The sequence below is a fragment of the Xanthomonas sp. NCPPB 901 genome, assembly GCF_056725085.1.
This window is the reverse complement of sequence record NZ_CM161511.1, coordinates 1,433,697-1,549,039: the sequence shown is the minus strand read 5'-3', so window position 1 is coordinate 1,549,039 and position 115,343 is coordinate 1,433,697. Positions and strand designations below refer to the sequence as shown.

Sequence of the window (115,343 nt, the reverse complement as noted above, 5' to 3'; positions counted from 1 at the left end):
CTGCTTGAACGCGTTGAGCACGGTCAGCAGGCTGGTGAGGTTGTCGGAGACACCGGTCTGCGCGACCTTCTCGGTGGCGCCGGCGGCGGCGGTGGTGTCCAGGCTGTAGATCTGCATGACGCCCTGGTTGGCCGCCGCCTGCGCCAGGGTGTTCTGCTGCTGCTGCGCGGAGACGGCGTTCTCGAACAGGATGCCGGTCGAGTGCGCCATGCTCTGGTAGATCGACGCCATCGCGAAGGCCGGCGCTTCGCCGATGACCTTGACGTTGGACTGGGTGACCGCATCGGTGATCTGGTCGTTGACCGCGGTGGGAAATGCCATGTGTTCGCTCCTGGGTTGGGGTACGGCCCACGCCGTACGATCTATGGAAACGGGACAGTGCAAAAACTGTGAAACCCTACGCGGCGTTTGTCTCGCCAGCATCGCCGCGATGCGCCCGCGACGAAGCAACATCGACCACGATGCCCCGCGACGTCAGCCGATGCGTGTTGCAGCCGCTGCGGCGCGTGGCACGTGGCACCCCCTGCTGTCATGCAACGCGATCCGCCAGCAGGGCAGTCGAACGAGCGACCGCTTGCGACTCGGCACCAGGCTGGATCGCTGATGGCACACCGCCACCTTCGCTGCATGGGCATGGGCATGGCGCAAGCCGCAAGGCACGCCATGCGCGTGCGAAACGCGCCGTGCACACGCTCGAGCGCCACGACCGCAGTCCTGCGCCACGCTCGTACACATGCACTAAATACGCTTGCACGACGTAGCGCCTCCGCATGCACACGCGAAGGCGCCACCATGCAGCGGAATCGCTCAGGCCCCGGAGGACGGCGATGGCGCTTGCGGCGCCGCGGCCTGCGCGTCCGCGATGAGTCCCTGCGCGCGCGCCGCATCGATCACGGCCTGCATCTGCTGGGCCAGGTTGGCGAATTCGCGATCGAAGCACGCACGCACTTCGGCCTGCACGAGGTTGGCCAGGCGGTCGGCGATCTGCGACATCACCATGTGGTTCATGCCGCCTTCGCCGTTCTGCGGCGGACGCAATTGGCCCGGTCGCAACTGGTCCAACGAATTGGCCGACTGCACCGCCTTGAGCACCGCCGCTTCGCTGGCCGCGGTGGCGCCGTTCAGCTCGCCGCGGGTGTTCTGCATCTTCTGCATCATTTGCTGGATCAGGCCCTGCACCCGCTGGCGCTCGGTGTCGATCAGCGACGGCGAGGCCCCATCGACTTCGGCGGCAGGCACCGCTGGCGGTGCAGACGTTTCTGACGCGAAGCGCCGCAGTTGCTCTTCCTCGATGGGCGACAGCGCGCGGCCCAGCCACCTCTGGGCGAACTGTTGCAGCGTGGCGGAATCGGATGCTTGGTTGTCTTGCATGGTGTTCCCCTGTGAGTGTGGTGGAATCGGTGGTGCAAACGGCCTACGTGGACGCGGACTTGCGGCCGCGCATCAGGTCCGCGTACTTGGCGATGCTCTGGTCGATCTTGTCGATGGCGAAGCCGGCGGATTCGGCCTCCAGCGCGCCGGCGGCCGCCGCGACTGCCGCTGCGGCACCGACCAGCACGTCGGTGGCCAGCACACCCAGCGCATCCTCGGCGGCTTGCTCCATCTTGTTCTCGGCCAGGTTCGCGGTCATCTGCTTGAGCAGCACGCCCTGGCTGGCCAGCGCCATCTTGCTGACGCCGTCGAAGTACACCGCCGCCGATTGCGCGATCAGGCCCGATGCCTGGCTGATCAGCATGTTCGAGCCAACCACGATCTGCGACGGCGCGTAGGCCATGGTCTCGGCATTGCTGAGCTGCACGGCCTGCACGATCTTGCTGTTGAGCGCGTCGCTGGCCGGCCGTTCCGCGGAGGCCTGCGCCAGCATGTGGGTGTTGAGCGTCTTCAGCATGGACGGCGGCGGTGGAGGCGACGGCGAGACCGGAGCGGCTGGCGGCGCCGCGGGCGGCGATGCGCCATCGCCACCTGCCGCTGCCGCAGGCGCGGCGTCGGCGGCGGGCGCGACCGCGGGGGGCACCGCGGCTGCAGTGCCGCTGGCCGCCTCCGGCGCGGGCGCGGGCGCGGGCGCATCCGGAGTCTGTGCCGCCCCCATGGTGGATGACGGCACTGTTGCCGTACCGGCCGGCGCCGCCGCGGCGGCCGGCGGGGAGGCGGAAGTCTTCTTGCTTGCGAAAGGCCACATGCCACTCTCCTGATGGATGGATCGGTACCGGTCTCAGCCGTCCCGGCGCTGCATCACTTCTCGCCGATCGCCATGATCAGCGCCACCGCCTTGGACACCACCGCATTGGAGACCTGGTTCAGCGCCTGCTGGCTGTGCACCGCGTTCTGCAACGCCAGCCCGGTGGAGTGGCTGGAGACCTGATACAGCGAGGCGATCGCCTGGGCGGGCGCCTCAGCCACCACCTTGACGTTGGTCTGGGTGACCGCATCGGTGATCTGCGAATTGACGAACGTGTTGTCTGCCATGAGCCTGATTCCTTGGTGAGTCGCCTGCCGGGGAGGCGCCGCGACGGGGATGGCCTGTGCCGCGCCCCGCCGCGGCGCCCGCGATGCCGCGGCCTACGCGGCCCGGCGTGGAGGGAAAACGCCGCCGTGGGCGGCTTGTGAAGCCGCTGCGGCCAACACGCTCATTCGGCCACTAGCGCCAGGCGCAGCCGCTTGCGCAGCAGCTCCACGCGCTTGCGCGCCAGCGGCTGGTTGATACGCAGTAGGTTGGCGATGGCCGGATAGGGCAACTCCTCGACGAAGCGGTAGGCGAACAGGCGGCGCTGCTCCCGACTCAGCGCCGCCACCGCCGTCACCACGCGCTCCATCTGCTCCTCCAGTTCGGCGCGTTGCAGGGCGGTCATTCCTTGATCGGCCACGGCGTCCACTTCCTTAGCCTCGGAAGAGCGATCCAGCGGTTCGCCACCGCCGCGGCGCCGCCGCGCCAGGTCCAGGAACACGTGGCGCAACACCACGAACAAGAACCCCTGCGGGTCGGTCATCGCATCCGGCGAGCGGCGCATGAACAGCAACGCCTTGACCGCGGTGTCCGACAGTAGGTCCTCCGCCGCATCCGCACGCCCGTTGGCCAACCGCAACGCGCGCCGCCGCAGATCCGGCAGCATGGCGCGCCAGGCGCGGGTGAACATCTCGTCGGCCTCGGCGAATCGCAAGGCGTCCACGCCTGACTTTTCCATTGCCCTCTCCATCGCATGCTCCGAAATCCCCTTGTGCGACGAGTCTCTGTGGGGGCCGGCAGCAATAGCTGTTCCCTGGGTGACAACCGCGGGGGCGATGCCCGCGCAGCCGCACGGGAGGTGGCGTGTGTGCACGCTTTGTCTACGCATGCATACGGCGAAGGCAGCTTCTCCGTGATTCTGTGGGCCATTCGCGCAAAAAAACGGGCACACTGCACAGACAGCGGGCCCGGATCGTGCTTTCGCGATCAGCTCAGCGCAGCAGCTTGACCAAGGCCTCCAGTACCTTCTGATCGCGGAGCGCATGCAGCAACTGCTGGATGTCCGGCTTTGCATCCGCCGCTGGCAGCACTGGCTCCTGTCTCTGCGCCGAGGTTGGAGTCGGTGGCTGCGGTGCCTGCGGCGGCGAGCCGGGGGGAGGTGTCGCCTCGCCCGACGCTGGCGCGGGTGTCGGCGTGGCGATGGCCGCCTCCACGCACGCCAGTTCCGTCTGCCATAGATAGATGGCGACCTCGTCCAGCGCCGTCGTGGCCCAGGCGCCGATCATGACGAGGCCGGCGGCGCACGCCGCACCACGACCACCGAGGCCGGGCCCTTGAAGCCGTCCAGCGATTCCAGCCGGAGCAGGCTGCCGGTGACTTCCAGCGCGCTGGTCGGCCCTACCGTGGCGCGCCAGTAGCTCAAGGCCAGCCTGCGCAGCAGCGTGGCCAGGGTCTGCAGCAGATCCACCTGCAGTTCGTTCTGGTTGTTCGGCAGCAGCTTGTAGATCAGCAGCACCAGCATGCGCAGGTATTCGCGCTGCACGCCGGTATGCTCCACGCCCTGACCGTCGGCGCCCAGCAGATAGGAGCGCCAGTTCTGCACGACCAGCAACGCGCGCACCATGGCCTGGTAACGCAGCGCCGCGGCCGGGGCGTCGCCGGCGCAATACAGGACCAGCTTGCAATAGGTGCCGAACAGGAACTCGGCCTGTGCCGGGTCGTAGATCGGCTGCAGCGCCGCCTGCAGCTGTCTCTGCAGATAGGCTTGGTTGTCGCGCAGTGTGATCGCCAGATCGCCGCTCTGTTGGCTGAGAGCGACGAACTTGGCGATCTGCGCCCGATCCAGGCCCTGCGTTTCCATGCTCAGCACCGCATTGCCGACGGCCTCGAGCACGTCGGTGTCGATGTAGCCGTCCAGTTGCCGATAGCCGCGGTTGAGCCGGTAGCCCTGCACGGAATCGAACAATGCGGAGGCACCGGTGATCGCATTGCTGCCGAGGTTGGTGTCGAAGGCCAGCCACGGATAACGCGCGGCCATGTAGTTGCGGTAGTAGTAGTCGTGTCCCAGGCGGAATGCGTACAGCGGATTTTTCTCCACCAACGCGTGGTAGACGTCGCGATTGACATCGAGCGACCGCTGATCCAGCGCCTCGCTCAGCGCCATCACGTTGCGCTTGGCGTTGTAGCCGGCCAGTTCGCGCGACAGCGGCGCATTGATGTCGAAGCGGCGCAGTACATGCCCGTCGTGACTGAAGGCGGTGTTGGCGAACAACTCCTCGAACAGCCCCTGCGGAACCGCGGTCCCGCGCGTGCCGCGCGGCGTGGCGCCGCGCTTGCCATTGGCGGCGTTCCAGGCATCGAGCACATGCGCGGACAGTGCTGCGTAGAACCGGGCATCCGGGTCGCCGACCTGATGCAGATAGTAGCCGGTCACCGACCGGTTCTCCGCGCCGAAACCACTGCCTTCGCCGCAGTGGATGTGCACCATCGCACGCAGCGCGCGCTTGCCTGCGCCGCTGCCGAAATTTGCGCTCAGCACGTTGGCGTTCTGCTGCAGCCAGGTGAACAGTTCGGCGTAGTTGCCGACCTTGTTCTCCGCGCCGAGCAGGTCCAGCCCGACGATGATCGAATCTCCTTTCCCCTGGCCGGTCAGCAGCGGCGCGACCTTGTCGTCCAGGTATTTTTTCAAGGCACCATCAGGCATGTAGTGATGCGGCGAATGCACCAGAAGCCGATAATCGGTGCCGTACTGGACGTTGTAGTCCTGCGCCAGCCCCGCCAGTTGCGGGATCTCGTCCTCGGTGGCGGCAGCCTGGATCAGCAGCACGCCGTCCTCGCGCAGGTAGTTGAAGATCGCCCATACCCACAGGCGGTAGTCGGCCTTCTGCGACTCGCTCCAGTTTTTGTAGTCGGCCGGATCCCCCTGGCACAGCTGCTTCACGAAATGGCCGCGCAGCTTGTAGGCATCGTCGAACGGGGTGTACTTGCTGGCGCTGTAGAACTTGTTGTTGAAGTAGCGCACCAGCGTGCGAAGGCTGGGGTGGGGGCCATCCGCCGAGGCCAGAGCCGGGGTGACGATCTCGGTGTCGACCAGCGTGTAGAGCATGGGCGATTGCGGCGGCAGCGCCAACTCGCTGCGCACGTAGCCGTACTCGGCCGCGATCACCTGACAGGCGATGTAGATGTTCTCCGCCACGCATTCGGCCCGTTCGTACTCGGTGCGGTTGCGCTTGCCCAGCAACCGGGCGAAGGGATTGCTTGTGCGCTCGGTCATCAATGTCAGTGCGTAGCGGAACAGCAACAGTTCGCCCTTGGCCGTTGCATGCCGATCGTTGGCGTAGAAGCGCTGCGCCAGCAACTGCGCCAGCGACGACCGCGTGTCGTCCAGTTCCTTGCGCTGGGTCGGCAGGATGCCGGTGAAGTGACTATGGAAGTCGCAGACGTAGCGATTCAGCTGTGCCTGCTCGGCAAGCTTGAAATAGGCCATGTCGGATCCTTGAAGGGAAGAGAACGGCAGCGGGGTCCGCCGCCCGGGAACTGGGCCGCAGCCCGGTTTGCTGGGGCCTTGCGTGCGCCGACGCTGCTCCCCGGAGGCAGGCAACGGCACGCACCGCGCACTGGCGAAGATCGAGCACGGAAGGTGGACCGGTCGTGCACCGGCCATCGCTCGGCCCAGCCACGGGCACTACGCGGGGCAGTGGCTGCGGGGCCGACGGCGCGCTACGCGCATCCCACGATGGCGCCAAGGCCACCGCGATGCACGCCAGTGTCACGCACAGGCCATGGCGCAGCCGCGTCCATCGTCGTAGCCGCCTTCGCCGTTCGAACGACACCGAGCGGAACCCGGATACACCTGCGCTGTCGGGCATGGCGTTACTCCACGAGGACGGGACCACCCCGGCACCATGGCCACGCCGCGTCGGCGACTTGGCAGCGCCACGGATGGAGGGCGACCTCCCTCTAAACGCGGCGGCGGCGGCGCCGTGAATGCGGCGATCGCCGCGCGCGCCTGCGCATGCGGTCTGACCGGTTTGTCCTCATATCGGCCGAGCGCGCCTCAAAGGCTTCCGCAACGGCATGTGCGCCAGCGATGGCAAGCAATGCCTACCATCGGACGACACTGCGCATCGCAGGCGATGATCGGGCAGACGCGCATCGGCCGTCTGCTTGCGGATTTGCTGTGCGCCACGTGATTCCATGTATCGCACAGGCCTCCGCGCAGCATTACTGTGTGGGACCTGCGCCCCCCCCTGCGCAACTCGGGCTAAGCGCGGTTGTCGCGACCACGAACAACGCACACGTAATGCAGGCCTGAGCGCGCGGCGCATCTAACTCCGTCGCGCATAGGAGTGGCTTCAACCGTTGCGAGATGTAGCTGTAGAACCCCATCGCGGCTGAAGCCAGTTCTGCAAAGGTAACGAAGTGCCCCTCTGCGGCGCAGTTAAAGGCGCCCTCCGTCTGCTGCTCCTGCGCCATCGCATGCCGTGCACGCGTAGCGTGCACCTCGCCCGCACCAAGCGGCCGTGGCGCAACGCCACGGCTGGGTCGCCGCGGACGCAGCTACTGCGCTGAGCGACTGCGCTGAGCGACTGCGCTCGCGCCGTCCCTCACCCCCCCCTCTCCCGGGGGGAAAGGGGAGTGCGTCTTGCGGCGCGTGCGCTCTTCTTCGCAGCGATGTTGGAAGCACCGCGCCTTCACACCGCCGCCCTCGCCGCAGACGCAGCGCACAGCTCCAACGAAAAAGCCGCACCCGGCGTCGCGCCGGGTACGGCTTCGGTCGTACGCCGCGGCAGGCTTCAGCGCGTCGCGCTGGCACCCACGTTGAACAACTGGAACTCGCGGATATGCGCGGCATCGACGCTGGACAGGATGTTCAAGCGCACGCGCGAAGCGGTGACCGCGGGGAAGTGGTCGATCTTCATGTGGCCGATCGCCTGCGCCTGCGCCACCTTGACCCAGGCGCCGTCGCGGAACACTTCCACCGCGTACTTCTGCACCAACTGGCCGTCGTTGAGCCATTCCATCGACAGCGCGGTGTCAAAGGTCACCGGCTGCTTGAACTGCAGCTCCAGCGTGGCATGGTGCGAACCGTCCGGCGCGCTCCAGAAGGTGTCGCGGTCGCCGTCCACCGCCGCGGCGATGCCGTCGTCGCTCTTGAGCCGGCCGCGCACCAGGTTGCGGTCGGTGCCGTAGCGCGCCTGCAGCGCCTGGCCCATTTCCTCCAGCCGCTTGACGTCGGCCTCGGGCAGCAGGCCGCGCTTGTCCGGGGCGATGCCCAGCACCAGCTGGCCACCACGGCCGACGCTGTCTTCCCAGATCTGCACCAGCTCGTCGACGCTCTTCAGCGTCTGGTCGCTGTTCGGGTGCCAGAACCACTGCAGCTTGTGCAGCGGCGTGTCCACCTCGACCGGGCGCCAGCGCAGGTAGCCGTGGCGATCGATGGTGTTCCAGTTTTCGCCTTCGATCACCCCGGCCTCGTTGCCGACCCAGCGCACGTCGCCGTACTCGAACAGCGCGGTGTCGGCGAAGACCATGGCGTTGGGCTGGTAGGTGCGCAGCTCTTCCATGTACTTGTCGAAGTTGTACACGTGGCCGGCGCTGCCGGCGCCGTCCAGCCACCACTCGGTGAGCGGGCCGTAGTGCGAGGCCAGGTCCACCAGCTGTGCGGCGTAGAACTTGTCGTAGGCCTTGGGGTCGGCGTACTTGGGTTCATGGCGGTCCCACGGCGACAGATAGATGCCGAAGCCCATGCCCTCCTTGCGCACGGCCTCACCGGTCATCTTCACCAGGTCGCCCTTGCCGCCGAGCCACGGGCTGTTCTTCACCGAATAGGCGCTGTCCTCGGTGGGCCACAGCGCGAAGCCGTCATGGTGCTTGGCGACCAGGATCAGGTACTTGGCGCCGGCCGCCTTGGAGGCACGCGCCCACTGCGCCGGGTCCACCTGGTCCGGTGCGAACACCTTCGGGCTGGCGGTGCCGTCGCCCCACTCGCGATCCAGGAAGGTGTTGGTGCCGAAATGCACGATCACCCCGAATTCCAGGTCCTGCCAGGCCACCTGCTGCGGCGAGGGTTTGACCTCGGCGAAGTTCTGGGCGAGCAGCGGTGGCGCGGTCAGGGCGGTCAGGCCGAGCGCGGCCAGCCAGCGGAGCGGAGAGAGCGGGCGGTTCGGCATGGCGGATCCTCGCAATCGTCGTCGGTTGGCAGGCGGCGCTGCCGGTGGTGTCAGCATATGGTATTTAATTGATGATAAATAGGTATCCCCTTTTGCGGGACAGGACCGGACCACATGATGTCGCCTTCGTTGTTTCCCCTGTTGTCGCTGTTCGCGGTGCGCGCCCTCGCCGGACCGGCCGCCGTCGCCCCGCCACAGGCGCCGCTCTCGCCCATCGTCTACAGCGAATTCGTCAACGCGCAGGCGCCAACCGCGCAGTGCCACGCCTCCACCCTGGTGGAAACCCGCGACGGCCTGCTCGCGGCCTGGTTCGGCGGCCGCCATGAAGGCGCCGACGATGTCGCGATCTGGGTGGCGCGCCGCGACGCGCAGGGCTGGCAACCGGCACAGCGCGTGGCCGACGGCGCGCAGGCGCAGGGCGCGGCGCTGCCGACCTGGAACCCGGTGCTGTTCCAGCCCGCGCAGGGGCCGCTGCGGCTGTTCTACAAGGTCGGCCCGGATCCCAAGCGCTGGTGGGGCATGCAGACCACCTCCAGCGACGGCGGCCATCACTGGTCCACGCCCGAGCGCCTGCCCGCCGGCATCCTCGGCCCGATCAAGAACAAGCCGGTACAGCTGCCCAGCGGCCGCATCCTCAGCCCCAGCAGCAGCGAGGACGCCGGCTGGGTCGCGCACATGGAATGGTCCGACGACAACGGCGCGCACTGGACCCGCGGCCCGGCGATGAACGACCCGGCCAGGATCGGCGCGATCCAGCCCAGCGTGCTGCTGCACAAGGACGGCCGCCTGCAGGCGGTGGGCCGCAGCCAGCAGAACCACGTGTTCAGCACCTGGTCGCGCGACCAAGGCCGCACCTGGGAACCGATGACCCTGCTCGACCTGGCCAATCCCAATTCCGGCACCGACGCGGTGGTCTTGGCCGACGGCCGCTCGCTGCTGGTCTACAACCCGACCGAGGCCGGCAAGGACTGGTGGGACGGCCGCGGCGTGCTCGCCGTCGCCCTGTCCGACGACGGCCTGCACTGGACCCGCGTGCTGACCCTGGAAGACAGCCCCAAGGACGAGTTCTCCTACCCGGCGGTGATCCAGACCCGCGACGGCAAGGTGCACATCAGCTACACCTGGAAGCGCACCCGCATCAAGCATGTGGTGCTGGATCCGAAGCGGTTGACCGGCACGCTCGCAGCGGGCGAGCCACGCTGACCGCAATGCGTGGCGCGCCGCGCGTCACCCATCAGCGGTGGTCTGCGCGGTGCAGCCTCCATCCAACCCGCCACCCCTCGTAGGAGCGGCTTCAGCCGCGACCGAAACGACCCCATCAGCGCCCAACGACGCAACCGCTGAAACACGCGGCCCGACAGCCACCACCGCAGTCTCCTGTGGGAGCGGCTTCACCCACGACGAACGAATCTCGTCACCATCCGACGCACCACTGCGATCCGATCCCCACTACGCATCGGCGACACCCTACTCCCCCAACAACGCCACCATCCGCCGCACGCGCGCCACATCGGTCTGCATGCGGTCGCCGCCCAGGCTACGCACATGCGGATGCGGCACCAGCGCCCGCGACGCCAACGGCCCGCGCGCCGAGCCATGGAACTCCCGCGCCCCGGTGCGCGCACGCAACTGCGCCAGGTTGGCCTCGGTGACGCCAGAGCCGGGCATCACGCTCAGGCGCGTGCCGGCCTGCTGCACCAGCTCGGCGATCCGTTCGGCGCCCTCTTCCGCGGTCTCGCGCGCACCGGAGGTCAGCACACGCTCGCAGCCCAGCGCGATCACATCCTCCAACGCACGCCGCGGATCGGCACTGACATCGAAGGCGCGATGGAAGGTGACGCCAAGCGAACCGGCCGCAGCGATCAGCTCGCGCATCGTCGCCATGTCGACCTCGCCGGCCGCGGTCAGCGCGCCCAGCACCACGCCGTCGCAACCAAGCCGCACGCACTGCTCCACGTCGCGGCGCATCGCCTCCACTTCCGCGGCGTCGAACACGAAATCGCCCACCCGCGGACGGATCAGCACGTACAGCGGAATGTGCAGCCGATCGCGCACCACCGCCAGCGTGCCGAACGACGGCGTCAACCCGCCGCCATCCAGGCCGCCGCACAGTTCCACCCGCATCGCCCCGCCCTCCTGCGCGGCCAGCGCCGAGCCGATCGCATCGGCGGCCACTTCCAGCCCCATCGCCACCGTTCCGCTCATGCCGCCGGCGCCGGAAAATGGCTCTGCCCGGGCAGCAGCAAATCCTGCCGCTGCGCATCGCAGACCGCGTAACTGAAACCGGGCTGGATCGCGAACGCGCCGACCTCGCCACGCTTGTTCATCGCCAGGAACCCGACCTGCAGGTCGCGGGTGAGTTCCGGCTTGCGCCGCACGATGCGCATCACCACCTCGCGGCAGGCCTCGGCCGGGCTCTTGCCCTGCCGCATCATCTCCACCACCGCGAAACTGCCGACGTTGCGGATCACCTCCTCGCCGACGCCGGTGGAGGTCGCCCCGCCCACCTCGTTGTCCACGTACAACCCCGCGCCGATGATCGGGCTATCGCCGACCCGCCCGTGCATCTTCCAGGCCATGCCGCTGGTGGTGCAGGCGCCGGACAGATTGCCGTGCGCATCCAGCGCCAGCATGCCGATGGTGTCGTGGTTGTCCTTGCCGCCTGGCAGCGTGCCGCGGCGATAGGCACGGTTCTCGATATTGGCTTCCGGCGCGTAGTGCGACGTCTTCAACCACTCCTTCCATGCTTGTTCCGACTCCGGCGTGAGCAGCTTGGTGCGCTCGAAGCCCTGCGCCAGCGCGAACTGCAGCGCACCATCGCCAACCAGCATCACATGCGGCGTCTTCTCCATCACCCGCCGCGCCACCGAGATCGCATGCACGATGTCCTCCAGTGCCGCGACCGACCCGCAGCCACCGGTGTGATCCATGATGCAGGCATCCAGCGTGACCCGCCCATCCCGGTCCGGATACCCGCCCAGCCCCACCGTGTGATTGTCCGGATCCGCCTCCGGCACCCGCACCCCGGCCTCCACCGCATCCAGCGCCGCGCCACCGCGCGACAGCACCTGCCAGGCCGCCTGGTTGGCGGCGACGCCGAAGTCCCAGGTGGAGACCACCCGTGCTGCGCCGTTTGGCAAGGGGCCGACGCCGGCCTTGGCTTGCGCCTTGACCACGGCGGCGCGTGCGCCCGGAAGCACACCGCCCAACCCGGCGGCCAGGGCGCTGAAGGCGGCGGTTTTCAGGAAGTGACGGCGTTGCGGCATGGGAAGGCTCCTGAGTTGGGAGAACGCGCGGGATGGCATGCGCATGGCCTTACATCATGCGGCACGGAGGGCAGACATGCGCCCCGTCACTGGTGGAAGGAAGCATCTCCGACAATGTGCCAACCCACACAAAAGCCCACGTCGCTATTAATTAGTCGTAAGCTCATGAAGCTTTTCAAGAATCAACTTGAGTCACATTTACTCGCGACAGACGCACTTCGCGGCAGCAATTTTATTATCAACCTCACACCTAAACGCACTCAAATTAGAATTAATTCACCAAAACTCAAGATTCAACAATGAACTTTATATTCTTAGCCTTAACATGCAAAAACCCATCCACAAAATATATGTATGTAGTTTCGCCAGCTAGAGATGGAGACCAGTAATTAATGTTCCCCGACCTTGAATTATTTATCAAGCTCAGGTAGTCAAGAACACAAGATGAAAACTCAACATCTTTGAATAATATCTTTGCTGCGACTCTTTCTTTATCAAAAGCATCGCCATAATAGCGCAAGCAAATCTCCAAAGAGCCATCGGAAAATCCAAAAAGAATTTTCTCCATTATGGCATCATGCAGGTCAACCTCCAAAGGATTAATACCCATTAACTCCCGGCTCCTGTTAAGGCGGAAAAAATAACTATAATTGCACCACCAATATAGATAACAGCCTTTGTACCAGCGCTAAGTTCCGGAATTTTAACTCTGTAAGACTGGTCCTGCTCTTCGAAAGAACGTCCAGCGAAGCCATTCCGCAAAGCGCATTCCTTAATTGAGCTTGGAGCATCATCCCATGTTCCGCCATGAGATTCCCCACCAAACTCACCACACTCTCCCTCTTTACCTTTGCACTCCCAATGCAAATGCCTTACTTTCCGACCAGTCAGTTCGTCATATGTGAAGTCAATTCGTATCCTGCAACCCTTTCCACACTCTATCCAGCGACCAGACGTGTGCTTTACCAAGCCCAAGCTATCGCTATAGCGAAGTGGCGCAGCCTCTACATATGAGTAAGTGCTAATGCCTCCTTCTAACCCAATCGGATCACTCTGCACATATCGCCCTGTACCGGGCTCATAGTCACGGAAGTAGTTCTGGTTGAGCCCGCTCAGCGCGTCATAGCGCTGCCCAGGAAAACGCATGTCAAACACGAAGGCAGTGCCGTCCTTGTCCGGATCCTGGTCCGGAGCGGTGTTGCCGAAGGCCTCGCCCTTCATGTCCCAGCGCCAGATCGCCACGTCGCGGACCGGGTCGATCACGGCGCGTGGCGTGCCCAGGTGGTCCGGCTGCACGTAGCGCAGCGTGGTCTTGGCCAGCACGCCGACCGGCAGATCGTCCAGCCAGATCGCCTGCTGCACGACCGCGCCGTTGTTGTCGTAGTCGCCCAGCCAGTGGCCACTCTCGTCGTACAGCGTGTAGACGTTGGTCTTGCCCACCCGCCGTACCTGTTCGCCGCGGCCGTTGTAGGCGTAGTTCGCCACGGTGGTGCCGCTGCGCTTGACCTGCGTCAGTCGGCCATTGGCGCCGTATACGTACTGCACGGCCGTGCCACCGATCGCGGTGGTGTTGCCCGCCGCGTCATAGCTGCGTGCTGTGCCAGCCACACTGATGAGGCGGTGACTGGTGGTCGGATAGCTGTAGGTTTGCGTGGCGGTATTAACCTTGGCGCTGAGGCGGTTGCCCGTGGCGTCGTAGGTGTAGCCGTCGATCACCGTATCGGTCGGGCCATCCTTGAACGCGGTCAGCCGGCCCAACGGGTCGTAGTCCAGTTTGACCACCGGCGCGGTGTTGCCCGGCGCGGTCAGCGCGTTGAGATTGCCGACCGGGTCGAAGGCGAAACCCACCGCCAATCCATCGCTGCGGGTGTCGTTGACCGCCAGCGGGCGGTAGTCCTGATCCAGCACGCGCTGCATGGGACGGCCATTGCCGTAGGTCCAGCCGGCCACCGGGCCGAATGGGTAGTAGGTCGCCTGGTTCAGCAGCACATGGCGGGTACCACCGGCTGGGGTCACCCCGACCTCGGTGGTCTGGCCCTGGGCGTTGCGCACGTAGTCCACCACCGCCCCGTCCGGATAGGTCAGCCGGCTCAGTTGTCCGGCCCTGGTGTAGGCATAGCGGACCACGAACACCTTGCCGTTGGTCGTCTGCACCTTGCGGACCAGATCGCCGAAGCGGTCGTAGCAGTAGTCAGTGCTGCCGCTGCCGTCCTTCATCCGGGTCAGGCGGCCAACACCATAGGTCTCGCCGCTGGCGCAGGTGGTCTGGCTGACATCGTAGGTGTAGCTGACGTTGAGGCTGGTGGTCGGATAGGTGACCTGGGTCAGCCGGTTCAGCGCGTCGTAGCCGTAGCTGGTCTTGATGTTGCGCGCGTCGGTCTGGGTGGCGCGGTTGCCGGCACTGTCGTAGGTGTACGTGGTGCTGCCGGTGTCCGGGCTGGTGAGCTTGGTCAGGTCGCCCAGGCCGTTGTAGGCATAGATGGTGTCCAGGCCCTTGGGGTCGGTGACCTTGGTCAGGTTGTCCAGGGCGTCGTAGCCGAAGGTGGTCTCGGCGGCGATGCCGCCCACATCCTGCAGCGTCCGCGCCAAGCGGTTGAGCGGGTCGTAGTCGTTCTGGGTGACATGACCGAGCGCATCGGTAACGGTCTTGGCGTTGCCGTTGCCGTCGTAGCCGAAGTCGGTCGGATCGCCCTGCGCGGTGGCCTGCGTCGCCAGTTGGCCGAGCTGGTTGTACACGCGCGAAAGCGTGCGCTTGAGCGCGCCCGATGCGTCCTTGGTGTCTTCCTTGGAACGATTACCGGCATTGTCCAGGGTGTAGTGGATGGTGTTGCCGGCGTTGTCGGCGATATCGGTCAACCGGTGTGCGGCATCGTAGGTGAAGCGGGTGAACGCGCCATCGGGTTGCGTCACCTGCTTGACCAGCCCGGTCGGCCAATAGTCGATCACGGTGATGCGATCGTCGCTCTCGCTGCTGTCGTCGGCCCCACGCACCTTGCTGGCGGTCAGCCAGCCGCGCGGATGGTAAGTGAAGTCAGTGACCACGCCATTGGCGTCCTTCGCCGACAGCACGCGGCCGGCGCCGTCGTAGGCCAGGTACTCGGTGATCTGACCCAACGCGTTGGTGACCTTCCACAGGTCGCCCTTGCGGTGTGGGCAGGTGGTCGGGGACGTGGCGCAGGTGCTGTCGTCGCTGGGGTAGTAGAAAAAAGCGGTAGCGTCGTTGACGTCTGTACGCGGACCGCTCTTTTGCTTCAGCAGCCCTGTCATTGGGCAAGCAGTGTTCCCAGCGACGTCGTCCGCCGAGCAGTATGTAAGCAACTGCTGACGAACACCGGTTTGCGGTGCAGATGCGGAACCACAGTTGTAAGCAAGTGCGCTCGCGCTACTTGGATCAATAGTGCACTGAGCGGTCAAGACACCATTTGCTGAGTAGACATAGCTGGCGATTGAGCTGATGCCCTGCGACGTGGAAGACTGCAATTTAACAAGCTGATTATCGGCATCACGTATGCGCGTGAGCGTGCGCTGCTGCGCACTGCCCTCTGCCTCCACTTCCGTGATAGACGAACCGCCATTGCTCAAGGATTCGTCATAGGACCAAATGTTACGCACGCCATTTCCATTGACGGATGCCGCCAAACGTCCATCATCAGTAAAAGTCCGCGAAATGGATAAATTTGGCCCTGCAATACCAGTGACTTGCCTAAACGCTCCCGCGCCGATCGTGTACTGATAGTTAGTTCCATTAGGCTGAGTAACCAACACAGTACTGTTGTCGACGTAGTTCAACGTCGTCTTCTCCACCATGCCAGCATCGATATGCAAGCCGCTCGAAGCCACCTTGCCGTCATCGACATAAGTGAAGGAGGCATAACGTACGCCATCCTCCACTATTCCTGTCAACAAATGGCGTATCGACGCCGGTGAAGCGCCGGACTCGTTGTAAACGTACTCACGGCGACTGCCATCCTGTCGCACGACAGCAGCCAGGTTACGCTCTGCATCGTATTCATAGTGCACCATGCTCCCGTCGCTCAATGCAATGACGGAAAGCAAGCCGTTTTCGTAATAGAACGACAAAGTGCGCCCCAAACCATCCACCACTTGAAGCAAGCGCCCCTTCTGGTAGGACAAAGTCACGCTCCGGCTGGGCGCCGCCGGGAAAAAGATGCTCGTCAACAGGCCATCTGCATTGTAGGTCCGTTGCTCTCCACCAGCCCGCTTGAGCAACCAGGCATTACCCTGACGGATCAATAGGTCGGCCTCATTACGAGAACCGCGATAGGTATTATCGGACAACAGCACGAATTTTTCGAAGTAGCCCTCTGCCGACATCAGATAAGGCAATCCGTCGTAACCAACTTTTTCCAAATAGGAATGACCCCAGCCCTGGGCCATAGCGTCAGAGATCTGAATCTGTTGCAGAGAATGGTAATAACGCGCAAATGGACGACCCGCAAACTCGAAATCTTCTTCCACACGCAACTTGTCACCTGTCGCCGGAAAGCACGGATGCAAATTTGCAGCGCACGATGATGTCTGCGTGATACCCAGAGGCGACCTCACCTCGATATAAGCATAAACTTGGCCTGCGGTGCATAAATTTGGCCAAATTGCGATATAGTCGGGATTCCCAGTATTATTATATTTTGGATTATATCCCCACACCGGCCAAAATCCAGCCTCACAATCAAAATTCTGAAATTTCAGCAATTGATTCTTGCGCGGATCACTAGTTGGCCAGCTTGGACATTGCGTATCGTAATGAAACCATCTTCCTTGCGGAGTGTTGAATGATATCTGACCATGCCCACCCTCTGCACCACTAGAAACAAAAGGCTCACCGTAGACTCCCTCGTAACTTTCGTTACTAAATGAGCAGTCCGGATAGGACTGACGCATATTGGCAATGAAAATTTCATTCATTTCCTCTTCGTTCGCGCACCGACCTCCATATCCAAAATAAGGATCGTCCGCCTTTGAACAGGACGGAGTACCGCCCGGCCTACTGGACCCATTGCTATACCCTGGCGCGTAAAAACGGATGGGAGGACGATCGTTAACCGTATAAGAGATAACAATAGAAGGAGAATCACTACCAGGATTTTTTATGCTCGAACCCGAACGTTCCAGATAGGCCCCATGGTCTGCATGACTGCGCATGTAAGACTCGGCCTCAGGAAGGCTGGCAAAACATGATCCCCCGTAACAGTATTGCGATGCTTGCGCATGCAGATCAACTGAAGGAATAAACCATAGGCCCAACACCCCAAAAAACAAAGCCACATTGAAAATATTAGACCTCATAGTCACGATTCCTTTCATCCAATGAGAGCAGCATGCACCGATAAGATTAAAGCAGAAAACTTTCCCCACGGAGCTCCAGGCTTCGCAGTCTTGGATTAAATCCAATTTTCCGCCTGGTATTTTATTAAGAACACAGAGTCATCCCGCCACCGCAAACCGCTCCACCACCATCCCCTCGATCGCCTCCAGATCCGGCAGCAACGCGCTCTGCTCGCCCAGCAGCACGCGCATGTGCACGCCGGGCGGGAGGGTTTCTTCGGAGGCGTCGGCGAGTAGGCCGTCGCGGGGGACGGAGATCAGCTGCGGGAAGGATTGGGTCAGCAGGGCGACGTACGGCAGGTCGGGGTTGCCGCCCAGAGCCTTGAGCACGACGATCTTGTTGTTGGCGGCGACGATCTCGGCGCCCAGCCCGGTCAGGCGGGCAAAAGAGACCAGGGGGACTTTCCAGCCGTACCAGGCGATCTGGCCGAGCAGCCAGTGCGGGGCGTCGGGCAGCGGTTCGACCGGCACGCGCGACATCACTTCGGCGATGGTGGCGTTGGGCAGCAGCACGCGCTCGCTGCCGGCCAGGATGAGGACACCGCGGATTTCGTCGTTGCTGGCGTAGCTGCTCATGGATTGACTTCGTCCTGAAACCGGAAAAAACGCGCGATAAAGCTCAACGGGAAATGGCGTGGATTATCGCGCTTAGCCGCTCCAACGCGCGGTCAAGGCCTGGGCCAGCTGCGCCGGATCGCCGCCGGGATGGCCCTGCAGGATCAGTTGCGCGCCGGCGGCGGGGTCGTAGCAGCCGTCGCCGGATTGCCCGGCCACCCAGGCGCCCTGCGCGGCGAGCGCCAGCACGGCTTCCACCTGCTGCGGGTCGCTGCCACTGAGCAGCAGCACCGCGCTGTGCGCGGCCGGCAGGCCGGCGACCACGGAGGCGCCGGCGTCCTGGGCGACGAAGCGCAGGCCAGCCGTGCCCTGCACGCCGACGTCGTCGGGCAGGATGTAGACGTTGCCGGGGGTGACCGGCTCGCCGGCCTCGGCCAGCAACACCGGCAGCGCGGACACGCGGGCGATCTGCTTGACCAGGTTGCCGTAGCGGCCGCCGTCCAGGCGCAACTGCACCAGCAGCGGCAGCGGGAAGCTTTCCGGCAGCGCGGCCAGCAGGCGGCGGATCGCGTCGGGGCCGCCGATGCCGGCCATCACCAGCACCGCACCGCGCGCGACGTCGGCGCGGGCGCCGGTACTGCTTGTGGATGCGGGCTCTTCCGACTCCAGTGCGACCAGCGACAGGCCTTCGGTGGAGAACTGCGGGGCCTGTTGCGGCGCACGCGGCGCAGCGGCAAGCAAGGGGGCGTCGTCGTCGACCAGCGACCAGGCGCTGGCCGGCAGCGCAGCCGGTGCGGCATCGGCATCGGCATGCGGTGCAGCGGGCATCGCGGGTGCTTCGCTGGCCGCGGCTTCGGCGCGCGCGAACTGCAGTTCCTCGAAACCGGGCGCGACGTTGGCGGGCGGCTGCCAGGTGTACATGCCGTCTTGCGGGGCGGCCTCGGCGAAGCTGGTGGCCTCGTCGACGTGCAGGCCGATCGGCGCGTCGTCGTGCAACTGCGCCGGCGTCGCCGGCAGGCCCGGCTCCGGCTGCAGGCCGGTCTCGGTTTCGCGGCCGGGCGGCAGCACGTCCTGGTGGCCTTGCAGCTTGGCCGCCAGATGCCGGGCCCAGCGCTGCGCTTCCCAGCCTTCGCGGCGCGCGGCCAGTTCGGCCTCGTCGAAGATCATGGTGACGCCGGGCAGCGCCAGCGCCGCATCCAGGCGCTCCAGCGCGTCCTCGATCGCCGGCTCCAGCGCGATCAGCACCGCGCTGGGCGCGGCATCGGCCAGGGTCTGCGCGTCGATCGCGCCGGGGTCGTCCTCCAGCACGATCGCCGCCCCGACCAGGTGCAGCGCTTCGCGCAGGCGCTCGCGCGCCTTGCCGGGACGGGCCAGCAAGGCGACCGGCGTGGAAGCGGCATCGCCGTCATTCGCGAACACGGGCGATCCCCAGCAGGTCGTAGACGTTGCGCATCAGATCCAACTCTTGGTAAGGCTTGCCGAGGTAGCGCTGCACGCCCAGTTCGAAGGCGCGCTGGCGGTGCTTTTCGCCGCTGCGCGAGGTGATCATCACGATCGGCACGGCGGCATAGCGCGGATCGGCGCGCATCGCGGTCGCCAGTTCGTAGCCGTCCATGCGCGGCATCTCGATGTCCAGCAGCATCAGGTCGGGCACGCGCTCTTCCAGGCGCTCCAGCGCCTCGACGCCGTCGCGCGCCGACACCACGTCGAAGTTGTGCCGTTCCAGCACGCGGCCGGTGACCTTGCGCATGGTCAGCGAGTCGTCGACCACCATCACCAGCGGCACGCGGCGCTGTTCGGCCGGCACCGCCTCCACCACCGGCCGCAGCGGCTGCGCCAGGTAGCGGCGCACCAGCGGGGCGATGTCGAGGATCACCACCACGCGGCCGTCGCCGGTGATGGTGGCGCCGTAGATGCCGGGCACCGAGGCGATCTGCAGGCCGACCGGCTTGACCACGATTTCGCGGTTGCCGAGCACCTGGTCGATCGCCACCGCCGCACGCAGGTCGCCTGCGCGCACCAGCAGCAGCGGCACCTGCATCTGGCCTTCGGCCCGCGCCGGCGCCTGCCCGACCAGCGAGCCGAGGTCGTACAGCGCGTACTCCTCGCCGCTGTAGCGGTAGCCGCCGGTGCCGGCCTCGAAGCGTTCGCGGCCGATGCGGCCGATGCCGCTGACCGACGCCACCGGCACCGCGAAGGTGGTGTCGCCGATCTGCACGAACACCGCCTGGGTCACCGCCAGGGTCTGCGGCAGGCGCAGGGTGAAGGTGACGCCCTGGCCGCGCACCGAGTGGATGTCCACCGAGCCGCCGAGCTGGCGCACTTCGTTGCGCACCACGTCCATGCCCACGCCGCGGCCGGCCAGCTGGCTGACCTGGTCGTAGGTGCTGAACCCAGGCGCGAAGATCAGCGCATCCAGTTCGTCGTCGGACAGCGCCGCGTCGGCGGCGATCAGCCCGCGTTGCTCGGCGCGGCGGCGGATCGCCTCGCGGTCGAGCCCGGCGCCGTCGTCGGCCACTTCCAGCACGATTTCCGACCCCTCGCGGCGCAGGCGGATGGCGATGTTGCCCTCCTCCGCCTTGCCTGCGGCGCGGCGCTGCTCCGGCGCTTCCAATCCGTGCGCGACCGAGTTGCGCAGCATGTGTTCCAGCGGCGCGACCATGCGGTCGAGCACGTTGCGGTCGAGTTCGCCATGGGTGCCTTCCAGGCTCAGGTGCACCTGCTTGCCGGTTTCGCTGGCCGCCTGGCGCACCACGCGCCGCAGTCGCGGCACCAGGCCGTCGAACGGCACCATGCGCGCGCGCATCAGCCCGTCCTGCAGCTCAGAGCTGACGCGCGACTGCTGCTGCAACAGGCCGTCGTACTGGCGCGCCAGGTCGTCGAGCACGCCCTGCAGGCCGCCCAGGTCGGCCGCGGACTCGTTGAGCGCGCGGCTGAGCTGCTGCAGCGTGGAGAAGCGGTCCAGCTCCAGCGGATCGAAGCTCTGCTCGGCCTGATCCTGTTCGCGCTGGTAGCGGGCGACGATCTGCGCCTCGGTTTCCAGATCCAAGCGCCGCAGCTGGTCGCGCAGACGCGCATTGGTGCGGTCCAGTTCGGCCATCGCGCCGCGGAACGCGCCCAACTGCTGCTCCAGCCGCGAGCGGTAGATCGCCACTTCGCCGGCGTGGTTGACCAGGCGGTCGAGCAGGTCGGCGCGCACGCGCACCTGCTCCTGCATCGGCCGCGCGATCGTCGACTCTTCGTCCAGCGCGCCGTCCACCGGCAGCGGTGCCGACAGCGGTGCCGCCACGGCCGCCAGCGCTGCAGCAGCCTGGGTGTCCTCGGCCTCGGGCGCGGCGGCCGCGGTCCCGGTCTCGGCATCGCCGACGGCGGCGAACGCCTGCCCACGCGTGCGCGCGTCGAACGCGCCGATCAGGTCCTGCGGCATCGCCAGCGCGCGGTGGTTGCCGGTCAGGGTCAACAGCTGGTGCAGGCGATCGAAGCCGCGCTCGAGCAACTGCACGTCCTGGCGGTCGAGCTCGGTGCGATGGGCGGCCACCGCCTCCAGCAAGGACTCGATGCCATGGCCGAGATCGCCGATGGCGTTGATGCCGGCCATGCGCGCGCCGCCCTTGAGCGTGTGCAGGTCGCGCTGCAGGCCGCCGAGCACCTCGCGGTCCTGCGGCGCGGCGCGCAGCTCGGCGATCAGACGATCGCAATGGTCGAGCAGGTCCTTGCCTTCGTCGACGAAGATATCGACCAGTTCGCGATCGAGATCGGCGAAGTCCAGCGGGCCGAGATCGGCAGCCGACAGGTCGGGACGCGCGACGTCGGCGTCGGAATCGGAGTGCGCGGGTTCGGCTGCCTCCGGCGCGTGGTGATGCGCGTCATCGGCGGCACCGTCGGCAGAGATCACCGCATCGGCGTCTGCCGCCGCGGTCGTGTCGTCCTGATCGGCATCGCCCCGGGGCGCGGCGTGTGCCTCCTCGAACGCCGCGTGCTGCGGGTCCGTCGCCTCTGCCACGTCGGACGGCAGCGCGTGCGCGGCATCGTCCGCTTCGGCGCCGGCATCCTGCGTGGAGGCAGCGTCGGCCACGTCGAGCGGCTCGACGTGGTCCGCATTCGCTTCGGCCTCGGCGTGCTCGCCCATCGCATCGGCGGCGCCGGCAGCGGCGGCGCCCTGCGCGGCGGCGGCCTCGGTATCGTCGTTGGCCGAAGCGGCGCCATCGTGGTGCCAGCCGCCCGACGGCGCCGACGGCTGCTGGCGCAAGCCGATCGCGGGGGCGTCCTCGTTGAATTGCTGCTCGTGCGCTTCGGCGGTGTCGTCGCTGGACGCTTCGGCGTCGCGGTGCGCGACGTCGTGATCGGACGCCGGCACGTCCTGTGGGGGTGCGGGCGCATCCTGCGTGTCGATCGCCTGCGTGTCGGTCGCCTGGCCCTCGGCATCGTGGTCCGCTGCCGCGTGATCCGATGGCGGCGACTCCTACGCGTGCATGGATGCGTCCTGGGTCTCCCCGGCCTGCGCGTCGGTCGTCTGGCCCTCGGTATCGTGATCCGCTACCGCGTACTCCGACGCCTGCGCATCCTGGGCGTGCACGGACGCATCCTGGGTCTCCCCGGCCTGCGCGTCGGTCGCGCGATGCCCGGCATCGTGATCCGCTGCCGCGTGATCCGATGCCTGCGAATCTTGCGCGTGCATGGACGCATCCTGGGCTTCCCCGGCCTGCGCGTCGGACTGGTGATCCTCGGAACCATGCGCTTCGCCAGCGTGCTCCAGCGTCTGCGGCGCCTGTACGTCCACCGACGTGTCGGTCGCGGCGGTATCGACGGCGACTGCGTCCACCGCCGCGTCCTGTTCCGCATCCGACTGCAACGCTTCCGGCGCCGGATCGTCCAACAGCTGCTCCGCGCTCAGCGGCGCCTCGACCGTCAGCTCGTCGAGCTGGCCGTCCTGCGCCAATGCCGCCTGTTCCTCGGCTTCGCGCTCATCGTGCGGTACCGCCAGCGCGTCGACCGGTGCCGCGTCTTGGCTCGGCGCATGCTCCTGCACGGACGTTTGCTCGGCCGCAAGCGTGGTGTCTTCGCTCGCCGAAGCCGGCGTGGCAGCCTCCGTGTCGATGGTGGCGTCGGCTTCTGCCGACGTGGACTCCGGTGCCGCGTCCGAGGACGGCGCGGACGATTCGTCCGCGTGGACGGCGGCGGCATGCTGGTCCGCGTCGGCCTCGTCGGCCTGCCTGCCGGTGTCGTCCGCCGGCAGCGTCTCGTGCAACTGCGCGGCGTCGCCCACGAACGCCGACAGGTCGTCGGCCGCAGTGAGTTCCACCGCCTGCACGGCCTGCGAATCCAGCCCGGTATCGCCCGGTGCAGACGCCGACAGGTCTTCGTCGTCCTCGTCGTGCGCGATCGGCGGCCACTGCACTTCCGGCAGGGTCTCCACCAGCGCGCGCAGGCGCTGCGCCAGGTCGGTGAACGGCGGAATCACCGGCGACGGCGCCTGCAGTTCCGCGATGGTCGCGGCGACGGCGCGCGCCGCATCCTCGAGCGCACGCACACCCTCGGCGCTGGGCACGCTGCCGGCAGCCAGGGCGCGCTTGACGTAGCTCTCGGCCGGGCCGGTGACCGCGGTGATCTCCGGCACGTCGGTCATCGCGAACGCGCCGCTCATGGTGTGCACCGCGCGCAGCAGCGCTTCGGTCGCCGGCTGCGGCGCATGCTGCAGCCAGGCGTGCACGGTCTCCAGATGGGTGGCGACCTCGGCTTCGAGGATCTCGCGCAGCACGCTGTCCACCGACGCCGGGGTGCCCGCGCGCGGCGCGGCAGTGGCCTGCGGGGTGGCGAAATAGAAAGCGTCCTCGCCGGCGGCGATGCGTTCGGCCACGGCCTGGATCGCATCCAGATCGGCCTGCACCGCGCCGCTGCCGCGCAGCGCGGCATTGAGCTGCGGCAGCACCGCGTAGGCCTGCTCGACCATGGCCACCACCGCCGGGCTGGCGGGGCGCGAGCCGTCGAGCACGCGGTTGAGCATGCTCTCGATCTTCCAACTGAACTCGCCGAGCACGCGTGCACCGACCAGGCGGCCGCTGCCCTTCAAGGTATGGAACACGCGGCGGATCGGCCGCAGGCTCTCCAGGTGGCTGGGCGCGGCGCGCCAGGCCGGCAGCAGCGCACCGAGATTGACCAGCTCCTCGTCGAACTCCTCCAGGAACACCGCGCGGATTTCGTCGTCGATCTCGCCATCGCCGTCGATGAAACCGGCCTCGGCGGCGGGAGCGGAGGCCACCGGCGCAGCGCTGGGCGTGGGATGCTGCGCTTCGGCGGGCGCGGCGGCGGCAGGCGCGCCACTGTTGGTGGCGGTGGCCACGTCGAACTGCGCAGCCGCCGCCTCAAGATCGGCGAGGAACGCGGCTTCGGCATCCGACACCGGTGCAGCGGGAGCGGCGGTCGCCACGTGTTCCGACGCCGGGTCGGGCGTCGCATGCTCCTCGAACACCGGCTCGGCATGCTCCGGCGCCGATGGCACGTCCGCCACGGCGTCGGTGTGCGCTTCTTCGCCGATGGGGGCAAGGCCAGGATCGGCATGCGTCTGGCCATCGAGGGGCGCGTGCGGATCGGTCCCGCGTGCGGCGTCGGTGGCGGCGACCTCCGCGGTCTCGATCGGAATCGCATGCGCGGCGTGTTCGGCTTCGGCAGCGACATCGGAGGGCTCAGCCTCCCCTGCCGCGTCGAGGCGCTCGCCGTGCGCGATGTCGGCGTCCACATCGGCCAGCGCGGACCCTGCCTCCTCGGCCTGCGCCGCCGGGGCGGCATGCCAATCGAACGCATGTCCCTCGTCGGCAGCCATGCTCGGCGCATCGGCGAACGCCGGCGCGTCGTCCAGTTCGATCACCAGCGGCGGCGTGGACGCGGCGGCGTCTTCTGCAGCGGCCGGCGCGTCGACGATGACCAGGCTGGGATCGTCGTGTTCGCCCAGGTCGGCGAACGCGGCCGGCGCACCGGTGTGCGCCTGATCCGAGTACTCGGCCGCCACCGGATCGAAGCCGGCGACACCCGACGAGAACGCCGCGGGAGCGTCGGCAGCAGCGTCGTGCTGCGTGAACGCCGGCGGCGTCTCCGGCCGCAACGCATCCTGTTCCAGCACCAGGGAATCGAGGCTGATGTGCAGCGGCTCGCTGGTGCCGGTCCAACTGTCCTGTTCGGCGGCGACCGGATCGAAGCTGAGCGCCTGCGACGGCGGCGCACTCGCCTGCTCGCGCGGGTCCTGCGCGGTGCCATCGTCGGCGGGTGCGGACGTGTGTTCGGCCGCGGTGTCGTGCTCGTCCGTCGCCAAGGTCCACTGCGGCGCCTGCGGTGCAGATGGCGTGGCGGCCTGCGTGCGCGACGGCGTGTCCGGTGTGTCCTCCGTCGGCGCCAGGTCCCAGGCCGGCACGGCCGGCGCGGCGAACGATGCGGGCGCGGGCTCCACGACCGGGGCGGCGGCCACCGGCGGCGCGGGCGCGACCGGGTCGGCTGTCTCGCTCCCGCTCGGCAACACGCCCGGCGCGGCCGGCGCGGTCTCGGGCAACGGCCAGTAGCGCAGCGCTTCCAGGCTGCTGCGGGTGATGTCGAGGATCTCCTCGCGCCCGGGGCGGCGCTCGCGCAGCGCCTCCAGGTAGTACTCGAGACTGGCCATCGCATCGGCCAGGGTGTCGAGCTGGCGGCCGCTGGGCACGCGGCGCTTGCCGATCAGCTCGGTGGCGACATAGCGGCGCACGCCTTCCAGGTAATCGGCCGGCTGCGGCAGTTCCAGCATGCGCAGGGCGCCGGCGACCTCGCCGAGCAGGCGCGGCACCTCGTCCAGGCGCGCATGGTCCCAGTTGGTCTCGATGAAGGCGACGAAATGCTCGCGGGCGCTGCCGAAGTTGGCGATCGCCTCGTGCGCCAGCACTTCCACCGTGCGCCGCGCCTCGGCGGCGCTGGCCTCGTCGTGCACATCGCCGCCGGCGCCCAGGTAGGCGACCTGGTCGTCGAGCGAGGCGTCCACGTACAGCAGCGCGCCGGCGATATCCAGCAACAGGCCTTCGTCGGCCTCGCGCGCGCCATCGACGATGCTGCGCAACGCATCGCGCTGCTGCACCACCACGCTGCGCGCCACACCCAGGCCCATCACGCCCAGGGTGTCGGCGACGCTGCCCAGCTCGTCGACCTGGGTCTGCAGCGCGGCGACGTCGCCGCCGGTGCGCAGGTGCAGGTCCAGCGCGTCCTTGACCCGCAGCAGCTCTTCCTTGATCGCGGTGCCGACGGTGTCGAGCAGTTCGCGGTTGCGGCCGCTGAGACTGCCGCGCGCGTGGTCCAGCTCGGCCTCGGTGGCGGCGGCGGCATCGGGGGCCAGCGCGAACAGCGCGCCCTCGTTGAGGCCGGCTTCGCCGCGCGCGGCGCGGATCTCGTTGAGCAGGGGCAGCAGCACGATCGGAATGTCGCGGTGGCCGTCCTGCAGGCGCTCCAGGTAGTCCGGCAGCAGCACGGTGCCGCGCATCAGCGTCGCGCAGGCCTCGTCGCGGTCGGCCGCCTGGCCGTTCTGCACCGCGGTCGCCAGCAGTTCCAGTTCCTCGGCCACCATCGCCGGCGCATACAGCTCGACCATGCGCAAGGTGCCCTGCACCTGGTGCAGGTAGCCGGCGCAGAAGCGCATGCGACCGGTGTCGGCCGGTTCCTCGACGAAGGCTTCGATCTCGCCGCGAACCTGGCGCAGGGTCTCGTCCAGTTCCGGCTTGACCCAGCCGAGCGCGGCATGGCTCATCGCATCGCGCAGCGCGCTCATCGCCGCATCTCCACGGCCGGGCACGCGCCGCGCCGCGTGGGCGCGGCGACGGCATGCGGGAGTTGTTCACGGTACGTCATGTGCGCTTCCTTCCACCCGGTTCCGGCCCGCTTACGCCGGCAGCTTGAAGTCGGCGACCGAGCGCCGCAGGTCCGCCGCCAGTTGCGCCAGGCGGCCGATCGATTCGGCGGTCTGTCCCGCGCCTTGCGAGGTCTGTCCGGTGATCTGCCGGATCACGTCCATCGTCTGGGTGATGTCGATCGCCGCCGCCGACTGCTGGTGCGCGGCGATGGAGATGTTCTTGATGAGGGTGTTGAGCGCGTTGGACACGCGCTCGATCTCGGTCAGCGCGGTGCCGGCGTCCTCGGCCAGGCGCGCGCCGGACACCACCTCGGAGGTGGTCTGCTCCATCGAGCTGACCGCTTCGTTGGTATCGGCCTGAATGGTCTGCACCAGGCCTTCGATGCGGCGGGTGGCGCCGGAGGTGCGTTCGGCCAGGCGCTGCACTTCGTCGGCGACCAGGGCGAAACCGCGGCCGGCCTCGCCGGCCGAGGCGGCCTGCACCGCGGCGTTGAGCGCCAGGATGTTGGTCTGCTCGGAAATGTCGTTGATCAGTTCCACGATCGAGCCGATCTCCTGGGTCGACTCGCCCAGGCGCTTGATGCGCTTGGAGGTCTCCTGGATCTGGTCGCGGATCTGGTCCATGCCCTGGATGGTCTCGCGGACCACGCCGGCGCCTTCGGCGGCGATCACCACCGAGCGCTGCGCCACGTCCGCCGACTCGGTGGAGTTGCGCGAGACCTGCTCGATGCTGGCGGCGATTTCGTTGATGCGCACCGAGGCCGAGCCGATCTGCTCGGCCTGGTGCCCGGCCGCCTCGGCCAGCTGCCGCGCGGTGGCCTGGGTCTCCTCGGTGGACACGGCGACCTTGGCCGAGGTGTCGTTGATCGTGGTGACCAGGTGGCGCAGCTCGTCGACGGCGTAGTTGATCGCGTCGGCGATGGCGCCGGTCATGTCCTCGGTGACCGAGGCCTTGACCGTCAGGTCGCCTTCGCCGAGCGAGCTGATTTCGTCGAGCAGGCGCATGATCGCCTGCTGGTTGCGGCTGTTGTATTCGACCTGGGTCTGCAGGCGGATTTCCTGCTCGCGGCTGCGGCTGCGCACCGTGGTCCAGACGAAGCCGATGATCGACAGCAGCGCCAGCAGGCCGGAGATCACGCCCAGCCAGAAGTTCGGAAACAGGCGGGTGTCGCGGATGGAGCCGAACGCGGAGAACGCATCGAACAGCTTCTTGCTGTCCTCCAGCATCTTGCCCGAGCCGGCGGTCAGCGCCGCGGCGGCGTTCTGCGCGGCGAACAGGCTGCGCGAACTGGCCTGCAACGCGTCCAGGTCCTTCTTCATCTCCGCCCATTGCGCCTGCGACTGCTCCAGCGCGGCCAATGCGGCAGCGTTGCGCACCGGGGCAATGCCCAGTTCCTCGTTGCCGTTGCGCAGCCCCTCGAGCATCTGCCCGAACACCACCGCATCGCGCGCCAGCGCATCGCCGGCACTGGCCGCGCCACGGCCGCCGGCGCGCATTTCGGTGACGCGGCGGGCCATGGTGCCGGCCACCACCACCTGCTGCAGGGTGTTGTAGATCTGCGCGGCGGGGGCGCCGCCGACGGTCATCGCGCGCACCACCTCGTTCAACTGCGCCTGCAGCTGCGGCACGCCGCCGACGAAGCGGTCGGCATTGCCGGCCAGCGCCAGCACCGCCGGTTCGCTGTCCACCACCTGCTGCGCGCTCTTGGCCAGCGGCGCCCAGGTACTGTTGAGGGTCCGCAGCGGTCCGGACACGCCGGCCTCGTTGGCGTAGCGCGCGTTGAGCTCGGCGACGGTGCTCTCCACCTTCGCCTTGGTCTGCCTGAACTGCTTGAAGGTCTCGGCGTTGCCGGACACCGCGTCGCGGGCCTGGTTGGCCAGCTGTTGCGACAGCACCTGCAGGTCGGCCGCGCCGGTGCTGGCGCCGGCCAGGCGGTTGCCCTGCCAGGTGGCCACGCCGGTGTTGGCGCCGAACACGACCAGCGACAGCGCCAGCAGGCCCAGCCAGAAACTCGTGCCCACGCTGCCGAGCTTGCTGGCCTTGCGGGCGTCCGGAGCAGTACTCATGATGCGACCTCGGTCTTCGATGCGGAGGCAGCGCGCGCGCTCAGGCGGCGGCTTGCCGGAATTCGGGAGTGCGCGACAGCAGCGACAGCGAGAACACGCCCCAGTCCTGGGCGTCGCCGCGGAACGCGCGGTCGATGAAATGCGCGTAGCGGCCCTGCGCCAGATCGCCCGGCTCCACCGCCTGCGCCTCGGTGAAACTGCGCTGGCCAAACAATTCGTCGATGGTCAGCGCCACGTCGCCGCCGCTCTGGCGCATGATCAGCACGCGCTGGCCTTCCTGCAGCGCGGTGCGCTCGCCTTCCAGAAACTGCTTCAGGTCGACCACCGGAAACAGGTTGCCGCGCAGGTTGCCCACGCCCAGCAGCCACGGCTGCGCGCCCGGCACCGGCGTGACCGGCGGCATGCGCACGATCTCCACCACTTCGCGGAAGTCCGACACCAGGTGGCGCTTGCCGACGCGGTAGCCGACCCCGCGCCAGACGTCGTCGTCGAAGGCGCGTTCGGGCATCTGCACGGCGTGCGCCAGGCTGCGTCGCTCGTAGGCTTCGAGGATGTCGAAGGGCGAGCGCATGTCAGCCCACCAGTTGGTTGATGCGGGCGATCAGTTCGTCTTCCCGCGGCGGCTTGACGATGTAGTCGGTGGCGCCCTGGCGCATGCCCCAGACCTTGTCGGTCTCCATGCTCTTGGTGCTGATGATCAGCACCGGGATGTGCCGGGTGGCCTCGTCGCGCGACAGCGCGCGGGTGGCCTGGAAGCCGCTCATGCCCGGCAGCACCACGTCCATCAGCACCAGGCTCGGCGCCTGCTCGCGGACCAGCTTGAGCCCGTCCTCGGCGTTGTCGGTGGACAGCACCTGGTGCCCGGCCTTTTCCAGCCACTGCGTGAACACCGCCCGGTCGGTCGGTGAGTCCTCGATCAACAAGATACGGGCCATGCTGCCTTTCCCCCTGGTCAGGCGTTGACGTATGTACGGATCGCGCCCAGCAGCTCTTCGCGTGTAAAGGGTTTGGTGAGGTAGTGCTCGGAACCGACGATACGCCCGCGCGCCTTGTCGAACAGGCCGTCCTTGGAGGACAGCATGATCACCGGCGTGGCCTTGAACAGCTGGTTGCCCTTGATCAGCGCGCAGGTCTGATAGCCGTCCAGCCGCGGCATCATGATGTCCACGAAGATGATCTGCGGCTGCTGATCGGCGATCTTGGCCAGGGCCTCGAAGCCGTCGGTCGCCGTCACCACTTCGCACCCTTCGCGCTTCAGCAACGTTTCGGCGGTACGACGGATCGTTTTCGAATCGTCGATCACCATCACCCGCAAGCCTGCGAGCTCCCCACCCGCAGTCGTGTTTTCACTCATCACCTGCCCCCAAGCGCGCGACGCTTCATCGGATCCGGCTTCGCTGCGAAACGCCATGTATCCCAAGACCCGCTGCGACTGTCAAGGCCGCCGCCGCGGGTCCGCATTGAACCACGTAACCGCACAAACTATGTCACAGTTTGGCCCATGGCGTGCGACACCGCGCAGCCGCGCCCGCCCTCCGGTGCGCAGCGCCCCCCGCCGACCCGCTACCATCTTCCGCTCAGTCTCTCAGGTGCCCCCATGCCGTTCGATGTCATCGTGGTGATGGATCCCATCGCCAGCATCAAGATCGCCAAAGACACGACCTTCGCGATGCTGCTGGAAGCGCAGCGCCGCGGGCACCGGCTGCACTACGTGCGCCCCGGCGGGCTGACCCTGCGCGATGGCCACGCGCTGGCCCAGGCCGCGCCGCTGCGGGTGCGCGACGACAAGACCGGCTGGTTCGAGCTGGACGCCTTTGCCGAACTGACCTTCGGCCCCGGGCAGGTGGTGCTGATGCGCAAGGATCCGCCGTTCGATGCCGAGTTCCTGTACGACACCCACGTGCTCAGCGTGGCCCAGCGCGCCGGCGCGCAGGTGGTCAACGACCCGCAGGGCCTGCGCGACTTCAACGAGAAGCTGGCCGCGCTGCTGTTCCCGCAATGTTGCCCGCCGACCCTGGTCAGCCGCGACGCCGCCGCGCTGAAGGCGTTCGTGCTGGAACACGGCCAGGCGGTGCTGAAGCCGCTGGACGGCATGGGCGGGCGCTCGATCTTCCGCAGCGGCACCGGCGACCCCAACCTCAACGTGATCCTGGAGACGCTGACCGACGGCGGCCGCAAGCTGGCCCTGGCGCAACGCTTCATCCCGGACATCAGCGCCGGCGACAAGCGCATCCTGCTGGTCGACGGCGTGGCCGTGGACTATTGCCTGGCGCGGATTCCGCAGGGCGACGAGTTCCGCGGCAACCTGGCCGCCGGCGGCCGCGGCGAAGGCCGCCCGCTGAGCGAGCGCGACCGCTGGATCGCCACGCAGGTCGGCCCGGAGATGAAGCGGCGCGGCATGCGCTTCGTCGGCCTGGACGTGATCGGCGACTACCTCACCGAGGTCAACGTCACCAGCCCCACCTGCGTGCGCGAGCTCGACGCGCAGTTCGGGCTCAACATCGCCGGGCTGCTGTTCGACGCCATCGAGGCCTACCCGGCGCGATGAGCGCGGCGGCCGCGACGCCCGCGCCGCGCATCGGCGAGCGCGAACGGCTCAGCGCCACCCTGGTGCTGTCGCTGATCGTGCACGGCCTGCTGATCCTCGGCGTGGGTTTCGCGATCGACGACGATGCGCCGCTGGTGCCGACCCTGGACGTGATCTTCAGCCAGACCAGCACCCCGCTGACCCCGAAGCAGGCCGACTTCCTGGCCCAGGCCAACCAGCAGGGCGGTGGCGACCACGACACACCCCAGCGTCCGCGCGACAGCCAGCCGGGCGTGGTACCGCAGCGCCAGGACGGCCTGGCGCCGCAGGCGCTGCGCGCGCAGACCGCGGCGGCCGCGCCGGAACCGACCCCGCGTGTGGTCAGCAGCGCGCGCGGCGAACAGCCGCTGCCGGCGGCGCAGACCCAGCCGCGCACCGACGACCCGCTGCGGCCGGTGGACGCGCAGCGCGAACAGCGCGATGCCGAGATGGCGCGACTGGCCGCCGAAGTACACCTGCGCTCGGAGCAGTACGCCAAGCGCCCCAACCGCAAGTTCGTCTCCGCCAGCACCCGAGAATACGCCTACGCCAACTACCTGCGCGCCTGGGTCGACCGCGCCGAGCGCGTCGGCAACCTCAACTATCCCGACGAAGCGCGGCGGCGCCGGCTCGGCGGCCAGGTGGTGATCAGCGTCGGCGTGCGCCGCGACGGCAGCCTGGAAAGCAGCCGCATCCTGCGCTCCAGCGGCGTGCCGATGCTCGACGCCGCCGCATTGCGGATCGTGCAACTGGCGCAGCCGTTCCCGCCGCTGCCCCGCACCGACGACAACATCGACATCCTGCAGGTCACCCGCACCTGGGTGTTCCTGCCCGGCGGCAGCCTGGTCGACGACCGCTGAGCGGCGAGCAGATCGGCGGCCCCTCTCCCACCGGGAGAGGAGCTGGGGTGAGGGTCCGGCGCGCAGCGACTCGCGGTGCTTGGGTGTACGAGGCTGCGCCCGGACCCTCACATCCGCCCCTGCGGGGCACCTTCTCCCGGTGGGAGAAGGAACCGCGCTAGCCCCTCTCCCGCCGGGAGAGGGGTTGGGGTGAGGGTACGGCGCGCAGCGTCTCGCCGTGTTTGGGTGTACGAGGCTGCGCCCGTACCCTCATCCGCCCCTGCGGGGCACCTTCTCCCGGCGGGAGAAGGAACCGCGCTAGCCCCTCTCCCGCACGCAAGCCCCCGGCGGCGAAGGACATAACCATTGCTGCCGCGGACATAACGACGCGGCATTTCTGTGATGGCGTCGCATTAAGGTTAATGGAGCAGGGGAACGTTACCGCGCACACCGCATCATCCAGGACGGGCAGATTCGAGTCGGCGCGGCGGCCCCCGCCCCCACCACCCGAGTCGCCTTCCGCATGCACAACCATCGTTCCATCCGCAGGCCCGCCCTGCTCGCCCTGGCACTGAGTGCCGCCCTCGCCCTGCCCCCGGCCCAGGCCCAGTCCACCACCGGCACCGTTGCCGGGCAGGCGCCAGCCGATACCCAACGCATCCTGGTCCGCAGCGACAGCGGCCTCAGCCGCGAGGTCGCCGTGGACGCGCGCGGCCGCTACAGCGTCGGCCAGTTGCCGCTGGGCACCTACACCATCATCGCCAAGGGCGCCGACGGCCGCGTGCTGGGCAGTCGCGACGGCGTCGGCCTCACCGTCGGTGCCGTCACCGACGTGTCCTTCGCCCCGGTCACCAGCCTGGCCGGGGTCCAGGTCAGTGCCGACCGCGCCGCCGCCGCGATCGACGTGAGCAGCGTGGATTCGCGTACCGTGATCAATGCCGAACAGCTACAGCGCCTGCCGCTGGGCCGCTCGGCCGAGGCCATCGCGCAACTGGCGCCCGGCGTGGCCGGCAACAGCGGCAGCGGCACCTACATCGGCCCCACCGGCGCGCAGTTGCTCAGCTTCGGCGGCGCCTCCGCGGCGGAGAACGCGTACTACATCAATGGCTTCAACACCACCGACCCGCTGCGCGGCCTCGGCGGGCTGACCCTGCCCTACGGCAGCATCGACCAGTTGGAGGTCTACACCGGCGGCTACAGCGCCAAGTACGGCCGTTCCGACGGCGGCGTGATCAACGCGGTCGGCAAGCGCGGCAGCAACGAATGGCATTTCGGTGGCCAGGCGACCTGGGAGCCGGACGGCTTGCGCTCGGCGCCGAAGGACGTGTACGCGCCCGGCAACGGCGCGCTGTACCGCCCGGACAGCAAGAGCGGCTCCACCCTCAGCACCCAGAGCGTCTACGCCGGCGGCCCGCTGATCCAGGACCGGCTGTTCTTCTTCGGCGCCTACGAACTGCAGCGCCAGGACGGCGACCGCTTCTACGGCGCACGCGAGACCACGCCGGGGCCGTACTACTACGACTACCAGTACCGTCGGCCGAGCTGGTACGCCAAGCTGGACTGGAACATCAGCGACAGCCAGCTACTGGAAATCACCGGCGCCTCCAGCCGCTACGTCACCCGCGGCAAGTACTACCAGTACAGCGGCCGCGACATCGGCGCCCTGCGCGGCGCTGCCGACACCACCAAGACCGGCGGCGACCTGTGGAGCGCCAAGTACACCGGCTACCTCACCGACCGCCTGACCTTCAGCGCCCTGTACGGCCAACAGCGTACCGACGACTACAGCCGCAATCCCAACTACAACGGAACGCTGACCTATGTGTCCAGCCCCGCGTTCCAGAATCCGGCCTACACCGGCGGCACCCCGATCACCAATGCGCAGACCACCTCGCTGCTGATCGACCCCGCGCGCGGCAACCGCACCGACAATCTGCGCCTGGACCTGAACTACGCCATCGGCGCGCACAGCATCACCATCGGCATCGACAACCAGAACGCGCGCGCGCTCAACCGCGGCTCGGTGGCCTCGGGCGACGGCTACTACTGGATCTACGGCCAGGCCAACCCCAACGTGCCGATCAATACCGGCCTCGGCGTGCCGGCCACCGGCGGCTATCCCAACGGCCAGGACGGCTACTACGTGCGCAAGTACATCTACAGCGCGCTGGCCTCGGTGCGCGCGGCGCAGCGCGCGCAGTACGTGGAGGACAACTGGCAGGTCACCGACCGGTTGCTGCTCAACCTCGGCCTGCGCCTGGACCAGTTCACCAACTACAACCGCGACGGCGCGCCCTACATCAAGCAGACCAGCGGGCAATGGGCGCCGCGGCTGGGTTTCAGCTGGGACGTCGACGGCGATGCGCGCTTCAAGGTCTACGGCAACGCCGGCCGCTACTACCTGGCGCTGCCGCTGAATCCGGCGTTCAACGCCGCCGGCGCCACCCTGGCCACCTCCACCTACTACACCTACGGCGGCATCGACGCCAACGGCTATCCCACCGGCCTGACCCAGATCTCCGGCGCGGTCTCGGCCAACAACAACTACGGCATCCTGCCCGATCCCAAGACCGTCGCCACACAGGGCATCAAGCCCTCGTTCCAGGACGAGTTCATCCTCGGCTTCACCAAGGCCTGGGGCGACAGCTGGGTCTACGGCGCCAAGGGCACCTACCGCGTCCTGCGCAGCGGCGTGGACGACTACTGCGACAGCGATACGGTGTTCGCCGCCGCCGCGGCGCAAGGGCACACGGTGACCCTGGCCAGCAACCCGGTCAGCTGCTGGCTGATCAACCCGGGCCGGGCCAACACCTTCACCCTGGTCGACACCTCCGGCAACTACGTCAAGGTGCCGCTGACCAATGCGCAGTTCGGCTTCCCCGCGTTCAAGCGCAACTACTACGGGCTCAACCTGTCGCTGGAGCACCCGTTCGACCAGCGCTGGTACGGCCGCCTCGACTACACCTGGTCGCGCAGCTACGGCACCACCGAGGGCCAGTTGCTGTCGGGCATCGGCCAGACCGCGGTGTCCACCACCCAGGCCTGGGACTTCGCGCAGTTGATGGAGCACACCAACGGCCCGCAGAGCAACGACCACACCCACCAGGTCAAGTTCTACGGCTACTACCAGATCAACCCGGCGTGGCTGGTGTCGGCCAATCTCAAGCTGATCTCCGGTTCGCCGTTCAGCGCGTTGGGCTCCTACGGCCCGGACCACAGCGACCCCTCCGGCTACGGCATCGCCTATCACTACTACCAGGGCCAGCCGGCGCCTCCGGGCAGCCAGGGCCGTCTGCCGTGGCTGCAGCAGCTCGATCTCGGGGTCTCGTGGCGGCCGGCCTACGCCGACCGCAAACTGGCCTTCACCCTGGACGTGTTCAACGTCTTCAACGGCCAGGCCACGCTGTGGAAGTACCCGTACTCGGAGTCGGACCCGGGTAACGCGGACCCGGTATACGGCGCGGCCCTGCTGCGCCAGGCGCCGCGTTCGCTGCGCCTGAGCGTCAGCTACGACTACTGATCCGCTGCGCGGCAGTCCCAAGGACGCCGGCCATGGAAGGCCGGCGCCTGCGGCAAAGGTCAGCCGGCGACCGTAGCGGCGTGCAACCGGTCGGCGAGCGCCACGATCTCCGCCGCGTCCTGGACCCGTTCGCGCCAGGCCGCGGGAATCCCGTCGACGCCGTAGAAGGCGCCGGCCAACTGCCCGCAGATCGCCGCGGTGGTATCGGCATCGTCGCCAAGATTGGCCGCGCGCAATACCGCCGCGGCGAAACTGTCGGTGGTGGCGAAGCACCACAGCGCCGCCGACAGCGCATCGACCACATAACCGGTGCCGCGGATCTGCGCCGCCGGCACCGCCGCGTGGTCGCGCACGGCCAGCGCACGCAGCGCCGGGGTCTGCATCGGCGGCGCGCCGGGCGCCCGCAGCACCTGCGCGCGGTCCTCGCCCAGCAACGCGGCACGCAACTGGAACGCGAACAACCGGCTGGCATCCAGCGCCTCGGCCGCGGCATGGGTGGTGCGCGAGCTGTCGGCGGCGCGCTCGGCCAGTTCGTCCTGACGCTGCGCATAGAACATCGCCACCGGCGCCAGCCGCATCAACGCGCCGTTGCCGGCCGCGCGCGGATCGTCGCTGCCGCTGAACGCCGGCCCGCCCTGCAGGTAACGCTCCAGCGCGGCGCGCACGGTGTTGCCGATGTCGAAGCACACCCCGGTGCTGCTCAGGTAGCCGTGCCGGTACCAGTTGCAATAGCGGTTCATCTGGTCGGCCGCGTCGAAGCCCTGCCGGTACAGCAGGCTGTGGGCCAGGCACAACGCCATCGAGGTGTCGTCGGTCCACTGCCCCGGCTGCAGCTCGAACGGGCCGCCGCCGATCATGTCGTCGATCGGCGCGAAACTGCCGGGCGCCTTGAATTCCAGGGTCGTCCCCAACGCATCGCCGACCGCCAGCCCCAGCAGGCACCCGCGGAAACGGGCGCCGGGCGCCACGCCACCGCTCATCGTGCGGCCCGCTGTGCCTGCTGCTCGGCCAGGGTCAGGGCGACGTTGTCGCGCAGGTAGGCCGGCTCGGCGCGTTCCGGCGCGATCGCCTCGCCGCGCGCGTACGCGGCCGCGGCCAGGGTCAGCACGTCGGCGGCATGCGGCAGCGCCTGCGCGTCGGCGCTGCGCCAGTGCGCGCCGAAGCGGCGTTGCAAGGTGCCATCGACCGCGGCCAGGCCGGTGCCGACCGCACTCCAGGCCGCATCCGGCTCCGGCAACACGAAGGCCTCCGGGCTCAACACCTGCTCCGCGGTCAGCGCCAACAGACGGCCGTCGGCCTGCCGCGCGTACGCGGCGGTGTAGACCTCGCCCATGCGCGCATCGATCGCCGCCAGCACCCGCGGCGCGTCGGCCGGCGCGCGCTGCGCCAACACCTGCAACGTGGACACCGGCAGCACCGGCAGGTCCAGGGCCAGGGCGATGCCCTGCGCCACCGCGATCGCCAGGCGCACCCCGGTGAACGCGCCGGGGCCGCGGCCGAAGGCCACCGCATCGAGCTGGCGGCGGCCGATCCCGGCCTCGGCCAGCAGTTGCTCGGCCCACGGCAGCGCCAGCTCGGCATGCCGCCGCGGCGCCAGTTCGAAGCGCTCCAGCACGCGGTCGCCGACCTGGACGGCGACGGAACAGGCTTCGGTGGAGGTTTCGAAGGCGAGGAGGTTCATGGGAAGCCGGGATTCGGGAATCGGGATTGGGGAATCGGGATTGGGGAATCGAAAGAGCAACGGCCGTGCGTCGGCTAGTCGGACGCGGCCGGTGGCGGCGCCGCTTCGGGATTATCGCCTAGCGCTGGGGCCTCGGTAGCGAAGAACTGGCGCACGTCCTCCACGTCGCGGGTACGCGCGAACGGCGGCAGCGACTCCAGGAAGGTGCGGCCGTAGGACTTGGACAGCAGGCGCGGGTCGCACAGCACCAGCACGCCGCGGTCGCGCTCGCTGCGGATCAGGCGGCCCACGCCCTGCTTGAGGGCGATCACCGCCTGCGGCAATTGCTCGTCGCGGAACGGGTTGCCGCCGTCGCGGCGGATCGCGTCCAGGCGCGCCTCGAACACCGGATCGTCGGGCGCGGCGAACGGCAGCTTGTCGATCACCACCACGCTCAGCGCATCGCCGACCACGTCCACGCCCTCGCGAAAACTGGCCGAGCCGAGCAGCACGCCGTTGCCGGAGGCGCGGAAGCGTTGCAGCAGGGTCGCGCGCGGCGCCTCGCCCTGCACGAACAGCGGCCAGGGACTGTCGCGCAGCGCCTCGGCCGCCTCGCGCAGCGCGCGGTGCGAGGCGAACAGCAGGAAGGCGCGGCCCTGCGAGGCCTCCAGCACCGGCTGCAGCGCGGCGATCAGCGCGGTGCCGAAGCCGCGCGCCGCAGGATCCGGTAGCGCCGGCAGGTAGCACAGCGCCTGCCGCGCCCAGTCGAACGGGCTGGGCTGCAGCAGGGTCATCGGGTCGCTCAGGCCCAGGCGGGTGGCGATGTGTTCGAACTCGCCCTTCACCGCCAGCGTCGCCGAGGTGAACACCCAGGCCGCGTGCGAGGCCTCGCGGTGCGCGCGTAGCGGCGCGGACACGTCCAGCGGCGTGCGCTGGCAGCGAAAGCCGCGCGGGGTCAGCTCGTACCACAGCACATCGTTCGACGGCGCATCCGGTTCCGGCTCGGCCTCGAAATCCGGAATCGGCGCATCCTCGCCGAGCCAGCGGCCCAACCGCGTGCGCAGTTCGCGCGCACGCGCCGCGCAGGCGTCGAACCCGGGCGAGGCCTCGCGCAGCACCGCCAGCGGCTCCTGCAGCCGTGCCAGATCGGCCAGCAACGCATCGAAGCCGTCGCGCACCTGCGGCTTGGCCAGCAGCCGCCACTGCGTGCCGCGCGCCGGCAGCCCCTCCATCGCCGCGCGCAGTTCGCGCAGGGTCTGCTCCAGCGCCTGCGCCGGCGCCTGCAGGCTGGCCAGCGCGCCGGCGACCTGGCGGCTCTCGGCCAGGCAGTCGCGCGCCAGTTCCTGCAGCGGGCGCATGCCGAAGCCTTCGCCGAAGAAGTTCGCCGCCAGCTCCGGCAACTGGTGCGCCTCGTCGATCACGAAGGCCTGCGCGCCGGGCAGTATCTCGCCGAAGCCCTCCTGCTTCAGCGCCAGGTCGGCCAGCAGCAGGTGGTGGTTGACCACCACCAGGTCGGCGGCCTGCGCGCGCTGCCGCGCCTGCACCACGAAGCACTCGCCCCAGAACGGACACTCGGTGCCCAGGCAGTTGTCCACCGTGGAGGTGACCAGCGGCAGCAGCGGCGAATCGTCGGCCAGCGCGTCCAGCTCGGCGATGTCGCCGAAGCGGGTGCGCCCGCTCCAGGCGACGATGCGCTGGAACTGCGCGACCTGCTCGCGCGCGGTGAAGCGCGGCTCGCCGCGGGCCTGCTGCAGGCGGTACTTGCACAGGTAGTTGGCGCGCCCCTTCAGCAGCGCGCTGCTCAGGCCCACGCCCAGCGCCGCCCGCACCCGCGGCAGATCGCGGTGGTAGAGCTGGTCCTGCAGCGCGCGGGTGCCGGTGGAGACGATGGTCTTCAGCCCCGACAGCAACGCCGGGACCAGATACGCATAGGTCTTGCCGGTGCCGGTCCCGGCCTCGGCAAGCAGCACGTCGCGCTGCTCGAATGCCTCGGCGATCGCCGCGGTCAACCGCAACTGCGCCGGCCGCGGCACGAACGCATCGAGCTGGCGCGCAAGCGCACCGCCTTCGCTGAGCGCTTCGGTGCTTGCATGGGCTAAAGACATTGGGAATGGGGAATCGGGAATGGGGAATGGTCAGAGCAGCGCTACTACCCGCTCACTGTCCCGGCCGCCGGCGGAGCGGAAATATGGAATATCGCCAGGATGGCAAACCACCAGAAATGCAGGCTTTCACCCATTCCCCATTCCCGACTCCCCATTCCCGGCCGTCAGTACCGCTTGATCCCCGGCACCGTGCACCCGGCGATCTGCGCATGCGCCGAGGCGGCGTTTTCCTTCTGTCCGCGGGCCAGGCGCGCCTGTTCGATGGTCGCCCAGTGGCGGCGGCACAGCGGGCCGGTCTGCGAGCCCAGGTCGATGGCGCGCTTGGCGAAGGCTTCGGCCTGCGCATCGTCCTTCTGCAGCAGCGCCACCTCGGCGCGGTCCTGCAGCAGCGCCGGGTCGTCCGGCACCAGCTTCAGCGCCTGGTCCAGGGCCGCGGCGGCGCCGGCCAGGTCGCCGGCGGCGCGCTTGCGCTTGGCGCTCTCGCGCAGGTCCTCGACTTCCGGATCGCGCAGCGGCTGCACGCTCAGTTCGGTGTCGTCGGCGCCGCCGCTGGCGTCGATCGCGGCAATGCGCTGCGCCGGCGTGGTGGTGTCCACCGGCGCGGCCGGGGGCGGCGGCGGCGGCGCGCTGACGCAGGAAGCGAGCAGCAGGCTGAGGGCGGCGATGGCGGGGGTACGTGGGGTCATGAGCGGTATCCGGGATCAGTGCGCCGGCGGCGGCGCAGCCGCATCGGCAGGCGGGTCTTTCTTCTTGTCCAGGCCGAACCAGCTGCGCCAGCCGCCGCCCTGGTGTTCGCCCTCGGCGGGCGCGGCGTCTTCCGGCAGCGCCTGCGGCGGCGTGCACGCGGCATACGCCGGCACGAAGCCGACCACGAACGGGAACTGGCGCGCGCCGGGGCAGTTCGGGTCGGTGCTGTTGTACCCCACCGGGTCCATCCACTGCCAGTCGATGCCCTTGCCCTGCACCTGCAGCGGCGCGCTCGGCAGCCGCGAGAAGATGCCCGACCACACCCGCATCGCGCCGGTGGCGCCGTACAGGCCGGTCTGCTTGTTCTGGTCGTTGCCGATCCAGATCACCGCCAGGTGATCGCCGGTGTAGCCGGCATACCAGCTGTCCACGCCGTCGTTGCTGGTGCCGGTCTTGCCGGCCGGCGACAGCTTGCCCAGGCCATCGTTGAGCAGCTGCCGCGCGGTGCCGTTGCTGACCACCTGCTGCAGCGCCATCCCGACCAGGTTGGCGGCGATGGAGTCGCCCTCCTGCGCCGGCGCCGGGGTCTTGTCGTAGCGCTTGAGCAGCTTGCCCTGCGGATCGAGCACGCCGCGCACCGCATGCAGCGGCTGGATCTCGCCGCCGGAGGCGAGGAACTGGTACAGCTGCGCCATCGCGTACGGACTCTGGTCGGTCGCGCCGAGGATCAGCGAGGGATTGACCTCGGCCTCGATGCCGGCCAGCACCTTCACCAACTGCGCGACCCGTTCCGGCCCGACCTGCATGCCGATGCGCACCGTGGCCTGGTTGTAGGAATGCGCCAACGCATCGACCACGCGCACCGTGCCATGGCTGCGGCCATCGGCATTGCTCGGGCTCCAGCTGCGGCCGCGGCCCAACTGCACGGTGACCGGCGTGTCGTCGACCCAACTGGCCAGCGAATAGCGATCCGGCTGCGCCAGCGCCAGCAGGTACACGAACGGCTTGAGCAGCGAACCGACCTGGCGCTGCGCCTCGATGGCGCGGTTGAAGCCCGGCTGGGCCACGTCGCGGCTGCCGACCACCGCCAGCACCTCGCCGTTGTGGGTGTCGGTGAGCACCAGCCCGGCCTGCAGCGGCGGGCGCTTCTTGTTGGTCTCCAGCGAGGTGATGGTGCGCGTCACCGCGCCCTCGGCATAGGCCTGCGCAGACGGCGACATGCCGGTGAGCACGCTCAGGCCGGCGCCCTGCAGCGCGCTTTCCGGGTAATCGCGCGCCAGTTGGCGCCGCACCAGGTCGACATAGGCCGGGAAGCGGTTGGCCGCGACCAGGCCGGGTTCGGCCGGCACGCCCAGCGGCGCGGCCAGTGCCTTGCGGTAGGTGGGTTCGTCGATCAGCTCGCTCTCGCGCAGCTTGCCGAGCACGAAGTTGCGCCGGTCCAGCGCACGCTCGGGATAGCGGCGCGGATCGTAGTAGGACGGCCCCTTGACCAGGCCGATCAGCAGCGCCACCTGTTCCGGCGCCAACGCATCGAGTTCGCGGCCGAACCAGAACTCCGCGCCCGAGGCCACGCCATGCACCGCCTGGCTGCCGCGCTGGCCCAGGTACACCTGGTTCAGATACGCCTCCAGGATGGTGCGCTTGTCGTAGCGCGCCTCCATGATCAGCGCGTACAGGATCTCGTTGAACTTGCGGGTGACGGTCTGTTCCTTGCCGATGCCGAGCAGGCCGCTGCGCGCCAGCTGCTGGGTCAGGGTGCTGGCGCCCTGCCGGCTCTTGCCGCCGGAGCGCACCATCACCCAGGCCGCGCGGACCATGCCGCTGAGGTCGATGCCGTGGTGCGAATTGAAGTCGCGGTCCTCGACCGCCTGCAGGCCGGTGACCAGCAGTTCCGGCACCTCGTCCACGCGCACCAGGCGCCGCTCTTCCTGCTTCTGCCCGTACAGCGTGGCGATGCGCGCCGGATCCAGCCGCGCGGCCTTGAGCGCCTTGCGCGTCTGCGCATCGCGCAGCGCCACCACGCGGCCGCCGGACAGGGCGACCTCGATGCGGCGCGGCGCGACCCGCCCGTCGACGTCGACGTAGCCGCGGCTGGCGATGACGAAGCGGCTGCCGTCCTGTTGATAGCTGCCGGGACGCTCGGCGACGGGGTCGGCGCGATAGCTGGCCGCATCCAGTTCGGTCTTCAGCGTCTGCGGATCCATCGCCGTGTCCGGCGCCAGGGTCAGCGGCCGCGCGTACACGCGGGTGGGGATCTGCCAGCGCAATTCGCCGAAACGCTGGGTGACCTGCTTGTTCAGATAGACCGTGTACGGGATCAGGAAGCCAAGGCCAAGTGCGGCGGCGGCCAGTCCCCAGGTGAGCAGACGCCGGCGCCATACGGCGGCGGGGCTGTCCAGGGTGTCGTCCTGATCGTCGGTGTCGTGATCGTCGTAGCGTCGGGGCACGGGAATGCGAGAATGTAAATTCCGCCGAGTCTAGCGCAGCCCAGCGGGCAGCGCGGCGCGGCGGCCTCTTCGTTTAAGTTGGAGTGGTCCCGGATGTCGATGTCGTGGGCGAATGCGCGCTACGTCCTGAACCGCCTGGCCGGCCTGGTCCGGCGCGGCCTGACCAGCCTGCGCACGCGCGGCTGGCGCAGCACCTGGCAACGCCTGCGCGTGCATGCGCAACCGCTGCCGCCGCCGCAGCGTGCGCTGTTCCTGGTGGCGCCGGCGCCGTTCGCGCCGTTCGCGGTGCCGAACAGCCCCGCGCCGCTGGTCAGCATCGTGATCCCGGTCTACAACCACATCGCCCATACCCTGGCCTGCCTGCGCGCGCTGGCCGCGCATCCGCCGGCCGCGCCCTGCGAGATCCTGGTGATCGACGACAGCAGCAGCGACGCCACCGCGCAGTGGCTGCCGCAGGTGGTGGGGCTGCATTACCACGTGCGTGAGCGCAACGGCGGCTTCATCGCCACCTGCAACGACGGCGCCGCGCGCGCGCAGGGCCGCTACCTGGTGTTCCTCAACAACGACACGGTGCCGCAACCGGGCTGGCTGGACGCGCTGCTGGACACCTTCGCGCAGCTGCCGCAGGCCGGCCTGGTCAGCGCGCAACTGCTGTATCCCGACGGCCGCCTGCAGGATGCCGGCGGCGTGGTCTTCGCCGACGGCAGCGCCTGGAGCTACGGCCGCTTCGAGTCGCCCGACGATCCGCGCTACGCCTACCTGCGCGACGTCGACTACGGCAGCGGCGCGGCGCTGGCGATCGAACGCGCGCGCTTCCTGGCGCTGGGCGGTTTCGATACGCGCTACAGGCCCGCGTACTACGAGGACACCGACCTGGCCTTCGCGGTGCGCGCCGCGGGCTTGCGCACGCTGGTGCAGCCGGCCAGCCGCGTGGTGCACGACGAGGGCACCAGCAACGGCACCGACACCGGCAGCGGGATCAAGGCCTACCAGGTGCGCAACCGGGCGATCTTCGCCGCCAAGTGGGCCGAGGTGTTGCCGCGGCACCTGCCGTCCGGCGCAGTGCCGACGCCGGCCCGGCTGCACCGCCAGCAGCGCCAGGTGTTGATCCTGGACGAGGCGCTGCCGCAGCCGGACCGCGACTCCGCCTCGCTGCGCCAGCTCAACCTGATCCGCCTGCTGCTGGAGGAAGGCGCGCACGTGGTGTTCGTGCCCAGCGAGCGCAGCTACGCCAGCCGCCACAGCGAGGCCCTGCAGCGGCTCGGCGTGGAGGTATGGCACGCGCCGTACCTGAAGAACCTCACCTGGTTCCTGCAGCAGCACGGCGCGCGTTTCCACAGCGTGCTGCTGGTGCGCCACCACGTCGCCCACGCCTGCCTGCCGCTGCTGCGCCGCTTCGCGCCGCAGGCGCGGCGGCTGTTCGACACCGTGGACCTGCACTACCTGCGCGAGCGCCGCGGTGCCGAACTCGCCGGCGACGCGCGGCTGCTGCGCGAGGCCGAGCGCACGCGTGCGCGCGAACTGGAGGTGATGGCGCAGGTGGACGTGACCGTGCTGGTCAGCGCGGTCGAGCGCGAACAACTGCAGCGCGAGGCGCCGCAGGTGCGCACGGCGCTGATCTCGAACCTGCACGAGGTCGCCGGGCCCGGCCTGCCGTGGGCGCAGCGCCGCGACCTGGTGTTCGTCGGCGGCTTCCGCCATGCGCCCAACGTGGACGCGGTGCGCTGGTTCCTGCAGGAGGTCTTCCCGGCGGTGCGCACGCGCCTGCCGGAGCTGCGCTTCCACTGCATCGGTGCGGACATGCCGGAGGACATCCGCCGCCTCGGCGAGGCCACGGCCGGCGTCGAACTCCTGGGCCACGTTCCCGACATCGCGGCCTACATGGACGGCATGCGCATCGCCGTGGCGCCGCTGCGATTCGGCGCGGGCGTCAAGGGCAAGGTCAACCTGAGCATGGCCCATGGCCAGCCGGTGGTGGCCACCGCGTGCGCCGTGGAAGGCATGCACCTGCGCGACGGCGAGGACGTGCTGATCGCCGACGACCCCGCGGCGTTCGCCGACGCCATCGTGCAGCTGTACGCCGATCCGGCGCTATGGCAGCGGCTGGCCGACAACGGCCTGCGCAACATCGAAACCCACTTCTCGCTGGACGCCGCGCGCGCCACGGTGCGCGAGGCGTTTCTGGATTGAGCGCCGGTGGCGCGCCGATGTCCAGCGCGTCGGGACTGAAGTCCCTCCCACACCCGTGCTGCGGGCATCGCCCCTGACGCGGGCCGTCCTGCGCAGAGGCAAACGCGCGTCGTACACGACGTAAGCACGGTCTGATCTGTACATGCCGGAGAGGCTTCAGCTCCGACGTATCTTCCGGCCACCTCGGGACTGGAGTCCTTCTCTCTCGCCGCGTCCTGGCGGAACGCACCGTCGCTGCGTAGGAGCGGTTTCACCGATGGCGCGCTGTTGTCTATCGCGTCGGGACTGAAGTCCCTCCCACACCCGTGCTGCGGGCATCGCCGCTGACGCGGGCCGTCCTGCGCAGAGGCAAGCGCGCGTCGTACACGACGTAAGCACGGTCTGATCTGCACATGCCGGAGAGGCTTCGGCCTCGACGCATCTTCCAGCCACCTCGGCAATGGAGCCGTTCTCTCTCGCCGCATCTTGGCGAACGCACCGTCGCCGCGTAGGAGCGGCTTCAGCCGCGATAGGCTTCACCGGCGACGCCTGTCGCGGCTGAAGCCGCTCCTGCGTGCGCACCTGCCATCACGATTCGCAGGCGCCCCCACAGGCCTCGCATGGCATTGCGGCAGGCGCTGTCGCGCACCGATGCTGCCAAGGCGATGCAAACCAGGACGCACGCAACCACGGCACACAGCGATCGCCGGAACCCCGCAGCGCCCCCTGTGGGAGGGACTTCAGTCCCGACGCGCCGCACCACCAGCCGAGGGAAAGCCCCCAAACGTCCCGCTCCCGCTAGCGCCCCGGACTGAGGCTGCGCAGACGGCGCTCGAAAGCGGCCAGTTCCGGAGTGGCCGGATCGATCGCGCGGGCGCGCTGCAGCGCCTGCTGCGCGAACGCGGCATCGCCGCCGCTCAGGCGCTCGTCGCCGACCGCCAGCCAGCGCTGCGCCAGGCGGCGGCGGGCGGTGGCCAGGCCGTTGCCGCCCGGCGCCAAGGCGCGCCAGGCGTCGTAGCAGGTGCTCGCCGCCAGCACCCGGTTGCCGCGCAGAGCATCGTCGAAGCAGCGTCGCAGCGCCGCCAGCACACGCTGCTCGGCCGCACGCACGCGCGCATCGCGCGGCGCCAGGGTCTGCGCCGCCAGCAAGGTGTCGTAGGCGCTGGCGCCGGGCGGGGTCAGCCAGTCGCCGCGTGTCTCGGCGGCCTGCAGATCGGCCAGCAGACGCTGCAGGCGGCGCTCGCGCTCGGCCGGCGACAGCCGCGACGGCGGCGTCGCCTGGCTCTGCCGGGCGCGCTGCAAGGCCTGCTTCGCATCGGCCAGCGCGCGGCTGTCGGGCGCCAGCGCCTGGCCCTTGCGCAGCGCGCGCTCGGCCTCGCCGAAACGGAAATCGGCGGCGGCGCGGCTGGCCTGCACGGCATAGGCCGCCGCCACCCGCTCCAACCCGTCGCTGGCGCCGGCCGCCTCCGGCACCGCCGCACGCCATTGCGCGAAGGCGCGCGCCGCCGCGTCCAGGCGCTGCCGGCGCAAGGCCTGCTCGGCCTCGCGCTGCAGGCGCTCCAGCGCCCGGTTCAGTTCGGCCTGGGTCTCCGGCAGATCCACGTGGCCGGGGTCGTAGCCCCGCGCGCGCTGCACCAGCGCCGCCGCCGCGGCCAGGTCGCCGCGCGCCAACGCGCCGCGCGCGTGCTGCAGCAGTTCCGACAGCGCATCCTCGCGGCCCTCCAACGCCGCGGTGCGCTCCGGTGCGAACTCGAGGACGCGCTGGTACAGCGGCAGGGCCGCGTCCGGGCCATCGTCCAGATGCCCGTCGCGGCGCGCCTGCGCCGCCCGCTGCAACAGCTGATCGATCCCGGCATGCGCGGCCTCCCGCGCGCGCAAGGCCGCCTCGATGCGATCGGCGTCGGCGCGCGGCACCTGCAGCGCGCGCGCCAGCGCCAGCGCCGCGTGCGCCTGCGGGTAGCGGCCGGCCGCCAATGCCGCGCGCGCCTGGCCCAGCGCCGCACGCCCGGTCGCGGCCAGCCCGACACGCGCCTGCATGCGGTCGCCGTCCAGCGCCAGCGCGGCCTCGAAGCGCTCGCGCGCGCCGCTGCCGTCGGCGGCGCTGAGCCGGCCGGCACGCAGCGCCGCATGGCCCTGATCGAGCAATTGCTGGATGCGCGTCTCCGGCCAGAGCAGATCGGCCAACGGACGGCGGAACACCACCAGGGTCAGCGCCAGCACCAGCAACGCCGCCAGCGCCCAGCGCCAGACACGCCGATCCCGCCACAGCGGCACCGGCCGCTGCCTGCGCTGGGGTTCGTCCCTGACCTGATCGGGCGGCATGCTCACCGCGCCAGCTTAGCGCCGGCCCGATGACGAACAGCTGTGCGCGGGTAGCTGGCATGCCGGCGGCGGGCCGTTCCGCGGTGGACCCGGCCTCGGCCCGGCACGCAAGCGGAACTCAGCCCAGCCGCCGCGCCTCGTGCACGCCGGGCAGCGCATCGAGCTTGCCGAGCAGCGTGGACAGCTGCCCGTAGTCGCCGACCTTCAGGCGCAGCCGCAGTTGCGCCAGGCCGCTGTCGCGCACGTTGTCGCTGTTGATCTCCAGCACGTGCGCCTCCTCCTGCGCGATCAGGTTGGTGATGTCCTTCAGCAACCAGCGCCGGTCCACCGCGCGCACCAGCACGTCGACCTCGTAGCCGCCGCCGGCCTGGCCCCACTCCACCGGCAGCACCCGCTGCGGATGGCTGGCGGCCAGCCGCGCGAACGCGGCGCAGTCGCTGCGGTGCACGGTGACGCCGCGGGTGCGGGTGAGATACCCGGCGATCGGCTCGCCGGCCACCGGCTGGCAGCAGCGCGCCAATTGCACCAGCAGATTGCCGACGCCCTGCACGGTGAACTTGGACTTGCCCAAACCATCGCGCCGTGCAGTCGGCCGCGGCATGGCCGGCGCCGCCGGCTGCGCCGCGGCGCGCTCGGCCTCGTGCAGCGCGCGCCCGACCTGGCTGGGGCCGACGTCGCCCAGCGCGACCTGGATGTACAGCTCGTCGATGCCGTCGGCATGGAACTTCTTCGCCGCCGGCAGCAGATCGGCCTGCTGCAGGCCCAGGCGCTTGAGTTCGCGCTCCAGCAGTTCCTTGCCGGCCTGCACGTTGCGCGCGCGGTCCAGCTTGTGGAACCAGGCGCGCACCTTGTCGCGCGAGCGCCCGCTGGCCAGGTAACCGTTGGCCGGCAGCAGCCAGTCGCGGCGCGGCTCGGCCTCCTTGCCGGTGAGGATTTCCACGCGGTCGCCGCTGCGCAGCTTGTGGGTCAGCGGCACGATGCGGTTGTTGACCTTGGCGCCGCGGCAGCGGTGCCCGACCATGGTGTGCACGTGGTAGGCGAAATCCAGCGGCGTGGCGCCCTGCGGCAGGTCGATCACCTCGCCCATCGGGGTCAGCGCATAGACCCGGTCCTCGACCAGCTCGGCGTCCAGCGCCCCGGCCAGCCCGCCCTGCTCGCCGTCCTGCGACTGCTCCAGCAGTTGCCGCATCCAGGTGATCTTGCGGTCGAAGGCCTTCTCCGCGCCCTTGCCGCCCTCCTTGTACTTCCAATGCGCGGCCACGCCCAGTTCGGCCTGCGCATGCATGTCGTGGGTGCGGATCTGCACCTCGATCGTGCGCCCTTCCGGGCCGATCACCGCGGTGTGCAGCGAGCGGTAGTCGTTGGCCTTGGGCCGGGCGATGTAGTCGTCGAACTCGCTGGGCACCGGCGCCCACAGCGCGTGCACCACGCCGAGCGCGGCATAGCAGGCGGCGACGTCGTCGACCATCACCCGCACCGCGCGCAGGTCGTACAACTGGTCGAAGGCCAGGCGCTTCTTCTGCATCTTCCGCCAGATGCTGTAGATGTGCTTGGGCCGCCCGCTGATGTCCGCGTGCAGGCCCTGCTCGGCCAGCGCCTTGGACAGGATCTTCTTGACCGCCTCGATGTAGCGCTCGCGCGCCACCCGGCTCTCGTCGACCTCGCGGGCGATGCGCCGGTAGGTGTCCGGCTCCAGGTGCCGGAACGCCAGGTCCTCCAGCTCCCATTTCAATTGCCAGATGCCCAGGCGGTTGGCCAGCGGCGCGTGGATGTCGCGGGTCAGCTGCGCCAGCGCGCGGCGCTGCGCCTCCGGCGCCTTGTCGGCCACGCGCATCTGCGCCAGTTGCCGCGCCAGCAGGATCGGCACCACCCGCAGGTCCTGCACGATCGACAGCAGCAGCCGGCGCAGGCCCTCGCTGTTGCGCCCGGCCTCGCGCCCGGCATGCAGCGCCCACACCGGGTCGGCGGCATCCTGCGCCTCCAGCAGCCCGGCCACCGCCTGCGCCCGCGCCGGCGGCGCCACCGGCAACTGCGGCAACGCCGCGCGCAGTTCCGGCAGGTCGAACAGCAGCGCGGCCAGCAGCGAGGCCTCGTCGGCGGACAGCAGCGCCAGCGCGTCCAGGGTGTCGGCCAGCACCGGCCACGGCAGCCGCGGCGCCGGCGCGGCCTGCGCCTGCCAGGCCTGCAGCAGCGCCGCGCGCAGGGCGGGCGCCAGGGTCGCGGCCGCCGGGCGTTGCAGCAGCGCCTCCAGGCCGGAGTGATCGGTGTGGTTCAAGGACGGACGCGGTCGACGAAACGGGTGCCGCCTACACTAACGCGCTTGTGCGCGTTCTCACAATTGCGCCGGCGTCGCGCCTGCGTGGCGCCCCGCAGACACGCACCGCCAGCTCACTGTGATCCGGTTGCGACTTGCGGCGTGTTTACCGGAATTTCACAACCGCACCCACCCTCGCGCCTATCCTCGACCGCGACGGCGACCCGCTGCATGCCCTGCATGCGCTGTCGCCGTCGTCCCCTAGACCGACTCGAAGAGGAACGCATATGAAGAAGTGGAACAAGCCTGTGATCCGCGAGATCTGCGTCGGCGCGGAAATCAACTGCTACGCCTCCGGCGAGCTCTGAGCCGCGCACTCCCCCGTTCCCGCGACCGAAGCGCGACCGGCCAGGATGTGTCTCCCATCCCCGAACATGCCGCGCCATGGTGGCGCGTGTGCGTGGCAAGCAAGCGCGCGGACGAGGACGTCGGTCCACGCCCGCGCGATGACGCGGCCACAGGCGCGCGCCACCGCGGCCCTGCCGGTTGAGCCTGACAGGCTAGACACGGCGTGTTCGGGGATGGGGGGCACACCCTTGCGCGACTGACGGAGACCGGATGCACCTCATCGTATTGGGATCGGCGGCAGGCGGAGGGCACCCCCAGTGGAACTGCCACACGCCCGCGAGCCAACGCGCGTGGCGGCAACATCCAGGTGCCCAACGCCGTACCCAGGCCAGCATCGCGGTCAGCGTCGACCGCCAGCGCTGGCTGCTGATCAACGCCTCGCCCGATTTTCGCCAGCAGGTGCTGGCGACCCCGGCGCTGTGGCCACAACGCGAGCAGCGTCATTCGCCGATCGAGGCGGTGCTGCTCACCAGCGGCGAGATCGACCACATCGCCGGGCTGCTGTCGATGCGCGAGAGCCAGCGCTTCGACCTGTACGCCAGCGGCCGCGTGCTCGAGTTGCTGGCGCAGAACCCGGTGTTCGACGCGCTGCACCCGGCCTACGTGCATCGCCATCCGTTCGCCCTGGACACGCCGCTGTCGCTGCTCGGCCTGCAGGTCACGCCGTTCGCGGTGCCGGGCAAGGTGCCGCTGTTCATGGAATGCCGGCACAGCGGCGACCTGGCCGGCTCCGCCGAGGAGACGCTGGGCCTGACCATCGACGACGGCCAACACCGCCTGCACTACATCCCGGGCTGCGCGGCGCTGACCGATGCGCTGCGCGCGCGGCTGCGCGGTGCCGAACTGGTCTTCTTCGACGGCACCCTGTGGCGCGACGACGAACTGGTGCAGCTCGGCGTCAGCGCCAAGACCGGCCAGCGCATGGGCCACATGAGCATCGACGGCGAGGCCGGCACCCTGCGCGCCTTCGCCGACCTGCAGGTGGCGCGCAAGGTCTTCATCCATATCAACACCACCAACCCGATCCTCGACGCCGGCTCCGCCGAGCGCGCCACGGTCGCCGCGCATGGCTGGGACGTGGCCCACGACGGCATGGAGATCACCCTGTGACCCGCCCCTTCGTTCCCTCCCCGAGACAGCACCCGTGAGCGCCTTGCTGAGTCCCGAGCAACTGGAAACCGCGCTGCGCACGATCGGCGCGCGGTTGTACCACGACCAGCATCCGTTCCATTCCCTGCTGCACAGCGGGCGCCTGAACCGCGGCCAGGTCCAGGCCTGGGCGCTGAACCGCTACGAGTACCAGCGCTGCATCCCGCTCAAGGACGCGGCGATCCTGGCGCGGATGGACGACCCGGCGCTGCGCCGGATCTGGCGCCAGCGCATCGTCGACCACGACGGCAATGCCGATGGCGACGGCGGCATCGCCCGCTGGCTGCACCTGACCGACGCGCTCGGGCTGGACCGCGACCTGGTGCAGTCCGGCCGCGGCCTGCTGCCCGGCACCCGCTTCGCGGTGCAGGCCTACCTGCACTTCGTGCGCGAGAAGAGCCTGCTGGAGGCGATCGCCTCGTCGCTGACCGAGCTGTTCGCGCCGGGCATCATCAGCCACCGCGTCGCCGGCATGCTGCAGCACTACGACTTCGTCTCGCGCGAGGCGCTGGCGTACTTCGAGCATCGCCTGCACGAGGCCCCGCGCGATTCGGACTTCGCCCTGGACTACGTCAAGCGCCACGCCGACACCGTGGAGAAGCAGCGGCTGGTGCAGGACGCGCTGCGTTTCAAGTGCGGCGTGCTGTGGTCGCAACTGGACGCGCTGCACTTCGCCTACGTGCAGCCGGGCGTGGCCTGGCCGGACGCGTTCGCTCCCGACGCGGCGCAGGCCGCGGCATGAGCGCGCTGGACGCCAGCAGCCAGCCACGGCTCGCCGCCGGCGTGCGCCTGCAGCACGACCGCGCCCGCGGGCAATGGGTGCTGCTGGCGCCGGAGCGGGTGATCGAACTGGATGACATCGCCCACGCCATCGTCTCGCGCTGCGACGGCGCCCGCAGCCTGGGGGCGATCGCCGCGGAACTGGCCGCCGAATTCGAGGCCGACCCGGACGAGGTCGAACGCGACGTGCGCGAGCTGGCGCAGCAACTGCACGCCAAGCGGCTGCTGCGCGCATGAACATGCCGGTGCCGCCGCCGCTGTCGATCCTGCTGGAGTTGACCCACCGCTGCCCGCTGGCCTGCCCGTATTGCTCCAACCCAATCGCCCTGGCCGGCCTGCGCGAGGAACTGGACACCGCCGGCTGGCGCTCGGCGCTGGACCAGGCCGCGGCGATGGGCGTGCTGCAGGCGCACTTCTCCGGCGGCGAACCGATGCTGCGCAAGGACCTGCCCGAGCTGGTCGCGCATGCGCGCGCGCTGGGCCTGTACAGCAACCTGATCACCTCCGGCGTGGCCGGCGGCGCGCCGATGCTGGCCGCCCTAGCCGCGGCCGGGCTGGAGCACGTCCAGCTGAGCATCCAGGATGCCGACGCCGCCGGCGCCGACCGCATCGCCGGCTACCGCGACAGCCTGGCGAAGAAGCGCGCGTTCGCCGCGGCGGTCCGCGCCCTCGACCTGCCGCTGACCATCAATGCGGTGATCCATCGGCACAATGCCGAACGCGTCCCGGCGATGATCGAACTGGCGCTGGACCTGGGCGCCGAGCGCCTGGAAGTGGCGCACACCCAGTACTACGGCTGGGGCCTGCGCAATCGCGCCGCGCTGATGCCCAGCCGTGCGCAGATCGACGCCACCGTCGCCGCGGTGGAAGCCGCCCGCCTGCGGCTGCAGGACCACCTGCAGATCGATTTCGTCACCCCCGACTATTACGCGCACCGGCCCAAGGCCTGCATGGGCGGCTGGGGCCAGCGTTTCGTCAATATCTCCCCGCGCGGCGACGTGCTGCCCTGCCACGCCGCCGAGACCCTGCCGGACATGCGCTTCGAGAACCTGCGCACGCGGCCGCTGGCGGCGATCTGGGAAGACGGCGAGGCGTTCGTGCGCTTCCGCGGCAGCGCCTGGATGCCGCAGGTGTGCCAGGAATGCCCGAAACGCGAGATCGACTGGGGCGGCTGCCGCTGCCAGGCGCTGGCGCTGAGCGGCGATGCCGCGACCCTGGACCCGGTCTGCGAACGCGCCCCGGCGCACGCGGCGCTGCAGGCGCTGGCGCAACGCGAAGCCGCCGCGCCGGCACCGGCCTTCGTGTACCGGCGGCCGCCGCGCGCGGCGGCCGCACCCGCCTGCGCCGAGGACTGAAACAGACGCCGACGCGGCCCCCGGCACGCCCGCCAGGCCGTGCGCCCGCACCGCTTGCGACTACACTACCGCGCATCCCACTGCCCGGATTGCCGCCATGTCCCTTGCGCGTCTCGCTCCCCTGGTTCTGTGTGCGGCGCTCGCCGTGTCCGCCGCCCCGGCGCTCGCCCAGCGCACCGTCTCCGGCGACCTGCAGACGCAGATGTCGCCGCAGGAATTCAAGGCCGCCGGGCTGGACAAGCTGTCGCCGCAGGAGTTGGCCGCACTGAACGACTGGCTGCAGGGCAAGGTCGCCAAGGAGACCGCGGTGGCGCTGGAAAAGGCCAAGGAGGAAGGCCGCCGCGAAGTGATCACCAAGAACCGCGGCTTCTTCGACTTCGGCAGCGCCGAGCCGATCGAGAGCACCCTGGTCGGCGAGTTCACCGGGTTCGGCAAGGGCCGCCACTACGTGCTGGCCAACGGACAGGAGTGGGAACAGACCGAGGCGGCGAGCCTGTCCAGCGTGCGCCTGACTGCGCCCAAGGTGAAGATCACCCCCGGCATCGTCGGCGTCTGGTACATGCAGGTCGGCAACTACAACACCCGCGTCAAGGTCCGCCGCGTCAAATAGGATCGAATGCCGTGAACCTGCGTCCGCGGCCGGGCCTGGCCGATGCCTCGCACAGCCTCGCCGATGCGCTGCGCCGGCGCCTGCGCGCCAGCGATGTGTGGTTCATCGCCCTGGCCCTGCTGGTCGGCGTGATCGCCGGCCTGCTGACCCTGCTGCAGGGCAGCCTGGCGCATGGCGCGCAGGCCTGGCTGTACGGCCTGGAGGCCGACGAACGGCTCAGTGCGATGTCGGAGCTGAGCGTGCGGCAGTTGCTGGTGCTGCCGCTGGGCGGGCTGCTGGTCGGCCTGCTGGGCATGGCCGCGCGCGCGCGCAAGCGCCAGCTGATCGACGCCGTCGAAGCCAACGCGCTGTACGGCGGACGCATGTCGATGCGCGACAACCTGATCGTCTCCGCGCAGACCCTGCTGTCCAACGGCGTCGGCGCCTCGGTCGGCCTGGAGGCGGCCTACACGCAGATGGGCGCGGGCAGCGGCTCGCACCTGGGCCGGATCCTGCGCCTGCGCCGCGCCGACATCCGCACCCTGGTCGGCGCCGGTGCCGGCGCGGCCATCGCCGCCGCCTTCGGCGCGCCGCTGGCCGGCGCGTTCTACGCGTTCGAGATCGTGATCGGCGCGTATTCGCCGTCGGCGCTGGCGCCGGTGGCGGTGGCCTCGCTGGGCGCGGTGTTCGTGTCGCAGCTGGCCGGGGTGCAGCCGTACCTGCTGCCGGCCTCGGCGGCTTCGGCACTGGAGGCGCGCGACTACCTGCTGTACGCGCTGCTGGGCGTGCTCTGCGCCCTGCTGGCGGTGGCGGTGATGCGCCTGATCGGCGCGATCGAACAGGTCATCAACCGCAGCCCGTTGCCGCGCTGGGCGCGCCCGGTGGCCGGCGGCCTGCTGCTGATCCCGCTGGCGCTGATCACCCCGCAGGTGCTGTCCTCCGGACACGGCGCGCTGCACCTGGACCTGACCAGCCCGACCTCGCTGCGCTGGCTGGGCATCCTGTTGCTGCTCAAGTGCCTGGGCTCGGCCATCTCGCTGGGCTTCGGCTTCCGCGGCGGCCTGTTCTTCGCCTCGCTGTTCATGGGCTCGCTGGTCGGCGGGCTGTTCGCCGGCGTGCTGAATCTCGGCAGCGGCATGGCCCTGGTCGACGGCACCGCCGCGTCGCTGGCCGGCATGGCGGCGATGGCCGCGGCGGTGGTCGGCGCGCCGATGACGATGGCGATGCTGGTCCTGGAAGGCACCCACGATTTCGTGCTGGCCAGCGCGGTGATGGTGGCGGTGCTGGTGGCCAACACCATCGTCCGCCAGATCTTCGGCTACTCCTTCTCCACCTGGCGCCTGCACCTGCGTGGCGAGACCATCAAGAGCGCGCGCGACGTGGGCTGGGTCAAGCATCTCAGCGCCGGGCAGATGATGCGCAAGGACGTGCATCCGCTGGCCGCCACCACCAGCGTGGCCGAATTCCGCCGCCGCTTCCCGCTCGGCTCGGGCACCCGCGTGGTGCTGGAGGACGAGAGCGGCCACTACGCCGGCGTGGTCCCCCTGGCCGCCGCCTATGCCGACGGCGTCGACGCCAACGCGGCCATCGTCGACTACGCCGGCAACCGCGACGTGGCCCTGCCCGCCGACACCGACGTGGTCACCGCCATGCGTCAATTCGACCTGACCCAGAGCGACGAACTGGCGGTGGTGGACGAGCAGGGCAAGGTGCTGGGCGTACTCAGCGAAAGCTTCGTGCGCAAGCGCTACGCCGAGGAACTGGACAAGCGCCAGCGCGAGCTGATGGGCGAGCGGGTGGATGATTGAGGGGCGGGGATTGGAGAGTGGGGAGTGGGGATTCGGCGGATTGCCGCTGGCTGAAATGTCGAGGGTGGCGACAGCATGTCGTAGGAGCGGCTCCAGCCGCGACGCATGGCACCACGACGGTCGCGGCTGAAGCCGCTCCTACGACATCAGAAAGACGCGACAGCATCGGTGCTTGGCACCAAACACCACGCGCCGTTGCAGAGCAAATCGCTTGACCGTCCACACGGCGCCTCGCTTTTGTGGGAGGGGCTTCAGCCCCGCCGCCTGCCGCTGAAGGCGTCGGGACTGAAGTCCCTCCCACAAGAATGCTGCCCACTGGGATAGCGCGGGAACAGCCTCGGGACAGGAGCTTTTCCCACAAGGATGCTGCCCACGCGGATAGTGCGGGAACAGCGCGGGAATCCCACCACCAATCCCGAATCCCCAATCCCGAATCACCGCAGTTGAGCCACCCGCTGCGCCAGCTTCTTGGCCGAGATGCCGGCGCGGGCACCCAGTTCCTGGGCGAACAGCGACACCCGCAGCTCTTCCAGGTCCCAGCGCAACGCCTGCCACTCCGGCGTGTCTCCGCGCCCGGCCGCGGCCGCCTCGGCCAGCGCATCGACGAACGGCTTCAGCTCCAGCATGCGTGCCTGGTCGCGGGCCGGATCGCGCTTGGCGCGCTCGGCACGCAACAGCATCGCCCGCAGGTAGCGCGGGAACTGCGCCAGCGCGGTGGCCGGGGTCTCGCGCAGGAAGCCCGGATGCAGCAGCGCCGCCAGTTGCGCGCGCAGGTCGTCGAGATTGCCGCTGGCCCAGCCCATCAACGGCGACTCCAGCTGCGGCTTCAGTTCCGCGGCCGCGCCCATGATCGCCTCGGCCAGCTTCAGCCGCTCCATCGCCTCGCCGAACAACTGCTTGGCGGCGGCATCGCGGCGCTGCGCGAAGCGGTCCGCGTCGCGGATCGCCTCCAGCCCCTGCTCCAGCAGCGCGTTCAACGCCGCCTCCACCAGGTCGCCGCGCAGGCGCTCCTGCGACTCGATCGCCGCATACAGCAGCCCGGTCTTGGGCGACACCGGCAACTGCTTGCGCGCCTGCTTGACCTTGTCGGCCAGGGCGATCTCCAGCAGCCGGCGCACCCCACGCGGATGCGCGGCCTCGGCCTGCGCACGGTCGGCGAAGATCCGCAGCGCGGCGCTGTCGCCCTCGTCCACCAGCGCCGGATACGCCGGCACCCCGGCTTCGCCCGGCACCTGCAGCGGAATCGGCGTCGCCGGGAACTCGCGCAGCCCGGTGGCGGCCATGGCGCGGCCGGCGCGCGCGGCGAAGGCCTGTCCGGCGCGCTCGCCGAAGCGCGCGCGCAGCGCGTCCAGGTCGCGCGATTCGGCCAGCACCTTGCCGGCGTCGTCGCGCAGGCGCAGGTTCATGCGCAGATGCGGCTCCAGCGTGCTCTCGTCGAACTCCAGCGCGCTCAAGGGCGCACCGGTGGCGCGCTGCAGGAAGCGCGCCAGTTCGCCGCGGAGGTCGTCGGCGCTGGGCTGCGGGAACGCCTCGTAGAACGCGCGAGCGAAGTCCGGCGCCGGCACGTAGTTGCGGCGCAGCGCCTTGGGCAGGCTGCGGATCAGCGCCGCGGCCTTGTCGGCGACGAAGCCCGGCGCCAGCCACGACAGCCGCGCCGGGTCCAGCGCGTTGAGCAGGTGCACCGGCACTTCCAGGGTCACGCCATCGTCGGCCGCGCCCGGCTCGAAGCGGTAGTGCAGCGCCAACCGCGCATCGCCCAGCGGGAAGTACGTGGGGTAGCGCTCGGCGGCGCTGCCCTCGCCCGGCAGCAGGTCGGCCAGCGACCAGTGCAGCGCGCGCCGCTGTTCCGGCGCCAGCGCCTTCCACCAGGCGTCCAGGCCGGCGGCGGAGTGGATCTCGCCGGGGATCCGGTCCAGGTACCAGCGCGCCTGCCAGTCCTCGTCGGCGACGATGCCGGCGCGGCGCAGCTTGGCCTCTTCCTCGTGCGCCTGCGCCAGCACCTTCTGGTTGTCGGCGACGAAGCTGGCACGGGTGTTGATCTCGCCCGGCACCAAGCCCTGGCGCACGAACAGCTCGTGCGCGCCGGGGGGATCGATGCGGCCGTAGTGCACCGGCTTCTTCGGCGCCAGCACCAGCCCGAACAGGCTGATCTGCTCGGAGGCCAGCACCTGCCCCTGCGCGCGCGACCAGTGCGGATCGAAATGCTTGCGCGCCAGCAGGTGCGGCAACTCGGCGATCACCCAGTCCGGCTCGATCGCCGCATTGGTCAGGCCCCACACCTTCTGCGTGTCCAGCAGCGTCGCCGGCAGCACCCACGGCGGCGGCTTGCGCGCCAGCGCCGAGCCGGGGAACAGCAGGAAACGGCGCTGCCGCGGCGCCAGGAAATCGCCCTTCTCGGTGCGGTGGCCGACCTGGGTCGGCAGGCCCGCCAGCAGCGCGCGGTGCAGCGCCTGGTAGGCGGCGGCACGCTCGCGTTCGCTGGCGCGCGGCGCCTCGGCGGCCTCGGCGGGTGCCGGTGGTGGCGGCGTCTGCGCCGCCGGCACCGGCGTGGCCGGCGGCGCGCCGGCGGCGCGCCCTTCGCGGGCCAGGCGCGCGGCACGGTGCATTTGCCCGCGGGTCGCGCGCGCCGCAGTCTCGGCATCGCGTGCCGGTGCGGGCGCCGCGGCGCCGGCCAGCAACGGCCGCATGGAGGCCTCCGCCGGCTCCTCGGTCCAGCCCAGCTCCGCGCACAGCAGATGCAGCTGGCGGTGCAGTTCGCGCCACTCGCGCATGCGCAGGAAGCCGAGGAAATGCCGTCCGCACCAGTCACGCAGCTTGGACTGGGTCAGGTCCTCGTGCGCCTGCCGGTAGCCGTCCCACAGGCGCAGGATGCCGACGAACTCCGAGCGCGCATCGGCAAACTTGGCATGCGCGTTGTCGGCGGCCTCGCGCGCCTCCGGCGGACGCTCGCGCGGGTCCTGGATGCCCAGGAACGCGGCGATCACCAGCATCGGCCGCAGGCAGCCGTGCTGCTGCGCCGCCACCAGCATCCGCGCCAGCTTCACGTCCACCGGCAGCCGCGCCATCTTGCGGCCGATCTCGGTGAGCTTGCGCACGCCATGGCGGTCCGGCTCGCCGACCGCGCCCAGTTCCACCAGCTGCTGCCAGCCATCGGCCACCGCGCGCTCGTCCGGCGGCTCCAGGAACGGGAAATCCTCGATCCGTCCCAGCCCCAGCTGCAGCATGCGCAGGATCACCCCGGCCAGGCTGGAGCGGCGGATCTCCGGATCGGTGAACTGCGGCCGTGCCTGGAAGTCCGCCTCGGCGTACAGCCGGTAGCAGATGCCTTCGGCGATGCGGCCGCAACGGCCCTTGCGCTGGTTGGCGCTGGCCTGCGAGATCGGCTCGATGTGCAGGCGGTCGAGCTTCTGCCGCGGGCTGTAGCGCTTGACCCGCGCGTAGCCGGGATCGACCACGTAGCGGATCCGCGGCACCGTCAGCGAGGTTTCGGCGACATTGGTGGCCAGCACCAGGCGCCGCCGCGGACCGGGGTTGAACACCCGGTCCTGGTCGGCGTTGGAGAGCCGCGCGTACAGCGGCAGCACCTCGGTCTCGCGGTACTTGCGCCGTTCCAGCGCATGGTGCGCATCGCGGATCTCGCGCTCGCCGGGCAGGAACACCAGCACGTCGCCGCGCGGATCCAGCCGGGTGATTTCGTCCACCGCCGCCACGATCGCATCGTTGACCGAGAGGCCGGCAGTGGGGATTCGGGATTCGGGATTCGAAACGGCGGTTGGCCGCGCGCGTTCGGCGTCACGGGCTTCTGCCAATCCCGCGCGCTCCTCGACAGCCGCAGGCTGGCCATCCCCACTCTCCACTCCCGGCTCTTCCAGCGGCCGATAGCGCACCTCCACCGGATAGGTCCGGCCTTCCACGCTGATCACCGGCGCATCGTCGAAATGCGCGGCGAAGCGCGCGGTGTCGATCGTCGCCGAGGTCACGATGACCTTCAGGTCCGGGCGCTTGCGCAGCAGTTGCTTGAGGTAGCCGAGCAGGAAATCGATGTTGAGGCTGCGCTCGTGCGCCTCGTCGACGATGATCGTGTCGTAGCTGGACAGCCAGCGGTCGCTGGCGATCTCGGCCAGCAGGATGCCGTCGGTCATGAACTTGATCCGGGTCTGTTCGCCGACCCGGTCGTTGAAGCGCACCTGGAAGCCCACCGTCTCGCCCACCGGCGTGCGCAGTTCCTCGGCCACGCGGCTGGCCACCGCGCGCGCGGCGATGCGCCGCGGCTGGGTGCAGCCGATCATGCCGGCGGCGCCGCGTCCGGCGGCCAAGCACAGCTTCGGCAACTGCGTGGTCTTGCCCGAGCCGGTCTCGCCGGCGATCACCACCACCTGGTGGTCGCGGATCAGCGCCACGATGCGCTCGGCCTCGCGCGCGATCGGCAACTGCGGGTCCAGGGTGATCGCCGGCTGCTGCGCCGCGCGCGCGGCGCAACGCGCCTGCGACGCCTGCAGCGCCTGCTCGAACGCGGTCTCCAGCGCGGCATTGCCCGGTGCGCCCTGCCAGCGCGACCATAGGCCCAGCAGGCGGCCGCGGTCGCGGGTCAGCGCGCCGTCGATCGCGGCGCGGCGTTCGCGCAGGCGTGCCGGCACGGAAGATTTCTCGATAGCATTCATCAATCAGGTGCCATTGAACGTTGAATCACAGCGCATGCTTTAGTCTGTCTATTGTGACGCCATCTTGTCTGTTACCCCCAAGAGGAATTCCCATGGCCAAGAGCAAGACCCCCGGCAAGACCAAGAACTCCGCCAGCAAGGCCGTCGCCGGCCAGCCGCTGGCCGCGCTGGCGCCGTCCGCGCCCAACATCGATATCGGGATCGGCGGCGGCGATCGCAAGAAGATCGCCGACGGCCTGTCGCACTTCATGGCCGACGCCTTCACCCTGTACCTGAAGACCCACAACTTCCACTGGAACGTGACCGGGTCGATGTTCAACTCGCTGCACCTGATGTTCGAGACGCAGTACACCGAGCAGTGGGCGGCGCTGGACGACGTCGCCGAGCGCATCCGCGCCCTGGGCTTCAACGCCCCGGGCTCGTACAAGGAGTACGCCGCGCTGACCTCGATCCCGGAAGAGGAAGGCCTCGGCGACAGCGCCGACTGGCGCGAGATGGTGCGCCAGCTGGTGGTCGGCAACGAAGCGGTGTGCCGCACCGCGCGCAAGGTACTCAAGACCGCCGACGACGCCGGCGACGACCCGTCGGTGGACCTGCTGACCCAGCGCCTGCAGACCCACGAGAAGTACGCCTGGATGCTGCGCTCGCTGCTGCAGTAAGGGGTGCCGCCCTGCCTGCTTCGCAGGCAGGGCGCGCCGCGCGCCGTCGCCGGGAGCGATACGTTGGCTGGGACCACTGCGGGAGGGACTTCCGTCCCGACGCAGTTCTAATGTCGGCCCCCACCGCAGGACAGCCGCCTCCTACAGACCGGCGCGCGTTTGCCTGATACGCGTTTGCGGACTTCCGGAAGGCAACCGCGCCGGCGCGGCACGGTATCCTACGCACATGTCTTCCCCCGCCCACGCCTTGCTCAGCCGCGTCTTCGGCTACGACCAGTTCCGCGGCCTGCAACAGGACATCGTCGAGCACGTCGCCGCCGGTCACGACGCGCTGGTGCTGATGCCCACCGGTGGCGGCAAGTCGCTGTGTTACCAGATTCCCTCGCTGCTGCGCGACGGCACCGGCATCGTGATCTCGCCGCTGATCGCGCTGATGCAGGACCAGGTCGAGGCGCTGCGCCAGCTCGGCGTGCGCGCCGAGTACCTGAACTCCACCCTGGACGGCGAGACCGCGCAGCGGGTCGAACGCGCCCTGCTGGCCGGCGAGCTCGACCTGCTGTACGTCGCCCCGGAACGGCTGCTGACCCCGCGCTTCCTGTCCCTGATCGAGCGCAGCCGCATCGCCCTGTTCGCGATCGACGAGGCGCACTGCGTGTCGCAGTGGGGCCACGACTTCCGTCCCGAGTACCGGCAGCTCACCGTCCTGCACGAGCGCTGGCCGCAGATCCCGCGCATCGCCCTCACCGCCACCGCCGATCCGCCGACCCAGCGCGAGATCGCCGAGCGCCTGGACCTGGCGCAGGCCCGCCATTTCGTCAGTTCCTTCGACCGCCCCAATATCCGCTACACCGTGGTGCAGAAGGACAATGCGCGGCGCCAGCTGCTGGACTTCCTGCGCGCACACCGCGGCAGCGCCGGCATCGTCTACTGCATGTCGCGGCGCAAGGTCGAGGAGACCGCCGAGTTCCTGGCCCGCGAGGGATTGAACGCCCTGCCCTACCACGCCGGCCTGCCGGCCGAGGTGCGCGCCGACAACCAGCGCCGCTTCCTGCGCGAGGACGGCATCGTGATGTGCGCCACCATCGCCTTCGGCATGGGCATCGACAAGCCCGACGTGCGTTTCGTCGCCCACACCGACCTGCCCAAGTCGCTGGAGGGCTACTACCAGGAGACCGGCCGCGCCGGCCGCGACGGCGAGGCCGCCGAGGCCTGGCTGTGCTATGGCCTGGGCGACGTGGTGCTGCTCAAGCAGATGATCGAGCAGGGCGAGGCCGGCGAGGAGCGCAAGCGCGTGGAGCGGCGCAAGCTCGACCAGCTGCTGGGCTACTGCGAATCGATGCAATGCCGCCGCCAGGTGCTGCTGGCCGGCTTCGGCGAGACCTACCCGCAGCCCTGCGGCAACTGCGACAACTGCCTGCAGCCGGCCGCCGCCTGGGACGCCACGGTGGCCGTGCAGAAGGCGCTGAGCTGCGTATACCGCAGCGGCCAGCGCTTCGGCGTCGGCCACCTGATCGACATCCTGCGCGGCAACGAGGGCGAGAAGATCAAGCAGTTCGGTCACGACCAGCTCAGCACCTACGGCATCGGCAAGGACCTGGACGCGCGCGCGTGGCGCGGCGTGTTCCGGCAACTGGTCGCCACCGGCCTGCTGGAAGTGGACAGCGACGCCTATGGCGGCCTGCGCCTCACCGACGCCAGCCGCCAGGTGCTCAAGGGCGAACGCACGATCATGATGCGCCGCGAACTGCCCAGCCGCGGCCGCGAGCGCGGCGACCGCAGCGGCAGCCCGCGCACCGGCGTGCCGGTACAGGCCCAGGACCTGCCCCTGTTCAACGCGCTGCGCGACCTGCGCGCCGGCCTGGCCAAGGAGCAGAACGTGCCGGCCTTCGTGATCTTCCACGACAGCACCCTGCGCAACATCGCCGAGCAGCGCCCGGCCAGTCTGGACGAACTGGCGCGGGTCGGCGGGATCGGCGGCAGCAAGCTGGCCCGCTACGGCCAGCAATTGCTTGAGGTCGTGCACGCGCAGGGCTGAGTGGCGGGCACCGGCGCCCGCCTCGCCCGCGCGCCGCGGCGAGGCCCGCGGCACCGACAGGCCGGGTTCAACGTGGTATTGATAGCGTCAGCGTCACGGCAGAGCGTCTACCTGGCTCCGCCGGGCCCCTCTCTCCTGGCGGATGCCCGATGAACCGCAGCCTCCTTCTCCTCGCCTGCGCCCTGCTTGCCGGCCCGGCCCTGGCCCAGACCGCCGACGCCACCAGCGACAGCGAGGCGGCCAAGCGCAAGCTCGACCTGAGCGTGCCGCAGCAGCCGATCACCTATGCCGATCCCGGCACCAAGGCCGATCCGCCGGGCGCCTACTACGGCGACACCAGCGGCACCTCGGCCTCGGCCCAGAAGGCCGCGGCGGCGCAGGCGCGCGCCGAAGCGCTGCAGGCGCAGGCCGAGCGCTGCAATGGCGACGTGCACGGCAGCGTCGCCACCGGCATCGGCTACTCCTCGCACGGCGGCAACAGCAACTACCAGGCCGCCAACCTGAACCTGTGCAAGACCTCCTACACCGACGACGGCAAGCCCCGACAGATGGGCATCAGCATCAGTGTCGGCCGCGGCGACGGCCCGGTGTTCGGCCGTGGCTACTACCCCGGCGCCTACGGCCCGCCGCCGTTCGGCTGGTAACCACGGCGAACGCCCGACCACGCACCGCCACGCAGGCGGTGCGCCAATCGAAATCGCGTACCGCCCGGCTCCGCCGCCGGCGTCTGCGCGCCTTCCGCCGATCCGGCGACTGCTCCCCCCCCCTGCGTTTCGGCCACCCCAGGTCCACCTTCGCCCGCCTGACTGGGCGCCGTCAGACCACGGCGGCGCACGCCCCCGGTCCTGCCTGCAGCGAAACGCGACGCAGCCCCATCGTGCAGCGTTGCCGGCGTCACGGTCGTGGCGATCGCATCAGCCGCGTGCGCGACGCTCGCGCCATATCGCGACTACAATCGCGCAGCAGGACATTCGCCTGTGGCGGCGCGACCTGGCAGCACGCTCCCCGCGAGGCGCTCCCCGACGCCCCCTTCCTGTGGCACCGCTTTCCCCCGAGCCCACGCCATGTCCAACGTAGTCCGGCTGCACAGCGCCCGCGAACGCGAGCAGCGCCAGCACGACGATGTCCTCGATGCGGCCGAGCGCTGCATCGCGGAGAACGGTCTCGGCGCCACCACCTTCGAACTGATCGCCGGGATTGCCGACGTCCCCTGCAGCGCGGTGCGCCGGCAGTTCGACGACAAGCGCGGCCTGGTCCAGGCACTGATGGAACGCGGCTACGAGCGCGCCATCCGCACGATGTGGCTGCTGCAGCCGCCACCGCACCAGGACGCCACGGCGTTCATCGCCGGTGCGCTGGAAGAGTGGCTGGTGGCCGATGCCAACCAGCGGCGGCGGCGCCTGGACCTGGAAATGGACCTGGCCGCCGCGCGCGACCCCGACCTGGCGCAGTACGCGCGCCGGCTCAACGTGTCCCTGGTGCAGAACCTCGGCGACCTGCTGCGGCGCATGCTGCGCGACCACGGCTGGAGCGGCAGCGAGGCGGAGTTCCAGGCCCGCGTCTACGCGGTCGCGGCGATGTGCGGCGGCCTGCACATGATGATGACCACCGGCGTGGAGCTCAACCGCATGCACCTGCAGTTGATCCTGAGCGAAAGCCTGGCCGGGATCTTCAGCACGGCGCGCAGCTGACGCCGTGGTCCGCCGCCGCCTTCGGCCCGCGGATCGTCCACGCACATCGCCGGCGCATTGAGTGGGATCCTGATGCGTCCCGCGGCAACGGCGCTCGGCGCCGTCGCAGTACTGCGTGCCTGTACGCAACGGTATGCAATCGCTGCGGCGCCATCCACCAACAGCCACGTCCAGCGCCAGCGCAACGCTCGACGTCGAGGCCTCGTCGCTGTCGCGAGAAAGGGCCGCGTGGACGATCGTCAGCGCCCGCTCAGGCCGGCGCCGCTGGCGCGCGCATGCGCCCCGCTGCGGTACGCAGTGCCTGACCGATCTGCTGCAGCGTCCTGGAGCGGACCGCCACGTGCTGCCAGTACAGCGGCACATCGAGCCAGCGCTGCGGGTCGACGACCACGATCTGCTGCTGTCGCAGCGCAGCCCCCAGCATCTGCTCCGGCGCCAGGCACCAACCCAGGCCGCGCGCGGCTGCGTCGACGAAGCCGATGGAGGTCGGCAGGTAGTGGATCGGCGGGCTCAGGCGCGAGCGGGTGATGCGGCGCACGAAGCGCGCCTGCAGCGCGTCCTTGCGGTTGTAGACGATCATCGGGGCGCGCGCCAGCGCCGCCGCATCCAGGCCCTGGGCGAAGTAACGGGCGACAAAGGCCGGCGAGGCGATCGCGCGGTAGCGCATCGCCCCCAGCGGCAGCACATTGCAGCCCTGCAACGCCTTGCCGACGGAGGTGACGGCGCCGAGGACCGCACCGCTGCGCAGCAGTTCCAGCGTGTGATCCTGGTCGTCCACCTGGATGTCGAACAGATAGCCATGCGCGTCGTGCAGCACCGCCAGCGCGTCCAGGAACCAAGTCTGCAGCGAGTCGTCGTTGACCGCGATGGCGATGCTGCGCGCCGCTGCGCTGCTGGCGGGCGCGGGCAGCAGGTCGGCCACCGCCTCGGCCTCCAGCACCTGCATCGGCCGCACGCTGCGCAGCAGGCGCTCGCCCGCGGGGGTCGGCCGGCATGGGGCCTGGCGCACGATCAGCACCTGGCCGAGCCGGTCTTCCAGGGCCTTGATCCGCTGCGACACCGCCGACGGAGTCAGCGCCAGGCGGCGTGCGGCGGCCTCGAAACTGCCTTCTTCCAGGACGGCGGCGAAGGCGGACAGCTGGGGATGCAGCAGATCCATGACGGCGAGGCAGATTAGGAATGCTTCACAGCCTACAGAAAAATGAGTTTGGCTAATGGCGGTGGCGCGTGCAGCATGCTCGCCCCACCCACCAGGACCTAGCGCATGTGGCTGCACGCATTGTTGACCAGCTTCGTCGCCGGCGCCGGCCTGATCGTCGCCATCGGCGCGCAGAACGCCTTCGTGCTGCGCCAGGGACTGCAGCGTCGGCATGTCGGCCTGGTCGTGGCCGTGTGCGCCGCCAGCGACGTCGCGCTGATCGTGCTCGGCGTGTCCGGCATCGGCGCCGTGGTGGATACCTGGCCAGGCGTGCTGCAGGGATTGCGCTTCGGCGGCGCGGCCTTCCTCGGCGCGTATGCGCTGCTGGCGGCGCGGCGCGCCTGGCGCGGCAGTGGCGGCCTGCTGGCGCAAGGCCAGGATCGGCAGCGCTGGCAGCGCGCCCTGCTGACCTGCCTGGCCTTCACCTTCCTCAATCCGCACGTGTATCTGGACACCATGGTGCTGCTGGGCAGCCTCTCCACGCGCTACCCGGGACAACTGCGCTGGGCGTTCGCGCTCGGCGCCTGCCTGGCCAGCGCGACCTGGTTCTGCAGCCTGGGCTACGGCGCCCGGCTGCTGCAGCCGGTGTTCCGCAAGCCCGCCGCGTGGCGGCTGCTGGATGCGGCGGTCGCGCTGTTCATGCTGGGGTTGTGCCTCTCATTGCTCCTGAAGCCCCTGGGATGAGCGATCGGGGTGCAGTGGATGCCAACGCGGCGCGGCAGCGCACGACTCCCCATGATGGCGCAGACGCGGGCTTCCGCTTGCGCAGCTGAGCGAAAGAGGAAAAACAAAACCCCGGCGCGTGGCCGGGGTTCCGAAGATGCTGACCGTAGCGCCACTGCGGCGCCGGGTCAGTCCCAGAAGTTGCTGTAGTCGCGCGCCTGCTTGTCGGGTGCCTGGGTGCTGATCAGCTCGCAGTCGGTCGAGACTGGCGGCTTGTTGTCCATCTCGATCGAACGGCAGGCGAACCTCGCCAATTCACCAGGCTTGGCACCCTTGGCAGGTACGCGGGCGCCACCTTTCAGGGTCGTGCCTTCGGCATTGACGGCGACAACGGTCCCGACGATCTGTGGGCGCATGTCGTCGTCCGGCAGGCTCGCAATCGTCAGTTGCTTGCGCACGACCATGTAGTGGCCGGACTGGGCAGCGTGTACCGACCCGGAAAGAACCGCCAGGACCGCGGTGAGAATGAAAGCGTTCGATCGCACAAGAAAGTCCCCTGTAGACAGCATCCATCATAACAACTTCAGCGAAGCGTTCAGGCCCAGGACCGATGCGCGCGGCGCCGGCAATCTCCGCTGCGCGGTCTGCAAGCCGACGCTGCGGCCGATACGACGACGTGCATCCGCACGCAGTTACCTTGCGATCCGATGCGGCCAGCACATCGCCCACGTGTCGCGAACAAAAGCGGCGCCATGCGCCCGAAGCGCGCGTTCGACAACGCTCGGCAGCGCTTGACCCCGCGCGCGATCAAGCAAGGCGTGATCGCCGCGGGCGATCGCGTTGCACTGGACGGCCTGAAGTAGCGAAGCACCACGGATCCGAATGACCAGGCCACAGGCGGCCACAAAACCGAGTCACTGCCGCCATGCTACGAACCCACCGCCCCGACCGTGGAACCAGCGCGTCTATTGGGCACCTAGAACAACCTGCTTCTTCGACACTCAAGCCGGATGCAGCCTGCCCTGTAGGAGCGGCTTCAGCCGCGACGGACCTACCGGGACGCCCCCGTCGCGGCTGAAGCCGCTCCTACAGGAACGCGTTCCGGAGTTTTGATGGTGCCCTATCGTCGATTTCAGAAGTGACTTCAGGAGCCGGCGAAAAACCCACCGAAGGCAATGCCTGACTATCTGGAATAGTGGTGGGCCGTGATGGATTCGAACCATCGACCAAAAGATTAAAAGTCTTCTGCTCTACCGACTGAGCTAACGGCCCAAAACAAGGCCCCGGCGTTGCGCCGGGGGGCGTAGTCTACCCCAGGGCGGGGCGTTTCGCGAAATCAGGCGTAGCGGGTCGGGTCGGCGACGCCGGCATCGGCGAAGCCCGCCGCGCGCAGGCGGCAGGCGTCGCAGTGGCCGCAGGCGCGGCCGGCGTCGTCGGCGCGGTAGCAAGACACGGTCAGGCCGAAATCCACGCCCAGGCGCACGCCTTCGCGCACGATGTCGGCCTTGCTCATGTGCTGCAACGGTGCATGCACGCGCAGCCCGGCCCCCTCCACCCCGGCCTTGGTCGCCAGGTTGGCCAGGGTCTGGAACGCGTCGATGAACTCGGGGCGGCAATCGGGATAGCCCGAATAGTCCACCGCATTGACCCCGCAGAAGATGTCGGCCGCACCCAGCACCTCGGCCCAGCCCAGCGCCACCGACAGCATGATGGTGTTGCGCGCCGGCACGTAGGTCACCGGGATGCCCTCGCCGCCGGCGTCTGGCACCTCGATGTCGTCGGTCAGCGCGGAGCCGCCGATGCTGCGCAGGTCGACGTTGACGGTCTTGTGCGCCACCGCACCCAGGGCGCTGGCGACCCGCGCGGCCGCGTCCAGTTCGGAGGTATGGCGCTGGCCATAGCGCACGCTCAGGGCATGCACGGCGAAGCCCTGCGCACGGGCGATAGCGACGACGACGGCGGAGTCCATGCCACCGGAGAGAAGGACGACGGCGTTTTTCATCTGGGGGCCGGGAATGGGGAATGGAGAATCGGAAATGGGGAGAGCGTAACAGCCACGCAGGACCGGAAAGCTGGACGAGCTTCGAGAAGCGGAAGCAAAACAGGCACAAACACGCCTGCTATGCGGCGCTTTGCCGATTCCCGATTCTCCATTCCCGATTCCCGGCTGCGCACCAGCGCAGCTACCGCCCCGGCTCGTCGTTCCACAGCAGCTTGTGCAACTGCATCTGGAACCGTACCGGCAGGCGGTCGGCGACGATCCAGTCGGCCAGATCGCGCGCGGTCAGTTCGCTCTTGCTCGGGGAAAACCAGACCGTGCAGCGCGTGTCCAGCCGGTGTTCGGCGACCACGTCCCGCGCCCACTCGTAGTCGGCGCGGCCGCACAGGACGAACTTGATCTGGTCGCGCGCGGTCAGCAGCGGCAGGTTCTCCCAGCGGTTGCGGTGCGCTTCCTGCGACGCCGGGGTCTTGATGTCGAGCACCCGCGACACCCGCGGGTCGACCTCGGCGATGTCCAGCGCGCCGGAGGTCTCCAGCGACACGTCGTAGCCGGCGTCGCACAGGCGCTGCAGCAGTTGCAGGCAGCGCTTCTGCGCCAGCGGCTCGCCGCCGGTCACGCAGACATGGCGCACGCCGTGGCGCGCCACCTCTTCGAGGATCGCGTCGATGTCCCACCACTGGCCGCCATGGAAGGCGTAGGCGGTGTCGCAGTAGCTGCAGCGCAACGGGCAGCCGGTCAGGCGCACGAACACGGTGGGCCAGCCGGCGCTCTCGGCCTCGCCCTGCAGCGACAGGAAGATCTCCGTCAGCTTCAGGCGGGGCAGCGGGCTTTGGACGATATCGCTGGGAACGGCGGCCATGGCGGGAGAAGACTGCTCCCGCGACGACGGCGGCAGCGTAAGGGGCTCAGCGCAACTGCTGGCCGAGACGGATCGACTGCAGGCGGTCCTGCGCGGTCCGCGCGGCATCGGACCCAGGATACTTCGCACCGACCTGTTGCAGGGTCTGCTCGGCGTCCTGCACGCGACCCTCGCCGTACTGGGACAGGCCCAGCTTGAGCAGCGCGCCCGACGCCTTGTCGTGGGTCGGGTAGCGGCCAACCAGATCCTGGAACTGGGCCTCGGCCAACTGGAAGTTCTTGGTGGCGTAGTAGCTCTCGCCCAGCCAGTACAGCGCGTTCGGCGCATACACGCCGTTCGGGTAGGCCTGCAGGAAGCTCTGGAACAGGTTCGCCGAGTCGGCGTACTTGCCGGCCTTCAGGGCATCGAAGGCGACATTGTAGGCGGCCCGCTCGTCGCCGGCGGCGGCCAGGGTGCCGGCGTCGCCGTGCACCGACGGCGGCGGCTCGGCAACGGCGGACGGCTTGCCCGCGGGCGCGGCCGGTGCGGCAGCCGGAGCGGCGCCATTGGCCGGCGGCAACGGCGGCGTCGCCCCTGCCCCTGCACCACTCTCGAGCCGGCCCACGCGGCCATCCAGGTCCAGGTACTGGTCCTTGATCTGCTGCTTGAGCTGGTCGTTGCTGTGCTGCAGTTGTTCGATCGTGGCCTCCATCGACTGCATCTGGGTCCGCAGCTGGTTGAGCTGGTTCAGGATGTCGGTGTTGGCCTGGGTATTCATGGCCTGCTGCTCGAGCGCGGAAACGCGGTCGGCCAGGCTTGCGCGCTGCGCATGAGCCGGCGCGGCGGCCACGAGGGCCGCCGCGACGATCATCGATGTAAGGACACCGATACGCATCTTTTCTTACTGCGCCGTGTAGACGATCTCGACGCGACGGTTCTGCGACCAGCAGGACTCGTTCGACTCGGTGCAGACCGGACGCTCTTCGCCGTAGCTGACCACGGTCAGCTGCGCAGCCGAGCCACCGTTGGCCTGCAGCGCCGAGGACACGGCGTTGGCACGACGCTCGCCCAGGCCCATGTTGTACTCGCGCGAACCACGCTCGTCGGTGTTGCCCTGCAGGGTGATGCGCGAGGACGGACGGTCACGCAGGTACTTGGCGTGGCACGCCATGATCGCCTGGAATTCCGGCTTCACGGTGTCCTTGTCCAGGTCGAAGTAGACCACGCGCTGACGCAGGCAGGAATCGGTGTCCAGGTCGCCCGGGCCGTACAGGCCGGAGGTCGACGGGCCGGTCGGAACGGTGGTACCGGTGGTGCCGGTGGTGTCGGTCTGGGGCTGTTCCTTGACCTTCTTGGAGCAGCCGGCCAGAGCTGCGACGGACAACAGCGAAACAAGCAGAACGCGGGTGGTCTTGTTCATGGCGATACCTTGTGGCTCCTGGGCCGATGAGGGGTTCAACAGCGGAATATTAACACCAAACTTACATGTCAACGTGCGGTGCGATACGGCGACCAGGACGGTTCGCGCACGTCGCCATCGGCGAGCACCAGGCGCTGCCGCACGCGGGCATCGGCCGAGACCGCGTACAGCACGCCGCGGCCGCCTTCGCGCGCCGCATACAGCACCATGCTGGCGTTGGGGGCGAAGCTCGGCGATTCGTCCAGCGAACCGGTCGACAGCGTGCTCCAGCGCGGCGAACCCAGGCTGCGGTCCATCATCGCGATCTTGTAGGTGTTGCCGCTGCCCTGGGCCACGACCAGCTTGTTGCCGTCGAAGGACACGCTCGGGGTCGCGTTGTAGTTGCCCTGGAAGGTGATGCGGGTGGCGCTGCCACCGGTGGCCGGCACCTGGTAGATCTGCGGGCGGCCGCTGCGGTCGGAGGTGAAGTAGATGCTGTTGCCGTCCGGCGCCCAGGTCGGCTCGGTGTCGATGCCGAAGTGGTTGGTCAGCTGGGTCAGCTGCTTGCTGCCCAGATCCATCACGTAGATCTCCGGGTTGCCGCTGCGCGACAGGGCCAGCGCCAGCCTCTTGCCGTCCGGCGAGAACGACGGAGCGCCGTTGATGCCGCGGAAGCTGGACACCAGCTGGCGCGCGCCGGTGGCGATGTCCTGGATGTAGATCGAGGAGTTGCCGCGTTCGAAGCTCACGTAGGCCAGCTTCTTGCCGTCCGGGCTCCAGTTCGGCGACAGCAGCGGCTCGGCCGAGCGGACGATGGTCTGCGGGTTGTAGCCGTCGGAGTCGGCGACCATCAGCGCATAGCGCATCGCCCCGCCCTTGCCGCTGGCGGTGACGTAGGCGATGCGGGTCCAGAACGCGCCGCGCACGCCGGTGATCTTCTCGTAGATGGCGTCGGCCATCTGGTGGGCGACGTCGCGCATGGCGTTGGCGCGGGCGGTCATGGCCAGGCCGAGCATGCGCTCGCCCTTGCCCACGTCGAACAGCTCGTATTCGACGCGGTAGGCGCCTTCGCCGGCGTCCATCACCCGGCCGACGACCAGGTAGCTCTGCTTGAGCGCGCGCCAGGTGGCGAACTGCACCTCGCTGCCGCGGGTCGGACGCTCGACGATCTGCGACTCGGGCAGGTTGCGGAACTGGCCGGAGCGATCCAGGTCGGCGCGGACCACCGCGGCGACGTCGGTGCTCGGCGGGGTCGCCGATCCCTGGTACGGCATCGGCACCACGGTGATCGGGGTCGCCGAGGCATTGCCGCCGACGATGTCGATTTCCAGGCCCTTGTCCTGCGCGGACGCGGCGAGAGGCAGCAACAGGGCGGTGAGAACGGCAAGCCAGCGCGGCAGTTTCTTCATGGGTCGCTCAGCGGGATCGGAAAGGCGCAAGAGATAGCAATGCGCGGGTGAACGTATTCGCAATCATGAACCATCGCCATGTGAAGCCGATGGCAGGACGCGGCACATTATCGCCCATCGCCTGTCGGGTGGACGGCCGGCCGCGCGCGAACGCAGCGGCGGCGGCCGGGGGTCATTGGTCCTGGGCGGTGAAGTTGAACGTCAGATTGCGCGAGAAAACGCTCTCGAAGCCACGGTAGGGCAACGGCTGGGCGCGCAGCACGGCGGCCTCGATCGAGCGCCGGCCGGCCTCGTCGTAGGGACAGTCGGGACTGACCTTGGCGTCCATCACCTGGCCGCCGGGAATCTGCGTGATCGAGATCTTGCACTTCTGCCCCAGCGGCACCGAATCCGGGCGCACCCACTGGCTCAGCACAGCCTGCTGGATCGCCGCGGCGTACTTGGCCTGCAGGTCGGTATTGGTGCCGTTCTGGCCCGGCGTCGGCTGCGCGGTGGTCGCCGCCGCGGCCGAGGCCTGCTTGGCGCGCACGTCGGCCAGCTGCTGCAGCTTCTGCTGGGCCAGCTTGGCCTCGCGTTCGGCCTGTTCGCGCTGCTTGCGGATCTCGGCGATCTTCTTCTGCCGCTCCTCTTCCTGCTGCGCGGCCAGGCGCTGCTTCTGCTCGGCCTCCTGCTGGCGCTTCTGCTCGGTCAGGTCGATCTGTTCCTGGCGGCGCTTGGCCTCCTGCTCCTGCTTCTCCTTTTCCTGGGAGATCGCGGTGCGGGTGGCGCGGTCCTGGTCGACCTTGTCGGGGACCGGCACGAAGTCCTGCGCCTTCTGCTGCTGCGGGGTCGGCGCCTGCTGCGGCTTGGGCGTGGGGAGCGGCTGCGGCGGCGGCACCGTGTCTTCCTCGGCGACGTCCTTGACCGGCTCGGGCAGCGGCTCGGGCAAGGGCTTGGGCGCGTCCTTCACCGCCTTCTGCGCCGAGCGCACGTCGGCGGCCGAGACCACCAACGAGGCCTCGACCATCGGCGAACCGGCAGCGGGTTCGACCTGGCGCACCGGCGACCACCACCAGGCCAGGAAGAACAGCAGCGCGATCAGCACGTGCACGGCCACCGCCAGCGCGATGCCGTACATCAGGCCGTCATTGTCGCCCCTGGCCAGGGGCGGTCGGTTTTCGGCGTCAGCGTGCATTGTTTCCGGGCTGACTCATCAGGCCGACCTTGGGAACGCCGGCCTGCTGCAGCATGACCATGGTGTCCATGACCAGTTGATAGTTGGAACTGCCGGGCGCGGCGACGAACACCGGCACGTCCTTGTTCTGGCCGACGAAGGCCTGGATCTTCGCCTTCAGCTCGGGCGCGGCGATCTTCTCCGGCTTGCCGTCCTGCAGGGTCAGGGTGTAGCGGCCCTGGGCATCGACGGTGACGATCACCGGATCCTTCTTGCTCTCCACCGAGCGCGCGGTGGAATCGGGCAGGTCCACGTCCACGCTCAGGCTGAGCAAGGGCGCGGTGACCATGAAGATGATCAGCAGCACCAGCATCACGTCGATGTACGGCACGACGTTGATCTCGGACTTGAGCTTGCGGCGCTTGCGGCGGGAAATGGCGGCAGTCATGCGGGAATCCTGGGAGTCGTGGGCAGGCGGGCGACGCTCAGTCGCCGCTGGCCTGGCGCTGCAGGATGGAGCTGAACTCTTCGGAGAAGGTCTCGAAGCGCACGGCCAGGCGCTCGACCCGGGTGGTGAAGCGGTTGTAGGCCCACACCGCCGGGATCGCCACGAACAGGCCGATGGCGGTGGCGAACAGCGCCTCGGAGATGCCCGGCGCGACCGCGGCGATGCCCGCCTGCTGGCCGCTGCTGATCATGTCGTGCATGGTCACCATGATGCCGAACACGGTGCCGACCAGGCCCACGTAGGGCGCGGTGGAGCCGATGTTGGCGAGCAGTTCCAGGTTGCGCTCCAGGCGGTCCACCTCGCGCGCGTAGGTGGCGCGCATCGCCCGCTGCGCGCCTTCCAGCTGGATGCGCGCATCGAGCCGGCGCTTGTCGCGCAGGCGGGTGAATTCGCGGAAGCCGGCCTCGAAGATCGCCTCCAGCCCGCCGACCACGCGGTTGCGGTCGGTGGCACCGGCGTAGAGCTTGCTCAGGTCGGTGCCGGACCAGAAGCGGTTCTCGAAGTCGTCGGCCTCGCGGTTGGCGTCCTTGAACACCTTGCCCTTGCGGAAGATGATCACCCAGCTGATCAGCGAGCCGAGCAGCAGCAGCAGCACGATCACCTTGACCGGCAGGCTGGCCTTGACCATCAGGTCCAGGTAGTTGATGCCGCCATGGGCGGCGGTGCTGGCGACGGCCTGGGTGGCGGTCTGGGTCACGTCCTGCGGCAGCGCCTCCACCACCGTGTCCTGCAGGGCCAGGAGCAATGCGATCATCCGTCGTTCCTCAGTAATTCGGCTTCAGTGATTTCAAGAACTTTCAATGCGTCGTACAGCGCGTCGTCCATGCCGCGTGGGCGGAAGCTGCCGGCGCCGATGGCCGCCAGCCGCACCTGCGCGCGCAGCAGCAACTCGCCGTCGCGATGGATCGACTGCGTGAACACCAGGCTGGCGCGCTTGCACTGCGACAGCGCGGCGCCGACCTGCAGGGAATCGTCCAGGCGTGCCGGGCGCAGGAAGTCGAGCTGCATCGAACGCACCACGAACATCAGATCGTGCTGCAGGCGCAGACGCTCCTGGCCATGGCCCAGCGCCCGCAGCCACTCCGTGCGCGCCCGCTCCAGAAAGGCCACGTAGCGCGCGTGGTAGACCACGCCACTGGCGTCGGTATCTTCCCAGTAGACGCGTGTCGGCCAACTGAATAGACGCGGGGATTGGGGAATAGGGACTGGGGAATCGGAGGTCAAGAGCGGCGCTCCTGTCGATAGCTGGGTAACCACAACATCCTAGAACAATGCCCCCGATTCCCCAGTTCCGATTCCCAATTCCCGGTTCTTGGGCTGCAAGCCCAAGTGCAGATACGCCTTGTTGGTCGCCATGCGCCCGCGGGCGGTGCGGATCAGGTAGCCCTGCTGGATCAGGTAGGGCTCGATCACGTCCTCCAGGGTGCCGCGCTCCTCCGACAGCGAGGCGGCCAGCGACTCGACGCCGACCGGGCCGCCGTCGAAGTACTCGATGATGGTGCGCAGCATGCGCCGGTCCAGCTCGTCGAAGCCCTCGGCGTCGACCTTGAGCATCTGCGTGGCCGCCTGCGCCACCGCCAGGTCGATCTGCCCGCCGGCGCGCACCTGGGCGAAGTCGCGGACCCGCCGCAGCAGGCGGTTGGCGATGCGCGGGGTGCCGCGCGCGCGCCGGGCGATCTCGGCGCAGCCGTCGGCGTCGCAGGCGATGCCGAGGATGCCGGCGGAGCGGCGCACGATCCGCGCCAGCTCGTCCGGGGTGTAGAACGCCAGACGCTGGACGATGCCGAAGCGGTCGCGCAGCGGCGCGGTCAGCAGGCCGGCGCGGGTGGTGGCGCCGATCAGGGTGAACGGCGGCAGGTCGATCTTGATCGAGCGCGCGGCCGGGCCCTCGCCGATCATGATGTCGATCTGGAAGTCTTCCATCGCCGGGTACAGCACTTCCTCGACCACCGGCGACAGCCGATGGATCTCGTCGACGAACAGCACGTCGTGCGGCTGCAGGTTGGTCAGCAGCGCGGCCAGGTCGCCGGCCTTCTCGATCACCGGGCCGGAGGTGACCCGCAGGTTGACCCCCAGCTCGTTGGCGATGACATGGCTGAGCGTGGTCTTGCCCAGGCCCGGCGGCCCGAAGATCAGCACATGGTCCATCGCCTCCCCGCGCGCCTTGGCCGCCTCGATGTAGATCGACAGCTGCTCGCGCACCGGCTGCTGGCCGAGGTAGTCGTCCAGCCGCTTGGGGCGGATGCTGGCCTCGGCCGCCTCATCCTCGCGGGTGGCGCTGCTGGCGATGATGCGGTCCATGGAAAGCCGGGAATGGGGAATCGGGATTGGGGAATCGAGCGGACAATAGTAGCGGTTGGCGCCGCTGCTGGCGCCTACTTTTGCGGCGCCGCTGCGTTTTCAGGCCGAACGCCGTTGCCGTTGCTTCACCCTATTCCCCATTCCCGCTTCCCCATTCCCAAGGCCGCGACCCCGTCGCGGCCTCAGATCTCCACCTGCGCCCCCAGCTCCACCAGGCGGTTGCCGGGGATGCGGAAGAAGCCGGTGGCGGGGGCGGCGTTGCGGTGCATGACCGCGAACAGCTTGTCGCGCCAGATCGGCATGCCGCGGTTGGCGCTGGCGACGATGGTCTCGCGGCTGGCGAAATAGGTGGTGTCCATCGGGTCGAAATAGATCCCGCCCTGGTCGCAGGAGCGCATCAGCGCCAGCGGCACGTCCGGGGTCTCCATGAAGCCGAAGCGCACGTAGACCCGATAGAACTCGTCGCCGATCGCGTCGATCTTCAACCGCTGCCCGGCCGCCGCGTACGGCACCTGCAGGGTCTCCACGGTCAGGAACACGTTGCGCTCGTGCAGCACCTTGTTGTGCTTGAGGTTGTGCATCAGCGCGTGCGGCACCACCATCGGGTCGGCGGTCAGGAACACCGCGGTGCCGGGCACGCGCACCGGCGGCGCCAGCATCAGCCCGGGCAGGAAGGTGTCGAGCTTGATGCCGTCCTTGCGGATCTCGTCGTGCAGCAGCTTGCGGCCGCGGCGCCAGGTGCGCATCAGGGTGAACAGGATCAGGCCCAGCAGCAGCGGGAACCAGGCGCCGTCCAGGAACTTGATGATGTTGGCGTAGAAGAACGCACCGTCCACGGCCAGGAATACCAGCGCGAACAGCCACAGCAGCGGCGTCGGCACGCGCGGGTTGGCGCGCGCGTAGATGATCATCAGCACGGTGGTGATCAGCATGGTGCCGGTCACCGAGACGCCGTAGGCGGTGGCCAGCGAGGTCGAGTCGCCGAAGCCGATCACCGCCACCACCACCAGCGCCAGCAGGCACCAGTTCACCGCCGGCACGTAGATCTGACCGATCGTGGAGTGCGAGGTGTGGCGGATGTGCATGCGCGGGATGTAGCCCAGCTGCATGGCCTGGCTGGCCACCGAATAGGCGCCGGTGATCAGCGCCTGCGAGGCGATCACCGTGGCCGCGGTGGCCAGCACGATCATCGGGTACAGCGCCCACTCGGGCACCGCCTCGTAGAACGGGTTGCTGACCGCCGCCGGGTCGCGCAGCACCAGCGCACCCTGCCCCAGGTAGGTCAGGGTCAGCATCGGCAGCACCAGGAAATTCCACGAGCGGCGGATCGCCTTGGCGCCGAAATGGCCCATGTCCGCGTACAGCGCCTCGCCGCCGGTGACCGCCAGCACCACCGCGCCGAGCACGAATACCGCGTGCCAGTTGTGTTCGGCGAAGAAGCGCACGCCCCACCAGGGGTTCAGCGCGTGCAGCACTTCCGGCGCCCGCGTCATGTTGTAGACGCCGATCGCGCCCAGCGCCACGAACCAGACCAGGGTGATCGGCCCGAACGCCTTGCCCACCCGCTCGGTGCCGTAGCGCTGGGCCATGAACAGCATGCCCAGCACCACCAGGGTGATCGGCACCACGAACGGCTCCAGCTTGGGCGCGGCCACCTCCAGGCCTTCCACCGCCGACAGCACCGAGATGGCCGGGGTGATCACGCCGTCGCCGAAGAACAGCGAAGCGCCGAAGATGCCGAGGATGCCGACCACGTACATCGAGCGCGAGCCGCTGGGCAGGGTGCGCTGCGCCAGCGCGGTCAGCGCCATGATGCCGCCCTCGCCGTCGTTGTCGGCGCGCATGATCACGGTGACGTACTTGACCGTGACCACCAGCATCAGCGCCCAGAACACCAGCGACAGGATGCCCAGCACGGTGTCGTGGTCCGGGGTCAGCCCGTAGTGCGGCGAGAACGCCTCCTTGAGCGTGTACAGCGGACTGGTGCCGATGTCGCCGAAGACCACGCCAATGGCGGTCAGCATCACCCCAAAGCCCGTTTTGGCGTGCGGATCGTGGCTGCCCGGGCGGGCGGCGGAACTGGTGGGGCTGGACATGGTGGGAAGAGTAGCGCCAGAACGTGAAGAAGGAGCGGAGAGTTGGGCCAACCGACCGGTCAGCGCAGCGCCGCCTGCAGGGCCTTGCGGATCACCGTGGCGACCTCGTCGCCGTCGGCGGCGGCGTCGCGCGCCATCTTCGCCGCCTCGGCGGGCTTGTAGCCGAGCTGCTGCAGGGCCACCGTGGCCTCGGACACCGCGTCGGTGCCCAGTTGCCCGGTGACCGGCGCGCCGCCGCTGAAGTCGGCCGCGCGGTCGCGCAACTCCACCACCATGCGCTCGGCGGTCTTCTTGCCGATGCCGGGAATGCGGGTCAGCGCGGTGACGTCGGCGGCGGTGATCAGCCGCGCGAACTCGTCGACGCTGACCCCGGACAGCACCGCCAGCGCGATCTTCGCGCCGATCCCGCTGACCCGCTGCACGTCGCGGAACAGGCGCCGCTCGCCCTCGCGCAGGAAGCCGTACAGCGACACGCTGTCCTCCTTCTGCGCATAGTGGGTGAACAGGATCACGTCACGCCCGACATCGGGCAGGTCGTAGAAGGTGCTCATCGGCGCCTCCAGCTCGTACCCCACCCCGCCCACGTCGATCACCAGCCACGGCGGCTGCTTGTAGGCCAGGATGCCGCGCAGACGGCCGATCATTGGGCGCCTCCCTGGAGGCGCCGGGAATGGGGAAACGGGAATGGGGAATGGGCAAAGCGGACGCCCGCTTCATCGCTTCTGCTGTTCCCATTCCCGATTCCCGACTCCCGATTCCCAGCCTTTCTCATTTTCTGCTCCACGCCTGCTGCGTGCTGACGCCCAGGCGCTGCGCGGTGGCGCGCACGTGGGCATGGGTGATGGCGACCGCCAGCGCGTCGGCGGCGTCGGCCTGAAGTTTGCCGGTCAGGCTCAGCATGAGACCAACCATGTGTTGCACCTGCTGCTTTTCCGCCGCGCCCTTGCCGACGATGGCGAGCTTGATCTCCTTGGCCGCGTACTCGTGTACCGGCAGATCGCGCAGCACCGCCGCGCAGATCGCCGCGCCACGGGCATGGCCGAGCTTCAGCGCCGCGTCGGCGCTCTTGCCCATGAACACCCGCTCGATCGCCACTTCCTGCGGCCGGTACTCCTCGATCAGCGCATCCAGCCCGTGCAGCAGGCGCTTGAGCCGCAGCGCGAAGTCGCCCTCGCCCAGCAGCAGCAGCGGCGTGTGGTGCACGTGCCGGGTACGGCCGGCCGCGTCCACGTCGATGATGCCGACGCCGGTGCGTTGCGAGCCGGGGTCGATGCCGAGGATGCGGGTGGTGGTGGAGCCGGGATTGGGGATTCGGGAATCGGGATTCGGGAAAGCGCCGGTCACCCGAGCATCGCTGCTCGCTGCCGCCATTGATGTCGGCAATGCCTCCGGCACCGGCACGGCGCCGCTCCGGGTTCCGGGTCTTGGGCCCCGGGTCCCGGTCGTCATGGCTTCAGCCCCCGTCACTCAGCGCGGCCTGGTCCACGTTGGAATAGACGTTCTGCACGTCGTCCAGGTCTTCCAGCATGTCCAGCAGCTTGCGTACCTGCACCGCGGTGTCGCCGTCCACGGCGATGTCGTTGTCGGCGCGGAAAGTGATTTCGGCGTGGTCGGCGGCCAGGCCGGCCGCGTCCATGGCGTCCTTGACCGCCTGGAACGCCTCAGGCGCGGTCAGCACGTCGATCGCGCCGTCCTCGGGGTAGACCACGATGTCGTCGGCACCGGCCTCGATCGCCGCTTCGGTGATCTTCTCCTCGTCGGCGCCGGCGGCGAAGCTGAGCACGCCCAGGCGCTTGAACATGAAGGCCACCGAGCCATCGGTGCCCATGTTGCCGCCGCACTTGCTGAAGGCATGGCGCACGTCGGCCACGGTGCGCACGCGGTTGTCGGTCAGGCAATCCACGATCACCGCCACGCCGCCCGGGGCGTAGCCCTCGTAGCGCACTTCCTCGTACTCCACGCCTTCCAGTTCGCCGGTGGCCTTCTTGATCGCGCGCTCGATCACGTCCTTGGACATGTTCGAGGCCAGCCCCTTGTCCATCGCCACGCGCAGCCGCGGGTTGTTGGACGGATCGCCGCCGCCGGCGCGCGCGGCGACGCCGATCTCGCGGATGATCTTGGTGAAAATCTTGCCGCGCTTCGCATCGGATGCGTTCTTGCGGGCTTCGATCGAGGGGCCTCTACCCATGGGGCGTTCCGGACAGTTGTAAGGACAGGGCGCAGATTTTACCTGATGCCGCGCACATCCCGCGGTCCAGCCGCGCCGACGACCGACCGCGCGTGCGACCGGCGCATGCAGCCGTTCCCCGGGCGGCGCCCGCTCCGGCGCGCGCCAGCCCGTGCTGCCAGTCAAACATTGGCGGACTGTCTACCCATGCGCGCCGCATCGCTGCCAGAACTGTCATGCCCCACCGGGAGGCTGAACGCGTCAGTCGCGCCCGCCTTCCATCGCACCAAAAGGAGACCCCCCATGTCCCGCACCACCCCCGCACCCACCCCCTTCCTGTCGCTGGCCCTGCGCTGCCTGGGCCTGCTCGCCCTCGCCGCCCCGGGCCTGGCCAGCGCCCAGACCGATGCCTTCAGGGGCCGCTACAGCGCCGGCTACACCACCTATTCGATCAGCGGCCAGGAACCCCGCGCGACAGGCAAGTACCCGGTCTACGTGCATATCGGCGGGACCGGCGAGAACTACCAGAGCAATTGGGCGATGGCCGCGGTGAATGCCGCGGCGGCCAAGGGCTTCGTGGCGGCCTCGGTGGAGTACGACAACACCAGCTTCGGCAGCTGCGGCGTGATCGGCAACCGCGCCAAGGCCATCTTCGATGCGCAGAATCTCAACAGCGCCATCGCCCAACTATGCGCCCGCGACAAGGCCGACTGTTCCAAGGGCGTGGTGACCGGCGGGCTCAGCCAGGGCTCGATCATCTCGGTGCTGGCGCATGACTACGATCCCCGGGTCGCCGCCTCGTTCGGCCAGGGCACCGGCGCGACCTACACCGCCTACTACAACCTGGCGTCCTGCATCGCCGACGGCAACCACTCGCTGCCGTCCGATCGCCTGCGCATCATCAACGGCGAGCGCGACATGTTCGTCGGCGGCACCGAGAACATCGCCCGCACGCAGGCACAACTGGTCACCGGCCTGCGCTGCGACGGGCAGCAGTCGTGCTTCCGCAGCAACGGCAGCGGCTGGTACATCGTCAAGGACCGGGAGGTGCAGGACCTCTACGCCGACCATTGCTTCATGGGCTTCGGCGGCTACCCCGGCACCCAGTGCGCAGGCATTCTGGTCGACGGCAACTACCGCAGCGGCACCGCCGCCTGGGCGCTCAACCCCACCCTGGACTGGCTGAAGACCTTCGTGACGCCCTGAGGGACGTCGCCGCCCGGTGCCGGCGCCAAGGCGCTCGCGATACGGCGCCGGCCGGCACCGCGGGATGCCCGGTTCCGGCGGCGGGGCTCAGACGCCGAACCGACCGTCGCGCAGGAAGGCGGCGGTCTGCCGCGCGGCCTGCGCCGAGAACAGCAGGCCGCTGTGACTGGCGCGCACCTGGCAGTGGTCGCCCAGGCCGGGCACGCGGGTCTCGGCCAGGGCCACGCTGCCGTCGGACTGCGGCCCCAGCGCCGCGAAGCGCGCGCCCAGCCCGCGCGCCACCGTGCCGGCGATCATGCCGACCTCGGCCGCGCCTTCCCAACGCGCCACGCCCTGCTGCAGCAGCGTCGCGCTGCGGCCCAGCGCCCGTCCGAGCCGCCGTTGCGCCAAGGCGCGTGCAACGGCGCTGCCCGCCAACGGACTGCCCAGGCAGACCACCCGGGTCACCGGCAGCGACGGCGCCTGGCGCAAGGCCTGCAACGCGATCAGGCCGCCGAGGCTGTGGCCGACCAGCGCCACCGGACCGGCGGCAGCCAGACGCTCGATGCGCGCGTGCAGCCGTGGCAGCGCGGCCTCGGCGCCGCCGAACGCGGTGGAATAGCCGAAGCTGGCGACACGCCAGCCATCGCGGCGCAGGCGCAATGCCAGCGGCAGCAGCCACGGCCGCGCGTTCCAGATGCCGTGCAGCAGCAGCACCTGCGGCGCGGCGGCCATGTCCGGCTCAACCGCAGGTGGTGCGGAGGATGCGATTGTTGCCATCCAGGTACACGTTGAGCCGGTCCAGGCGCAGATCGCGGGTCACCGCCTGACCCGGCGCGATCGGCCGCACCACGCCGGCCCCGCTCTCCTTCCAGACCCGGCTCATGGTCGCCTGGGTGGCTTCCTGGCCTACGGCCCAGGCCACCGCCTCGACATTGCAGCGGCCATCGCCCTGCACGCTCGGCCCTGCGCTGGCCGGCTGCAACGAGGCTGGTGGCGCGCATGCGGCCAGCAGCGGCACCACGGCGGCGATTCCCATCCACGGTCGGAACATGGCGCTCTCCTCAAAGCTGGACAGGGCTGCACTCTAGCGCGCCGCCGTTGCCGCGGTGTCGACGCGGCACTCGCGTGCGGCGCCCCCTAATCACGCCAGCACACGTCACGTAGGAGCGGCGTCAGCCGCGACGACGCGTTCCCGATACAGCCCGTCGCGGCTGAAGCCGCTCCTGCAGGTCACACTGCATCCGGCTTGCGTGTCGCGGAGGCAGCTGATTCGAGATGCCCTGCGGGCGTCAGGCCGCGCGCGGCGGACGCCGCAGGATGAATTCGAGATCGCGCACCTGCCCCACCGGGAATTCGTAGGTGCCGACCTTCTCGAAGCCGTAACGCGCGTAGAAGCGCTGCGCGCCGAGGTTCTCCGACCACACGCCGATCCACAGCGTACGCGGGCCATCGCGCTCCAGCCAGGCCAGGGCGGTGTCGAACAAACGGCCGCCCCAGCCGCCGTTCTGGTGCGCGCGCAGCAGGTACAGCCGCTTCAGTTCGCCGTCGCCGGGACGCACCTCGGCGTGCGGCAGGCCGCAGGGGCCGGCCGCGGCGTGCCCGACCACGGCGCCGTCGTGCTCGACCAGCCAGATCGCGTAGTCCGGATGCGCCAGCACCACCTGGGCGCGCTCCAGCGAATAGGCCTCGTCGAGAAAGGCCTGCAGGTCCTGCGCGGGATACAGATGGCCGAAGGTTTCGCAGAAGGTGGCCGCGGCGATGCGGGTCACCGCCGCGGCATCGTCCGGCGTGGCACGGCGGATATGCACGGCTCAGCGCACCGGGTGCGCAGCGTCGGCGCCGTCGCCCTCGTCGTCGCCTTCTTCCTCGTCCTCGTCCTCTTCTTCCTCTTCGTCTTCGTCTTCCTCGTACTCGTAATCGTCCTCGCCGAAGTCCTCGCCGTCCCAACGGCCTTCCGGATCCGGCACGAACGCCAGCGGCGCGTTGGCGCCGCTGCCGGCGCGCACCAGCCAGCCGCCGAACACGCGCGCGCGCTGGGTGACGATGGTCTCCACGGCGCCCTCGTTGCCGAGGGTTTCCCACTCCAGGTTGAATGCGGTCTCGCTCATGTGCTGGCCTGCGCTACGGTTGGAAGAAAGGGATCACTGCGCCTGCCGGCGCACCTGCACGTGCACTTCCGCCAGCTGCGCGTCGGCGATCGGCGACGGCGCATCGGTCATCAGGTCCTGCGCGCCGGTGGTCTTGGGGAACGGGATCACGTCGCGGATCGACTCGGTGCCGGCCATCAGCGCGGCGATGCGGTCGATGCCGAAGGCGATGCCGCCGTGCGGCGGCGCGCCGTAGTTCAGCGCATCGAGCAGGAAGCCGAACTTGGCGCGCGCTTCCTCGGCGCCGATGCCGAGCAACTCGAACACCGCGCTCTGCATGTCCGGGCGGTGGATGCGGATCGAACCGCCACCGATCTCGTTGCCGTTGAGCACCATGTCGTAACCGCGCGACACCGCGGTCTTGGCGTGCGTGCGCAGCTCGGCGATGTCGTCCACCGCCGGCGCGGTGAACGGGTGATGCAGGGCGACGTAGCGCTGCGCCTCCTCGTCCCACTCGAACATCGGGAAGTCGGTGACCCACAGCGGACGCCAGCCGTCGGCAATGAGGTTGAAGTCCTTGCCGGCCTTCAGGCGCAGCGCGCCCATGAAGTCGGAGACCTTGCCGTAGGCGCCGGCGCCGAAGAACACGATGTCGCCGTTGCCGGCGCCGACGTGGGCGAGCAGCGCGGCGAACGCGGCCTCGCCGAAGAACTTCTGGATCGGCGAGCTGATCTCGCCGCTGTCGGCGATCTTGACGTAGGCCAGGCCCTTGGCGCCGTACTTGGCGGCATGCGCGGCGTACTCGTCGATCTGCTTGCGCGAGAGGCTGGCGCCGCCGGGGATGCGCAGCGCGGCGACGCGGCCGTCCGGGTCGCCGGCGGCGGCGCTGAACACCGCGAAGTCGCTGTCCTTGACCAGTTCGGCCACGTCGGTCAGCTCCAGGGCGATGCGCAGGTCCGGCTTGTCCGAGCCGTAGCGGCGCATGGCCTCGGCCCAGGTCATGCGCGGGAAGCTGGCGTCCAGCTCGACGTCGACCACTTCCTTGAAGATGGCGCGGACCATGGCCTCGACGAAGTCCTGCACGTCGCGCTCGCGGACGAAGGCGAACTCCATGTCCAGCTGGGTGAACTCGAGCTGGCGGTCGGCGCGCAGGGCCTCGTCGCGGAAGCAGCGCGCGATCTGGTAGTAGCGGTCGAAGCCGGCCACCATCAGGATCTGCTTGAACAGCTGCGGCGACTGCGGCAACGCGTAGAACTCGCCCGGGTGCATGCGCGCCGGCACCAGGAAGTCGCGCGCGCCTTCGGGGGTGGCCTTGGTCAGGATCGGCGTCTCGATGTCCTGGAAGCCGCGCTCGTCCAGGTAGCGGCGCAGCGCCTGCACCAGCTTGATGCGGGTGCGCTGCATGCGCTGCATCTCCGGGCGGCGCAGGTCCAGATACCGGTACTTCAGGCGGGTCTCCTCGCCCGGGTTCTCGTGCGCATGGAACGGCAGCGGCGCGGCCTTGTTGAGCACGCTGATGGACGTGGCGATCACCTCGACCTTGCCGCTGCGCAGTTTGTCGTTGACCGCATGCCGCGCGCGCACCACGCCCTCGACCTGCAGCACGTCCTCGTAGCCGAGGCTGGCGGCGACCTTGAACACGTCCGCGTTCTCCGGCTCCACCATCACCTGCACGATGCCTTCGTGGTCGCGCAAGTCTATGAAGCACACGCCGCCGAGGTTGCGGGCCACGTCGGTCCAGCCGGCCAGGGTGACGGTTTGGCCGATCAGGGTCTCGTCGACCAGGCCGCAGAAGTGGGTACGCATCGCTAGCTCCAAACAGGGGGCGGCCGGCGCAGAAGGCGCCGGCAAGCCCGGTATTCTGCGGCGGCGCGTCGGCCCGGGCAAATCGCGCATGACTCATCCTGGCTTAAGTTGGCCTGCGGCTATAGTCCGCGCACCATTCACGGGGAGGAGAGAACCCATGTTGAAGCCCCTTGGCACCTGGCTGGTGATCGCCGCGCTGGCCCTGGCCAGCGCCCCGGCCGCGGCCCAGAGCGCCCGCGCCTACGCCCCGCAGGACCTGCGGCAACTGTCGATCCCCGGCCGGGTCCGGGTGATCGAGCGCGAATACGCCGATCAGTCGCGCGGCCGGCAGATTCCCGACGACCAGCTCGAGTTCTACCTGGACCAGATCGACCGTGGCTGGGGCTTCGGCAACATCCAGCAGGACATCGCCACCTCGCTGCGCGGCAGCGGCGGCGGCTGGCGGCAGGAACCGGGCTTCGACGGCCGCACTGTCGCCTGCTCCAGCAACGATCGCCGGCGCCAGCAGTGCGCAACCCCGTTCCGCGGGCCTGCCCGGCTGGTCGGCACCCTCTCCGATTCGCCCTGCATCGAAGGCCGCACCTGGGGCTCGGCGCCCGGGGTGGTGTGGGTGGACCAGGGTTGCCGCGGTCGCTTCGTCGAAGGTCGCGGCGGCTGGGGCGGCAACTGGGGCGGCGGCGGCAGTGGCGGCGCCGCCGGCACCGTGCGCTGCGAGAGCCAGGACCAGCGCCAGCGCGTGTGCCCGACCGGCTGGCGCAACGCCACGCTGGTGCGGCAGCTGTCGGACACCCGCTGCATCGAGGGCCGTACCTGGGGCTCACGCGATGGCGCGGTGTGGGTCGACGACGGCTGCCGCGGCGAGTTCGCCGAGGGCCGCGGCGGCGGCGGCTGGGGACCGGGCCGGCCGCCGCTGGACAGCGGCTACACGGTGACCTGCAGCAGCGACGACAAGCGCCTGCGCACCTGCGCCTGGGACCGCCGCCAGGGCCGCCCGGTGCTGATCGAGCAGTTGTCCGGCACCACCTGCGCGGAAGGCCGCAGCTGGGGCTACGAAGGCAATACGGTGTGGGTCAACGGCGGCTGCCGGGCGCGCTTCGGCGCGCGCTGAGCCAATGCGAACGTCGGGCCGCGGCGTGTTGCGCGCGGCCCGGCCTTCCAGGCCCCTGGATTTGGAGGCCTGCGCGGCATTCCAGGCTCCTGGATTTGGATACGTGCGTAGGAGCGGCTTCAGCCGCTCCTACGTGGAGCAGAGCGAGGGACTCAGGTCGCCGCAGGCTTGGCGGCGGCGGGTGCCGGCACCGGGGTGGCGGCGGCTGCCGGCTTGGCCGAGGTGTCGGACGCAGGGGCGGCCGCGGGCTTGGCCTCGCTGCTGCCACCCGAACTACCGGACTCGGCGAGGTTGCGCTTCTTGTCGCCGTCCTTCTTGAAGTCGGTCTCGTACCAGCCGCTGCCGGACAGGCGGAACGCCGGCGCGGTGAGCTGGCGTTTGACCGCTGGCGCGGCGCAGGACGGACAGGTCTCCGGATCCGGATCGGACAGTTTCTGCAGGCGGTCGAAGCTGTGACCGCACGCGGCACATTGGAAAGCGTAGATCGGCATGGCGGCAAAAACGCGAAAGCAACGGAGGCGGCCAGTATGGGGGCCGCACGCCGGCTTTCAAGCATCCCGGCTCATGCTGGCCCTGGCTGGGCGCGCGGTGCGGTCTCCGGCGCGTCTGCGGGCGGCGTCGGCGCGTCCTCCAGCGGCGCCTCGGCTACCGGCTCGTCCGGTCCCCGCGCGGCCGCGGCCTCCGCCGGCGCGGCCGGCGCCGCTTCCAGCGGACTGACGTCGAAGGGCATGCGCAGCAGCAGCGCCGGCAGCAGCGTGGTCAGGGCCGCGTACAGCAGCAGCGCGCCGAACAGCGCATCGGCGATGGCGAAACGGTCGCGCAGGATCCCGGCCAGGACCAGGGTGAAGATCAGCGTCGGCGACAGCGCCAGCGACACCCGCAGGCTGCTGCGCGCGCCCTCGCCGAACAGCACCCGCCGCTGCAGCCACAGAATGCCGATGCGCAGCGGCAGCACGCAGGCGGTCAGGGCCACGCCCAGACCCAGCGCCTGCAGGCTCAGCGCGCCGCTGGGCACCTTGGTGCCGGCATTGAAGAAGTAGAACGGCACGAAGAACGAGGCGAACAGGCGCACCGCCTGCAGGTTCTCGTCGGAGGCCAGCAGCGGCATGCGCTGGCGCAGCAGCCGCGCCACCAGCCCGGCGATGAACGCACCGACCAGGTAGTACACGCCCAGCGCATAGGTGATGTAGGCGGCGATCAGGCCAACCATCACCAGCAGCGAGAACTCCGACCCCGGCGCCTGCGGCGCCACCCAGCGCCCCAGGGCCACGAACAGCAGCGGCAGGCCGACCAGCATCGCCACCAGCGCCAGGCTGGACAGCCCCATCTGCCAGGGATCGCCGGCCTGCAGGATCACGAACAGCGCCGCCAGCGCCAGCAGTTCGCCGGCGATGGCCTTGCTGGTGACCCAGAACCGCTCCTCCTCGTCCAGCCCCAGCCGCCCCAGCGACTCGATGATGAACCCGGTGGAAGGCGTCAGCAGGGCCAGCGCCAGCAATCCGGCTGCCTGCCACGACAACCCGGCGTAGCGCCAGGCCAGCCAGCCGACGCCGAACAGGGTGCCCCCGCGCACCACCAGGTGCAGCAGCAGCGGCCACAGCCCGCGACGCAGTGCCTTCGGGTCCACTTCCAGGCCGGCGAACAGGAACAGCGAGGAGATGCCGAGCGTGGCCAGCAGGGTCACCACCGGATCGTGCGCACGCGGCCCCATCGCCAGCATCGCGACGATGCCGAACAGCAGGCAGGTCAGCGGCGCCGGCATCTTGAAGCGCTGCAGCGCGCGCGGGATCACCAGCAGGGCGAAGATCAGCAGCAGGTAGATCAGTTCGTGGCTCATCAGGCAGGAGGTTCCATCGCGGGCCCGCCGGCGGCGGCAGCGGCGATGATGCCGGTTTGCCCGTGTTGTGCGCCATCACGGCGAAGCGCCGGCTGGTCGCGTGCCCCGCGCGGCGTCTGCGTACATCTGCGCGCCCACGCAAGGACATTCCCTCCCGACGACGAGTCCGCCGCGCACGCAGGCATCCGTGCCCGACACGGACGTCAACGGCGCATACGCCGCGCACGCCACCGCCCTCCGGACAGCCGCACCAACACCGTGCCTCCGCCTCGTCCGCCCGCCACCCGTCGCCGCTGCGCGTGGCTCGCGGCATCGCCCCGGCTCGATTCATGCCGATTTGCGCATGATGCACGGATCCGCAAGATCCCGGTCACATGCTCGAAATCGCTCGATCGGACCATGAGCGCCCCTCACGCAAGCCACGCAACCGATGACCGTTTCGGCGTATTTCCGCACCCCCGCTCCAACCCTGCTGGCCCTGGCGCTGGCCACCAGCATCGCCTGCGCCCACGCCGCCGAGGCCAGCGACGGATCCGACGGCACCGCCCCGGCCGACAACGGCGACCGGGTCTCGACCCTGGACCAGGTGCAGGTGCTCGGCCAGGCCACCACCTACGCCAAGATCAACGTCAGCAAGGAGGCGCTGGACCGCCAGTTCGCGCTGAGCAGCGTCAACGACGCGCTCAACGAGCTGCCCGGCGTGATCGCCACCGAGGCCGATGCGTTCGGCTCCTCCGACTGGGGCACGCAGATCAGCATGCGCGGCTTCGTCACCAACCGCGACGACCAGCAGATCGGCACCACCATCGACGGCGTGCCCAACGGCGGCTCGGCCTACGGCGGCGGCTCCAAGGCCAACCGCTTCATCGACACGCTGGACCTGGAAACGGTGGAGGTCAGCCAGGGCACCGCCGACATCGCCTCGCGCTCCAACGAAGCGCTGGGCGGCACCCTCAACTTCCTCACCAGCGAACCGCTGGACCAGCAGCGCGTGCGCATGGCGTTCGGCATCGGCGACAACCAGGCGCGCAAGTACTACGCGCGCTACGACAGCGGCGACCTCGGCGGCACCCGCGCCTGGGTCAGCGGCTCGCACGCCAGCAACGACGACTGGATCGACGGCAGCGGCCACACCACCCGCGACCACCTGGCCGGCAAGTTCGTCAGCGACCTCGGCGCGTGGACGCTCAGCGGCTACCTGTCCTACGACGATGCCAACGAGTCGGAATACAGCAGCGTCACCCCGGCGCAGTTCGCCACCGATCCGGACCACGACCTGCTCACCGGCACGCTCACCGGCATCCCCTACTACGACCAGAACTACCGCTCCGGCTCGCGCGCGCTGCGCAAGAACACCTTCGGCTACCTGCGCGGCCTGTTCGACGGCGGCAACGGCTTCAAGGCCACGCTGACCGGCTACGCGCACCGCATGAAGGGCCGTGGCGACTGGATCCCGCCCTACCTGGTCGACGTCACCGACGACGGCGCGGGCCAGCCCGAGTCCGAATATACCGGCGGCCATACCGTGTACGGCGGCAGCGCGCTGGGCAAGCTCTACTTCGTCACCCCGAACGGCGCTGCCGCGAACATGCTGCCCGGCTGCGCCGACACCGCGACCCTGCCGGCCGAGTCCAACCCGGCCTGCTACCCGGCCGGCTCGCTGCCGGTGCAGTCCTACCGCCACAGCCACTACGACAACCAGCGCGGCGGCGTCACCGCCGACGTGGAGTGGGCGCAGGATCTCGGCGGGCTGCACAACACCGTGCGCGGCGGCCTGTGGCTGGAACGCTACGACCGCAGCGTCACCCGCGACTGGCACCGCCTGCTCAATGTCGGCACCAATATCGCCTTCGACCACGTGCCGTACTGGGTGCAGTTCAAGGACGACTACCGCACCGACGAGCAGATGTACTACGCCGAGGACGTGATGCGCTATGGCGACTTCGCCTGGCGCGTGGGCGTCAAGCAGTTCTTCGTCGACCAGACCCGCGACCGCCGCATCGGCGACGCCGCGCATATCGAATCGGATTCGCACTCCGATCCGCTGGTCTCCGCCGGCCTGACCTGGACCACGCCGATCAAGGGCGTGGAAGCCTTTGCCGGCTTCTCGCAGAACTTCGCCGCGATCCCCTCCGGCGTGCTCGGCGAGACCGACCCGCTGGTGCTGAGCAAGGTCAAGCCGGAAACCGCCGACAACATCGAGGTGGGCCTGCGCATGAGCCGCTGGCCGCTGACCGGCAGCATCACCCTGTACGACATCCGCTTCGACAACCGCATCGTCTACGTGCCGGCCAACTTTGTCACCGGCATCGACTACCTGGGCGAGACCGACGGCGTCTACGAGAACTTCGGCGGCGTGCACGCGCGCGGCGTGGAGCTGGCGCTGGGCTACGCCTGGGACAACGGTTGGCGGCTCAACGGCGCCTACACCTACAACAAGGCGACCTACCTGGGCAGCGGCAACGCCGCGCGCGACCAGGCGCTGGAGATCGCACCGGGGTCGCAGGTGATCGGCCAGCCGCGCCAGACCCTGGTGCTGTCGGCCGACTGGCAGGGCCAGCGCTGGCACGGCGGCCTGTCCGGCCGCTACCTCGGCCGGCGCTACCTGGACGCGGCCAACAGCGCGGCGCTGGATGCGGTGACCACCTTCGACGCCAATCTCGGCATCGCCCTGGGCGGGCTGTCGCCGCAGTTGCAGCAGGCCAGGCTGGACCTGGTGATCAGCAACCTCACCGACAAGCGCTACCTCAACGGCGTGGACGGCAGCGACAGCGCCTTCATCGCGCCGCCGCGCACCGTCGGCCTGACCTTCATGGTCGACCTGTAACCGGCGCCGTGGCAGTCTCGCGGCGGCGGTCGATCCCGGCCGCCGCCGCGTTGCGTTTTTCCGGACCACCATGACCGACCAGACCCGCCGCCGGCTGCTCCGCGCCGGCCTCACCGCCAGCGCCGCCGCCCTGTTGCCGCCAAGCATCGCTCGCGCCGCCGCGATCGCCCCGGACGTGCGCCGCGGCACCCTCGACGACCTGCAGCACGTGGTGATCCTGATGCAGGAGAACCGCGCCTTCGACCATTACTTCGGCAGCCTGGCCGGCGTGCGCGGCTTCGGCGACCGCTTCCCGATCCCGGCGCCGCCGCTGGCCGGCACCGCGCCGCGCACGGTCTGGCTGCAGCCCAGCGCCGACGGCAGCCGCCCGCTGGCGCCGTTCCCGCTGCGCACCGCGCGCGACTTCGCCACCATGCGCGTGCAGGGCACCCCGCACACCTGGCCGAACGCGCAACAGGCCTGGGACCACGGCCGCATGGGCCAGTGGCCGGCGGCCAAGCGCGACCACGCCCTGGCCCACTACGAACGCGACGACCTGCCGTTCCAGTTCGCCCTGGCCGAGATATTCACCGTGTGCGACGCGTACCACTGCGCGATCCAGGCCGGCACCAACCCGAACCGGATCTTCCTGTGGACCGGGCAGAACGATCCGCACGCGCGTGCCGGCGGCCCGGCGATCGCCAACTCGCACGACAACTTCCCGGAACTGGGCGGCGATCCGGACGACTACCGCTGGCCCAGCTACGTCGAGGCGCTGCAGCAGGCCGGCGTGTCCTGGCAGATCTACCAGGACATGGCCGACAACTTCACCGACAACCCGCTGGCCGGCTTCGCGCCGTTCCGCGCGGCCTGGCGCGGCGCGCCCGGGCACGATCCGCAGTTGCGCGCACGCGGCGTCTCCAGCCGCAGCCTGGCGCAGTTGCGCGAGGACGTGCTGGCGGCGCGGCTGCCGTCGGTGAGCTTCATCATCGCCGATGCCGCCGGCAGCGAGCATCCGGACCCGTCCAGCCCGGCGCAGGGCGCGGCCTACACCGCGCGCGTGCTCGACGCGCTCACCGCCGACCCCAAGGTGTGGGCGCGTACCGCGCTGCTGCTGATGTTCGACGAGAACGACGGATTCTTCGACCACGTACCGCCGCCGGCGCCGCCCTCGCCCGACCCCGCCGCAGCCGGCGGCTGGGCCGGCGCCTCCAGCATCGACACCGCCGGCGAATACCACCTGCACCCGGCGCCGGGCGATGCCAAGGCCGATCCGCCCGCGCTGCGCGGGCGCCCCTACGGCCTCGGCCCGCGCGTGCCGCTGTACGTGATCTCGCCGTGGAGCCGCGGCGGCTGGGTGGATTCGCAGGTCTACGACCACACCTCGGTGCTGCGCCTGCTGGAGCGCCGCTTCGGCGTCGCCGCCAGCGGCGTGAGCGCCTGGCGCCGCGCGGTCTGCGGCGACCTGGTCGACGCCTTCGATTTCCGCCAGGCCGATACCCGCCCGTTCGTCGCCGACCTGCCCGACGTGCGCGAGGCAGCAGCGCGCGCCGCCGCCTTGCGCGAGCACGCGCTGCCGCCGCTGCCGACGCAACTGCAGGCGCCGCGGCAGGCGTTCGGCGTGCGCCGCGCGCGCGCCCTGCCGTATCGGCCGACGGTGCAGCTGCAGTTCGTGCAGGCACGCGGCGAAGTGCGGTTGCGCATGGCCAACACCGGTGCGGCGGCGGTGCTGCACGTCTACGACCGCTACGACCTGGCCGCGATCCCGCGCCGCTACACGGTCGGCAGCGGCGCGACCCTGGACGGCACCTGGACCACCTACGACGGCCGCTACGACCTGTGGCTGCTCGGTCCCAACGGCTTCCATCGCCATTACCGCGGCGACCTCGCCGCTCCGCTGCTGCAGGCGGAGATCGCCCAGGACCCGGACGATGCGCAGGCGCTGTGCCTGGTCCTGCGCAATCCCGGGACCGCGCCGCTCGGCGTGGCCCTGGAGCCGGCCGCCTACGCGCAGGCGCAACCCCACCAGCAGGTCACGCTGGCGCCCGGCGGCGAGCACCGCGTCCGCTGGAGCGCCAAACCGAGCGGCGGCTGGTACGACCTGTGGCTGGTCCAGGACGGCGCGCGCCAGCGCCTGGCCGGCCGCGTGGAGACCGGCACGCCCGGCATCAGCGATCCGGCGATGGGCGGGCCGGCGCGGCTGTATCAGGAGCCCGCCGGAGGCGGGCGGGAGTGGGGAGTCGTGACAACGTCCGGGATTTGGGATTTGGGATTTTGGGATTCGTGAAAGCGCAATCCGCGCGCTGACACGCGTTTGCCAATCCCCGATCCCCGATCCCGGCTGTTACGCATCCCCAATCCCGACTCCCTACTCCCGGCTCTCAAGTACCCCGATCGTATGCAGCCAGGTCTCCACCAGCTGCGGCCACTGCGCGATCGGCAGGTTCTTGGCGCGCAGGCCGAAGGCATGGCCGCCCTTGGCGTAAATATGCATTTCCGTCGGCACGTCGGCATGGTTGAGCGCGACGAAGTACGCCAGCACCTGCGAGATGCCGTCCACGTAGTCGTCCTGGGCCTGCAGCAGGAAGGTCGGCGGGGTGTCGGCGGCGACGCGGATGTCCGGACGCAACCCCAGATCGGTGAAATCGCGGGTGTCGGCGTCCTCGTCCTCGTGCACCCACAGATGGCCCGGATACACGGCGATGGCGAAGTCCGGGCGGCAACTCACATGATCGGCGGCATCCACCAACGGATAGGTGCGCTCGGCGAAGCGCGTGCTGGCCGCGGCCACCAGGTGCCCGCCGGCGGAAAACCCCATCACTCCGATCTTGTGCGGGTCCACGCCCCAGGTGGCGGCCTGTTGGCGCACCAGGCCCAGCGTGCGCTGCGCGTCCTGCAGTGCGGTCTGCACCTTCGGGTAGTAGCGACGGTCGTCGACCCAGGTCGGCCCGGAGTTCGGCACGCGGTACTTCAGCAGCACGCAGGTGATGCCGCGCGCGGTCAGCCAGTCGCAGATCTCCGTGCCCTCCAGGTCCATCGCCAGCATCTGGTAGCCGCCGCCGGGAAACACCACCACCGCGGCGCCGGTGTTGTGGCCCTGCGCCGGGTACACGGTCATCGTCGGCCGGCTGACGTTGTCGATCCTGGCCCCGGGGCCGGCCGATTCCGGCTTCGGGTGCGGCACCGCATTCGGCACCGCGCCGGGCCAGATCGGCACCTGCACATGGCCCGGCGTGGGTTCCCAGACCCGCGCCTGCGCGGCGTGGGCGAACAGACTGAGGGCGATGGCGAACGAACAACACACGAATCCACGCATGGGATGCTCCGAACAGGATGGGGAATGGAAGGAACCGCACGATCAGGGGCACCGCCGCGGCGGCGGTGGCCATTGGGTACGACGAAGGCGATCGCGCACGGCATCGCCACGAGGGCGCCGCTGATGAGCGCGAGCAGCTTCCGGCAGGAACGGCTGTTGTGCCCTTTTGCGGGATCAGCCGCGATGGGCGTTCCCGGGCACGCCCGTCGCGGCTGAAGCCGCTCCTACACGAAGGCCACCTGCGTCCGGCGCGATTGCGACGACCGCAGGCGCTGCAGCGCGCGCACGGCAGCCTAGGCGGCGTGCGGCGCCAGCGTCGGCAGCGAGGCCACCACCGCTTGCGCCACCGCTTTCAGCGCCGCGTCGCGCGCGGCGCTGTCGACGGTCGCACCGTTGAGATAGGCGGTCAGCAACAGCGGCGTGGTCCGTCCCGGCGCCCAGACGATGGCGATGTCGTTGCGGGTATCGATGCCGTTGCTGCCGGTCTTGTCGCCGATCCGCCAGCCCGCCGGCAGGCCGGCACGCAGGCAATCGGCGCCGGTGCGGTTGTCGCGCATCCAGTCGATCAAGCGCTGCCGCGATTCCGGCCGCAGCACGTCGCCGAGCAACACGGCACGCATCGTCGCCGCCATCGCCGCCGGCGTGGTGGTGTCGCGCGGATCGCCGGCGGCGACGTCGTTCATGCCCGGCTCGTTGCGGTCCAGGCGGGTCTGCGTGTCGCCCAGCGCGCGCAGGAAGCGGGTCACCCCCGGCGGATCGCCAACCAGCGGCAGCAGCAGGTTCGCCGCGGTGTTGTCGCTGTAGATCATCGCCGCACGGCACAGCTCGGCCACGCTGAGGGTGCCGCCGACATGGCGCTCGGCCACCGGCGCATTCTTCAGCAGATCCGCCTTGCGCACCGGCAGGCGCCGCTCCAGGTCCAGTTCGCCGCGGTCGACCCGCTGCAGCACCGCCCCCGCCAATAGAAATTTGAAGGTGCTGCACAGCGGGAAGCGCTCGTCCTGGCGCTGCCCGCCGAGCGAGGCGCCACTGCCGTCGAGCAGGCTCACGCCGAGCCGGCCACCACTGCGGCGCTCGATCGCGGCCAGCCGCTGCTGCAGCGTCGGCGCCCGATTCTGTGCCGTTTTCGCCTGCACTGCAGCCACCGCCAGCAGGCTCGCGCCCATGCCCACACCCTGCAGGAACCCTCGTCTCGTCAGCATCGTCCACCTCCGTCGGGAGCCAGGATGATGGCCGCATTGACCCACCCCCACCAGCGAGGTTATTCAATCGCACCCATTAGCCGAATTGATGCCTGGCAATGAGCCGTCCGCACCTGCCGCTGAACGCCCTGCGCGCCTTCGAGGCCGCGGCGCGGCATCAGAACCTGACCCGTGCCGCCGCCGAGTTGTGCGTGACCCAGGCCGCGCTGAGCCATCAGATCAAGCAACTGGAGGCGCGCCTGGGCGTGGTCCTGTTCCAGCGGCTGCCACGCGGGGTGGCCCTGACCGACGAGGGTCTGCGCCTGCATCCGGTGCTGACCGAGGCCTTCGACCGCATCGCCGCGACCCTGCAGCGCTTCGCCGGCGGCCGCTACCGCGAGACGCTGAGCGTGGGCGTGGTCGGCACCTTCGCGGTGGGCTGGCTGCTGCCGCGGCTGGACGCCTTCCATGCCGCGCATCCGGACATCGAGTTACGCGTGTACACCCACAATAACCGGGTCGACCTGGCCGGCGAAGGCCTGGACCTGGCGATCCGCTTCGGCGATGGCGACTGGCAGGGCCAGGCCGCCACACCGATCCTGGACGCGCCGTTCGCGCCGGTCTGCGCGCCCGCACTGGCAGCGCGGCTGCACACGCCGGCGCACTTGGCCAGGACTACCCTGCTGCGCTCCTATCGCCTGGACGAGTGGCCGCGCTGGCTGCAGGCCGCCGGTGCCCCGGAGGTGCAGGCCGGCGGCCCGATCTGCGACGCCTCGCTGACCCTGGCCAGCATCGCCGCGGCCGGCCACGGCGTGGCCCTGCTGCCGCTGCGCCTGTTCGCCCAGGACCTGGATGCCGGGCGCCTGCTGTGCCCGTTCCCGACCCGCATCGACCTGGGCCGCTACTGGTTGACCCGGCTGCGGTCGCGCGCGGAAAGCGACGCCGGCCGGCGCCTGCGCGAGTGGTTGCTGGCCGAACAGGCGGCGCAGGCCGACTGAGCCGGGCTGGCGGCGGATGCGGGCAAATGGCCTGGATTCGCGGAGGGCCGCCCGCTCCCCCAGCGTGAATTGCATCGAAGGAATGACGCGCGCCACTGGTAACGATACCCGCGTGAAGATTTTGTGCAGTGCCGCTTGGCGACCGATTCAAGCCGAACTATGATCCAGGTCGCAGTCGCAATGTGCGCCAGGGGAAGGTGCCCACAGTTTCGGGGAAACTTGCTGATGACTCGTATTGCCTTGACCGCCCGCCCGGGCCTGGTCTCGCGTGACGTCGTGCTGGCGGCCGTACTGGCCTGCCTGTGCGTGCTGCACCTGGCCTACTTCCTGCGCAGCGGCGCCAGCGAATGGCATTGGGCGCTCAGCGCCACCGGCCTGGCGCTGATGGCGCTCAAGGCAAGCCTGCGACCGACGCCGACCGCCCGCCCCTCGCTGCAGGGCCTGCGCTCGCGCACGCCGTTGGACTGGGCGGCGATCGCCGGCGGCCTGCTGGTCGTGGCCAGCGCTGCCGCCTGAGCGGCGTGGGCCGGCGCAGCGCGCGCCGGCCGCTGCGATCGCCCTCGTTCTGCACGGCAAGTCCGGCGCGAGCGATTGCGCCGGGCACGGCTCACCACTGCCGCCAGCAGCGTCCTCGCTGACCCGGCGCGCTCTCCGCCCTGGGCGCTGGCGCATGCAGTGCGGGCGGTCATTGCCGTTGGCTGAGGCGATGAGGCGTCGGGGCTGAAGCCCCTCCCACAGGGGTGTGCCGGCTCGCGCTCCGGCCGCGCCTGGACCTGGCCCGGACATCGGCCTCTCGGGTCTCTCCAGCGCACGCCCTAACCGCGGCGTCCGCTACACGGCGCGCTTGCCGGCGCCGGTGCCTACCTGCGCCGCCAACTGCCGGAACGCATCGCGCTGCGCGGCATCGACGAACCACGCCGTCGGCACCAGGTCGAACAGGATGTCGTTCTGGTACAGCATCAGCACCTGCGGACTCTCGCGATAGCGCACGTAGTCGCGCCAGGAACGACGCACGTGGCCATCCGCCCAGGTGACCTCCAGGCCGGCTTCGTCCCAGCGATAGGTGAGGCGATGCCGCAACGCCGCCTGTTGCGCATACAGGCGCCGGACCTTGCGCGGCATCGTCCATGCCGACTGGATGGTCTGGCCGATCAAGCCACCGCCACCGGCGCCCGCCAGCACGACGCCGAGGATGGCCATGCCGGAACCATGTCGGGCGAAGGCGCACAGCGTCAGGCCGATCAGCACCAATGCCGCCATCGCCAACATCAGGCGCCGCAGTGCGCGCCGCTGATGCAGGCGCTGCGCGGCCAGATAGTCCTCCTGCGTGATGGTGCCGCTGATCATCGTGCTCCTCTTCCCTGTCGTCCACGGCCAGACGCGGAGCGTGCCACGTGCGGCAGGACCGGTGCAAAGACGCCGGTGCGCATGTTCTGCTGCCAGCACGGCGAGACCACGGAGCGGCTCAGCCGCCGTCGATCAACTCCATCCACGCCTGCTCGGCCTGCGCCAGGTCGCGCGCGGCAGCCTCGCGGTCGCGCCCCAGTACCGCCATCTTCTCCGCATCGGCATAGTGCTTGGGATCGGCGAGCTGGCGGTCGAGCTCGGCCAGGGTCGCTTCCAGTTCGCCGACGCGCTTCTCGGCGGCGGCCAGCTTGTGCGGGTTCGGCGGCTTCTTCGCCGGCAGCGGCTTGATCGGCGGCGGCGGGGTCGGCGCGGCCTCGGCCAGCTTCTGCTTGGTGCCCTGCGCGGTCGGCCGGCTGCGCAGCCAGGCCGCGTATTCGTCGAGATCGCCGTCGAACGGTTCGACCACGCCGTCGGCCACGCGCCAGAAGGTGTCGCAGACCAGGCCGATCAGGTGGCGGTCGTGCGAGACCATCACGATCGCGCCTTCGAAATCGCTCAGCGCCTCGGCCAGCGCCTCGCGCATCTCCAGGTCCAGGTGGTTGGTCGGTTCGTCGAGCAGCAGCACGTTGGGCTGCTGCCAGGCGATCAGCGCCAGCGCCAGGCGCGCGCGCTCGCCACCGGAGAAGCCGTCGACCGGCTCGAACGCGCGATCGCCGGGGAAATTCCACTTGCCGAGGAAATCGCGGAACGCCTGGTTGCTGGCGTCCTTGTCGATCTCGCGCATGTGGTCCATCGGCGACTGGCCCTCGTGCAGCGACTCCACCGTGTGCTGGGCGAAGTAGCCGATGCGCAGGTCCGGATGCGCCATGCGCTCGCCGTCGATCGGCGGCAGTTCGCCGACCAGGGTCTTGACCAGGGTGGTCTTGCCGGCGCCGTTGGGGCCGAGCAGGCCGATGCGCTGGCCGGCCTCCAGGCCGAAGCCGACGTGGTGCAGGATCACCGCGTCCGCGCCGTAGCCGGCCTCGACGTGGTTGAGGCGGATCAGCGAGAACGGCAGCTTGGCCGGCGGCGCCAGCTCGATGCGGAACTCGCGCTCGGCGCGCACCGCTTCGGTGCCGGCCAGCTTCTCCAGGCGCTTCATCCGGCTCTGCGCCTGCGCCGCCTTGGATGCCTTGGCCTTGAAGCGGTCGATGAAGCTCTGCAGGTGGGCGCGCTCGGCCTGTTCCTTGTCGTGCGCGATCTGCTGCTGGCGCAACTGCTCGGCGCGCTGCCGCTCGAAATCGGTGTAGCCGCCGGTGTACAGCTTGGCGCCGCCGCCGTGCAGGTGCAGGGTGTGGGTGGCGACGTTGTCGAGGAACTCGCGGTCGTGCGAGATCAGCAGCAGCGTGCCGGGATACTTCAGCAGCCACTGCTCCAGCCAGTACACCGCGTCCAGGTCGAGGTGGTTGGTCGGTTCGTCGAGCAGCAGCAGGTCGCTGGGCATCATCAGCGCGCGCGCCAGGTTCAGGCGCACGCGCCAGCCGCCGGAGAACGAGGACACCGCGCGCTGGTGGGTCTCGGCCGGGAAGCCGAGGCCGTGCAGCAGCTTGCCGGCGCGCGCCTCGGCGTCGTAGGCCCCCATCTCGGCCATCTTGGTGTGCGCGGCGGCGACCGCCTCCCAGTCCTCGCGCGCGGTCGCCGCGGCCTCTTCGGCCAGCACCGCCGCCACCGCGGTGTCGCCGCCGAGCACGAAGCTCAGCGCCGGGTCCGGCAGCGACGGGGTTTCCTGGGCGACGCTGGCGATGCGTACCTTGCCGGGCAGGTCGACGTCGCCCTTGTCGGCCTCCAGTTCGCCCTTCACCGCCGCGAACAGGCTGGACTTGCCGGCCCCGTTGCGGCCGACCACGCCCACCCGGTAACCGGCATGCAGGGTGAGGTCGACATTGGACAACAGCAGCCGCTCGCCGCGGCGCAAGGCGAAATTACGTAGGGAAATCAAGGCAGGGCACTCGGCTAGCGAGGCGGAAGTGTAGCCGCTTCGCCCGTCCCGGCCCACCCGGGGCGACGACGCGGCACGCTCCGGGGCGGCGCACGAGCCCCCACGAAATCCGACCCAGTGCCGTTTTTGTATACGCGCACGCGTGAAAAACGGCTTTCAATCCGATGGCACTCGCTGCACCGCAGCATCTGCTCGCCCTACCGGAAATCGCCAGACCCACGCCAATCCCCCAGCCACTGGAGTCTCCGCCCGATGACGCAACACCGCCTCCCCCTCGTCAGCGCCGTCCTGCTCGCGCTCGCCTCCGCCAACGGCCTCGCCCAGTCCCAGCAGGCGCCGACCACGCTGGACAACGTCATCGTCACCGGCACCCGCATCGCCGACCGCACGGTGGCCGAATCGCAGTCGCCGATCGACATCATCGCGCCCGAGGCGCTGCAGGCCACCGGCGCCAGCGACCTCGCCAGCGCGCTGGGCAAGCTGTTGCCGTCGCTGAACTTCCCGCGCCCGGCGATCAACGACGGCAACGACGCGCTGCGCCCGGCGACCCTGCGCGGCCTGTCGCCGGACGCGGTGCTGGTGCTGCTGGACGGCAAGCGCTACCACACCACCTCGCTGGTCAACTACAACCCCTCGGTCGGCCGCGGTTCGGCGCCGGCCGACCTCAACTCGATCCCGATGTCGGCGATCGCACGCATCGAGGTGCTGCGCGACGGCGCCTCCGCGCAGTACGGCTCCGACGCCATCGCCGGGGTCATCAACATCGTCCTCAAGCACGGCGCCAAGCCCGGCAGCAACAGCGTCGCGGTCAACGGCGGCATCATGGACAAGGGCGACGGGGCGCAGAACGGCATCGACGGCTCCTACGGCCTGGCCTTCGGCGGCGCGCCCGGCGGCGAGGCGCCGGGCTGGGTGCGGGTGTCGTGGAACTACCAGAACGCGATGAACACCAATCGCGCCGAGAACACCGACAAGGCCACCACCCGCGCCGGCGCCGCCAACCCCAGCGGCATTCCCTACGAGCGCTACGGCGATCCGGCCGTCACCACCTACCAGGGACTGGTCAACTTCGGCTACGCGCTGACCCCGCACGTCGACCTGTACGGCTACGCCAACTTCAGTCGCCGCGAGGTGCTGTCCAACGGCTACTACCGCGCCTGGGACAACAGCGACCGCAACGTGCAGGCGGTCTATCCCAACGGCTTCCTGCCGCAGATCTACAACCCGTCCAACGACCGCGCCGCGGTGCTCGGCGTCAAGGGCAGCACCGACAGCGGCTGGACCTGGGACGTCTCCGCCGACTACGGCAAGAACGACGTCACCTTCGACCTGCGCAACACCATCAACACCAACCTGTACTGGAGCACTGGCGCCTCGCCGACGCGCTTCAACGCCGGCGGCTTCCGCAACCAGCAGAACGCGCTCAACGCCGACTTCAGCAAGTCCCTGGACTGGGGCCTGGCCTACCCGGTGAATCTCGCCTTCGGCGCCGAGTACCGGCAGGACAAGTACGCGGTGGAGGCCGGCTCGCCGGCGTCGACCTATTTCGATCCCAACGCCATCAACCCCGAGACCGGCGCGCCCTACCCCGGCGGCTCGCAGGTGTTTCCCGGGCTGTCGCCAGCGGTGGCCGGGCAGTTCAAGCGCCATAGCCAGGCCGTGTACGCCGACCTGGAAGCGGACCTGACCGACCGCCTCTCCGGCGGCGTGGCGGCGCGCTACGAGGATTACAGCGATGCCGGGTCGACGCGTTCCGGCAAGGTGTCGGCGCGCTACCAGCTCAACGATGGCTTCGCCTTGCGCGGCACGATCTCCAATGGCTTCCGCGCGCCTTCGCTGGCCCAGCAGAACTACGCCTCGGTGGTGACCCTGCTGCAGAACGGCACGCTGACCCAGATCGGCACCTACCGCACCTCCGACCCGGTGGCGATCGCGCTCGGCGCCAAGCCGCTGGCGCCGGAAAAATCCACCAACTACAGCGTCGGTGCGGTCTGGCAGTCCGGCGGCGGCTTCAACGCCACGCTGGACCTGTACCAGATCCGCATCTGGGACCAGATCCTGTACTCGGACCAGCTCTCGCTGGCCGAGCCGATCGGCCAGGTCAGCGCGGTGCAGTTCTTCGTCAACGGCGCCACCACCCGCACCCGCGGCGTGGACTGGGTGAACAACTACCTGCTCGACCTCGACCGCGCCGGCACGCTCAACCTCAGCCTCAGCGCCAACTACAACAAGACCGAGATCCTGGAGATCTCCGACCCGAACTTCCGCCGCGCCAGCCAGGGCCTGCTGACCGATGCCTCGCCGCGCACCAAGTACGTGCTCAGCGGCGACTGGACCGTGGCCGGCTGGACCCTGCACGGCGACACCACCCGCTACGGCGCCATCACCCGCCGCGGCGACGACGCCGACGGCAGCCAGGACCAGCGCTTCGCCGCGCGCTGGCTGCTGAACCTGTCCACGACCTATGCCTGGCACGACCTCAGCTTCACCGTCGGCGCCGACAACGTCACCAACCAGTATCCGACCCGGACCGCGCTCAACAACATCTACGACGACCGCCCCAACGGCCTGCAGTACTCGCCGCTGTCGCCGTTCGGCTTCAACGGGCGCTACTGGTACGCGCGGGTGAACTACCGCTTCTGAGGCGGCCAGCAGGCCGGGCGTGGCCGCGGGGGCGCGGCCACGCCCCCGAGCGGATAGCTTAGAACGTGAAGGAATAAGAACATGCGCTTGCATCCTGCGACGCCGCACGCATGTTAAAAAATAATAAGACGCCCCTGGGGACGCGGCCTGCCATGCCGGCCGCGGCGCGCCCCGCCTGCCGTTTCGGCACCTGCTGGAGTTTTCATGAACCGTCCGTTGTCGCTTCTGGCGAGCGCCGTGCTCGCCGTCCTTGCCGCCCCCTCCGCCTTCGCCCAGACCACCGACGCCCCCACCGCGCCCAGCACGCTGGACACGGTGATCGTCACCGGCACCCGGGTCAGCGACCGCACCGTGGCCGAGTCGCAGTCGCCGATCGACATCATCACCCCCGAGGCGCTGCAGGCCACCGGCACCTCCGAGCTGGCCACCGCGCTGTCGCGCGCGCTGCCCTCGCTGAACTTCCCGCGCCCGGCGCTGACCGATGGCACCAGCGGCATCCGCCCGGCGCAGCTGCGCGGGCTCTCGCCCGACCAGGTCCTGGTGCTGGTCAACGGCAAGCGCCGCCATACCTCGGCGCTGGTCAACGTCAACGGCACCATCGGCCGCGGCGCCTCGGCGGTGGATCTGAACGCGATCCCGATCGCGGCGATCGAGCGGGTGGAAGTGCTGCGCGACGGCGCCTCGGCGCAGTACGGCTCCGACGCCATCGCCGGCGTGGTCAACATCGTGCTCAAGGGTGCCGGCGAAGGCGGCAGCCTGGCGGTCGACCACGGCCAGTACTCGGCCGGCGACGGCGCCAAGTCGCAGCTCTCCGGCGACGCCGGGGTCGGCTTCGGCGACGGCCGCGGCAGCCTGCACGTGGCCGGGCAGATCAGCCAGCAGGACGCCACCAACCGCGCCGGCCCCTACCAGGGCACCGCGCCGAACACCGGCAACTACCCGAGCATCGGCCAGACCACCTTCGTCTATGGCGATCCCAAGGTCGATGCCACCGCGGTCTCGGCCAACGGCGAGTTCCGCTTCAGCGACAACCTCACCGGTTACGCCACCGCGATCGCCAGCAACCGCGACATCACCTCGTTCGCGTTCTACCGCTCGCGCAACCACAGTGGGCAGACCGCGCTGCTGGCGCAGGTCTACCCAGACGGCTACGTGCCGCAGATCGAGCAGTACTCCAAGGACCGCTCGCTGGTCGCCGGCCTGAAGGGCAGCACCGCCGGCGGCTTCGCCTGGGACATCAGCTACAACTACGGCTACAACAAGGTCGACTTCCACACCGCCAACAGCATCAACTACAGCCTCGGCCTCGACAGCCCGCGGCGCTTCTACGATGGCGCGCTGGAGTACACCCAGAACGCGGTCAACGCCGACTTCACCCAGCCGCTGGAGTGGGGCCTGGCGTATCCGGTGACGCTGTCCTTCGGCGCCGAGTACCGCCAGGAGAAGTGGAACCAGTCGCCGGGCGAGCCGGCCTCGTACACCGGCACCACCGGCGGCGCGCAGGGCTTCGCCGGCTTCGCCCCGCTCAACGCGGTGCATTCGGACCGCCACAACTACGCGGTCTACGCCGGCCTGGAAGCCGACCTCACCGACAAGTTCTCCGCCGGCCTCACCGGCCGCTACGAGGACTATTCGGATTTCGGCAGCAAGACCTCCGGCAAGCTGTCGGCCCGGTACGCCTTCACCGACAAGGTGGCGCTGCGCGGCACCGTCGCCAGCGGCTTCCGTGCGCCGTCGCTGGCGCAGCAGCAGTACCAGGCGGTCACCAGCAGCTACATCAACGGCAGCTTCTTCGAATCCGGCACCTTCCCGGTGAACAGCACCGTGGCCCAGGCGCTGGGCGCCGCACCGCTGAAGGCCGAGACCTCGCTGTCCTACAGCCTGGGCCTGGTGCTGCAGCCGGTCGAGCGCCTGTACCTGACCGTGGACGCGTACCAGATCAAGATCGACGACCGCATCCTGCTGTCGTCCAACCTCAACGACGCGGCAGTGCTGGGCAAGCTGCGCCAGCTCGGCTACAGCAATGTCACCAGCGTGCGCTACTTCAGCAACGCCGCCGACACCCGCACCCGCGGCGTCGACGTGGTCGGCACCTACAGCATCCCGTTCGCGGCCAGCACGCTGGATCTCACCGCCAGCTACGGCTACAGCAAGACCGACATCACCCACGCGGTGACCCAGCCGCAGGCGCTGGCCGCCATCGGCTCGACCCAGACCACGCTGGGACGCGACGAGATCGGCCGCCTGGAGGACAGCTACCCGAAGGACAAGCTGATCCTCAGCGGCACCTGGAAGCTGCCCAAGTGGGACCTGAGCCTGGCCGCGACCCGCTACGGCGAGTTCACCGTGCGCAACTCGGCCACCGCCGCACGCGACCAGACCTACGGCGCGGACTGGGTGGTCGATGCCTCGGCCAGCTTCAAGCCCAGCACCAACTGGACGCTGACGCTGGGCGCGGACAATGTGTTCGACCAGTACCCGGACAAGACCGCCAACCTGATCAACTCGACCTACGGCATGCTGCCCTACAGCAACTACTCGCCGTACGGCTTCAACGGTGCCTACGTGTACGGGCGGATCAATTACCGCTGGTGAGCGCACGGCCGGGCAGTGCCCCGGCCGACAACGCGCGGCATGACGACGGCCCGGATTTCCGGGCCGTTGTTTTGTTGGGGATTGGGGATTGGGGATGCGCGCAGTGTGCGGTATCGCCTTGCGGTCGCTGGCGTTTCGCAGGAGCGGCTTCAGCCGCGACGCGCTACCGCTGAAGCGTCGCGACTGAAGCCGCGCCTTCACGGGCGCGTGGATTGAAACCTGTACGTCCCGCTGGCCTACGACCCGCGTTCCGAGTCGCGCCCTCGGGCGCCAGGCGCGCATTGAAAACATGCACCGCACGGCACGGACGCGTGCATGCCTGCACCGGCCACGCAGCCGCCATCGCACGGATGAGCATGCGCGAACCCCACACGCCGCCGTGCGCAGGCACGGGCGCGCGCGCCATGCCGGCGCGCATCGCCCGCATTTTGTCTACGAACCCGGCAAATCCCCGAATCCGCGCTGCCGCAATGCCTGCAGCGGTCGTTGCAACTGCAACCTCCACGCCACGCTTAACGGAACGTTGACACTCCTGACATCCGCCGGTAATCCCTAGGGCGCGTCGCCGCATCCGCCAGGGGACAGGGGAGCGCGCATGCAGCGACGTCCTCCCCCCCACTACAAGGAGCCGCCTCCCTCATGACGCGCACGCTCACCCCGCTCGCCCACGCCGTCGCCCTGTGCCTGGCGACGTCCGCCGTTTCCGTCCACGCGCAGAACACCGGCAATGCGCAAACGCTGGATACCCTCATCGTCACCGGCACCCGCGTGGCCGACCGCACCGTGGCCGAATCGGCGTCGCCGATCGACATCATCTCGCCGGAAACGCTGCAGTCCACCGGCACCACCGAACTGGCCACCGCGCTGTCGCGCGCGGTGCCCTCGCTGAACTTCCCGCGCCCGGCCATCACCGACGGCTCCGATGCCGTCCGTCCGGCACAGCTGCGCGGGCTCTCGCCGGACCAGGTGCTGGTCCTGGTCAACGGCAAGCGCTACCACACCACCGCCCTGGTCAACCTCAACGGCGCACAGGGCCGCGGCTCTTCGCCGGCCGATCTCAACACCATTCCGATCGCCGCGGTCGAACGCATCGAAGTGCTGCGCGACGGCGCCTCGGCGCAATACGGCTCCGACGCCATCGCCGGCGTCATCAACATCGTGCTCAAGGGCAGCGGCAAGGGCGGCAGCCTGGCCGGGCGCTACGGCAAGTACAGCGCCGGCGACGGCGAGCAGTACCAGCTCTCCGGCGATGCCGGCCTCACCTTCGCCGAGACCGGCAGCGTGCACTTCGCCGCGCAGGCCGGGCACCAGGACCAGACCGACCGCGCCACGCCCTACCAGGGCCAGGTGCAGCAGCGCTACGGCGACCCCGACGTGGACCAGGGCGCGTTCTCCTACAACGGCCAGTACAGCCCGGCCGACTACATCACCTTCTATTCCTACGCGATGCTCAGCCGCCGCGAGGTGCTGTCCAACGGCTACTTCCGCTGGTCCGGCGACAACCGCAACCGCCCGGAGATCTACCCCAACGGCTTCCTGCCGCAGATCTACAACGTCAGCAAGGACGTGTCCTGGGTCGGCGGGGTCAAGTCCAGCACCGCCGGCGGCCTGGCCATCGACCTCAGCTACAACTACGGCCGCAACGACCTGAGCTTCGAGGTGCGTCACAGCCTCAACAACAGCCTGGGCCTGGCCAGCCCCACCGAGTTCTACGCCGGTGCGCTGCAGGTCACCCAGAACGTGCTCAACGCCGATTTCAGCAAATCGCTGGAGGTCGGCCTGGCCTACCCGCTCACCCTGGCCTTCGGCGCCGAATGGCGCGGCGAGAAGTTCAACGAGTCGCCGGGCGAGCCGGCGTCCTACGTCAACGGCGGCATTCCTTCGGCCAACGGCACCCTGCTGCCGGGCGCGCAGGTGTTCGCCGGCTTCAAGCCCAGCGACTCCGGCCATTACGACCGCAACAGCTATTCGGCCTATCTGGACCTGGAAGGCGACATCACCGACAAGTTCTCCGCCGGCCTGGCCGGGCGCTACGAGAACTACAGCGATTTCGGCGATACCGCCACCGGCAAGCTCTCGCTGCGCTACGCCTTCAGCCCCAAGGTCGCGCTGCGCGCCACCGCCTCCACCGGCTTCCGCGCGCCGTCGCTGCAGCAGCAGTATTTCCAGTCGGTCGCCACCAACTTCATCAACGTCGCCCAGCCCGACGGCAGCATCGCCGCCACGCCGTTCGAGATCGGCACCTTCCGCACCGACAACCCGGCGGCGATCGCGCTCGGCGCCGAACCGCTGAAGGCGGAGAAGTCCAAGAACTACGGCCTGGGCCTGGTGCTGCAGCCGGTGGACGCGCTGTACATCACCCTCGACGCCTACCGCATCGACATCGACGACCGCATCGTGCTCTCGGAGAACCTCACCTCCGCCGCCGTGCGCAACTACCTGCAGGGCAACGGCTACGCCGGCATCGGCGGCGGCCGCTACTTCACCAACGCCATCGACACCAAGACCCAGGGCGTGGACGCGATCGGCACCTACAAGCTGGCGCTGCCCGCCAGCAGCCTCGATCTGACCGCCGGCTACAACTACAACAAGACCGACATCGAGAAGATCGCCGGCAACCCGGCGGTGCTGGAAGCGATCGACCCGACCGCGGTGCGCATCGGCCGTGCCGAGATCGGCCGCATCACCCGCGGCTCGCCGCGCGACAAGTTCTTCCTGAGCAGCGTGTGGTCGCCGGGCGCCTGGGCCTTCACCGCCACCGCCACGCGCTGGGGCGAGTTCACCGACTTCGGCACCACGCCCGCCGCCGACCAGACCTATGCGGCCAAGTGGACGCTGGATCTGTCGGCCGCCTACACCCTGGGCCGCTGGCGCGTCACCGTCGGCGGCGACAACGTGCTGAACGAGTATCCGGACCGCTCGCGCGCCGGTGCCGGCACCCGCACCTATCTGCCGTACAGCACGTCCTCGCCGTTCGGCTTCAACGGCGCATTCGCCTACGCCAACGTCAACTACAGCTGGTGACGCGAGCTGGGTGACGCGTCTGTGGCGGCGGTGCCCCGACACCGCCGCCGCGTTCGCCACCGGCGATACCGGTACCGCCCCCAAGCTAGCGGCATCGGGCCTGGGGCGCTGCCACGCTGCCGCCCGCAGGCGTCGGGAGACGCAACGCAGCGCCGCGGCGGCGATGAGGGTTCGGCGCGACGTGCGCACCGGCATTGCAGACGCCATTCGGCAACGCATCGCACCTTGGAGTCACCCGCTCCGGTCGCGGGTTTTCAGCCACGCTCCACCTGATCGCGCCAGACAGTTGCACGAAAGCGTCAAGCATTCGTCGCGCGATCGAAAACATCGGCCCATTCGGTTATAGCCATCTCGCCGGCCCAGTGATCGCCAGCTGCGATAAGGTCTATCCTTATCGCATTCAAAAAAATACCAGGCGAAGGCACGATAGATTTACTCGCGTTGCAACGAGCAAACCATAGACCACGACATTCGTTATGCAGTGCGGCCCGCACCGAAGATCCATTACTACGCCCGCCTGCAACGACGCGCTTAACGAAAACACCGCGCCGCTGCGCCTTGAAGATAGACCTGCAATGTATGGCATGAAAACTGCAAGAAGCACCGCGCCCGACGCCCCGGCGACGCCGGACGGTCGACGCGATGCTGCGCGACCTAGGGCCATACCTGAGCCAACCGATGCGGTGATTTGCAGGGAGTTTCCCTGGATAAATAAGCGTGAGCCGCATCACAAGTATGAATCGATTATTTATTTGTCAACAGTGGCCTGTTGCGATTCGCGTAATGTGGAATCGCCTGAACGGCAGGCAAAAAAACCCCTCTGGGGAAGGATCGTGTCATGTGGAAAAGTTCAAAAATAGCGGTGCTCTCAGGCATCGTGGCCTGCTCGGCGCTAGCGTCCAGCGCCTATGCGCAGAGCTGCTGTCCGGGTGGCGGTGTCGGCACCCCAATCGCCATCCGCGGTCTAGGCGAAAGCGCGCCGGCGGCGACCAATCTGTCCACCAACGGGTCGGCGCGCATCTACCAGTTCGAGCGTAATGGCGTCACCTACCTGCAGATCAACGACAGCACCGGCCAGGTGCGTGGCGCGATCGGCCGCGTCGGCGACACCGCATGGGTGACGCCGATGGGCAAGGACGTGGATCGGGTGAGCACCGTCGACACCTTCGACAGCAGCCGCGGCACCGTGGTCTACGATGCGCGCTACTTCACCGTACAGCTGGCCAGCAGCGCCGACGGCGACGTCTGGACCGTGACCATCAAGAAGTAACGGTCTTTTCCAGTGGCTCGGAGATCAGGAAACTGATCTTTCGCTCATGACGGCGCCGGCAGGTGCCGTCATGGGCCTTCAACCGACTGGCCAGCTCCCAGTCGATCTCATCGGCGCCGTGACGCTTGCGGCCGCCGCCCGGCATCGCCGCGTCGGCTTCGACCGTCACCACCACGCCGCGCTTGCCGCGCGCCGACCAGACCCGCGCCGCGATCATGTGCCGGCCCGCATTGGGCAGGATCTCCATGGCATTGAGCACGCAGCGGTACGCCGCCAGTTGCAGCCCGATCGACAGCCGCCGCGAATCGCCGTGCAGACGCGCCTCGACCTCGGTGTCGCAGGCATTGGCGAAGGCGATGGAGTTCAGCGCGCCGTACAGGCCATGGGTTTCGATATCCAGCGGATACAACGCGGCGACGTAGTCGTCCAGCAACTGCGCCTGGATCACCCCGGTGCGGTTCATTTCCATCGCCGCGGCGTAGTGGCCGTGCTCCTTCAGCGTGGTGGCGATGTCGCGGCGCAACTTGTTGATGTGCACGTGGATGTCGGTGTACTCGACCACACGATTGCGCAGGGTCCGCTCGGCCGACATGTAGCTGGCCTGGGCCACCTGCAGCGCCTCCCTTTCGGCAAAGCCGAAGCGTTGCGCCTGGTCGAAGGCCACAGACAACCTGGCGCCAAGGGACGCTAGCGCAGTCACCGCAAAGGCGATCAACAACTGCACCTGCAACGTATCTGCATCGTAGGCACCGGCGTAGTTGGTCTTTGGCAGGGACATGGCCACCGCGAAGTTGGCCATGACCACACCGATCGCAGCGCCCCGCCAGGCATGCTTGAACGTCAACCAGACGGCCGGCGTAATCATCAGAACCAGAATGAACTGGCGCAGGACGCCCTCGGCCTGCATCGCGACCCCAAACATGACGCCCATGAGCAACGCGGCGACGCCTGCGCTGTGCAGAACCGTCTTTCGGGTACTTGCATCCCCCTCTGCTCGCCTGACCCACAGCAGTGCGGGAAAGACGAACATGACGATACCCAGATAGAAACCTATCCAGAACTTCAGCGTGTTTTCCAGATTGATGTAGGCGGCAGGCCCATCCAACAACCAGTTGGCGCCCTTGTTGACCAGCACCGCCCACAACGCCGCACAGAGGCAGATCAGGGGCAGCCAGCTCGGCTCGGCCCGGAAATCAGGAAGACCGCGCCGGACCGCCCAGGGCAGCAACGAGAACGCCGGCATCAACAGGAGCGAACTGCCGTATGCCCAGAGCGGATCCGCTCCGCCCTCATCGATCATCGGCACGCGCATGCTCAACAGCGCCGCCGCATCTCCCAAGAAAACGTAGGGCCAGAGCCGATAGGGGAGAAACAGCAGCGCTGCGGTACGCAGTCCGATCGGCAGGAACCATTGATCCAGAGAGCAGTGCCACACGGCCAGGTAGGCCGCGCAGTACACCGCACTCAGGAGGATTCCGCTCGCGAAAGTCTTCAGTCTAGCCATGCCACCCTGGTCCTGGCAGGACACCAATGGGCGCAAACATACACCAGGGCATGGGCCGAAACAGTAGACAGTTAACGTCCATCATGCGGTGTAATGTCTTTCCTGACAGGGAGTTGCGCGCGTAGCGCGATCACTGCGACCTCCATCCCAGTCACGCTGTCAGGGAGTGGGGCCGGAGGCAGCGATGGGACACTGCCCAGTGCACCGACTGCGCAGCAGCAGCGCCGGCGAGCCGCGCCCATCACCGACCTGCGCGGTGCTGGGGACATGCGCTGCAGGCCAACTGTTCCGGTTCCCATCCGCGCGCGCAGCACTTATCGGCACAGCAGTTCGAGGCTCACTTCAGGTGTCACGCCCCAAGCTTCGCCAGCCCTTCGGCGCCGCACGCCGATTTGCCGACAAAAGCCCCGATCGGCGACACTCGGGGCTCCCTTGTTCTGCGATCCTGAATGCATCACGACACCAGTCTCATCGACATCATCGCGGTCGGGCTCGCGCTCGCCTTCCTCTTCGGCACGCTCGCCCACCGTCTCAAGCTCTCGCCGCTGGTCGGCTACCTGGTGGCCGGCATCTGCGTGGGACCGTTCACGCCGGGCTTCGTCGCCGACCAGGCGCTGGCCAACCAGTTGTCGGAACTGGGCGTGATGCTGCTGATGTTCGGGGTGGGGCTGCACTTCTCGCTCGAAGACCTGATGGAAGTGAAGTGGATCGCGATCCCCGGCGCGCTGGCGCAGATCGCGGTCGCCACCCTGCTCGGCTGGGGCCTGGCCTGGAGCATGGGCTGGCCGACCCTGCACGGCCTGGTGTTCGGCCTGGCGCTGTCGGTGGCCAGTACCGTGGTGCTGCTGCGGGCGATGGAGGAACGGCGCCTGCTGGAGACCCTGCGCGGGCGCATCGCGGTCGGCTGGCTGATCGTGGAGGACCTGGTGATGGTGCTGGCGCTGGTGCTGCTGCCGGCGCTGGCCGACGCGCTCGGCGGCAAGGGCGCCGACACCGGTGCGATCCTCGGCGCGCTCGGCGTCACCCTGCTGAAGATGGCCGCGTTCGTGGCGGTGATGCTGGTGGTCGGCCGCCGCGCCATCCCGTGGGCGCTGGAAAAGGTCGCCGCGACCGGCTCGCGCGAGCTGTTCACCCTGTCGGTGCTGGCGATCGCGCTGGGCGTGGCGTTCGGCTCGGCCAGCCTGTTCGGTGTGTCGTTCGCACTGGGCGCGTTCTTCGCCGGCATGCTGCTGAAGGAATCCGAACTCAGCCACAAGGCCGCCAGCGACTCGCTGCCGCTGCGCGACGCCTTCGCGGTGCTGTTCTTCGTCTCGGTGGGCATGCTGTTCGACCCGCACATCCTGCTCGAGCATCCCTGGCAGGTGCTGGCCACGTTCCTGACCATCACCGTCGGCAAGTCGCTGGCCGCTTTCGTGATCGTGCGTGCGTTCGGCCATCCCACCGGCATCGCCCTGACCATCTCCACCAGCCTGGCGCAGATCGGCGAGTTCTCCTTCATCCTCGCCGGCCTCGGCGTGAGCCTGGCGATCCTGCCCGAGACCGGCCGCGACCTGATCCTCGCCGGCGCGCTGCTGTCGATCATCGCCAACCCGCTGCTGTTCACCTGGCTGGATCGCTGGCAGGCACGGCAGGCGGTGGAGGCGCCGGTGACGGTGGAACCGGAACTGCCGCCGGGTCCGTCGCTGGACCTGGTCGACCACGCCATCGTGATCGGCTACGGCCGGGTCGGCAGCGCGCTGGCGGCGGTGCTGCGCGAGCGCGGCGTGCCGGTGCTGGTGATCGACGACAACCGCGACCATGTCGAACGCGCCCACGCCGACGGCATCCCCGGCATCCGCGGCAGCGCCGCCGCCGACCGCGTGCTGGCCGAGGCGCATCCGGAGAAGGCCAAGATCGCGATCCTGGCGATCCCGCAGCCGCTGGAGGCCGGCGAGGCGCTGGCCAAGCTGCGCGCGCTGAACCCGGCGCTGACCCTGCTGGCGCGCGCGCACAGCGATGCCGAGGTCAAGCACCTGCTCGACCACGGCGCCGACGGCACGGTGATGGCCGAGCGCGAGCTGGCGTATTCGCTGGCGGAGATGGTGATGGCGACGCCGCCGTACCGGGGGCTGCGCGCCGCCGCACGCTGAGCGCTTGGCGGCTGGGATTGGGGAGTGGGGAATCGGGAATGGGGATTCGCAAAAGCGACTCCTCTTCGGAGAGCGAGTCGCTGCGGGGAAAAGCGCGGTAGCGCACAGAAAACGTCTACAGCGACTGTGAACGCCCGCTACGAATCGTCTTGATAAGCATTCTCGTTTCCGTCAGGATTGCGCTCCCTTCCCCAGCTCCGCTTGCCCTCCCCCATGGCCAGCAAGATCGGGTTGCTCAACTCCTTACCCAGTGCCCTGCTGTGCGAGATGTTCGGCCATGTCGGCTACGACTTCGCGGTGCTGGATCTGGAACACGTGCTGCGCTCGCCAGCCGAGCTGGAACATGCCATCCGCGCCTGCGAGCTGGGCGGCTGCGAAGCCTGGGTGCGGGTGCCCGAGGTCGACGCCAAGCTGATCGGCCGGGTGCTCGACGCCGGCGCCCGCGGCGTGGTCCTGCCCGGGCTGGACAGCGCCGAGCAGGCCGAGCGCGCGGTCGCCGCGGCGCACTTCCCGCCGCACGGCCGCCGCGGCATCACCGGCGGCCGCGTCACCGGCTTCGGCAGCGTGGGCCTGGCCGACTACATCGCCCATAGCCGCGAACGCCTGCGCGTGATCCCGATGATCGAGAGCGTCGCCGGCGTGCGCGCCCTGCCGCAGATCCTGCAGGTGCCCGGCGTGTCGCTGGTGATGGAAGGCGCGCTGGACCTGGCGCTGGACCTGGGCGTCGGCCCGCAGCCCACCCATCCGCAGGTCTGGGAACACCTGCTGGCGATCGCCGCGGCCTGCCGTGCCGCCGGCGTGCCGTTCTGCCCCAATCCGCGCGATGCCGCGCAACGCGCGCACTGGCTGGCGCAGGCGGACCTGCAGTGGCTGTTCGCCGGCGAAGACCGCGCGCTGCTGCAGGCCGCGCTGCGCCAGCGCGCGGCCGACCTGCGCAGTCACTGATCCCTCGTTCCCTGGAGTTCCCGTCTTGAGCGTCCCGCTTCCCCTTTCGCTGCTGGCCGTGGCCATCGCCGCCGCCGTGCTCGCCCCGTCCGCCGCGCGCGCGGCGGACACGCCATCGGGCGACGACGCCCAGGCGCGGATCCGCCAGCTCGATGCGGTGCAGGTGCAGGGCAGCCTGCTCGGCCGCTCCACCGTCGAGGACGTGCAGCACTACGCCGGCAGCCGCCAGGTGATCGACAACGCGCAGTTGCGTAGCGGCGCCAACCGCTCGCTGGACGACGCCCTGCAGAAGGTGCCGGGGATCAAAGTGTTCGACGAGACCGGCACCGGCGCGCTGCCGCAGATCATGCTGCGCGGCCTCTACGAAAGCCGCAGCGGCCGCGTACAGGTGCTGGAGGACGGCATCCCGCTGGCGCTGGCCCCGTACGGACAGACCAGCCTGTCGCTGTTCCCGGTGGGCATGAACCAGATCGACCGCATCGACATCGTGCGCGGCGGCGCCGCGGTGCAGTACGGCCCCAACAACGTGGGCGGGGTGATCAACCTGATCAGCCCTGAGATTCCCACCACCTGGACCACCACGCTGGGACAGAAGGTCACCGCCGGCGGTGCCGGGCATTACCTCGGCGACACCGCGATCAGCACCGGCGGCTACGCCAGCGACACCTTCGGCCTGCAACTGGACGCGAACTGGACCAAGGGCGACTACTGGCGCGAGCACAGCGCCACCGACATCAAGAACCTGCGCCTGCGCGCGGAATGGTGGCTGGCGCCGGACAAGCTGCTCAAGGCCAGCGTGCAGCGCTATGTCGCGAACATGGACCTGGCCGGGGCGCTGGCGCCGGCCGACTACCTGCGCGATCCGCGCCAGTCGACGCGGCCGCTGGATGCATTCACCGGCCGCACCACCCGCGCCTCGCTGGTCTACCAGCAGGACTTCGGCGATCTTGGCCCGTTCCAGGACCTGCGCCTGGACTGGAGCAACTTCAGCGCGCGCAGCAGCCGCAACTTCATCGTCGGCATGCGTTCGGCCTCCAGCGAGACCTGGCGCCCCGACCTGCCGCCGCAACTGCGGCAGAGCGCGCCGCGCGACTTCCGGGTCTACGGCAGCGAACCGCGGCTGAGCTGGACCATGGGCGACGGCGCGGTACGCCAGCAATGGACGCTGGGCGCGCGCGCGATCAACGAGGACATCGACTTCCTGGTCGGCAACACCCGCCTCAGCGACGGCGTCTACACCCTGGTGCGCGACTGGCGCTTCAAGGACCGCGGCGCCGCCGCCTACGTCAGCGACGCGATCGCCTTCGCCGACGGCCGCGTCACCGTCACCCCAGGCCTGCGCTACGAGCAGGTCGATTCGCGCTACTACAACCTGGCCAGCGGCGCGCGCACGCGCAACAAGACCGACGACGTGCTGCCCGGCCTGACCCTGGGAT

Annotated in this window: 84 protein-coding genes, 1 tRNA gene and 3 pseudogenes (2 of these 88 cut by a window edge); 31 read left to right on the top strand and 57 right to left on the bottom strand. The window is 69.3% G+C overall.

The features are described 5' to 3' along the window. The 3 genes from AC1PME_RS06320 to AC1PME_RS06310 form a co-directional block, all read right to left on the bottom strand. Nucleotides 1-321 carry the 5' portion of a RebB family R body protein gene (locus tag AC1PME_RS06320; protein WP_043091830.1) on the bottom strand. 6 nt of this gene lie to the left of the window's left edge, so 321 of the gene's 327 nt are visible here — the first part of the coding sequence; the start codon lies at nt 319-321; its stop codon lies off the left edge, out of view. A gap of 486 nt (nt 322-807) precedes the next feature. After that, a complete protein-coding gene (locus tag AC1PME_RS06315; RefSeq protein ID WP_481097639.1) occupies nt 808-1,371 on the bottom strand; it encodes a hypothetical protein in 564 nt (187 codons plus the stop codon). Between the two features lie 43 nt (nt 1,372-1,414). Then, nucleotides 1,415-1,888, bottom strand: a complete 474-nt coding sequence (locus AC1PME_RS06310) for a hypothetical protein (protein WP_481097638.1) — start codon at nt 1,886-1,888, stop codon at nt 1,415-1,417. Here AC1PME_RS06310 and AC1PME_RS06305 point away from each other — a divergent pair. Then, entirely contained in the window at nt 1,872-2,192 is a 321-nt protein-coding gene (locus AC1PME_RS06305; RefSeq protein ID WP_481097637.1) for a hypothetical protein, read from the top strand. The two genes, AC1PME_RS06310 and AC1PME_RS06305, sit on opposite strands and share 17 nt — an antisense overlap. 40 nt (nt 2,193-2,232) lie before the next feature. On the opposite strand, the gene AC1PME_RS06300 is transcribed toward AC1PME_RS06305, so the two are convergent. From AC1PME_RS06300 to AC1PME_RS06280, 5 genes are all read right to left on the bottom strand, one after another. Then, nucleotides 2,233-2,466 carry a RebB family R body protein gene (locus tag AC1PME_RS06300; protein WP_254460796.1) on the bottom strand — a complete coding sequence of 78 codons (234 nt, stop codon included), beginning with the start codon at nt 2,464-2,466 and terminating at the stop codon, nt 2,233-2,235. A 161-nt stretch (nt 2,467-2,627) separates the two neighbouring features. Further along, complete coding sequence (locus tag AC1PME_RS06295; RefSeq protein WP_254460795.1) at nt 2,628-3,182, bottom strand: RNA polymerase sigma factor; 555 nt, start codon at nt 3,180-3,182, stop codon at nt 2,628-2,630. Between the two features lie 253 nt (nt 3,183-3,435). Further along, a complete protein-coding gene (locus tag AC1PME_RS06290) occupies nt 3,436-3,729 on the bottom strand; it encodes a hypothetical protein (protein ID WP_481097636.1) in 294 nt (97 codons plus the stop codon). Continuing rightward, the gene (locus AC1PME_RS06285) at nt 3,726-5,930 is read right to left on the bottom strand and encodes a hypothetical protein (protein WP_481097635.1); all 2,205 of its coding nucleotides are present in this window, start codon (nt 5,928-5,930) and stop codon (nt 3,726-3,728) included. Before AC1PME_RS06285 ends, AC1PME_RS06290 begins: the two co-directional genes overlap by 4 nt. Nucleotides 5,931-7,239: 1,309 nt before the next feature. Next, a complete protein-coding gene (locus tag AC1PME_RS06280) occupies nt 7,240-8,616 on the bottom strand; it encodes an alpha-L-fucosidase (RefSeq protein ID WP_481097634.1) in 1,377 nt (458 codons plus the stop codon). Between the two features lie 114 nt (nt 8,617-8,730). Here AC1PME_RS06280 and AC1PME_RS06275 point away from each other — a divergent pair, with 114 nt between their 5' ends. Beyond that, nucleotides 8,731-9,819 (top strand): sialidase family protein, encoded by a 1,089-nt coding sequence (locus AC1PME_RS06275; RefSeq protein ID WP_481097633.1) that lies wholly within the window; start codon nt 8,731-8,733, stop codon nt 9,817-9,819. Between the two features lie 264 nt (nt 9,820-10,083). Here AC1PME_RS06275 and AC1PME_RS06270 read toward each other — a convergent pair whose 3' ends face one another. The 12 genes and pseudogenes from AC1PME_RS06270 to pilG form a co-directional block, all read right to left on the bottom strand. Next, nucleotides 10,084-10,803: a copper homeostasis protein CutC gene (locus AC1PME_RS06270; protein ID WP_481098079.1), complete on the bottom strand. Its 720-nt coding sequence runs from the start codon at nt 10,801-10,803 to the stop codon at nt 10,084-10,086. A 14-nt stretch (nt 10,804-10,817) separates the two neighbouring features. After that, nucleotides 10,818-11,882 carry a glycosylasparaginase gene (locus AC1PME_RS06265; protein ID WP_481097632.1) on the bottom strand — a complete coding sequence of 355 codons (1,065 nt, stop codon included), beginning with the start codon at nt 11,880-11,882 and terminating at the stop codon, nt 10,818-10,820. A gap of 286 nt (nt 11,883-12,168) precedes the next feature. Continuing rightward, nucleotides 12,169-12,492, bottom strand: a complete 324-nt coding sequence (locus tag AC1PME_RS06260) for a hypothetical protein (RefSeq protein WP_481097631.1) — start codon at nt 12,490-12,492, stop codon at nt 12,169-12,171. Further along, nucleotides 12,492-16,808: an RHS repeat-associated core domain-containing protein gene (locus tag AC1PME_RS06255; protein WP_481097630.1), complete on the bottom strand. Its 4,317-nt coding sequence runs from the start codon at nt 16,806-16,808 to the stop codon at nt 12,492-12,494. Before AC1PME_RS06255 ends, AC1PME_RS06260 begins: the two co-directional genes overlap by 1 nt. Before the next feature lie 519 nt (nt 16,809-17,327). Further along, nucleotides 17,328-17,804: a chemotaxis protein CheW gene (locus AC1PME_RS06250; protein WP_184645612.1), complete on the bottom strand. Its 477-nt coding sequence runs from the start codon at nt 17,802-17,804 to the stop codon at nt 17,328-17,330. 72 nt (nt 17,805-17,876) lie between these two features. Continuing rightward, the gene (locus tag AC1PME_RS06245; RefSeq protein ID WP_481097629.1) at nt 17,877-19,202 is read right to left on the bottom strand and encodes a chemotaxis protein CheB; all 1,326 of its coding nucleotides are present in this window, start codon (nt 19,200-19,202) and stop codon (nt 17,877-17,879) included. Next, nucleotides 19,189-21,579 (bottom strand): annotated as a pseudogene (locus AC1PME_RS06240) (response regulator); the annotation flags it as partial. The gene AC1PME_RS06245 and the pseudogene AC1PME_RS06240, both read right to left, overlap by 14 nt. A gap of 1,656 nt (nt 21,580-23,235) precedes the next feature. Then, a pseudogene (locus AC1PME_RS06235) lies at nt 23,236-26,559 on the bottom strand (Hpt domain-containing protein); the annotation flags it as partial. Between the two features lie 111 nt (nt 26,560-26,670). After that, nucleotides 26,671-28,707 (bottom strand): methyl-accepting chemotaxis protein, encoded by a 2,037-nt coding sequence (locus AC1PME_RS06230; protein ID WP_481097628.1) that lies wholly within the window; start codon nt 28,705-28,707, stop codon nt 26,671-26,673. Between the two features lie 40 nt (nt 28,708-28,747). Beyond that, complete coding sequence (locus AC1PME_RS06225) at nt 28,748-29,278, bottom strand: chemotaxis protein CheW (protein WP_017910264.1); 531 nt, start codon at nt 29,276-29,278, stop codon at nt 28,748-28,750. Between the two features lies 1 nt (nt 29,279). Beyond that, on the bottom strand, nt 29,280-29,642 hold the full coding sequence (locus AC1PME_RS06220) for a response regulator (protein ID WP_254460784.1): 363 nt from the start codon (nt 29,640-29,642) through the stop codon (nt 29,280-29,282). Nucleotides 29,643-29,659: 17 nt separating this feature from the next. Next, nucleotides 29,660-30,061, bottom strand: coding sequence for a twitching motility response regulator PilG (gene pilG / locus AC1PME_RS06215; RefSeq protein ID WP_237649356.1), 402 nt, complete (start codon nt 30,059-30,061; stop codon nt 29,660-29,662). A gap of 243 nt (nt 30,062-30,304) precedes the next feature. Between pilG and gshB the strand changes: the two genes are divergently transcribed. The 3 genes from gshB (at nt 30,305) to AC1PME_RS06200 (ending at nt 35,632) form a co-directional block, all read left to right on the top strand. After that, nucleotides 30,305-31,255, top strand: a complete 951-nt coding sequence (gene gshB / locus AC1PME_RS06210; RefSeq protein WP_254460783.1) for a glutathione synthase — start codon at nt 30,305-30,307, stop codon at nt 31,253-31,255. Next, complete coding sequence (locus AC1PME_RS06205; protein ID WP_481097627.1) at nt 31,252-32,133, top strand: energy transducer TonB family protein; 882 nt, start codon at nt 31,252-31,254, stop codon at nt 32,131-32,133. Before gshB ends, AC1PME_RS06205 begins: the two co-directional genes overlap by 4 nt. Nucleotides 32,134-32,635: 502 nt before the next feature. After that, the gene (locus AC1PME_RS06200) at nt 32,636-35,632 is read left to right on the top strand and encodes a TonB-dependent receptor (RefSeq protein ID WP_481097626.1); all 2,997 of its coding nucleotides are present in this window, start codon (nt 32,636-32,638) and stop codon (nt 35,630-35,632) included. 59 nt (nt 35,633-35,691) lie between these two features. Here the strand turns inward: AC1PME_RS06200 and AC1PME_RS06195 are convergent, their stop codons facing one another. From AC1PME_RS06195 to mrcB, 5 genes are all read right to left on the bottom strand, one after another. Continuing rightward, a complete protein-coding gene (locus AC1PME_RS06195; RefSeq protein WP_481097625.1) occupies nt 35,692-36,600 on the bottom strand; it encodes an ADP-ribosylglycohydrolase family protein in 909 nt (302 codons plus the stop codon). An 8-nt stretch (nt 36,601-36,608) separates the two neighbouring features. Then, on the bottom strand, nt 36,609-37,313 hold the full coding sequence (gene tsaB / locus AC1PME_RS06190) for a tRNA (adenosine(37)-N6)-threonylcarbamoyltransferase complex dimerization subunit type 1 TsaB (RefSeq protein ID WP_307549262.1): 705 nt from the start codon (nt 37,311-37,313) through the stop codon (nt 36,609-36,611). A 74-nt stretch (nt 37,314-37,387) separates the two neighbouring features. Then, complete coding sequence (yoaA, locus tag AC1PME_RS06185) at nt 37,388-39,397, bottom strand: DNA repair helicase YoaA (protein WP_481097624.1); 2,010 nt, start codon at nt 39,395-39,397, stop codon at nt 37,388-37,390. Nucleotides 39,398-39,561: 164 nt separating this feature from the next. Next, complete coding sequence (locus AC1PME_RS06180) at nt 39,562-40,083, bottom strand: tetratricopeptide repeat protein (RefSeq protein ID WP_254460777.1); 522 nt, start codon at nt 40,081-40,083, stop codon at nt 39,562-39,564. A 15-nt stretch (nt 40,084-40,098) separates the two neighbouring features. Then, nucleotides 40,099-42,531 carry a penicillin-binding protein 1B gene (gene mrcB / locus AC1PME_RS06175; RefSeq protein WP_481097623.1) on the bottom strand — a complete coding sequence of 811 codons (2,433 nt, stop codon included), beginning with the start codon at nt 42,529-42,531 and terminating at the stop codon, nt 40,099-40,101. A gap of 93 nt (nt 42,532-42,624) precedes the next feature. On the opposite strand from mrcB, the gene AC1PME_RS06170 reads away from it, so the two are divergent. After that, complete coding sequence (locus AC1PME_RS06170; RefSeq protein WP_481097622.1) at nt 42,625-44,721, top strand: glycosyltransferase; 2,097 nt, start codon at nt 42,625-42,627, stop codon at nt 44,719-44,721. A 777-nt stretch (nt 44,722-45,498) separates the two neighbouring features. On the opposite strand, the gene AC1PME_RS06165 is transcribed toward AC1PME_RS06170, so the two are convergent. Next, nucleotides 45,499-47,022, bottom strand: coding sequence for a hypothetical protein (locus tag AC1PME_RS06165; RefSeq protein WP_481097621.1), 1,524 nt, complete (start codon nt 47,020-47,022; stop codon nt 45,499-45,501). 118 nt (nt 47,023-47,140) lie between these two features. Then, complete coding sequence (locus AC1PME_RS06160; protein ID WP_481097620.1) at nt 47,141-49,297, bottom strand: RelA/SpoT family protein; 2,157 nt, start codon at nt 49,295-49,297, stop codon at nt 47,141-47,143. A gap of 266 nt (nt 49,298-49,563) precedes the next feature. On the opposite strand from AC1PME_RS06160, the gene pqqA reads away from it, so the two are divergent. The 7 genes from pqqA to AC1PME_RS06125 all read left to right on the top strand — a co-directional run bounded on the left by pqqA (nt 49,564) and on the right by AC1PME_RS06125 (nt 55,365). Further along, on the top strand, nt 49,564-49,644 hold the full coding sequence (pqqA, locus tag AC1PME_RS06155; RefSeq protein ID WP_010344287.1) for a pyrroloquinoline quinone precursor peptide PqqA: 81 nt from the start codon (nt 49,564-49,566) through the stop codon (nt 49,642-49,644). Nucleotides 49,645-49,894: 250 nt separating this feature from the next. Then, a complete protein-coding gene (pqqB, locus tag AC1PME_RS06150) occupies nt 49,895-50,794 on the top strand; it encodes a pyrroloquinoline quinone biosynthesis protein PqqB (protein WP_481097619.1) in 900 nt (299 codons plus the stop codon). A gap of 34 nt (nt 50,795-50,828) precedes the next feature. Further along, nucleotides 50,829-51,575 carry a pyrroloquinoline-quinone synthase PqqC gene (gene pqqC, locus AC1PME_RS06145; protein WP_254460771.1) on the top strand — a complete coding sequence of 249 codons (747 nt, stop codon included), beginning with the start codon at nt 50,829-50,831 and terminating at the stop codon, nt 51,573-51,575. Then, nucleotides 51,572-51,850 carry a pyrroloquinoline quinone biosynthesis peptide chaperone PqqD gene (pqqD, locus tag AC1PME_RS06140; protein WP_254460770.1) on the top strand — a complete coding sequence of 93 codons (279 nt, stop codon included), beginning with the start codon at nt 51,572-51,574 and terminating at the stop codon, nt 51,848-51,850. Before pqqC ends, pqqD begins: the two co-directional genes overlap by 4 nt. After that, complete coding sequence (pqqE, locus tag AC1PME_RS06135) at nt 51,847-52,968, top strand: pyrroloquinoline quinone biosynthesis protein PqqE (protein WP_481097618.1); 1,122 nt, start codon at nt 51,847-51,849, stop codon at nt 52,966-52,968. The genes pqqD and pqqE overlap by 4 nt, the downstream gene beginning before the upstream one ends. A gap of 97 nt (nt 52,969-53,065) precedes the next feature. Then, complete coding sequence (locus AC1PME_RS06130; protein ID WP_481097617.1) at nt 53,066-53,578, top strand: hypothetical protein; 513 nt, start codon at nt 53,066-53,068, stop codon at nt 53,576-53,578. Nucleotides 53,579-53,589: 11 nt separating this feature from the next. Beyond that, nucleotides 53,590-55,365 carry a chloride channel protein gene (locus AC1PME_RS06125; protein ID WP_481097616.1) on the top strand — a complete coding sequence of 592 codons (1,776 nt, stop codon included), beginning with the start codon at nt 53,590-53,592 and terminating at the stop codon, nt 55,363-55,365. A 434-nt stretch (nt 55,366-55,799) separates the two neighbouring features. Here the strand turns inward: AC1PME_RS06125 and AC1PME_RS06120 are convergent, their stop codons facing one another. Then, nucleotides 55,800-60,026: a DUF3418 domain-containing protein gene (locus AC1PME_RS06120; RefSeq protein WP_481097615.1), complete on the bottom strand. Its 4,227-nt coding sequence runs from the start codon at nt 60,024-60,026 to the stop codon at nt 55,800-55,802. Nucleotides 60,027-60,118: 92 nt separating this feature from the next. Between AC1PME_RS06120 and AC1PME_RS06115 the strand changes: the two genes are divergently transcribed. The 4 genes from AC1PME_RS06115 to AC1PME_RS06100 all read left to right on the top strand — a co-directional run bounded on the left by AC1PME_RS06115 (nt 60,119) and on the right by AC1PME_RS06100 (nt 64,411). After that, nucleotides 60,119-60,685, top strand: a complete 567-nt coding sequence (locus tag AC1PME_RS06115; protein ID WP_307549244.1) for a Dps family protein — start codon at nt 60,119-60,121, stop codon at nt 60,683-60,685. A gap of 226 nt (nt 60,686-60,911) precedes the next feature. Next, complete coding sequence (gene recQ / locus AC1PME_RS06110; RefSeq protein ID WP_254460764.1) at nt 60,912-62,720, top strand: DNA helicase RecQ; 1,809 nt, start codon at nt 60,912-60,914, stop codon at nt 62,718-62,720. A gap of 149 nt (nt 62,721-62,869) precedes the next feature. Further along, nucleotides 62,870-63,364: a hypothetical protein gene (locus tag AC1PME_RS06105; RefSeq protein ID WP_254460763.1), complete on the top strand. Its 495-nt coding sequence runs from the start codon at nt 62,870-62,872 to the stop codon at nt 63,362-63,364. 420 nt (nt 63,365-63,784) lie between these two features. Beyond that, nucleotides 63,785-64,411, top strand: a complete 627-nt coding sequence (locus AC1PME_RS06100; RefSeq protein WP_254460762.1) for a TetR/AcrR family transcriptional regulator — start codon at nt 63,785-63,787, stop codon at nt 64,409-64,411. Between the two features lie 250 nt (nt 64,412-64,661). Here AC1PME_RS06100 and AC1PME_RS06095 read toward each other — a convergent pair whose 3' ends face one another. Next, nucleotides 64,662-65,570: a LysR family transcriptional regulator ArgP gene (locus AC1PME_RS06095; protein WP_254460761.1), complete on the bottom strand. Its 909-nt coding sequence runs from the start codon at nt 65,568-65,570 to the stop codon at nt 64,662-64,664. Between the two features lie 105 nt (nt 65,571-65,675). Here AC1PME_RS06095 and AC1PME_RS06090 point away from each other — a divergent pair, with 105 nt between their 5' ends. After that, nucleotides 65,676-66,293, top strand: coding sequence for a LysE/ArgO family amino acid transporter (locus AC1PME_RS06090; RefSeq protein WP_481097614.1), 618 nt, complete (start codon nt 65,676-65,678; stop codon nt 66,291-66,293). Between the two features lie 167 nt (nt 66,294-66,460). Here AC1PME_RS06090 and AC1PME_RS06085 read toward each other — a convergent pair whose 3' ends face one another. From AC1PME_RS06085 to AC1PME_RS06010, 16 genes are all read right to left on the bottom strand, one after another. Beyond that, nucleotides 66,461-66,736 (bottom strand): hypothetical protein, encoded by a 276-nt coding sequence (locus AC1PME_RS06085; RefSeq protein WP_254460759.1) that lies wholly within the window; start codon nt 66,734-66,736, stop codon nt 66,461-66,463. Between the two features lie 732 nt (nt 66,737-67,468). After that, nucleotides 67,469-67,544: transfer RNA gene (locus tag AC1PME_RS06080), tRNA-Lys, on the bottom strand. Nucleotides 67,545-67,608: 64 nt separating this feature from the next. After that, nucleotides 67,609-68,274: a 7-cyano-7-deazaguanine synthase QueC gene (gene queC / locus AC1PME_RS06075; RefSeq protein WP_307549236.1), complete on the bottom strand. Its 666-nt coding sequence runs from the start codon at nt 68,272-68,274 to the stop codon at nt 67,609-67,611. A 181-nt stretch (nt 68,275-68,455) separates the two neighbouring features. Next, the gene (gene queE / locus AC1PME_RS06070) at nt 68,456-69,133 is read right to left on the bottom strand and encodes a 7-carboxy-7-deazaguanine synthase QueE (RefSeq protein WP_254460757.1); all 678 of its coding nucleotides are present in this window, start codon (nt 69,131-69,133) and stop codon (nt 68,456-68,458) included. A gap of 46 nt (nt 69,134-69,179) precedes the next feature. After that, nucleotides 69,180-70,007, bottom strand: a complete 828-nt coding sequence (gene ybgF, locus AC1PME_RS06065; RefSeq protein WP_481097613.1) for a tol-pal system protein YbgF — start codon at nt 70,005-70,007, stop codon at nt 69,180-69,182. A 6-nt stretch (nt 70,008-70,013) separates the two neighbouring features. Beyond that, entirely contained in the window at nt 70,014-70,532 is a 519-nt protein-coding gene (pal, locus tag AC1PME_RS06060) for a peptidoglycan-associated lipoprotein Pal (protein ID WP_254460755.1), read from the bottom strand. 68 nt (nt 70,533-70,600) lie between these two features. Further along, nucleotides 70,601-71,920 carry a Tol-Pal system beta propeller repeat protein TolB gene (tolB, locus tag AC1PME_RS06055; protein WP_254460754.1) on the bottom strand — a complete coding sequence of 440 codons (1,320 nt, stop codon included), beginning with the start codon at nt 71,918-71,920 and terminating at the stop codon, nt 70,601-70,603. Nucleotides 71,921-72,092: 172 nt separating this feature from the next. Next, the gene (tolA, locus tag AC1PME_RS06050; protein WP_429002499.1) at nt 72,093-73,094 is read right to left on the bottom strand and encodes a cell envelope integrity protein TolA; all 1,002 of its coding nucleotides are present in this window, start codon (nt 73,092-73,094) and stop codon (nt 72,093-72,095) included. After that, nucleotides 73,084-73,521, bottom strand: a complete 438-nt coding sequence (gene tolR, locus AC1PME_RS06045; RefSeq protein WP_254460752.1) for a protein TolR — start codon at nt 73,519-73,521, stop codon at nt 73,084-73,086. The genes tolA and tolR overlap by 11 nt, the downstream gene beginning before the upstream one ends. Before the next feature lie 37 nt (nt 73,522-73,558). Then, nucleotides 73,559-74,335 (bottom strand): protein TolQ, encoded by a 777-nt coding sequence (tolQ, locus tag AC1PME_RS06040; RefSeq protein WP_254460751.1) that lies wholly within the window; start codon nt 74,333-74,335, stop codon nt 73,559-73,561. Continuing rightward, the gene (gene ybgC, locus AC1PME_RS06035; protein WP_254460750.1) at nt 74,332-74,805 is read right to left on the bottom strand and encodes a tol-pal system-associated acyl-CoA thioesterase; all 474 of its coding nucleotides are present in this window, start codon (nt 74,803-74,805) and stop codon (nt 74,332-74,334) included. The genes tolQ and ybgC overlap by 4 nt, the downstream gene beginning before the upstream one ends. Nucleotides 74,806-74,844: 39 nt before the next feature. Further along, nucleotides 74,845-75,882, bottom strand: coding sequence for a Holliday junction branch migration DNA helicase RuvB (gene ruvB, locus AC1PME_RS06030; RefSeq protein ID WP_254460749.1), 1,038 nt, complete (start codon nt 75,880-75,882; stop codon nt 74,845-74,847). 182 nt (nt 75,883-76,064) lie between these two features. After that, nucleotides 76,065-77,978, bottom strand: coding sequence for a potassium transporter Kup (locus AC1PME_RS06025; protein ID WP_481097612.1), 1,914 nt, complete (start codon nt 77,976-77,978; stop codon nt 76,065-76,067). A 59-nt stretch (nt 77,979-78,037) separates the two neighbouring features. After that, nucleotides 78,038-78,622: a Holliday junction branch migration protein RuvA gene (gene ruvA / locus AC1PME_RS06020; protein WP_010344317.1), complete on the bottom strand. Its 585-nt coding sequence runs from the start codon at nt 78,620-78,622 to the stop codon at nt 78,038-78,040. 124 nt (nt 78,623-78,746) lie between these two features. Next, the gene (ruvC, locus tag AC1PME_RS06015; RefSeq protein ID WP_481098078.1) at nt 78,747-79,349 is read right to left on the bottom strand and encodes a crossover junction endodeoxyribonuclease RuvC; all 603 of its coding nucleotides are present in this window, start codon (nt 79,347-79,349) and stop codon (nt 78,747-78,749) included. Between the two features lie 82 nt (nt 79,350-79,431). Then, a complete protein-coding gene (locus AC1PME_RS06010) occupies nt 79,432-80,166 on the bottom strand; it encodes a YebC/PmpR family DNA-binding transcriptional regulator (protein WP_010344319.1) in 735 nt (244 codons plus the stop codon). A gap of 282 nt (nt 80,167-80,448) precedes the next feature. Between AC1PME_RS06010 and AC1PME_RS06005 the strand changes: the two genes are divergently transcribed. After that, nucleotides 80,449-81,351 carry a hypothetical protein gene (locus AC1PME_RS06005; RefSeq protein ID WP_307549220.1) on the top strand — a complete coding sequence of 301 codons (903 nt, stop codon included), beginning with the start codon at nt 80,449-80,451 and terminating at the stop codon, nt 81,349-81,351. A gap of 87 nt (nt 81,352-81,438) precedes the next feature. Here the strand turns inward: AC1PME_RS06005 and AC1PME_RS06000 are convergent, their stop codons facing one another. From AC1PME_RS06000 to aspS, 5 genes are all read right to left on the bottom strand, one after another. Beyond that, entirely contained in the window at nt 81,439-82,065 is a 627-nt protein-coding gene (locus tag AC1PME_RS06000; RefSeq protein WP_254460746.1) for an esterase/lipase family protein, read from the bottom strand. Nucleotides 82,066-82,072: 7 nt separating this feature from the next. Next, nucleotides 82,073-82,384: an I78 family peptidase inhibitor gene (locus AC1PME_RS05995; protein WP_307549218.1), complete on the bottom strand. Its 312-nt coding sequence runs from the start codon at nt 82,382-82,384 to the stop codon at nt 82,073-82,075. Between the two features lie 238 nt (nt 82,385-82,622). Next, nucleotides 82,623-83,141: a GNAT family N-acetyltransferase gene (locus AC1PME_RS05990; RefSeq protein WP_307549217.1), complete on the bottom strand. Its 519-nt coding sequence runs from the start codon at nt 83,139-83,141 to the stop codon at nt 82,623-82,625. 3 nt (nt 83,142-83,144) lie between these two features. Further along, nucleotides 83,145-83,441, bottom strand: coding sequence for a DNA primase (locus AC1PME_RS05985; RefSeq protein WP_481097611.1), 297 nt, complete (start codon nt 83,439-83,441; stop codon nt 83,145-83,147). 33 nt (nt 83,442-83,474) lie between these two features. After that, nucleotides 83,475-85,226 carry an aspartate--tRNA ligase gene (gene aspS / locus AC1PME_RS05980; RefSeq protein WP_307549213.1) on the bottom strand — a complete coding sequence of 584 codons (1,752 nt, stop codon included), beginning with the start codon at nt 85,224-85,226 and terminating at the stop codon, nt 83,475-83,477. A gap of 157 nt (nt 85,227-85,383) precedes the next feature. Between aspS and AC1PME_RS05975 the strand changes: the two genes are divergently transcribed. Further along, nucleotides 85,384-86,334, top strand: a complete 951-nt coding sequence (locus AC1PME_RS05975) for a DUF3011 domain-containing protein (RefSeq protein WP_254460741.1) — start codon at nt 85,384-85,386, stop codon at nt 86,332-86,334. Between the two features lie 152 nt (nt 86,335-86,486). Here AC1PME_RS05975 and AC1PME_RS05970 read toward each other — a convergent pair whose 3' ends face one another. Together AC1PME_RS05970 and AC1PME_RS05965 are read right to left on the bottom strand one after the other, a co-directional pair. Beyond that, on the bottom strand, nt 86,487-86,825 hold the full coding sequence (locus AC1PME_RS05970) for an FmdB family zinc ribbon protein (protein WP_481097610.1): 339 nt from the start codon (nt 86,823-86,825) through the stop codon (nt 86,487-86,489). A 71-nt stretch (nt 86,826-86,896) separates the two neighbouring features. Continuing rightward, the gene (locus AC1PME_RS05965; protein ID WP_481097609.1) at nt 86,897-88,171 is read right to left on the bottom strand and encodes a cation:proton antiporter; all 1,275 of its coding nucleotides are present in this window, start codon (nt 88,169-88,171) and stop codon (nt 86,897-86,899) included. Nucleotides 88,172-88,601: 430 nt separating this feature from the next. Here AC1PME_RS05965 and AC1PME_RS05960 point away from each other — a divergent pair, with 430 nt between their 5' ends. Next, the gene (locus AC1PME_RS05960) at nt 88,602-90,998 is read left to right on the top strand and encodes a TonB-dependent receptor (RefSeq protein ID WP_481097608.1); all 2,397 of its coding nucleotides are present in this window, start codon (nt 88,602-88,604) and stop codon (nt 90,996-90,998) included. Between the two features lie 70 nt (nt 90,999-91,068). After that, nucleotides 91,069-93,223, top strand: a pseudogene (locus tag AC1PME_RS05955) (phosphocholine-specific phospholipase C). A gap of 122 nt (nt 93,224-93,345) precedes the next feature. On the opposite strand, the gene AC1PME_RS05950 reads toward AC1PME_RS05955, so the two are convergent. Further along, nucleotides 93,346-94,293: an alpha/beta hydrolase gene (locus AC1PME_RS05950; protein ID WP_481097607.1), complete on the bottom strand. Its 948-nt coding sequence runs from the start codon at nt 94,291-94,293 to the stop codon at nt 93,346-93,348. A 293-nt stretch (nt 94,294-94,586) separates the two neighbouring features. Continuing rightward, nucleotides 94,587-95,495 (bottom strand): class A beta-lactamase, encoded by a 909-nt coding sequence (gene bla, locus AC1PME_RS05945; RefSeq protein WP_481097606.1) that lies wholly within the window; start codon nt 95,493-95,495, stop codon nt 94,587-94,589. Nucleotides 95,496-95,593: 98 nt separating this feature from the next. Here bla and ampR point away from each other — a divergent pair, with 98 nt between their 5' ends. Together ampR and AC1PME_RS05935 are read left to right on the top strand one after the other, a co-directional pair. After that, nucleotides 95,594-96,472, top strand: a complete 879-nt coding sequence (ampR, locus tag AC1PME_RS05940) for a LysR family transcriptional regulator AmpR (RefSeq protein WP_307549201.1) — start codon at nt 95,594-95,596, stop codon at nt 96,470-96,472. A gap of 225 nt (nt 96,473-96,697) precedes the next feature. Continuing rightward, a complete protein-coding gene (locus tag AC1PME_RS05935; RefSeq protein WP_307549199.1) occupies nt 96,698-96,988 on the top strand; it encodes a hypothetical protein in 291 nt (96 codons plus the stop codon). 315 nt (nt 96,989-97,303) lie between these two features. On the opposite strand, the gene AC1PME_RS05930 is transcribed toward AC1PME_RS05935, so the two are convergent. Together AC1PME_RS05930 and AC1PME_RS05925 are read right to left on the bottom strand one after the other, a co-directional pair. Further along, nucleotides 97,304-97,819 (bottom strand): YcxB family protein, encoded by a 516-nt coding sequence (locus AC1PME_RS05930; protein ID WP_481097605.1) that lies wholly within the window; start codon nt 97,817-97,819, stop codon nt 97,304-97,306. 118 nt (nt 97,820-97,937) lie between these two features. Next, complete coding sequence (locus AC1PME_RS05925; RefSeq protein ID WP_481097604.1) at nt 97,938-99,797, bottom strand: ABC-F family ATP-binding cassette domain-containing protein; 1,860 nt, start codon at nt 99,795-99,797, stop codon at nt 97,938-97,940. Between the two features lie 252 nt (nt 99,798-100,049). Between AC1PME_RS05925 and AC1PME_RS05920 the strand changes: the two genes are divergently transcribed. The 4 genes from AC1PME_RS05920 to AC1PME_RS05905 all read left to right on the top strand — a co-directional run bounded on the left by AC1PME_RS05920 (nt 100,050) and on the right by AC1PME_RS05905 (nt 109,329). Further along, nucleotides 100,050-102,440: a TonB-dependent receptor plug domain-containing protein gene (locus AC1PME_RS05920; RefSeq protein ID WP_481097603.1), complete on the top strand. Its 2,391-nt coding sequence runs from the start codon at nt 100,050-100,052 to the stop codon at nt 102,438-102,440. A 204-nt stretch (nt 102,441-102,644) separates the two neighbouring features. Further along, nucleotides 102,645-105,035, top strand: a complete 2,391-nt coding sequence (locus tag AC1PME_RS05915) for a TonB-dependent receptor plug domain-containing protein (protein WP_481097602.1) — start codon at nt 102,645-102,647, stop codon at nt 105,033-105,035. A 639-nt stretch (nt 105,036-105,674) separates the two neighbouring features. Continuing rightward, nucleotides 105,675-108,059 carry a TonB-dependent receptor plug domain-containing protein gene (locus AC1PME_RS05910; RefSeq protein WP_481097601.1) on the top strand — a complete coding sequence of 795 codons (2,385 nt, stop codon included), beginning with the start codon at nt 105,675-105,677 and terminating at the stop codon, nt 108,057-108,059. An 838-nt stretch (nt 108,060-108,897) separates the two neighbouring features. Further along, nucleotides 108,898-109,329, top strand: coding sequence for a hypothetical protein (locus tag AC1PME_RS05905; protein WP_254460728.1), 432 nt, complete (start codon nt 108,898-108,900; stop codon nt 109,327-109,329). Here AC1PME_RS05905 and AC1PME_RS05900 read toward each other — a convergent pair. Next, on the bottom strand, nt 109,319-110,833 hold the full coding sequence (locus tag AC1PME_RS05900) for an MASE1 domain-containing protein (RefSeq protein ID WP_254460727.1): 1,515 nt from the start codon (nt 110,831-110,833) through the stop codon (nt 109,319-109,321). The genes AC1PME_RS05905 and AC1PME_RS05900 overlap by 11 nt on opposite strands. A 449-nt stretch (nt 110,834-111,282) precedes the next feature. On the opposite strand from AC1PME_RS05900, the gene ybaL reads away from it, so the two are divergent. The 3 genes from ybaL to AC1PME_RS05885 all read left to right on the top strand — a co-directional run. Beyond that, nucleotides 111,283-112,962, top strand: coding sequence for a YbaL family putative K(+) efflux transporter (gene ybaL, locus AC1PME_RS05895; RefSeq protein WP_481097600.1), 1,680 nt, complete (start codon nt 111,283-111,285; stop codon nt 112,960-112,962). A gap of 213 nt (nt 112,963-113,175) precedes the next feature. After that, a complete protein-coding gene (locus tag AC1PME_RS05890) occupies nt 113,176-113,907 on the top strand; it encodes an HpcH/HpaI aldolase family protein (RefSeq protein WP_481097599.1) in 732 nt (243 codons plus the stop codon). A 25-nt stretch (nt 113,908-113,932) separates the two neighbouring features. Then, nucleotides 113,933-115,343, top strand: the 5' portion of a protein-coding gene (locus AC1PME_RS05885; RefSeq protein WP_481097598.1) for a TonB-dependent receptor family protein. It continues 719 nt past the right edge of the window; 1,411 of the gene's 2,130 nt are visible here — the first part of the coding sequence; it begins with the start codon at nt 113,933-113,935; its stop codon lies beyond the right edge, outside the window.

Excerpts from the sequence above, each read along its gene's own strand:
- recQ (WP_254460764.1), top strand. The coding sequence starts at position 60,912 with ATGTCTTCCCCCGCCCACGCCTTGCTCAGCCGCGTCTTCGGCTACGAC.
- AC1PME_RS06275 (WP_481097633.1), top strand. The coding sequence starts at position 8,731 with ATGATGTCGCCTTCGTTGTTTCCCCTGTTGTCGCTGTTCGCGGTGCGC.
- tolR (WP_254460752.1), bottom strand. The coding sequence starts at position 73,521 with ATGACTGCCGCCATTTCCCGCCGCAAGCGCCGCAAGCTCAAGTCCGAG.
- tsaB (WP_307549262.1), bottom strand. The coding sequence starts at position 37,313 with ATGAACCTCCTCGCCTTCGAAACCTCCACCGAAGCCTGTTCCGTCGCC.
- AC1PME_RS06000 (WP_254460746.1), bottom strand. The coding sequence starts at position 82,065 with ATGGCCGCCGCGCCGCAGGTGCTGCTGCTGCACGGCATCTGGAACGCG.
- yoaA (WP_481097624.1), bottom strand. The coding sequence starts at position 39,397 with ATGTCTTTAGCCCATGCAAGCACCGAAGCGCTCAGCGAAGGCGGTGCG.
- AC1PME_RS05960 (WP_481097608.1), top strand. The coding sequence starts at position 88,602 with ATGACCGTTTCGGCGTATTTCCGCACCCCCGCTCCAACCCTGCTGGCC.
- AC1PME_RS06180 (WP_254460777.1), bottom strand. The coding sequence starts at position 40,083 with ATGACCCCACGTACCCCCGCCATCGCCGCCCTCAGCCTGCTGCTCGCT.
- AC1PME_RS06220 (WP_254460784.1), bottom strand. The coding sequence starts at position 29,642 with ATGGCCCGTATCTTGTTGATCGAGGACTCACCGACCGACCGGGCGGTG.
- AC1PME_RS06265 (WP_481097632.1), bottom strand. The coding sequence starts at position 11,882 with ATGCCGCAACGCCGTCACTTCCTGAAAACCGCCGCCTTCAGCGCCCTG.
- AC1PME_RS05950 (WP_481097607.1), bottom strand. The coding sequence starts at position 94,293 with ATGCGTGGATTCGTGTGTTGTTCGTTCGCCATCGCCCTCAGTCTGTTC.
- AC1PME_RS06300 (WP_254460796.1), bottom strand. The coding sequence starts at position 2,466 with ATGGCAGACAACACGTTCGTCAATTCGCAGATCACCGATGCGGTCACC.
- pilG (WP_237649356.1), bottom strand. The coding sequence starts at position 30,061 with ATGAGTGAAAACACGACTGCGGGTGGGGAGCTCGCAGGCTTGCGGGTG.
- AC1PME_RS06100 (WP_254460762.1), top strand. The coding sequence starts at position 63,785 with ATGTCCAACGTAGTCCGGCTGCACAGCGCCCGCGAACGCGAGCAGCGC.
- ruvC (WP_481098078.1), bottom strand. The coding sequence starts at position 79,349 with ATGGCGGCAGCGAGCAGCGATGCTCGGGTGACCGGCGCTTTCCCGAAT.
- ybgF (WP_481097613.1), bottom strand. The coding sequence starts at position 70,007 with ATGCGTATCGGTGTCCTTACATCGATGATCGTCGCGGCGGCCCTCGTG.
- AC1PME_RS06250 (WP_184645612.1), bottom strand. The coding sequence starts at position 17,804 with ATGAGCAGCTACGCCAGCAACGACGAAATCCGCGGTGTCCTCATCCTG.
- AC1PME_RS06205 (WP_481097627.1), top strand. The coding sequence starts at position 31,252 with ATGAGCGCGGCGGCCGCGACGCCCGCGCCGCGCATCGGCGAGCGCGAA.
- AC1PME_RS05890 (WP_481097599.1), top strand. The coding sequence starts at position 113,176 with ATGGCCAGCAAGATCGGGTTGCTCAACTCCTTACCCAGTGCCCTGCTG.
- AC1PME_RS06085 (WP_254460759.1), bottom strand. The coding sequence starts at position 66,736 with ATGGTCGTGCGCAAGCAACTGACGATTGCGAGCCTGCCGGACGACGAC.
- AC1PME_RS05935 (WP_307549199.1), top strand. The coding sequence starts at position 96,698 with ATGACTCGTATTGCCTTGACCGCCCGCCCGGGCCTGGTCTCGCGTGAC.
- AC1PME_RS05930 (WP_481097605.1), bottom strand. The coding sequence starts at position 97,819 with ATGATCAGCGGCACCATCACGCAGGAGGACTATCTGGCCGCGCAGCGC.
- queC (WP_307549236.1), bottom strand. The coding sequence starts at position 68,274 with ATGAAAAACGCCGTCGTCCTTCTCTCCGGTGGCATGGACTCCGCCGTC.
- pal (WP_254460755.1), bottom strand. The coding sequence starts at position 70,532 with ATGAACAAGACCACCCGCGTTCTGCTTGTTTCGCTGTTGTCCGTCGCA.
- AC1PME_RS06310 (WP_481097638.1), bottom strand. The coding sequence starts at position 1,888 with ATGCTGAAGACGCTCAACACCCACATGCTGGCGCAGGCCTCCGCGGAA.
- AC1PME_RS06090 (WP_481097614.1), top strand. The coding sequence starts at position 65,676 with ATGTGGCTGCACGCATTGTTGACCAGCTTCGTCGCCGGCGCCGGCCTG.
- AC1PME_RS06315 (WP_481097639.1), bottom strand. The coding sequence starts at position 1,371 with ATGCAAGACAACCAAGCATCCGATTCCGCCACGCTGCAACAGTTCGCC.
- AC1PME_RS05905 (WP_254460728.1), top strand. The coding sequence starts at position 108,898 with ATGTGGAAAAGTTCAAAAATAGCGGTGCTCTCAGGCATCGTGGCCTGC.
- AC1PME_RS06120 (WP_481097615.1), bottom strand. The coding sequence starts at position 60,026 with ATGAATGCTATCGAGAAATCTTCCGTGCCGGCACGCCTGCGCGAACGC.
- AC1PME_RS06165 (WP_481097621.1), bottom strand. The coding sequence starts at position 47,022 with ATGCCGCCCGATCAGGTCAGGGACGAACCCCAGCGCAGGCAGCGGCCG.
- pqqB (WP_481097619.1), top strand. The coding sequence starts at position 49,895 with ATGCACCTCATCGTATTGGGATCGGCGGCAGGCGGAGGGCACCCCCAG.
- AC1PME_RS05915 (WP_481097602.1), top strand. The coding sequence starts at position 102,645 with ATGAACCGTCCGTTGTCGCTTCTGGCGAGCGCCGTGCTCGCCGTCCTT.
- ruvB (WP_254460749.1), bottom strand. The coding sequence starts at position 75,882 with ATGGACCGCATCATCGCCAGCAGCGCCACCCGCGAGGATGAGGCGGCC.
- bla (WP_481097606.1), bottom strand. The coding sequence starts at position 95,495 with ATGCTGACGAGACGAGGGTTCCTGCAGGGTGTGGGCATGGGCGCGAGC.
- pqqA (WP_010344287.1), top strand. The coding sequence starts at position 49,564 with ATGAAGAAGTGGAACAAGCCTGTGATCCGCGAGATCTGCGTCGGCGCG.
- ampR (WP_307549201.1), top strand. The coding sequence starts at position 95,594 with ATGAGCCGTCCGCACCTGCCGCTGAACGCCCTGCGCGCCTTCGAGGCC.
- AC1PME_RS06005 (WP_307549220.1), top strand. The coding sequence starts at position 80,449 with ATGTCCCGCACCACCCCCGCACCCACCCCCTTCCTGTCGCTGGCCCTG.
- AC1PME_RS06200 (WP_481097626.1), top strand. The coding sequence starts at position 32,636 with ATGCACAACCATCGTTCCATCCGCAGGCCCGCCCTGCTCGCCCTGGCA.
- pqqD (WP_254460770.1), top strand. The coding sequence starts at position 51,572 with ATGAGCGCGCTGGACGCCAGCAGCCAGCCACGGCTCGCCGCCGGCGTG.
- AC1PME_RS06105 (WP_254460763.1), top strand. The coding sequence starts at position 62,870 with ATGAACCGCAGCCTCCTTCTCCTCGCCTGCGCCCTGCTTGCCGGCCCG.
- AC1PME_RS06295 (WP_254460795.1), bottom strand. The coding sequence starts at position 3,182 with ATGGAAAAGTCAGGCGTGGACGCCTTGCGATTCGCCGAGGCCGACGAG.
- tolB (WP_254460754.1), bottom strand. The coding sequence starts at position 71,920 with ATGAAGAAACTGCCGCGCTGGCTTGCCGTTCTCACCGCCCTGTTGCTG.
- AC1PME_RS05920 (WP_481097603.1), top strand. The coding sequence starts at position 100,050 with ATGACGCAACACCGCCTCCCCCTCGTCAGCGCCGTCCTGCTCGCGCTC.
- AC1PME_RS06115 (WP_307549244.1), top strand. The coding sequence starts at position 60,119 with ATGGCCAAGAGCAAGACCCCCGGCAAGACCAAGAACTCCGCCAGCAAG.
- ruvA (WP_010344317.1), bottom strand. The coding sequence starts at position 78,622 with ATGATCGGCCGTCTGCGCGGCATCCTGGCCTACAAGCAGCCGCCGTGG.
- AC1PME_RS05970 (WP_481097610.1), bottom strand. The coding sequence starts at position 86,825 with ATGCCGATCTACGCTTTCCAATGTGCCGCGTGCGGTCACAGCTTCGAC.
- AC1PME_RS06270 (WP_481098079.1), bottom strand. The coding sequence starts at position 10,803 with ATGGGGCTGGAAGTGGCCGCCGATGCGATCGGCTCGGCGCTGGCCGCG.
- AC1PME_RS05900 (WP_254460727.1), bottom strand. The coding sequence starts at position 110,833 with ATGGCTAGACTGAAGACTTTCGCGAGCGGAATCCTCCTGAGTGCGGTG.
- AC1PME_RS05910 (WP_481097601.1), top strand. The coding sequence starts at position 105,675 with ATGACGCGCACGCTCACCCCGCTCGCCCACGCCGTCGCCCTGTGCCTG.
- AC1PME_RS06170 (WP_481097622.1), top strand. The coding sequence starts at position 42,625 with ATGTCGATGTCGTGGGCGAATGCGCGCTACGTCCTGAACCGCCTGGCC.
- AC1PME_RS06285 (WP_481097635.1), bottom strand. The coding sequence starts at position 5,930 with ATGGCCTATTTCAAGCTTGCCGAGCAGGCACAGCTGAATCGCTACGTC.
- AC1PME_RS05965 (WP_481097609.1), bottom strand. The coding sequence starts at position 88,171 with ATGAGCCACGAACTGATCTACCTGCTGCTGATCTTCGCCCTGCTGGTG.
- AC1PME_RS05995 (WP_307549218.1), bottom strand. The coding sequence starts at position 82,384 with ATGTTCCGACCGTGGATGGGAATCGCCGCCGTGGTGCCGCTGCTGGCC.
- tolA (WP_429002499.1), bottom strand. The coding sequence starts at position 73,094 with ATGCACGCTGACGCCGAAAACCGACCGCCCCTGGCCAGGGGCGACAAT.
- AC1PME_RS05985 (WP_481097611.1), bottom strand. The coding sequence starts at position 83,441 with ATGAGCGAGACCGCATTCAACCTGGAGTGGGAAACCCTCGGCAACGAG.
- gshB (WP_254460783.1), top strand. The coding sequence starts at position 30,305 with ATGCCGTTCGATGTCATCGTGGTGATGGATCCCATCGCCAGCATCAAG.
- tolQ (WP_254460751.1), bottom strand. The coding sequence starts at position 74,335 with ATGATCGCATTGCTCCTGGCCCTGCAGGACACGGTGGTGGAGGCGCTG.
- aspS (WP_307549213.1), bottom strand. The coding sequence starts at position 85,226 with ATGCGTACCCACTTCTGCGGCCTGGTCGACGAGACCCTGATCGGCCAA.
- queE (WP_254460757.1), bottom strand. The coding sequence starts at position 69,133 with ATGGCCGCCGTTCCCAGCGATATCGTCCAAAGCCCGCTGCCCCGCCTG.
- AC1PME_RS06025 (WP_481097612.1), bottom strand. The coding sequence starts at position 77,978 with ATGTCCAGCCCCACCAGTTCCGCCGCCCGCCCGGGCAGCCACGATCCG.
- AC1PME_RS06225 (WP_017910264.1), bottom strand. The coding sequence starts at position 29,278 with ATGCGCTCGCCCTTCGACATCCTCGAAGCCTACGAGCGACGCAGCCTG.
- AC1PME_RS06230 (WP_481097628.1), bottom strand. The coding sequence starts at position 28,707 with ATGAGTACTGCTCCGGACGCCCGCAAGGCCAGCAAGCTCGGCAGCGTG.
- AC1PME_RS06130 (WP_481097617.1), top strand. The coding sequence starts at position 53,066 with ATGTCCCTTGCGCGTCTCGCTCCCCTGGTTCTGTGTGCGGCGCTCGCC.
- AC1PME_RS06095 (WP_254460761.1), bottom strand. The coding sequence starts at position 65,570 with ATGGATCTGCTGCATCCCCAGCTGTCCGCCTTCGCCGCCGTCCTGGAA.
- AC1PME_RS06260 (WP_481097631.1), bottom strand. The coding sequence starts at position 12,492 with ATGGGTATTAATCCTTTGGAGGTTGACCTGCATGATGCCATAATGGAG.
- AC1PME_RS06280 (WP_481097634.1), bottom strand. The coding sequence starts at position 8,616 with ATGCCGAACCGCCCGCTCTCTCCGCTCCGCTGGCTGGCCGCGCTCGGC.
- AC1PME_RS06255 (WP_481097630.1), bottom strand. The coding sequence starts at position 16,808 with ATGAATGAAATTTTCATTGCCAATATGCGTCAGTCCTATCCGGACTGC.
- AC1PME_RS05975 (WP_254460741.1), top strand. The coding sequence starts at position 85,384 with ATGTTGAAGCCCCTTGGCACCTGGCTGGTGATCGCCGCGCTGGCCCTG.
- ybaL (WP_481097600.1), top strand. The coding sequence starts at position 111,283 with ATGCATCACGACACCAGTCTCATCGACATCATCGCGGTCGGGCTCGCG.
- AC1PME_RS06010 (WP_010344319.1), bottom strand. The coding sequence starts at position 80,166 with ATGGGTAGAGGCCCCTCGATCGAAGCCCGCAAGAACGCATCCGATGCG.
- AC1PME_RS06290 (WP_481097636.1), bottom strand. The coding sequence starts at position 3,729 with ATGATCGGCGCCTGGGCCACGACGGCGCTGGACGAGGTCGCCATCTAT.
- pqqE (WP_481097618.1), top strand. The coding sequence starts at position 51,847 with ATGAACATGCCGGTGCCGCCGCCGCTGTCGATCCTGCTGGAGTTGACC.